Origin of the sequence: Halococcus salsus, from assembly GCF_009900715.1 — an archaeon.
Taxonomy (GTDB): Archaea; Halobacteriota; Halobacteria; order Halobacteriales; family Halococcaceae; genus Halococcus; species Halococcus salsus.
In genome coordinates this window covers 1-111,150 of sequence record NZ_JAAAJC010000005.1, presented here as the reverse complement: position 1 = coordinate 111,150, position 111,150 = coordinate 1, and the positions used below count along the sequence as shown (strand labels likewise).

Here is a 111,150-nt window from a genome sequence, read left to right as displayed (position 1 = left end):
TGTTGCTCCTGATACCGTTCCTCGCCGCGGCGCTCATCCTGATCCCGTACTGAGCGCCGCAGCCGCGAACCACTCCCTACTCACCTTCCGCACCGGAAACGAGCCCCGGAGCACTGCCGAAAACGCTTTTAGTCGCCGGCGGTCCAACGGATGGTATGTACGTCCGGAACGCGAGAAACCGCGAGGAAGTCTGGCTTCTGGACCGGATCGAGGCGATGGGCCTCGACGACGCCGCGTTCCGGTCGCGCGATTACGTCGTCGCGATCGACGAGGAGTCCGACGAGAAGGCGGGCTTCGGCCGGATCCGGGTCCACCGCGCCGACGACCCCGCCTGCGAGCTCACCGGTATCGGCGTCCTCGACGGGTGGCGCGGCCAGGGTGTCGGAGCCCACGTCGTCGAGCGGCTGCTCGACCGCGCGGGCGACGAGGGCTTCGAGACGGTCTACGCCTTCACCGACCAGCCCGACTACCTCGACCAGTTCGGGTTCGAACGCGTCGATCCAACCGATCTCCCCGACGTGCTCGGGAGCCGCTTCGAGGCCAAACGCGAGACCATGCCGGACGCGGTGGCGCTCCGCCTGGCCGTCGAGTCGTTCTCGCTGCCCGAGCGCCTCCGCGAGCGGTTCAAACACGCCGCCCCCGCACGCGAGGAGGGCGAGGTCGAGGAGGCGCCGGAGGACTTCGGGATCGAGACCGAGAGCACGACCTACAAGTACGACACCGGATGAGAGGGTCGGCGAACAACCGTTAAGGTCGCGTCGGCCCGAGGTTGGCCATGTTCGACCCCGACGACCTCGCCGCGATCCGGTCGGCGAAAGACGACTGGGAGGACGAGACCCTCGACCCGGTGCTCGACCGTTTCGGCGAGCGAAAGGACGAGTTCACCACCGACACCGACGGCCACACCGTCGACCGGCTCTACACCCCCGACGACCTCGCTGACCACGAATACGACGAGGCGTTCGGATTTCCGGGTGAGGAGCCGTTCACGCGCGGGGTCTACCCGACGATGTACCGCGGGCGGCTCTGGACCATGCGCCAGTACGCCGGGATGGGCACGGCGGAGGAGACCAACGAGCGCTATCAGTATCTCATCGACGAGGGCCAGACGGGGTTGTCGATGGCGTTCGACCTGCCGACGCAGATGGGCTACGATTCGGACAACGAGATGGCTGCCGGCGAGGTCGGGAAGAGCGGGGTGGCGATCGACTCGATCCACGACATGGAGACCGTCTTCGAGGGCATCTCGCTTTCCGAGGTATCGACGAGCATGACCATCAACGCGCCCGCCTCGGTCCTGCTCGCGATGTACATCGCCGTCGGCGACGAGCAGGGCGTCCCGCGCGAGGAGCTCCGGGGGACCATCCAGAATGACGTGCTGAAGGAGTACGTCGCGCGCAACACCTACATCTACCCGCCCGAGCCCTCGATGCGAATTATAACCGACATCTTCGAGTTCTGCGCCGAGGAGGTCCCGAACTTCAACACCATCTCGATCTCGGGCTATCACATCCGCGAGGCGGGCTCGTCGGCGGCCCAGGAGATCGCCTTCACGCTCGGCGACGGCATCCAGTACGTCGAGGCCGCGCTCGACGCGGGCCTCGCGGTCGAGGAGTTCGCGCCCCAGCTCTCCTTCTTCTTCGCGTCGTACAACAACGTCTTCGAGGAGGTCGCGAAGTTCCGGGCCGCCCGCCGGATGTGGGCCAAGATCATGGATGAGCGGTTCGGGACCGACGACCCCGACTCGAAGAAGCTCAAGTTCCACACCCAGACCGCGGGCTCCGCCCTGACCGCCCAGCAGATCGACAACAACGTCGTCAGGGTGGCCTACCAGGCGCTCGCCGCAGTTCTGGGGGGGACACAGAGCCTCCACACCAACGGGAAGGACGAGGCGCTCGCGCTTCCCACGGAGAAATCCGTTCGCACGGCCCTCCGGACCCAGCAGATCCTCGCCCACGAGTCGGGAGCCGCCGACACCGTCGACCCGCTCGCGGGGAGCTACTACGTCGAGAGCCTGACCGACGAGTTGGAGGAAGAGGCCTTCGAGATCCTCGATACAGTGGATGAGAAGGGCGGGATGCTCCGGGCGATCGAGGACCAGTGGGTTCAGCGCCAGGTCCAGGACGTGGCCTTCGAGCGCCAGCGCGAGATCGACGAGGGCGAGCGAACCATCGTCGGCGTCAACGAGTACCAGGTCGACGAGGAGCCCGAAGTGGACATCGAGGAGGTCACCGAAGAAGACCAAGAGCGCCAGCGCGAGCGGCTCCAAACCGTCCGTGACGAGCGCGACGACGACGCGGTCGAGGAGGCCCTCGCGGCGGTTCACGACGCCGCCGCGGGCGATGCGAACCTGATGCCGTACCTCGTCGACGCGGTGAAGGCCGAGGCCACCACCGGCGAGATCTGCGACGCGATGCGTGACGTCTTCGGCGAACACCAGGGCGGGGCTGCGCTGTGAACTTCGACCACGCCGGCATCGCGACCGACGACGCCAGCGGCCTCGCCGACCGCTTCTCGATCCTCTTCGACACCCCGGTCGTCCACGAGGAGACCGTCGATGGGATGACCGTCGTCTTTCTCGACTGCGGAAACGGCTATTTCGAACTCCTCGAACCCGAAGACGACGGCACCATCGCGCGCTATCTCGACTCCAATGGACCGGGCATCCACCATCTCGCGCTCGCCACCGACGATATCCGGGCGACGCTCGACCGGGTCGTCGACCACGGCGTCGAGCCGATCGACACCGACCCGCGACCCGGCGCGTGGGGCCACGAGGTGGCGTTTCTCCACCCGAAGTCGACGGGTGGGGTGCTCGTGGAACTGGTCGAACACTAGGCCCCCACCGTTTACGCCCCACCTTTTGCTGCGCTCGCCTTCGGCTCGCTGGCAAAATGTGGATCAAAAGCTTCCTCCTTCCCACCGGAAGAGCTTCGCTCTTCCGTGCTCTCGTTCGCTCCCTCTGGTCGCTCACGAGAACTGCGGTCAGTCGTCGGCCCGCTCACTCGCTCCGCTCGTTCGCGGTGCAAACGCTGACTTCTCCGCGACCGCTCAGTACCGCCTCCGCCGAAGCCCTCAGTCGCTCCGCTCACGGCTCACTTCGCTCACGGCTTCCTGCGGTCGCCGTTCGCCTCGTGGTCGTTCGAGAGAGCAAAGCTCTCTCGTGATCGTCAAAAGAGTCTCCGACTCTTTTGGACCTCGCGGAGCTTCGCTCCGCTCAGTGACGAAAATCGGAGATTTTCGAACCACCTCCCAGTGGTCGGCCACGCCCCGTTCGCCGTTCGCATCGAGGCGCTCGCGTTGCTCGTGCCTCGCACCGCTCGTTCGCCCTTCATCCACCAGGCCTGCACCGCAACCGCACGGCGGCCGCACCGAACCCACCGCTCCGTCACCGTCCGCTCGATCGTGGCGACCCTCCACCGCCCGAGATCGTGCGAGAGAGGGCATGACACGCACACGAACCAGTTCCATTCGCCGGTTTCACAACCGCTTTTCAACTGTCGCCCGTTGTCCTGCGTGTATGTCTCAAGAGGAACTCACGTCGGAGAGCGTCGAGCGAGCCAGCGGGATGCCGACCTTCGGGCTCGGCACCTGGGAGAACGAGGACCCCGAGGCGTGTGCCGAGAGCGTCCGAACCGCCCTCGACATGGGCTATCGCCATATCGACACCGCCCAGGCCTACGGCAACGAGGACAGCGTCGGCGACGGCATCGAACAGGCCGACCTCGACCGCGAGGAGTTCTTCCTCGCCACGAAGGTCTGGACCGAGAACCTCGCGCACGACGACGTCATCGACTCGACCCACGAGAGCCTCGACAAACTTGGCGTCGATTCGGTCGACCTGCTCTACATCCACTGGCCGCAGAACACGTACGAACCCGAAGAGACCCTCCCGGCCTTCGAGGAACTCGTCGACGAGGGCCTCATCGACCACATCGGCGTCTCGAACTTCGAGCCCGAGCACCTCGACGAGGCACGGGAGATCCTCGACGAACCGATCTTCGCGAACCAGGTCGAGATGAACCCCCTCCTCCCCCAAGAGGAACTTCGGGAGTACTGCGACGAACACGACATCGAACTCGTCGCGTACTCCCCGCTCGCGCGCGGGAAGGTCTTCGACGTCGACGAGATAAGCGAGGTCGCCGAGAAACACGACGCGAGCGAGGCCCAGGTCAGTCTCGCGTGGCTCCGCGAGAAGGGCGTCACCGTGATCCCGAAGGCCACGAGCGAGGAGCACATCCGCGACAACTGGGAGTCCCTGCACCTCGACCTCGACGACGAGGACGTCGAGACCATCGACGGGATCGACACCGTCGAGCGCCAGGTCGACCCCGACGACTCCCCCTGGTAGGGCTCCGCCGATTGCCGAGTAACGAAAACGTATTCTCGCTGCGCCCGTAGACCCGGCATGGAGTTCGACCTCCCGAAGACGGCCGGGATATTCGTGGTGTTGTTCGCGATCATCGCCATCGGCACGTTCATGAGCCCGATGACCGCCTCGACGGTCGGGATGGTGCTCGGCGGCCTGCTGGTCTTCGGCATTGTCACCCTGTTCGTCGGCGTCCAGCACGGCGAGTACCGCGCCACGCGACGCTGAGAGGGCAACTCGGTGACCGAGCGGCCCGATTTTGCTCGACATACTCAGTGGGCGACCATTCCCGTCGGTCGTTGTGAGGGACCATCGTGTGCGGTATCACGTCACACTCGAAAGCGAAGCCGCAACGCCTTTCATGGACGTAATTATATCTCATTACGCTATGGCAACCGAGTTCCCCGACTACCTCGACGTGGATTACACCGACGGCGAAGGTGAAGACCCCGAGGACTACCCGACGATAGAGGACAAGATCGAGAAGGCGATCGAGGTCACCCGACGCGGTCTCGAACAGTACGATAACCCCTCCGTGATGTGGACCGGCGGGAAGGACTCGACGCTCACCCTCTACTTCGTGAAGGAGGTCGCCGACCGCTTCGACCTCGACGTCCCGCCCGTGATCTTCATCGACCACTACCAGCACTTCGACGAGCTGTTCGACTTCGTCGAGCACTGGGCCGACGAGTGGGACCTCGAAGTCGTCTACGCCCGCAACGACGACGCCGGCCGCTACGTCGAGGAGAACGACATCGAACCCGGTGACGACATCCCGGTCTCGGAGCTCTCCGAGCACAACCAGCACCACATCCGCGACATCCTCGAGTACGAGGAGGACACCTTCCCGTTCCTGCTCGACACCTACGTGGGCAACCACCTCCTCAAGACCGTGGCGCTCAACGACGCCCTCGAGGAGTACGACATCGACGGCATCCTCTCGGGCATCCGCTGGGACGAACAGGAGGCCCGCGCCGACGAGACCTTCTTCAGCCCGCGCCACGACCCCGAGATCTACCCGCCCCACGACCGCATCCAGCCGATCCTGCAGTTCGACGAGGCCGACGTCTGGGAGACCTTCTGGCACTTCGTCGTGCCCGAGACCGTCGAGGAGTACCCCGACGAGGGCTACGTGCCCCAGGACTACGACGACCTGCCGAACGGCCTGACCCACGAGGACATCCCTGTCAGCCCGAAGTACTTCGAGGGCTTCCGCTCGCTGGGCAGCGAGGTCTCGACCGACAAGACCGAGTCCACGCCCGCCTGGCTCCAGGATCTCGACAACACGACCGAACGCGCCGGCCGCGCCCAAGACAAGGAGGACCTGATGGAGCGCCTGCGCGACCTCGGTTACATGTGAAGTTCGGGTAGCTCACCCTTTCAACCGCGGTAGCTCCGGATGTGTATCCAGCTCTTTCGTATGCCGCACTACGTGATATAAAAGAAGTGCCCGAGTCGCCCAAAGTATATTCCTATCCCGATGGTCGTGTTCTGCATGCTCATGTCTACTCTGTTGCAACTCCAAATATTCGGGATTCTCGGATTGGTGTGGCTACTGATTCAAATAGCGATCGTCATCGTCGTCATCGCCGCCATCGTGAAGGTCTTCCAGATATCGAACGACGTCAAGGAGATAAAAGAACTCCTCGAGAACGAAGAGACGGAACGAGAAGAACGGATGTCGTAAGTAGGGGAGAGCCACGGCGTTCATCCTCGGGAATTACCCCACTTCGGTCACGGCGGATAGCTGAGCAGCGAAGTCGAATCGGAGGAACGAACGAAGGACCGACGGACCGTCTTCAACGCGACCGGCGCAGGAACAGTTCGGCACCGCCCCACCAGTTGACGACGGCCTCGTCGAGCTCCCACCCGTCCGCCGCGAGCTCGTTCAACAGCCGTTCGGTCTCGTCGCGCTCGATGCGAAACCACCAGAAGCTGGTCGGCGCTTTGACGACCTTGTACTCGTAGCCCGCTTTACCGCTCACACGCCGTCCGCCTGTCGTGGTACTCACGATGCACCCAGAGGTCGTCCGAGGAAAAAGCCGTTCCGCCCACCTGAAGACCGTGATTTCGGTTCTCCTGTCGATCTAGCCCACACCCATCGGCCACGCGTCGGCGAAAACCTACATTACCCCGGTGCCCGTTTGAGCCGTCGATGAGCCACCAGTTCCCCGAGTACCTCGACGTGGACTACACCGACGGCGACGACCACGACGCGGGCGCGTACCCGACCCTCTCGGACAAACTCGAAAAGGCCGCGAGCGTGACTGCGACCGCGCTCGACCAGTACGAGAACCCCGCAGTGATGTGGACCGGCGGGAAGGACTCGACGCTCGTACTCTACGTGGTACGAGAGGTCGCGCGCGAGCGCGATATCGACGTTCCGCCGGTCGTGTTCATCGACCACTTCGAACACTTCCCCGAGGTGATGGCGTTCGCCGAGCGCTGGGCCGAGCAGTGGGACCTCGACCTCCGATTCGCGCGCAACGAGGCCATCGCCGGTCTCGGTGCCGAGCCAGGCGACGAGATCCCGCTCTCGGACCTCGGCGAGACGAACCGCCGCGAGCTCGACCGTATCGACTACGAAGGCGACACCCTCACCCTGGATGCGGATTCGTTCGAGGGCAACCACCTCCTGAAGACGGTGGCGCTGAACGAGGTCCTCGAATCCACGGGGTTCGACGGGATCTTCTCGGGCGTCCGCTGGGACGAACAGGAGGCCCGCGCCGGCGAGACCTTCTTCAGCCCGCGCCACGACCCCGAGATCTACCCGCCCCACGACCGGGTCCACCCCATCCTCCAGTTCGAGGAGGTGGACGTCTGGGACGCCTTCTGGAACGCCGTCGTCCCGGACACCGTCGAGGGCTACCCGGCCGGCCACGTCCCCGAGAGTACCGACGACCTCCCCGACGGTCTCACCGCCGAGGACATCCCTGTCAGCCCGAAGTACTTCGAGGGCTTTCGCTCGCTCGGGACCGAATCCGGGTCGGGCAAGTCCAGCGAGCGCCCCGCGTGGCTTCAGGACCTGGAGGGCTCCACCGAGCGCGAGGGCCGCGCCCAGGACAAGGAGGGGCTGATGGAGCGCCTGCGCGACCTCGGCTACATGTAGTCTCGACGGAGACAGAGGAGAACGGTTAGTCGGCGGGGTGGAATCGCGAGAGCGCGTCCTTGACGGCTTGGTTCTGGCCGACGAGCGTGATGCGGTCGCCGTGTTGGAGCTCGAAGTCGCCGTCGGGGACCTTGTTCTCGCCGTCCCGGCCGACGAGGGCGATCAGACAGCCGTCGGGGATGGCCGAGCCGAGTTCGGAGATGGTCTTGCCCGCGACGTCCTCGGCGGTGACCTCGAACTCCTGGACGTCGCCCGACCGGCCGAGCTCGGTCATCCAGTTCCAGAGCGCGGGGCGTTCGATCCGGTTGTCGATCGCCCACGAGGTGGCGTTCGTCGAGGAGATGGTCTCGACGTCGAGCTCCGCGAACGCGTCCTCGTTCCCGGGTTGGTTCACCCGCGAGATCACCTGTTCGGTGTCGAACGTGGTGGCGGCGAGCTGGGCCACGAGGAGGTTGACGTCGTCGTCGCCGGTCGTGGCGACCACCGTCGAGGCGTTCTCGGCCCCGGCGGTCCGGAGCACGTCGCTGTCGGTGGCGTCGCCGATCCGGACGGCGTAGCCGTCGTTGCGGGCGGTCTCGGCGATCGACTCGTCGCTTTCGATTATCACGACGTTCTCGCCGCGGGCTTCGAGGCGTGCCGCGAGGTCGCGACCGACCTTGCCGCTGCCGACGATGAGTGCGCGCATGGGGATCACGTCGAGGTACTCCGCGAAGTATCTGGCTAACCCGCCCTCGATCACGACGGTGGCGAAGATCACGAGGAAGACGGTGCCGACGAGGGTCTGTGCCGCCGTATCGAGCCCCATCGACTGGAGTTCGACCGCGAACAGCGTCGCGACCGAGGCCGGGATGATCCCCCGCGGCCCGACCCCGCTCATGAACAGCTTCTCCTCGCGGGTGAACCGACCGCCGACCGTCGAGATGAAGACGAGCAGCGGGCGGAGCACGACTATCACGACGAAGACGACCGCGAGGCCACCGAGGCCGAGCGGGAGCGCCTCGAAGTCGAGAAGCGCGGCGAGCGCGATGAAGACGAACGAAAGCACGATCAGCGTGATGTCGCCCTTGAAATCGGTTATCTCCGACTCGTAAGGGACGTCGAGGTTGCCGACGATGATCCCGGCGGCCGCGGCGGCGGCGATCCCGGCCTCCGAGGTCACGACGTTCGCCACGCCGTAGGCCACGAGCGCACCGGCGAGCACGAGCAGGCGGGCGTTTCGGGGGGCGTTGCCCGGCGAGAGGTGGACGTACTTGAGGAACGCCCAGAGCAGCCCGGCGACGACGGCCCCGACGACGAGCCCGACGCCGAGTTTGAGGGCGAAGACGACGAGGATCGCGCCGACGCCCTCGGAGGCCTGGAAGACCACCTCGAACACCACCACCGCGAGGATCGCGGCGGTAACGTCGTTGACGATACCCTCGGTTTCGAGCGTGGTCGCGACGCTGTCGCGCACCGGCACCACGTCGAGGATCGGCGAGATCACGGTGGGGCCGGTCGCCACGAGGAGTGCACCGATCAGGAAGGAGACGTCCCACGGCGCGGGGATCGCGTAGTGGACGACGACCGCCGTCCCGACCAGTGATATCACCGCGCCAAGTGTGGTGAGCCGCACCATCGTTGTCGAGGTCCGTCTGAGGTCCTCGACCCGGAGGTGGAAGGCCCCCTCGAAGACGATGATCGCCACCGCGAGCCCCACGATGATCGGGAGCGCGCCGCCGAAGGTGCTCGCGGTGATGATGCGATGTGAGAGCACCAGCCCCGACAACGGACCGAGGACCAGGCCCACGCTCAACAGGAAAATGATACTCGGGAGCTGAAATCGGTCGCCGAGGACCTGGGAGATGACCCCCAGTGCGATGATCCCCGCGATGAGTGCGATCAGCCCCGCACTACCAGTAGCCACTCACGAGCCTCCATTGAATATCCGTAAACCATCGCGGTATATAAGACCTTCATCGGCAAGCCGTAACTCACCCCCCGCTCTGTCACCGCGACCGTGATACCGGCTCGCCGATCACCGGTCGTAGAGCCGGTCGATGTCGTCCTCGTACCGGGCGAGGATGTTGCGGCGTTTCTTCTTCATCGTCGGCGTCACGAGGTCGTTCTCCTCGGTGAACTCCTCCGGTGCGAGCACGAACCGTTTTATCTGCTCGTAGGGCTCGAACCGTTCGTTCACTTGCTCTATCTCCTCGGTGATGCGCTCTTGCACCCGGTCGTCGTGACAGAGCTCCTCGGGGTCCTCGGGGAGGTCGAGCCCCTCCTCCGTGGCCCACTCGCGGACGCGCCCGACGTTCGGCACCACGATAGCGCTCACGAACTTCTCGCCGTCGCCGACCACCATACACTGCTCGACGAGCGGGTTGCTCGCGAAGGCGTCCTCGATCGGCCGCGGCGCGACGTTCTTCCCCGTGGAGAGCACGAGGAGCTGCTTCGAGCGCTCGCGGAAGGCGAGGTAGCCGTCGGGGCGCTGCTCGACCACGTCGCCCGTCCGGAACCACTCCCCGTCGAACGCGTCGTCGGTCTCCTCGGGGCGCTCCCAGTAGCCCTCGGTGACGTTCGGCCCCTTCACGAGGAGTTCGCCGACCTCGCCCTCGGCGTCGAAGTCGTTCGGGACCACCGTCGAGTCCACGCGCACCTCCTCGTCGTGGACGGGGTACCCGATGGTGCCGATCTCCGGGGCTTCGGGCGGGTTGACCGCGACGACGGGTGCGGTCTCGGTGAGACCGTATCCCTCCAGGATCGGGAGTCCCATCGCGGCGAACAGCCGCCCGAGCTCGGGCGAGAGGCTCCCCCCGCCGCTGATGAAGAAGTCGATGTTGCCGCCGACGCCCTCGCGGACCTGGGAGAACACCAGCCGATCCGCGAGCGCGTGTTTCGCCCGCAGTCCGATGCCGGGCGACTCGCTCTCGTGGTAGACCTGTCCGACCTCGGTGGCCCACTCGAAGACCCGGGAGCTCACTGTCGACCCCGAGGCCTGCTCGCGGATGGTGTCGTAGAGCTTCTCGTAGACCCGCGGCACGCTGGTGGCCGAGGTGGGGGTGACGAGCGAGAAGTCCTCGCGGAGGGTGTCGGGGCTCTCGGCGTAGGCGACCGTGGAGCCGGCGGCGAACTGCATGAAGTGGCCCGCGAGGCGCTCGAAGACGTGCGCGAGCGGGAGGAAGGAGAGGCTAGTCGAACCGGGACCGATCGTCGGCGTGTCGCCCTTGTCGGGTCGGGGGCCGAACCGTCGGTAGACCTGGTCGACGTTCGCCCGGAAGTTGCGGTGGCTGAGCTTGACTCCCTTCGGCCGGCCGGTGGTACCGGAGGTGTAGACGAGGCTCGCGAGCGCCTCCGGGTCGCGTGCGGCGAGCCACGACTCGTACTCGTCGGCGTCGAAGGCCGCCGCGCCGCGGTCGTGGACCTCGGCGAGCGTGAGGACATCGTCCCTCCCGTCGTAGCCCTCGAACTCGTCGATGGAGACGATGAAGTCGAGGTCGAGCTCCGACTCGACTTCGAGGACGTGTTCGAGGAGCTCCTCGTTCTCGACTACGACGCCCGTCGCGCCCGGGTCGGAGAGGAGGTACTCGACCTGCCGGGGTGACGAACTCGTATACACCGTGGTCACGACCCCGCCGGCCGCAAGGATGCCGAAGTCCGACTGCGCCCACTCCATCCGGGTGTTCGAAAAGAGACCGATCCGATCGCCCGATTCGATGCCTAGCTCGCGAAAGCCCGCCGCGAGGTTCCGGACGATCCCGCGCATCCCCTCGTAGGTTAGATCAGAAAACTCGCCGTCGGGGGCGGCCGGGACCACCCCGCCGGCGAGCGAACGGTCGTAGATCCCGCCCTTGTACCGCTGGGCGACCCGCTCGGCGTTCCGGGCGGCGCTCTCCTCGAACATCACCGAGAGCGTGCCCTCGCCGAGCACTTCGCTCTCGAAATCGGCTTCCGCCTCCTGCCAATCCATACCGAATCCTCACGCTCGGCGCACTAAAGCCCTCACTGTTCGTCGAGAAAGGCGAGGACGCCGCGGACGTTGAGCCGTTCCTCGGCGCGGGCCTTCCGCGCGGACCACACCTCGTCCATCCCCGTCTCCGCAACGAAGTAGTTGATGACCGCCTCGTCGTCGCCGAGCTCGGCGCGTTTCTCGCGGACGGCCGTGACCCACTCCTCCAGGACCCGCGCGTACCCGTCCATCAGCGGCTCCTCGTACTCGCGGGGCCCGAAGTGGCCGAAACAGAGCGTTTCGGGGTCGATGGCTTGGATGGTCTCGACGTCGTCGAGGCAGGTTTCGAGGGCGAAGTTCGCCGGCGGCGAGGTCTGACGGATCCGTTCGACCGAGGGGACCCAGATCCCCGCGGCGTCGGCCGTGAAGAGGACGTCGTCCGCGCGGTCGTGGAACATCACCTGGTGTGGTGCGTGACCCGGCGCGTGGTGGACGTCGAGGGTGTGGTCGCCGAGGTCGACCTCGTCGCCGTCTTCGAGCCCTTCGATGCGGTCCTCGGGGACGGGCTTCGGTTCGGCGTAGAACTGCCACTGGCTCTCGACGGCGGCCTTCGTGCCCGCGACCAGCCGGCTGGGGTCGATGAGGTGGGGTACCCCGATCTCGTGGGTGAGAACCGTGGCGTTCGGGCAGGCCTCGGCGAGATAGCCCGCGCCGCCGGCGTGGTCGAGGTGAACGTGGGTCGGCAGAATGTATTTCAGTTCGTCGCGCGCGATGCCGACCGTGTCGAGCGCGTCGAGGATGTTCTCGTACCGGGTGCCGATACCGGTGTCGACGAGCGCCGGCTCCTCGGCGTCGACGATGTAGACGGCACCGTACTCCTCGGTGTCGTACATCCCGGTGTCGACGTAGTGGAGGTCGGGACAGCCATCGACCGTGAAGACGTCACCGATTGCCATGGCCGACCCACGCGCGAGCGGGACGAAAAGCCTCCGGTCAAACAGTAGGACTTTGGCGGGCGGCCCGAAAGGGTCGGCAAATGCTGAGCAGACAGTTCCTCCGCGACCACACCGAGGCCGTCCGCGAGGCGCTCGCCGCCCGCGGGGCCGACGACGTCGACCTCGACGCGGTGCTCGCCCTCGACGAGGAGTGGCGCGCGGCCAAGAACCGCGGCGACGAACTCCGCCACGAGCGCAACGAGATATCGAGCCGTATCGGCGAGCTCAAAGCCGCCGGCGAGGACGAGGAAGCCGAGGAAGCCATCGAGCGCTCCTCGGAGCTCAAGAACGAGATCGACGAGATAGAGGACCGCGCCGACGACCTCGAAGCCGACCTCGACGAGGCGCTGCTTCGGATTCCGAACGTTCTCCACGACAGCGTCCCTGCCGGCGAAGACGAATCCGACAACGTCGAACTCCGCCGCGAGGGATTCGGAGAACTCCGAGAGCTGCCCGAGGACGTGACCCCGCACTACGACCTCGGCGAGGAGCTCGACGTCCTCGACTTCGAGCGCGGGGCGAAGGTCTCGGGTGGTGGCTTCTACTTCCTGAAGGGCGACGGCGCGCGGCTCGAACACGCCCTGATCCAGTTCATGCTCGACGTCCACCGCGAGCAGGACTACGTCGACATCTTCCCGCCGATCCCGATCAGTAGTGAATCAATGACCGGGACGGGCCAGCTCCCGAAGTTCGCCGACGACGCCTACAAGCTCGACGACGAGGACCTCTGGCTCTGTCCGACTGCCGAGGTGCCGGTGACGAACATGTACGCCGACGACATCCTCCTGCGGGACGACCTGCCGCTCAAACACCAGGCGTACACCCCGAACTTCCGCCAAGAGGCGGGCGAACACGGCACCGAGACCCGCGGGATCGTCCGCGTCCACCAGTTCAACAAGGTGGAGATGGTGAACTTCGTCGAACCCGAATCGAGCTACGAGCGCTTCGAGGGGTTGCTCGACGAAGCGGAGGAAGTCCTCCGACGGCTCGACCTCCCCTACCGGGTGCTCGAGATCTGTGCGGGCGACATCGGGTTCAAGGCCGCCAAACAGGTCGACCTCGAACTCTGGGCCCCCGGCGACGACATGGACGACGGGCCCGCGGAGGGCGGCCGGTGGCTCGAAGTCTCGTCGGTCTCGAACTTCGAGGCGTTCCAGGCCCGCCGCGCGGGCCTGCGCTACCGCCCCGAGCGCCACGAGTCGACGGAGTACCTCCACACCCTCAACGCCTCGGGGCTCGCGCTCCCCCGCGTGATGGTCGCGATCCTGGAGTACTATCAGAACGACGACGGTACGGTGACGGTGCCCGAGGCGCTTCAGCCGTACCTTGGCGGGCAGGAACGCATCGAGGGGCACGAACCCGTCGGCGAGAGCGCCGTCGGCGCTGGGAAGAAAGAGTAGACGACGATTTCGGTCCGTCCCTGATTTCGGATCGGTCTTTCTCTCCGATTCCACCTCCGAGTCTGTTCCCTGATCTGTTTTCCCGGCTGATTCGCCTACGGCAAATCCCGGTGCAAGCGAGAGACCGCACAGCACCGCCACCGCTCCCGCCCGCACAGGCCACACACCTCCCCAGCCGATTCCTTCGCTCGCCTGCGGCTCGCTCAGTCATCCCTCGCACGCCGATGCGCGGTCGGTGTTCACTGTCGTTCGCACACGACCGCGAGCGCGCGCCAACCACGGCTGATCGGTGTCGGAGCCGACACGGCACCTGACTCAGTTGGTGAAGGTCTCGATGTGGGCGATCGTTCCGCCCTCGACGGTGTGGACGTCGACGAACCCGAAGAGCGGGTCGCCGTCGGCGTCGAGCAGGCGGCCGCGGACCGCGAACTCGCTGTCGTCCTCGTTGGCACAGACCGCGTCGAGCACGTGGCTGGTGTCGGTCAGCGGGCGGTCGTCGCGCATGAACCCGACGAACGTATCGGGGCCGTCGATGGTGCGGTCGGGGCGGTCGTGGACGAACCCGGGCGCGAGGAGCCCGCGGAGGTCGTCGTAGCGGCCCTCGTCGATGGCGGTGTAGTAGGCTTCGACGGGTCGTTCGGCCATGCCCAGCGCTATCGGGTGTTCCGAACAAGAACCTGCCGGCGGCCGAGGATTCCCGCTCGGCGGTCGAGGCTCACCGTTCGGCGGGCGTACGGCTCCCGCGCTCGCCGTCGCGAACGCACTCGGGGAGGTCGGCCCCGACGAGCGCGGCCCACTCGGCGAGGTGCGTGTGTGGCTCGGTCATCGCTCACACGCTCGATCCTCGGGAATCAGCATAACGATTGTGCCTGCTTCAGGGGATCACCTGCTCGCCGTCGTCGTAGACCGCGATGGCGTCCACCGGACAGACCCGCGCCGCGAACTTCGCGTCGAGTTCCGCCTCGGCGGGGATCTCGCGCACGATGGTGTCGTCATCGCGCTCCTCGCCGTCGACCAGGACCGCCTTGCCGGCGTCCTCGTCGCGCTCGAACCCCTCCCACTCCGCGACGCACTGGAACATCCCGATACAGGTGTCGCGGTCGTACTCGATTCGCATACCCGGACTTTCGCCGGTGGCGACATAGGCGTGACGGGACCGAACCACAAATCGAGAACCAAGTCACGAATCCTACCCACGGCGTGGCGGTCGGCGCGCGGCCTGCGGGCCGCCCGACGGGCGGCCCGCGACACTCGTGCGAGGGATGAGCACCGTAGTGAGCGACCAGCGTTCTCGTGAGCGACCAGCGTTCTCGTGAGCGACCAGCGTTCTCGTGAGCGACCAGCGTTCTCGTGAGCGACCGGAGGGAGCGAACGAGAGCACGGAAGAGCGAACGAGAGCACGGAAGAGCGAAGTTCTTCCGGCGGGAGTGAACGAGGAGCGCAGTCGGCTGGGGAGGCTCGTGGCCGTCGCGGGGCGGGAGCGGTGCCGTGCGGGAGCGGGGCGGTCTCTCGTTTGCACCGGGATTCGCGCGGTCGCGTTGCGGGTTCGCTGTCGCTCGTCCTCCACTCGCCTTTTGAATTCCCTCTCAAGCTCAGTCCCATCCTCGTGCTCCGAACTCTTTCACTTTCGCCGCGCTCGGACGATAGCTTAAACCGTTAAACCGCCACAAAACCCGTAATGAACGTCACCGAACTGTCGGGAGTGCCCGAGTGGCTGCCCGACCACCTGCGTGACGAGGGCGTCGAGGAACTCTACCCGCCCCAGGCCGAGGCGGTCGAGGCGGGGGCCACGGCGGGCGAGAGCCTCGTGGCGAGCGTGCCGACGGCCTCCGGGAAGACACTGATCGCCGAGCTCGCGATGACGGCGAGCGTCGCGCGCGGCGGGACCGCCCTCTACATCGTGCCGCTCCGCGCGCTCGCGGGCGAGAAACGCACCGAGTTCGAGGCCTTCGAGCAGTACGGCCTCACGGTCGGCGTTTCGACTGGCAACTACGATTCGGACGGCGAGTGGCTCGCGACCTGTGACATCATCGTCGCGACCAGCGAGAAGGTGGATTCGCTCGTCCGAAACGGCGCGCCGTGGCTCGACGACCTGTCCTGTGTGGTGGCCGACGAGGTCCACCTCGTGGACGACGGGAACCGGGGGCCGACGCTCGAAGTCACCCTCGCGAAACTCCGCCAGCGAAATCCGGGGCTGCAGGTCGTGGCGCTCTCGGCCACCATCGGCAACCCCGAGATCCTCGCCGAGTGGCTCGACGCCGAACTCGTCGACTCGACGTGGCGACCGATCGACCTGAAGAAGGGCGTCCACTACGGCCAGGCAGTACACTTGGAGGACGGCAACCAGCGCGAACTCCAGGTCAGGGACGGCGAGAAGGCCACCGAGGCCATCGTCCGCGATACCTTGGATGACGGCGGATCGACGCTGGTGTTCGTGAACTCCCGGCGCAACGCCGAGGCCGCGGCGCGTCGGCTCGCCGGCACGGTCGAGAACGAACTCACGAACGAGGAGCGAACCCAGTTGGCGAGCGTCGCGGCCGAGATCCGGGACGTGAGCGACACCGAGACCAGTGAGGACCTCGCGAGCGCGGTCGAGCGCGGCGGCGCGTTCCACCACGCCGGCCTCGCGAGCGAACACCGCGAACTCGTCGAGGGCGCGTTCCGAGACCGACTCCTGAAGGTGGTCTCGGCCACGCCGACGCTCGCGGCGGGCGTCAACACCCCGAGCCGTCGGGTCGTGGTGCGCGACTGGCGGCGGTACTCGGGTGAGGCCGGCGGGATGGCCCCGCTCTCCGTACTTGAAGTCCACCAGATGTGTGGCCGGGCGGGGCGACCGGGATTGGACCCCTACGGCGAGGCGCTCCTGCTCGCGAAGAGCCACGACGAACTCGACGAACTCTTCGACCGATACATCTGGACCGAACCCGAGGCCGTGCGCTCGAAGCTCGCGGCCGAACCCGCCCTGCGGACGCATCTGCTCGCGACCGTGGCCTCGGGGTTCGCGAGCTCACGCGAGGGGCTGCTCGAGTTCCTCGACCAGACGCTCTACGCCACGCAGACGACGGAGGGCGGGCGGCTCGAACGCGTCACGGACGACATGCTCGACTACCTCGAAGTCAACGACTTCCTCGACCGCGACGGCGACGACCTCACCGCGACCTCCCTGGGCCACACCGTCTCGCGGCTCTACCTCGACCCGATGAGCGCCGCCGAGATCGTCGACGGGCTTCAGGCGGCCGAGAGTCGGCCAAGTGCGCTCGGCCTCTTCCACCTCGTGAGCCGCACGCCCGACATGTACGAACTCTACCTCCGGTCGGGCGACCGCGAGGAGTACACCATGCTCGCCAACGAGCGCGAGACCGAACTCCTGGGGATGAAACCCAGCGAGTTCGAGGCCCGCTGGGAGGACTGGCTCTCGGCGCTCAAGACCGCCCGCCTGCTCGAAGACTGGGCGAGCGAACTCGACGAGAGCGAGATCACCGACCGATACTCCGTGGGGCCGGGCGACCTCCGAGGGAAGGTCGACACCGCGGAGTGGCTGCTGTCGGCCGCCGAACGACTCGCGGGCGAGCTCGGTTTGGAGTGGGCTCCGGCCGTACGGGAGGCCCGGACCAGGGTCGCCAACGGGATCCGCACCGAACTCATCGACCTCGCGGGCGTGCGCGGCGTGGGTCGCAAACGGGCCCGCCGGCTCTACGAGGCCGGTATCGAGACCCGGACCGACCTCCGGAACGCCGACAAGGCCGTCGTGCTGGGCGCGCTCCGTGGCCGCCGCAAGACCGCCGAGAACGTTCTCGACAACGTGGGCCGAACCGATCCCTCGATGGACGACGTCGAGGCCGACGGCTCGGTGGCGGTCGTCGGAGAGGGGGAGAACGACCAGTCGAACCTCGGGGAGTTCTGATGGCGATCGAGGGACCCCGATGAAACTCGTCGAAGGCGAAGCTACGGTCGAGAACGTCGGCGAGTTCGTGGCGTGGCTCGACGAGGTCGGCGAGGCGCACGGCTGTACGGTCCAGGCCTTCGACGCGAACTACGTCGTCTCGCGCGCGCATCTCTCACGAGCGCTCGACCTCGCCGACCGGGCGCGCGAGCGCGGCGAGGCGGTCGCCCGCGACCGCGGCGTCGAGGTCATGCTCTACGCCGCGGGCCGCCGGCAGATCGACCGGGCGCTCGAACTTGGGGTACGCGAAGGTCGCGGACCGGTCGTGGTGCTCGTCGCTGCCGACGGGGCCGACGACTCGGTTCAGGCCGAACGTGCGGCCGCGAGCGCGGTCGCGGAGCGGCTCGACCAGCACGGGACGCTCGGCGAGTTCGACTCCGAACGGGTTCGGGCGTACTTCGACGTCGCGGACCCCGAACTCGACGCCACCGACGCGGACCTCGAAGCCCTGGTGCTCGAACGCGTGGCGTTGCTCGACGTCGAGAAGTAGGGCTCCCGAACCCTCATACCCGCCCCCAGCCTGCGTGTGGTATGACAACCGAAGCCCTGGACGCGAACCCCGACGTTGTGTCGGAGACGGTGACGGTCGAAGTCGACGACGAACGGGTCGGGATCCGCTACTTCGTCGCGGGCGAGGAGAGCGAGAAACCGCCGGTGGTTTTGCTCCACGGCATCGGCCTCGACGCGGCTGACGTCTCCTGGAAACACGCACTCCCGGCGTTCGCCGCCGACCGCCGCGTGTTCGCCCTCGACTTCCCCGGTCACGGCGAGAGCGACACCCTTCCGTCGTACACCCACCAGAACTACCTCGAAACCCTCGATAGGTTCCTGACGGCTCTCGATATCGAGCGGGCGAGCCTGGTCGGGATCTCGATGGGCGGCGGGGTCGCGCTCGGCGCGGCGCTCGAAGACCCTGAGCGGATCGAACGCCTGGTTCTCGTGGATAGCTACGGACTCGGTCGTGACGCGCCGTGGCGACCGGGCGGGTCGATGCTGCTCAACGTGCCGGGGTTCGACGGCCTGCTCGGCACGAGCCTCTCGAACCCGGTGGCCGTCGCGACGGGCCTCGGCGGTATCGCCGTGAGCCCCTCCGCCGGGTTCGTCGCCGACGTCCAGCGTGCCGTCGGGCCGATGGCCGCGCGCGCGCTCGGCGAGTGGCAGCGCGACGAGTTCCGCGCGACCGGGCTCAAGACGTGTTATCTCGACCGGCTGGGGGAGGTCGAGCAGCCGACACTGCTGGTCCACGGCCGTGAGGACCCGATCTTCCCCGTCCACTGGTCCGAACGCGCGACCCAGAGGATCCCCGACGCGCGGTTCATCGCCTTCGAGGAGTGTGGCCACTGGCCGCCGCGGGAGTATCCCGAGAAGTTCGAACGCGTCGTCGGCCGGTTCCTCTAGGCCTCTTCGTCGAGGAGGACGACCGCCTCGCCGTCGATGGCGACCTCGCCCTCTTCGGTGGTCACCGTGGTGCGGAGCCGGTAGCGGTCCTCGCCGAGCGCCTCGACGATCTCGCAGTCGGCGGTGACGCGGTCGCCCACTCCCACCGGGCGCTGGAATTCGAGGTCCTGTGAGAGGTAGATGACGAGTCCGGGAAGGCGCGCGAGCGCGGCGCTGATGAGCCCCGAGACGAGCGTGCCGTGGGCGATCCGCCCGCCGAACCGCGTGCTCTCGGCGTACTCGTCGTCGAGGTGGAGCGGGTTGGTGTCGCCGCTGGCCGCCGCGAAGGCGTGGACGTCGTCGTCGGTGAGGCGCTTCGAGACCCGGACCCGGTCGCCGACCGTGAGCGCGTCGCGACGGTTCTCGGTGAGTTCGACGTCCCACTCGGGACGTTCCTCGCCACCGACGACGCCGTTCTCGGTGCTGGTCGGGACGCCGAACGCCGAGAGGGTGGCGCGGTTGGCCGCAAGAACGCTGTCGAGGAAGTACGTGGAGTTGCGGACCCACGCTTCGGCCAGCGCGGAGGGCTGTGATTCGGAGCTCATGGACTACCCCTCACGTACTGGCTCCAGCACCATAAACCGTTTCGACCACCATCTTCGACCGTTTTCCATCGGGAGAGCCTCCATGCCCCGAACGTATCGGCGTTTCTCGCTGTCGGGTAGTGACCCGCCATCCCCGATGGCCCCATACAAAACCATCCTATGGTAACGAGTGGTTTTGAGAGCAATCCTTATCCGTCCGTGGGGGCTACGTGGAAGCGAGCGATGACCGACGAAGACGAGACGATGTGGCCGCCGGCGGTTTGGGCGCGGCAGTTCCAGGAGGCGAGCGAGCAGGCCGTCGAGCGACAGACGGAGTTCGCCCAACAGCTGTTCAACAACGGTGCGGGGCCGAGCAGCCTGCCCGAGATGGCGGCGTCGACGATGGGGACGGCGACGTTCAAGACGCGTGTCCAGAGTGGCGGCCGGATATCGATCCCGGACGCCGAGCGCGAGGCGCTGGACATCGAGGAAGGGGACATCGTTCAGACCGTCGTGATACCGGTCAAACGCAACAGGGACGAATCATGAGTCAGTACACCACACCAGTCAGCACGATGTTCGAGATGCAGCGCACAGCTTTGGAAGGCAGCCAGCAGGCGATGAAACAGGGCGTCAGCCTCCAGAAGAGCGCCGGCCGGATGGCGCTCTCGGGGATGAAGACGGGCAAGAGCCTCCAGCAGCAGAGCGTCGAGGCCACCCACACCGCGACCGCACAGTACCTCGACGCGGTCGAGCCGGCGATGCCCGACGAGACCGTCGAGACGCTTCGCGAGACGACCGACGAGGGCTTCGCCCAGCTCACGGAGGTCCACGCCGAGACGTTCGACCAGTTCCTGCACAGCTTCGAACAGGGGCTCGACGACTACGACGAGTTCTCCGCCGAGTACCTCGACGCCCTCGACGAGGGCTTCGACCAGCTCGCCGATTCACACGAGGCGCTCCAGGAGCAGACCGTCGAGGTCATCGAGGAAACCGAGAGCCGTAACGAGGCGTACGTCGAGCAGTTCCAGGACCAGCTCGAAGATCAGATGGACCGTATCGAGGAGTTCCAAGAGCGCCTCGAGAGTCAGTCCGAACGCCAGCTCGAACAGGCCGAGGAGTTCCAAGACCAGCTCGAATCACAGGTCGAGGAGTTCCAAGACCAGCTCGAAAGCCAGGCCGAGACGTTCGAGGACCAGGTTTCCGCCTGAACGACCACCACAGTTTTTCACCCCTACACACCAATGAGCCGTATGAGCGGAACCGACCCCGAGGAGATCCAGCGGAACTGGGCGACGATGATGAACGAGATGAACGAGGCGGTCGCCGAGTCGTTCGAACAGAACATGGAGGCCCAGGCCGCGTTCATGGAGTCCTGGATGGGCGCGTTCGAGGGCTCCGTCCCGGACGAGGCGACCATCGAGGACGGCGTGGAGGGCTACGGCCGGGCCTACGAGGTCTGGATGGAGGCCGCCGAACAGATGCAGTCGCGGATCACCGACGCCGCGCGCGGCGAGGACGTCGACCCGAGCGAGTTCCGCGACATCTGGCTCCAGAGCGCGAACGAGGCCTACTCCGAAGTCATGGGTACCACCGCCTTCGCCGCGGGCACGGGCGAGATGGTCGGCGACCTGATGGAGCTCCAGCAGGAGGTCGACGACATGAGCCAGGACACCCTCGAGAGCCTCGGTTTCGCCACCCGCGACGACGTCGACGAGGTGGCCGAACGTCTCCTCGAACTCGAACGCAGCCAGCACGAGATCTCGAAGAAACTCGACCGGCTGCTGGAGGACTGACCCGATGGCCGAACGGTCCGGGCGCGCGTTCAACCCGTTCACCGCCGCGCTCGACGCCCAGCGACGGAGCTTCGAGGCCGCCGCCGACACCGTCGAAAAGGTCGAGATGGGGCCCGAACAGCTCGCCGAGATGGCGTCGGTGGACGTCGGTCAGACCCCGAGCGACGTGGTCTATTCGGAGAACAAGCTCGAACTCCTCCACTACGAGCCGCTGACCGACGAACAGCACGACGTCCCCATCCTCGTCATCTACGCGCTGATCAACAAACCGTTCATCCTCGACCTTCAACCCGATCGGTCGGTGATCCGCCGACTGCTGGAGGCGGGCTTCGACGTCTACATGATCGACTGGAACGAGCCCTCGCGGCTCGACCAGCACCTCACGCTCGAGGACTACGTCGACCGGTACATCGAGAACTGCGTCGACGAGGTGCGCGAGCGCTCGGGTCAGGATTCGATCAACATCCTGGGGTACTGCATGGGCGGCACGATGTCGGTGATGTACGCCGCGCTCCACCCCGAGAAGGTCCGGAACCTCGGGCTGATGGCGGCCGGGCTCTGCTTCGACGACACGGGCGGCGTGCTCGAACTCTGGGGCGACGACGAGTACTTCTCGCCCGACGGGCTCACCGAGACCTACGGCAACGCGCCCGCCGAGATGCTCGACGTGGGCTTCGCGCTGATGGACCCGGTGGCGAACTACGTCTCGAAGTACGTCCGGCTCTACGACAACCTGGAGGACGACGACTTCGTCGAGAACTTCGGGCGGATGGAACGGTGGCTCTCGGAGGGTATCGACGTCGCCGGCAACACGTTCGCCCAGTTCGTCACGGACATCTACCAGGACAACAAGCTCTACAACAACGAGCTCTACCTCGGCGACAAACACGTCGACATCGGGAACATCGACATGCCGGTCCTCCAGATCACAGGTGAATACGACCACCTGATCCCCTCGGACACCAGCAAGCCATTCAACGAGGTCGTCGCCAGCGACGACACCTCGGTGATCGAGTACCCCACAGGCCACATCGGGCTCTCGGTCTCGGGGAGCTCCCACGAGAACGTCTGGCCCGAGGTCTGTGAGTGGTACGCGGAGCGCTCCCAGCCGGCCGAGGACGTCGCGATCGAGGTCGACGACCCCGACGAAAGCGAGGGCTCGGACGCGGCCGAGGCGGAGCAACCGCCCGCGACGGCCGACGAGGACGAGGACGGTATCGAGGCCGACGACGGGGACGACCTCGTGGGCGTCGACGGCATCGGCGGGACCTACGCCGACCGCCTCCGAGAGGCCGGCATCGACTCCCGCGCCGACCTCGCAGCCGCCGACCCCGAAACCGTGGCCGAGGCCACCGGCGCGGCCGAAGCCACGGTCGAGGACTGGATCGACCAGGCCGCCAACTGACTCTTATCTGCGAATTCCCCCCGCTGACGCCCCCTCCGGCTGTTCGTTCGAACTCCGACGTGAGCCACGGGTGTTTCGTGTGACTGCATACCACGTGAAATGATCGAAGACACACTTTTACACTCTCAGCACACTTATCGGGACGAATGAGCGAAAGTCAGACCGATGAGTTCGTGGATCTCGGAACTCTTGGGGTCGAAGAGGAATTCTTCGCTATCGACGGCGAGGGCTACCCGACGAGCGCGGTCGACGAACTCATCGCGGACGGCGACCCGCCCCCGGTGCTCGATGGCCGCCTCGACCGCGAGATGTTCAAGTGTATCGTCGAGACCAAAACCCCGGTCTGCGAGGATCTCGCAGCGGCTCACGACCGCGTGGTGGCGATCCGGGAGGCGCTGGTCGAGTACGCCGCCGACCACGGGTTCGGCATCGCGGCGGCGGGGCTCCACCCCGCGGCCCACTGGGACCGGCTCGAATGTACCGAAGCCCCGCGCTACTACGACATGCGCAATCGGATCCAGCTCCCACAGAACCGGAACACGACGGCGGGGCTCCACGTTCACGTCGGGGTGGACGACCCCGACAAGGCGACGTGGGTCGCAAACGAGATCCGCTGGTTCCTGCCCGTGATGCTCGCGCTCTCGGCGAACTCGCCGTACTGGCGGGGGGTCGATACGGGGTTGGCGTCGGCGCGAACGAACGTCTTCGGGGCGATCCCGAACACGGGGATACCGCCGGTCTTCGAGGACTTCGCGGAATTCCAGCGGTTCGAACGGCTGCTGATCGAGACCAACTCGATCGCCGACCGGCAGGACCTCTGGTACGACGTCCGGCTCCACACGGGCTGTGGCACCGTCGAGGTCCGGATGCCCGACGCCCAGTCGGACGTCGAGCGCACCCTCGCGTTCGTCGAGTACGTCCAGGCACTCGTGGTCGACCTCGCGGAGCGCTACGAGGACGGCGAGACCGGCCGGAACCACCGCTACCACACCCTGGTCGAGAACAAGTGGCGCGCGACGCGGAACGGCCACGAGGCGACGTTCATCGACCGCGAGGAGACGGGGACGGTCCCGCTCGCCGAAATCGTCGAGCGCGAGTGCGAGCGGCTCGGGATCGACGGGATCGCACGACTCCTCGACGACGAAAGCGGCGCGCTCCGACAGCGCCGGCTCCACCGCGAGGGCGGTCTGGAGGCGGTGTGTCATGACCTCCGGGTGGGCGCGTGACACTCGTTCACAATACCTGCTGGTATCGTAAGCTAAAGGCACCTGGACACCGTATCGAGGAACAGTGAACGACTTGCGGATCGCGCTGTTGAATGCGTCCGGCGATGAGAACACCCCGAAGAACTTCCGACGCGAACTCGACGCGGAGCTCGTCGAGTTCGACGTCCACGAGACGGTCCCCGACACCTACGACTTCGATGCCGCGGTCGTGACCGGGTCGCGGTCGTCGGTCTACTGGGACGAGCCCTGGATCGACGCCCTGAAAGGGTGGGTCCGAACGGCGGTCGAGCGCGGGATGGCCGTGCTCGGCGTCTGCTTCGGTCACCAGGTCCTCGCCGACGCGCTCGGCGGGCGTGTCGAGGACATGGGCGAGTACGAGATCGGCTACCGGGAGGTCGAGAGCCGGGACGAAAGCCTCCTGCTCGGCGACGAACCGATGACGGTCTTCACGACCCACTCGGACACCGTCACCGAGCTCCCGCCCGGTGCCGTCCAGACCGCCGAGAACGACTGCGGCGTCCACGGCTTCCGGGTGAACAACGCCTTCGGCGTCCAGTTCCACCCCGAGTACGACATGGAGACCGCCCGCGTCGTCGCCGGCGGGAAGGACCTCCCCGACGACCGTATCGACCGCGTGCTCGACGACATCACCGAGGAGAACTACACGAAGGCCTGCGAGGCGAAGACGTTGTTCGGCCGGTTCACCGCGTTCATCCGCGGGAACGGCCCCAGCGCGTCGGCCGCCCAGCCAGCCCCCTCGGCGGAGTCGGACTGACGGCTCACCCACCGACGTCGCACGTCGACCGGTCGTCGCAGCCTGATCCCCCGAGAACTCGTTTTCGGCCGCTCGCTTCCACCCATCGCTCGGCGCCGGAAGCGGCCCGTCACTGATCGAAAGGCGCGAACGGAACCCGAACGCCCATACAGGACGTTTATCAGGGTCGATCCCCTCGTTCTACCATGCTCGATTACGTCGGCCTCGACGCCGACCTCGGCGAGGAGGAGCGTGCGATGCGCGACAGCGCCCGCGAGTTCGTCGACGACCGGGTGCGACCCGAGATCGCCGACCACTTCGAGGCGGGCACCTTCCCCACCGAACTGATCCCCGAGATGGGCGAACGGGGCTTCTTCGCACCGAACCTCGACGGCTACGGTCTCGCCGACTGCTCGCAGAAGGCCTACGGCCTCCTGATGCAGGAGCTCGAAGCGGGCGATTCCGGGGTCCGATCGATGGCGAGCGTCCAGGGCGCGCTGGTGATGTACCCCATCCACACCTACGGCTCCGAGGCCCAGAAGGAGCGCTGGCTCCCCGACATGGGGACGGGCGAGGCGATCGGCGCGTTCGCGCTCACCGAACCCGAGCACGGTTCGAACCCCGCCGGGATGGAGACCGCCGCCGAGAGAGATGGGGACGAGTACGTGCTCACGGGGCAGAAACGCTGGTCGACGAACGCCTCGATCGCCGACGTGGTCCTCGTCTGGGCGCGCGACACCAGCGAGGAGGGGAACCCCGTTCGTGGCTTCCTCGTCGAGACCGACAGCGAGGGGCTCGACGTCCGCTCGATCGACGGGAAGCTCTCGCTCCGGGCGTCGGTTTCGAGCGAACTCGACCTCGACGGGGTTCGGGTATCCGAGGGGAACGTTCTGCCCGGCGTCTCGGGGATGAAAGGCCCGCTGTCGTGTCTCACCCAGGCGCGCTACGGCATCGTCTGGGGCGCGGTCGGCGCGGCGATGGACTGTTTCGAGACGGTTCAGGAGTACGCCACCGACCGCGAGCAGTTCGGCAAGCCCATCGGTGGTTTCCAGCTCCAGCAGAACAAGCTCGCGGAGATGGCGACCCAGATCACCACCGCACAGCTGCTCGCCCACCGGCTGGCCGACCTCAAGGAACGCGGCGAGATGCGCCCCCAGCACGTCTCGATGGCGAAGTTCAACAACGTCCGGATGGCGCGCGACCAATCCAGGATCGCCCGCGAGATGCTCGGCGGCAACGGCATCACCCTGGAGTACTCGCCGATGCGCCACATGGCCAACATGGAAACAGTGTATACCTACGAAGGGACTCACGACATCCACTCGCTGATCCTCGGTGAGGACTTGACTGGTATCTCGGCCTTCGAGTAACTCAGAGCCGGTCGGCGAACTCCTCGCCCATCGCCATGAGTTCGTCTCGCTCTTCTTCCGAAAATTCGTAGGCTTCGGGTTTCGCGACGCCGATGGCACCCTCGATGTTCCCGTTCGAATCGATCACCGGCGCGACGAGCGAGCCCTCCATCCCGGTGTCGCGCGCGCTCGGTTCGGCCACGCCGGAGTCGTCGGTCTGGAGGTTCGAGAGCTGGATGGGCTCGCGGCGCTCGGCCGCCGCTCCCGCCATCCCTTTGCCGAACGGGATCGTCTGGATGGGGTCGAGCACGGAGTCGGGCATCCCCTCGCTGGCGACGAGGTGGAGGCGGTCCCCGTCGGCGCGGTGGAGGGTGCCCGCGACGCAGTCGAACGCCTCGATGGCCTCGCGGAGGATTCGGTCGGGGTCGTCCGGTTCGCTCATGGGTTCGGTCGGGGTTCGGCGAGCGCGCCGATAAACACCTCGCTGGCGCGCCGACTACTCGCGGCCCGCCGGCGGGCTCGCGCTCACCACCTTCCCGAGGAGGTCGCGGTTGTCGGCCCCGAGGCGGTAGGCCCGCTCTCGGAACCGTTCGTAGTCGGCGAACCCGTCGAGGAAGTGGACGAGGTCGCCGGGTACCTGTCCCGTACGGGCGAGCACCTCTTCGGTCGCCTTCCCGCACGAGTAAACTTGGCCGTCGGCGAGCAGGTGGACGCACTCCTCCCAGTCCTCGGGGAGTCGGTCCCGCTCGTCGGCCGAGAGGTCCGAAAAGCCCACCGGGTCGAAGTCGCCGTTGCGGACGGCCCAGTCGGCACACCACGTACAGAACCCACAGTCGTCGTCGTAGACGAGTCGGGGTCGTTCGGTCGCCATACCGCTCCTACGTGGTCCGGCGAAAAAATCGCTCCGGTCGGCTCACCCGTCGTCGATGGTCTCCCAGAAGTCGACCCGGTCCTCGGTCTCGAAGAAGCCCGACAAGACCCGTTCGTCCTCGTCACCGCCGGGGGGCGACCCGGCGTAGACCCCGACCGCGTCGGCGTCGGGATAGCCCACCACGTCCGGCTCCTCCATCGTCGACATCGCGAGATAGCGGAGGACGTCGTCGGCGTCGTTGACGACTCGATGCGCGCTCTCCTCGCCGGTCGGGAGCGCGACGTAGGTCCCGGGAGAGAGTTTCCGTTCCTCGTCGGGCAGTCGAAGGTGTCCGGTCCCGTCGAGAACGTAGAGCGCCTCCTCGTTTCTCGTGTGGTAGTGATACGGCCACGCGCGCTCGCCCGCCGGGAGTTCGTAGAGGCTACAGCCGAGCCCCTCGCCGCCGGCCGCCCGGCCGAGCTGTTTTCGGCGAAACCCGGTGTCCGCGGGGCCGATGTCGGTCCACTCGACGTCGTTCTCGTTGGCGAACATCGGGCGCATCGACGGGCTCCGAACGGAAATAGCCGTAGCCCGGTGCTCAGGCGACGGCGTGTGCGTCAGGCTCGGTCCCGTTCTCGACAGCGGGCGTCGGCGCGTCGAACCCGCTGGCGTAGAGGTGGGCCGTCACGAGCGTCGCGTAGAAGCCAACGGGCGCGGCGACTACGACCCCGAGGACGGGGATCACACTCAGACCACCTTGGCACGACGGGACGGCAGTTGTTGCGCCGCGTTCGCCGACTGCGACCCCATCGCTTAGTCGGCTCCCTCTCGGACGGGCTGCTCCGGCTCGGAAACGTCGGATCGGGTGTCTACGCGTTTCGGGCGCGCGGGCGGCTCGACGACGGGGTCAGCGACGTCTACGAGGTCAACGTCGCCAACGTGAACCTGTTCACGGTCCGGGATATCGGGGCGTGAGTCGGGGGAAAGTTAGGACCGGTCGATGTCGAGTTCGTCCTGGAGTCCGGCGAGGGCGTCGTCGTCGGCGAGTTCGCGGAGCCGTTCACGGAGATGCGTTCGGCAGAGACCGACCTTCAGGCCATCCTTTTCGACGGCGACCGCGGCGTCTGCATCGCAGTAGTGACACTGCATCATCCGGGGTTGGGGTCGACGGGCATTGAACCCTGCGGCGTCGTGTCGGCGATCCGGTGTGAAGGGTCGCCGAGCCGCCCTCACCGCCGACCGCTCTCCGGCACGGACGACGAGAAATCCACCCGATTACAGCCGCTCGTAGAACGCCTCGAACTCCGCACCGTCGAGCCCTGCTCGACCGAGAACGGCATCGTGAGCGTCGCTCCCGCCGGTCGGGAGGAGGTCGTTGCGTTCGAGTGTGTGCTCGACGGGCGCGGTGTCGACCGTCCGGCCGTAGTCGTAGTAGCGCTCGACGGCCGAGACGTGGGGCGAGGCGGTGAGCGCGAGCGCGGCCTCGGGATCACCGTAGCGGAGCGGGTGGGCCAGCGAGACCACGCCACAGGCCTCGGCCAGGAGCGCCGCGCCGCGTTCGAAGGTTGGGAGGTTGCGGGCGACGAAACACGGACAGTCCGCCCCGATGACCTCCTCGAACGCGCCCTCGTAGTCGTAGGTCGCACCGGAGTCGGCGATCGCCCGCGCGATGTGGGGCCGGCCGATCCCCTCGGCGGGTTCGATGTCGAGGTCGTAGTCGAAGCGGTCCTCGACGCAGTCGATGATCGCCCGCCCGCGCTCGATCCGATCCGTTTGGAGGCGGTCGAGCTCAGTCAGGAGGTCGTCGGTCGGCCGGATGCCGTAGCCGAGCAGGTCGACCTGTCCCGCGTCGCTCTCGACCCGGAGTTCGATCCCGTGGATCATCTCGATCCCGTCGCGTTCGTCGATTGGGGTGTCGAGCTCCCGGTTGAGGCGCTCGTGGTCGGTGATCGCGACGGTCCCGACGTTGGCCCTGTGGGCGGCTTCGGGGACCTCGCGCAGCTGCATCGTCCCGTCCGAGTTTGTGGTGTGGACGTGGAGGTCGGCGGCGGGCATGTCCTCTCGGACACCGGCCTCGGATAAGTTCGTTCTGGACGGCCGGGGAACGACACCTCCCCTACCCAAGTCCTAGATGGTCCTTCATAGCCTACTGAGGATTTATAGAAAACGTTTATGATAGTCTCGGCGCTGGTGTTGGATATGCGATTCATGAACGGCGCGGACGAGCGGCTCGGCGCACACAGCTACCCAACGACGACGGCAGACCTCATCGAGGCTCACGGCGACCTCGAGATCGCCTTCCCGAACGGCACCGAGACCCTCGGCGACGTCTTCGGCAGGGTCGACGAGTCGACGTTCGAGACGGCCGAAGAAGCTCGGCTGATGCTCTACAGCGCGCTCGGCGACGACGCGATCGGCCGGAAGTTCTACTCCGACCGCGACCCCACCCGGGTCGACGAGGACGGCCCCGAACCGGTCTCGTTGTAGCCCGGTCACCGCTTCTCATCCCACCCCGTCGAGGTCGGCGACGTCGACACGCATCCGGTGACGGAGCGGCTCGAAACCAACCTTCTCGTAGAACGCGAGCGCGCGCTCGTTGTCGACGTCGACGTCGAGGACGAGCTCCGTACAGCCCTCTTCGTCTGCTCGACTTCGGGCTCGTTCCATCAAGTCGTGTGCGAGCCCGGTCCCACGATAGGGTTCGCGGACGTAGAGTTCGTTCACCAGCAGTCGGTCGGGCCACTCGAAGATCGACGGTGACTCGCCGAGGTTGGTGGCGATGAACCCGAGTAGGTCGCCGTCAATCTCGGCGAAATCGTCGTCCGTGCCCGACGTTTCGGCGTCGATGGCGACCGCGATACGGTAGTCGGTGGTCTCGATCTTGTCGAGCGCCCACGGAACCAGTTCGTCGACGAGGGCCACGTCGTCGGCGAGCACGTGGCTCTCGACGACGGTTTCGAGTTCGCGGTTGTACGGTAGCCACAGCTCCTCGGCGTAGCGGCGGACGGCGGCTTCCTCGGCGGGGAGTCGACGGATCTCCATCTCGATGGCTCCTGTGGGCCGACCGACTTCCGAATATCGATAGTCGCTACGCGTCGAGACTGGTCCCCGAGAGGTCGAACGGCACCGTTCCCGTCGTGTAGCCCGCGGTCGAGCCGTCGGGCCGGACCCGGAACACGACGGCCGGACGGTGGCCGACGGCGGGGCGTTCGGCCGCGAGCGTGGCCCACTCGTCGTCGTGAAAGGACGAACAGTCGACGAACAGGACGGCGTCGGGGTGGGCGGCGAGCTGGCCGTCGGTCTTCGAGCCCGCGGTTCCCCTGACCGCGGCCGCCGGGGTGCCCGCCGCGCGGTCGACCGGGCGACTCGGGCGGGTGACTTCGACGAGCGCCGGCGGGCCGTCGACCGGTTCGACCCGGTAGTCGAGTGCGTGGCCCGAGTCCATCTGGACCTCGGGGACGATGGGCTGGCCGGCGTCGGTGAGGACCTTCGCGGCGTTGAACTCGCCCATCGTCGCGCTCATCCGCGTGAGGTCGACCTGTCGGCTCGTCCCGAGCTTCGCCGCCATCGTGTAGCGGTAGTCGTCGAAGACACCGGTCGAGAGGAACCGTTCGTAGAAGCCGAGCGCGTCGTCGGTGGTCGCGTCCGGAAAGCCCGCGGCGTGGTCGGCGAAGAACGCGCGCGAACTCGTCCGGCCGTCCTTCGAGAACAGCACGGGGAGGAAGAACCACGCGACGTGGTCGTAGGCCGTGAGCCACGGGTCCTGGACATGGAGTTCGGCGAGGAGTTCGCGCTGGGCCCACCGTGCGACCCGGTAGGGCACCTCGTCGAAGGTGTACTTCTCGGTGCGCCAGAGGGCCTCGGGGGTCTGGGTGTTGCCGAGCCAGAAGGCGTCCTCGCCCCAGGCGAACAGCGCGCGGTCGCCGTTGTCCATTTCGAGGCGGCAGGCGTCGTATCCGGGCGGGGGTCGATACCAGGGCCCGTCGAGACGCGCGCCGAGCGCCTCGTCGAGGGATGCGTGGAGGTCGCGGCGAACCCGGGAGCGATCCCAGGTCTCGTGCGACCAGCGAAAACGGAGGGGTCCGGCCACGCTCTCCCTGGGCACTCCGCGGGCTTATCGGTGTCGATACGCCCGTTCGACGGTGGCTGCGGTGTAATTTCGCCGGAAATCCGGACCACCGATACTTTCTTATCAACCAGCGCCCAATCGTGATCCTGTATACCATGTCAATGGGAGCCTATGACGCGGCCGAACACGAACGCCGCGAACAGAAAACCAGTACGGTCGACACCAGTCCGGACGACGACCGGCGGAGCAGCTACGAGGGCACCGTCGAGTACGACACCGGTGACGCGAACGCCGACGACCTCCTCGCGCAGTTCCGCGAGCTCAGGTCGTCGTAGCTGGCTCGGTTCCTTCGCGCTTGGTGTAGAGCAACACCAGCGACAGCCCCGTCACCACCATGACCGCCGCGACGTGGGCGATCAACACCGCGAGCAACACGGGATAGTCGAGGACGAACGGGACCAGGAGAAGTTGGATCAGGCCGAAGGCCACGGTCTCCACGTCGGCCCAGAAGAACGTCCGCGTGGTCTCGGGGTCGAAGCGGTAGCGATACGACCGCCAGAGCGCGGTGACGGTCGCCCACCAGCCCGTGCCGATACGGTAGCAGACGTCCCAGAGCACCATCAGGAGGAAGTAGACCACGAGAACCGGTGGGTCGGTCCCGATGAGCTGGTCGAGCAGCGGCGGCGCACCGGTTTGGGCGTTCGGGACGAACAGGTAGACCAGCATGGCACAGAAGGCGAGCACCGCGAGGACGACGTCCATGTTCGAGCCGAACACGAGGCGTCGGTAGGCGTCGGGGAGTTCGACCGACCGGAGGTGACGCGACACCCGAACCATCTCGATGCTGCCGATGCCCGCGACGAACACCGCGGCGCTGCCGATCAGCGCGACGTTCCAGAGGTCGTAGTACCACGCGAGGACCACCACACCGACTTCGAAGATGCCGAGCTGGATCGCGAGCGCGAGCGTGGTCGAGACCTCGATCCCCGGCAGCGCCCCCACGATGCTCTCGTAGGTCCACGTCTCGCCGAAGTCGGGCGATTCCTCCCCGCCATCGACCCCGCTCGCGCCGTCGGCCGCGTTCATGGCGTGTCCACGTGCCACCGGGGCATAAGTCCGCGCTCGTCGGCACCCGGGAGGGAGAAGGGCTTTCCGCCGGCTTCCCCGAGGGAGCGTATGGCTTCCGACCCGTGTGCGGGCTGTGGTCGCCCGGTCAAGGTCGCGGGCGGCATCGCCAACCTCTGGACCTTCGGCGGCGACGCGGCCGGCGGCCTCGCACTCGAACTCGCCGACGGCTCCGACCACCTCCTCTGTTACGACTGCATCGACCGGCTGCCCGACGACCCACGGGCGGCCGACGTCGCGGCGCTCGGGCGCGAGTAGCGCAGGACTTACTTGCCGGGCGGCGGTTCCTCACTCGTGAACCCAGCGCGGATCGAGGACGAGTTTCCCGCCCCCGAATATCGCGGTGCCCAGCGCGACGCGCTCGGCCGCATCCGGGAGGCGTTCGCGGCGGGCAACCGGGTGGTGCTCGTCCGCGCCCCCACCGGCTCCGGGAAGTCGCTGCTCGCGCGCGCCATCGCGGGCTGTGCGCGCCGGCCCGACGAGGCCGACCCCGCCGACGCGACCGACGCCTACTACACCACCCCGCAGGTCTCCCAGCTCGACGACGTCGCCGCCGATCCCCTCCTCTCCGACCTCCAGGTCATCAGGGGCAAACGCAACTACTCGTGTCTCCTCCCCGGCGAGACGAATACCCCTGTGGACCGAGCGCCGTGCGCACGCCAGACGGGCTTCGACTGTTCGATCCGCCACCGCTGTCCGTACTTCTCCGACCGGACGATCGCCTCGAACCGCTCGATCGCCGCGATGACGTTGGCCTACTTCATGCAGACCGCTGGCTCGGACGCGTTCGGCCGGCGCGACGTCGTGGTCGTGGACGAGGCCCACGGGCTCGCCGAGTGGGCCGAGATGTACGCCACGATCGACCTTCGACCGCGAACGGTGTCGGTCTGGGACGAACTGGAGGTCCCCGAGATCGACGGCGTCGAGGCGGCCGCCCGGTTCGCCGACCACGTCACGACCATCTGTAGCCGCCGGAAGGACACCCTTGTCGGGGCCGACGAACTCTCGATTTCGGAGGTCGAAGAACGTGACCGGCTCCAGGAACTCATCTCGAACCTCAACTGGTTCGTCTCGGACTACCGCGACCCGACCAGCGCGAGCACGTGGGTCGTCGACGGCGGCGACGGCGAGCCGGTGACGATCAAACCCCTCAACCCCGAGCGCTATCTCCGTCACACGGTCTGGGACCGTGGAAACCGCTTCGCGCTCCTCTCGGCCACCATCCTCGACAAGGAGGGCTTCTGTCGTGGTGTCGGGCTCGACCCCGACGAGACGGCGCTGGTCGACGTCTCGCACACCTTCCCGGTCGAGAACCGCCCCCTGTTCGACACCACCCAGGGCAAGATGACCTACGACCACCGCGAGGAGACCCTCCCGAAGATCGCCCGGCTCGTCGTCCGGCTCATGGCCCACCACCCCGACGAGAAGGGGATCGTCCACGCCCACTCCTACGCCATCGCGGAGGGACTGGAAAAGCGACTCCGCGAGTTCGGGGTCGAGGGTCGGATCCGGAGCCACGACCGCGAGGACCGCGACGCCCAGCTGAACGCCTGGCTCGCGAGCGACGATCCCGAACTACTCATCTCCGTGAAGATGGAGGAGGCGCTCGACCTGGAGGGCGACCTCGCGCGGTGGCAGGTGCTCTGCAAGGCTCCCTATCCCAACACCCGCGACTCGCGGGTCGCCCGCCGACTGGAGGACGGCCAGTGGAACTGGTACTACCGGACGACCCTGAGTACCGTGATTCAAGCCTGCGGTCGGGTCGTGCGCGCGCCCGACGACCACGGGGGGACCTACCTCGCGGATTCGAGCCTGCTCGACCTCTTCGAGCGCTCGCGGTCGGCGATGCCCGACTGGTTCGCGGCCCAGGTCGACCGGATGACGACCCCGGAGCTCCCGGCGTTCGACCCCAGTGCAGCCGGCGGGGACGGCGACTCCGGGAGTCGTCGCGACCGACGACGAAAGTCGCGGGACGACCCGGAGAACCACCCGCTCGCGGACGTCTGGGGTTCGGACTAAGTCCGATCGACGGCGCTCCTCTGCCCCTCAGTACGGGATGAGCGAGAAGCCGCCGGGCACGAGGAACCCGAGCACGAGGAAGAGCGCCCCGGCGATCGCCGCACACGCCAGCGCGTAGGGGACTTGGGTTTTGACGTGGACCATGTGGTCGGAGCCACTGGTCGAGGAGGAGAGCACTGTCGTATCGGAGATCGGCGAGCAGTGGTCGCCGAAGATCCCACCCGAGAGCACCGCGCCGAGCACGAGCGGGAGGTTCGCGCCGGTCGTGAACGCCACCGGGATCGCGATCGGGAACATGATCCCGTAGGTCGCCCACGAGCTGCCGTCGGAAAAGGAGATGAAGCCCGTCGCGACGAAGACGAGCATCGGGATCAGGCCGACCGGAACCCCCCGAAACCAGTCGGTGACGAAGCTCGACACGCCGAGGGTCGAGACGGTGTTCTGGATCGTGATCGCGAGCGTGAGGATCGCGGCCGCGAGGAAGATCCCCTTGAAGCCGTTGAGCATCGCGTCGGTGGCGTCGGCGTTCGAGGGGATGTCGCCGCGGACCCGAAAGAGCACGAACCCCACGATCAACCCCGCGAGCGCGGCGAGGCCGAGCCGGATCCCGCCGATGTCGAACGACCACGGCCCGCCGGCGGGGAGGACCAACCGGGAGCCGAGCAGCGAGAACGCGGTCGTGGTCTGGGGCGAGTTCACGACGGGCGAGGCGCGCCAGAACATCGCCAGCAATCCCACGGCGACGATGGTCACGATCGGGACCGCGAAGTTGCGCCAGTCGGGGGTCGCGCCGTCGTACATCTCGTAGTTCGCCATCTCATCCGAGACCAGCGGGTTGTCGTCGGGTCCGACGACGCCCTCCCCGTTGCGAGCACGCGTCTCCTCACGACCCATCCCGAGGACGTTCGGGACGACCTGCCAGGCGACGAGCGCGGCGATGACTAGGGCGGTCCACGAGTAGAAGGCGAACCCGAGGCTGTTGAAGTAGAGCGGCCAGACCGCCGACGTGGCGGCTTCGAGGCCGTCGCCGGTCTGAGTGACGTAGTTCGACATCCCCGAGGGGAGGACGTTCTGCTCGGCGGCGGCGGTGATCCCCGCGCCGATGAAGCCCACGAGCGCGACCCCCCAGGTCGAGTAGAAGGCGAGGCGGGCCGCCGGGCTGCCCGCGCTGTCGACGTAGTAGGCCAGCTTCGCCCGCGAGACGTCGTACTCGTCGGTCAGCGGGCGCATCATCGACCCCACCACCAAACAGTTGAAGTAGTCGTCGATGTGGATGACGATCCCTGCGAGGAACGAGGCCTTCTCCGCGTCGGCGGGCGAGTCGACTCGGCTGGCGAGCGCCTCCAGCACGCCCCGGATCGCGCCCGAGCGGATCATCAGCCCCATCAGCCCGCCGATGGCGAACAGCGCGACCAGGACGTTCTTGACGTACCACGGGTTGGCGAACAGCGGCGACGTGGCGATCAGGTCGGGGATCGTCGTCAGTCCGAGGACACCTCCCAGAACGATCCCCGAGAGCCCGCCGGCTAGACCGTCGGGGATCCCGACCGCCGCGGGCCGGAAGACGCCGTAGACCACGGCCCCGCCGGCGATCCCGACGAACAGCCCGACCAGCGCGTCACGGGTGTACCACGCGAGCGAGATGGCGAGCAGCGCGGGCAGCAGCGACCAGGGACCGGCGGCGATGCTTTCGAGCGGCATAGCCGCTACGACCGGGGGGAGGCGTAAAAAACTGTAGCGGCGTTCCGCGTCTTCGGGTGGTGATTCAGAGAACGGCCCCGGCGGCGTAGGCGACCGAGGAGCCGACCATCAGCACGACGAGGGTCAACGCGATCCACTGTTGTCGGTCCATTGGATGGGGGTTACGGGCCGGGGGATTAGTCGGTTTCGGCGGTCGCCGGCAGGACGTGGAGCCCCGCGCGGCTCTTCAGTACCGGGACGGTGTCGGCCGCGGGGTCGAGGTAGTCCGGTCGCGGGACCGTCTTCGCGGCGTAGGTCTCGGGATCGAGCACCTGGACCGCGTTGTCGTCCTCCACGGTCACGAGCGTGGTCTCGGCCGCGTCCATCGCCCGGCCCAGCCGGCGCGCGTCGGGCGCGATACCGTCCTCGAAGTCGGCCTCGTAGTGCTCGCCGGTCGTGACTCGCGTCCCCTTGAGGTTGCCGTGGGCGCTCTCCACGAGGACAGGACCGTCGTCGTCGACGTCGATGACGTCGCCGGGCGTGAACTCCGGCAGGCGGACAGCGTAGGTGACCCGATACACTTCGTCGCCGTCCTCGTCCTCGGTGACGAGGGTCGCAGATTCGTCGACCGTGCCCCCGAATCGTCGGACCACTCGGTCGGCGACCGCCCGACCGATCTGGGTTGTCGAGACCCGCGCGTCGAGCCCGTCACCCGTCTCCTTGATCTCGGTCACGAACGCGTTGCGGTCGCCGGCGGCCTCGCGCTCGCCGACGTACTCGTTGACGATCTCCCGCGCACCCGTGAGTTCGGCGTCGGTCGGGGTGCGCCCCGCGCCTCGAACCTGGATCGTGCTGGCGTAGTAATCGCCCGCGATCCGACCACAGCGGGTGCAGGTGCCCCGCGATATCAGGACCGGCACCGTGACCTCGCGTTCGACCGGTTGGTCGCGGACGACCGCCGAGAGGGTGCAGTGCATCCGGACCGTGTTCTGGTCGACCTGCTCGGGGACGACTCCCCACGAGAACTCCTCGGCGTCGACGTGGACTTCGAGGGCCTCGGTGACCTCGTCGACGGCGACGTCGGTGTAGTCGCGCGCGCCGACATCGATCCAGCGCTTGCCGCGTTTGACCGCGCCGCAGGTCGCACACACCGCGACCTCGATCCGGTCGGGGGCGTCGACCAGCGAGAACTCGTCGAAGTAACAGTCGAGGCAGAGGGGCGTGCGCCCGTTGGCCTCCCCCGGCGACTCGACGGGGTCGCCACATCTGGGGCAGAAGACGCGTGATTCGCTCATGGCTCCCCTGGGAGGCGGCGGCGGTTAAGCCGTCTGACTCACCCCACAACGGTCGGTCGCCGGGGTTGTCGTTCTTTTGGTTCCGGGGGACGAGACGCCGGAGCGATGGAGATTTACGATTTGAGCCCCAAGAAATACGTATATGAAATGGAAGGCGGACCGGGGTCTCCAGGCCCGAATGGGGCTGACGATGATCCTGTTGCTCGTGTTGTACGTCGTCTTCGCCGGGATCCTCTTCGCGGTGTTCCAGAGCATGGCCCTCATGGTCGTCGTGATGGCGCTGTTCATGGGCGGGCAGCTGTTCTTCAGCGACAAACTCGCGCTCAGGAGCATGGGTGCCCACGAGGTCAGCGAGGAGGAGTACCCCCAGCTCCACGCCACGGTGGGCCGACTCGCCCAGCAGGCCGACCTCCCGAAACCCACCATCGCGGTCGCGAACTCCAGAGTCCCGAACGCGTTCGCCACAGGGAGGTCGCCATCGAGCGCGACGGTGTGTGCCACCACCGGGATCATGAACACCCTCGATCAAGAGGAGTTAGAGGGTGTGCTGGCCCACGAGCTCTCGCACGTCAAGAACCGTGACGTGATGGTGATGACTATCGCGACGTTCCTCTCGACGCTCGCGTTCATGATCGTGCGCTGGGGCTGGCTGTTCGGCGGCGGCAACCGCGACCAGGGCGGTGCGCCGATCATCGTCGCGGTGTTGGTCTCGCTCGTGGTCGGCGTGGTGTCGTTCCTGCTCATCCGCGTGCTCTCGCGTTACCGCGAGTACGCCGCCGACAGGGGTGGCGCGATGATCACCGGTCGGCCGTCGGCGCTGGCCTCGGCGCTGATGAAGATCGACAACGGGATGGCCCGCGTACCGGACGACGACCTGCGGACGCAGGCCGACATGAACGCGTTCTTCATCATCCCGATCAAGAGCGGCGCGATCGGCAAGCTGCTCTCGACGCACCCCTCAACCGAGAACCGGATCGAGCGCCTCCGCGAGATGGAGAAGGAACTCGAAACCGCCTGAACTCCCGTCTCCACCCGAACCACTCGTTGCTTGTGCCTTCGTTGTACGTTTTTCCGCGCAGATTCTGGTCTAGCTGAGAGGCCACACCTCGTCTCGGTGTTTCCCGCCGCCACGCTGTACCGCACTGATCCCGACCCAACCGAACAGTCATTCCTTATCTACCGTACTGATCCCGATCCAACTGAGAGACTGCACAGCACCGCCCCGCGACCGCCACGAGCCTCCCCAACCGATTCGTTCGCTCCACTCGCGTTCGCTCGTTTCGCTCGCTCATCCCTCGCGCAGTGTTCGCGGTCGCGCGCTCACGTCCGTTCGCGCACGACCGCGAGCGCGCGCCACCTGGTCTGATTCGGTTTGCGACACGGCACTCGCGATGTGGGTCGCGTCGTATCGCTTCGGGTTTTTATTCCCGGCGCGACAAACCGGGCTATGGGACTGCTCGACGGACTTCGGTCGGCGCTCGGGATGGGCGCGGAGGCGAGTGCGACGCGCGACGCCGACCCCGACGACCTCTTCGGGATGAGCACGGCCTACCTCACGATGGAGGCCGACCTGGGATTCGAGCCCGCGAACGCGGCGGCGCTCTGTTTTTCGGGCGTCGACAGCACCGACTTCGCCGACGCGGTCGAGGAAGTCAAAGCCATCCTCGACGCGGGCGAGGTCGAAACCGGCACGAAGGCCCGCTTCGTCGACGATTCGCACGGCTACCAGTGGGTCGTCCTCTCCGACTCGGACTTCGAGGACCTCGTCACGAGCGTTCACTTCGCCGCCGACACGCTGATCGAACGCGGCTACGGCTCCCGCCTCCTCGCCGCGCTGTTCGGCTTCGAGAAGAACGGGCCCGTGTACTGGGTCTACTCCTTCCGCCGCGGTGCGTACTACCCGTTCGCCCCGCGCTCGGGCAACGAGCGCGATTCGACGGTCGAGTTCAAACTCGAATCCGTTCTCGACGGCGAACTCACGGTCGAACCGGAGAAGGACTACTGGTACCCGCTCTGGCCCGACGCCGGCGCTCATCCCTGGGAGTAATCGCCTGCAAGACGTGCCTTTCACCGGGCCGTTTCCACTTTCACTGGCCTGTTAACGAGGCTTTATGACCGAAGCCGCCCAACCCGAGTGTATGGCAGCAACAGCGGATCTCGAAAGCCTCCCCGGTGTGGGTCCCGCGACCGCCGACAAACTCGTCGAGTCGGGGTTCGACTCCTATCAGGGTATCGCGGTCGCGAGCCCCGGCGAGCTCTCGAACACCGCCGACATCGGCGAGAGCACGGCGGCGGACATCATCAACGCCGCTCGTGACGCCGCCGACATCGGTGGGTTCGAGACCGGCGCGAACGTCCTCGAACGCCGCGAACAGATCGGCAAGCTCTCCTGGCAGATCGACGAGGTCGACGAGCTTCTGGGCGGGGGCGTCGAGACCCAGTCGATCACCGAGGTCTACGGCGAGTTCGGCGCGGGGAAGTCCCAGGTCACCCACCAGCTCTCGGTCAACGTCCAGCTCCCGAGCGAGTACGGTGGCCTCGAAGGCAGCGCGATCTTCATCGATTCGGAGGACACCTTCCGGCCCGAACGGATCGCCCAGATGGTGCGCGGCCTGCCCGACGAAGCCATCGCCGGCGCGATGGAGGCCCGCGAGATCGAGGGCGGCCCCAACAGCGAAGAGGCGATGGAGCAGCTCATCGACTCGATCCTCGACAACATCCACGTTGCAAAGGCGTTCAACTCCAATCATCAGATTCTCCTCGCCCAGAAGGCCCAGGAGATCGCGAGCGAGCACGAGGACACCGACTGGCCCGTCCGCCTCGTCTGCATCGATTCGCTGACCGCACACTTCCGTGCCGAGTACGTCGGTCGGGGCGAGCTCGCCCAGCGCCAGCAGAAGCTCAACAAACACCTCCACGACATCGACAAGGTTGGCAACCTCTACAACGCCGCGACGGTGGTGACGAACCAGGTCTCCTCGAACCCCGACTCCTACTTCGGCGACCCGACCCAGCCGATCGGCGGGAACATCCTCGGCCACAAGTCCACCTTCCGGATGTACCTCCGGAAATCGAAGGGCACGAAACGGATCGTCCGTCTGGTCGATGCGCCGAACCTCGCCGACGGCGAAGCCGTGATGCGCGTCGAGGAGGAGGGGCTGAAGCCCGAATAGCACTTTTTTACTTCGGGGCATCGCGCTCGCTGCGCTCGCGCTCAACCCCTCGCAAAAACCTGCACTAAAAACTCCCGCTCGCGCCTTCGGCGCTCACGGTGAACCCCGCTCACACCGTTCGCGCGGACGCTACCGCTCTCCGCTACCGCCTCCGCTGAAGCCCTCCGCGCGCTCGCTCCGCTCGCGGTGTTCGCTTCGCTCACACCAAGCGCTCCGCCCTTCATCCGTCAGGAGAGCACAGCTCTCCTGAGCCTCGGCTCGCTAACGCTCGCCGAGACGCCAGGAACCGCAGCCACACCGCCACCGCATCGCCGACCACAACCGCACGGCGGCCGCACCGCGCCGCCCGTACCGTGACCGCCGCGCGGCGGACCACGCGGCTTTTTGCGGGGCGGCCGTAACTCGCGACGATGAAGGTCGGGATCGTCGCCCGGCGGGGAAACGACCGGGCGGCCGCACTCGCCGACGACGCCCGCGACCGACTCCACGAGTCGGGTATCGAAGTTCTGGTCGACGAAGCCACCGCCGACGCGCTCGATATCGCGGGCCACGCCGTCACCCGGATGAACGACGCAGACCTCGTGGTCTCGATCGGCGGCGACGGCACCTTCCTCTTCGCCGCCCGCGGCGCGGGCACCACCCCCGTGATGGGCGTCAACCTCGGCGAAGTCGGCTTCCTCAACGTCACCGCACCCGAGAACGCGCTCGCCGAGATCGACCGCGCGATCGAGCAGGTCCGCACGACCGGCGACCCGGACGTCCGGACGGTCCCACGGCTCCGGGCCGCAGGTGAGAACGTCTCGCTCCCGCCCGCGCTCAACGAGGTCGTCGTGGCCACCGGACGCGGCCCGGGCCGGGGCGGGGAGTTCGCGGTCGACGTCGACGGCGACCCCTTCTTCGAGAGCCACGCCGACGGCGTGCTGGTCGCCACCCCCGCCGGGAGCACCGCCTACAGCCTGAGCGAGGGCGGGCCGCTGGTCCATCCGGACGTCCCCGGCCTGATCGTCACCGACATGTGCGCCACCGACCCACGACCGCCGGCGGTGGTCGACGCCGGCAGCGAGGTCACCGTTCGCGTCACCGACGCGCCCGACGCCGTCGTGGTCGGTGACGGCCGCACACGAAAACCGATCGAGCCGCCCGCCGAACTCACCATCCGTGTGGCCGACGAACCGATGCGGATCGCCGGTCCCCCGCTGGACTTCTTCGGCGCGCTCGACAAGCTCGACTGATACGGCGGAAACGCTGGCGGCTTCCACAACACGTAACCCGCGCCGAACCGTTGTCTTAAAGGATGAGCCAGCAGCTGCCGGACGTACAGGCAACCCAACCCGACGTCAGCGTGGGCCTCAACCACGTCGGCGTCACTGGCGTCGAGAAGCTCGTCAAACTCGGCCGAAAGGACGACCGTCCGATCGTCCTGATGGCGGAGTTCGAAGTGTTCGTCGACCTCCCCTCGTGGCGCAAGGGCGCGGATATGAGCCGCAACATGGAGGTCATCGACGAGACCCTCGAAGCCGCGGTGGCCGAACCCGCCTACCGTGTTGAGGACGTCTGCGGCGACGCCGCCGAACGTCTCCTCGAAAAACACGAGTACACCTCCGAGGCCACCGTGAAGATGGAGGCCGAGTACGTCACCCGCGAGCGAACGCCCGCGAGCGACAAGCGGACTCAGTCCACCGCGACCATCATCGCCAGCGCGTGCGCCACCGAGGAGGGCACCACCGAGGAGATCGGGGCCCGCGTCACGGGCATGACGGTCTGTCCGTGTTCACAGGGGATGTCGAACGCCCGCGCCCGCGAGACCCTCTCCGACCTGGGCGTCGACGACGAAACCGTCACGGAGTTCATCGACCGCGTGCCACAGGCGGGCCACTCCCAACGTGGCCACGCCACCCTCAGGATCAAAAGCGACAGCGCACCCGAGGTCGACCTCCACGACGTCATCGAGGTCGCGCGCGACTCGATGAGCGCCCACATCTACAACCTCGCCAAACGGCCCGACGAGGACCACATGACCGAGACCTCCCACGCCAACGCGAAGTTCGTCGAGGACTGCGTGCGCGATATGGCCGACGGGGTCGTGAGCGAGTTCCCCGACCTCGCCGACGACGCGGTGGTGACGATGAAGCAGTCGAACGACGAGTCGATCCACCAGCACAACGCCCACGCCGAGCGCGTCGCCGAGGTCGGTCAGCTCCGGACGGAACTGAACGACGCGAACGTACCTGACGACGACTGACGCCTGCTCTTTCTCAGACGAGCACGACCGCGACCACCGTCGTGAGCACCGAGACCGGGAGTCCGATGGCGACCAGCCGTAGTACCGAGAGGCGCTGGTCCGACCGACGCGCGCGTTCGAGCACGATGAGGGTCGCGGCGCTCGCCACCGGCGTCGCGTTGCCCGCGAGCGTGCTCACCGCCGCGAGCCGGAGCCACTCCGTTTCGCCGGCGGTGACCGGTGCGAGCAACAGCACGGCGGGCACGTTGCTCACGACCGCCGAGAGCCCGAACGTCGCGGCCGTCCGACCGACGACGCCCGCACCCTCGACGGTGTTCAGGAGCGCCACGAACACGCTATCGCCGCGGATCGCCCCCGTCAAGACGAACAGCCCGACGAACAGCACTAAAACACCCCAGTCGAGTCGTTCGAGGATTTCGTCCGCGGGAACCCGCCGCCCGACCTGAACGGCCCCGAGGTGCGCCAGCGCCGTTCCGGCGGCGAGCGCACCCGCGTCGACCTCGGGCAACGCGACGAGTAGGAACAACGTGCCAACGAGGAAGCCGCCGCCGAGCGCCGCCCACCCCCGGTCGAACGACGGCTCCGGGACGGGAGGCAACCGACGGCGGTCGGTGAACGGGAGAGGGAGGACAAGGGCGAGCCCGAGGCAGACGACCGCCACCGGCGCGAGCCGACGGACGAACTCGCCGGCGGAGACGGCGCTCTGTGCAAGGATGTAGGCGTTCTGGGGGTTGCCGAGCGGCGTGGCGAGGCTCCCGACGTTCGCGCCGACCACGAGCCCGATGCCCGGGAGGGTCGGGTCGGCGTCGGCGGTCGCGGCGGCGTCGAGCACTACCGGAGCCAACAGGATGACGGTCGCGTCGTTGAGCGCGACCGCGCTCAGACCCGCCGCGAGACACGTCGCACCCAGGGTGAGCCGGCGGGTAGTCCTCGCGCGGTTCGCGAGCGCCGCCCCGGCCCAGCTGTAGACCCCGGAGGTCGAGAGCGCCTCGACGTGGACCAACATCCCGAAGACTAGCAAGAGGGTCGTCGGGTCGACGCTCGCGAACGCGGCCTCGGGGGAGAGCCCACCGAGCGCGACGACGGCGACCGCACCGAGGCCCGCCGTCAGCGCGCGTGAGAGCGGGATCCCTCGAACCCGTGGGACCGCGAGCGCAAGGAAGGTCGCGACGACGACCGCCGCGACGAGCAGGTCGGGGGTGGTCGCACGGAGCACGTCACCGATGGCCCGCCGGGTACCATCCGTGTTTCCCTCGCTATTCGAGGTCGAGCGGTTCGGCCCGCTCCCACCGGGGTTCGAACTCCGCCATGACCTGGGTCGCGAACCCCTGGTCCGCGAGGTCGATCATCGCGAACACCTTCGTGCGGTCGAGCGGGTGGCCGACCTCGATGCAGGTCTCGGCCCCGTCGACCACGGTGAAGGTGTGCTCGACGGCGTCACTGGTTCGGGTCCTGAACCGCTCGCTCGGCGAGAGCACGTAGGCGTAGCGCTCGCCGACGGTCTCGGGCAGCGCGTCGACGAGTTCGGGTCGCATCAACAGCGAGACCTCGACCCCGCGGTCGAGGGCGGCGTCGAGCGCCTCGGCGACCCTGTCCCCCACCGTGTCGACGTCGAACTGGGCCGAGAGCATCGAGGCCACCATCACCACGCTCTCGTCGGCCGATGCGATCCGCTCGACCAGGAGGTCGACGGTGTCCTCGGGCCCCACAGCCGCGGTCCAGAACCGCTCGTCCGTGGACTCGGCCGCGTCGAGGGTCTGGCTGAGCTCGTCGACCACCGCCTCGTACTGGTCGGCCTTGGCTTCGAGCTCCTGGTGGCGGTCGTCGAGCAGCCGGTCGAGCGCGGTCTCGGGTTCGACCGCGACGTACTTCTTGGGTCGGCTCGCGTTCTGCGAGCGCGCGAGCCGGTGGGTCTCGATGTTCGCCAGCACGTCGTAGATCCGTCCCATCGGCACCTCGCTCTCGCGTGAGAGCTCCTTCGCGGTCGTGGGGCCGGTGTCGAGCAGCGTCCGATAGACCCGCGCCTCGTACTCCGAGAGCCCGAGATCCCTGAGGCTCGCCATTGATGGGGTCTTCCGTTCCCCGAACAAAAAACCCATCGTCAGTTTATCCCCTCGGTCCTCGACCGTGGCACGGCCGAGCCTGACGCATGAACAAAGGTTTTGCGTCCGGGGTGAGTACCCGAGGTATGCTGCTCCGGATACTCGGCTTACTTCTCCTGATCCCCCTGTTCGACATGGTGGTGCTCGTCGCGGTGGCGACGCTGACGCCGCTCGGCTGGGTCGGTACCGTGGCGCTCGTGGTCCTCACCGCGCTCGTGGGCGGGCTGTTGGTCCGGGCCGAGGGCCGTCACACCATCCGGAAGATCCAGCGCGACGTCGCGCGCGGCGGGCTCCCGGCCGACGAACTCCTCGACGGCGGGCTCCTGATCGCCGCCGGCGTCTCGCTGCTCACCCCGGGGCTCGTGACCGACCTGCTGGGGGTCCTGCTGGTGGTCCCGGTGACGCGGTGGCCGGTCCGGGGCGCGCTCAAGCGCTGGCTCATCGTGCCGTACCTCGACCGGAAGACGGGCGGGATCGCGAGCGGCGTGGTCTACGGCGGCGGCTTCCCCGGCGGGACCGAGACCGGCGACACCTACGACGTGGACCCCGAGGAGTACGATGTCAACGAGGGCTCCGGCTGACCGGTCCCGACACCGAAAAGAAACGCTTACAAACGGCAGGCAGCAATCGTCGTTCCCGGGCCAATAGCTCAGTTAGGTTGAGCGCTCGGCTGATAACCGGGAGGTCCGCGGTTCAAATCCGCGTTGGCCCACTCGTTCTCCACACGGATAGTGGCCGTTGGCGCATCCCCTCAGTTCCCGTCTCCTCGTGGTTCTCACCGGCCGTTACGAGGACGGAGTAGTGCTCCGGTCCCTCGATACCTTGCTGGTGCTTGCTCAACACCGTTCCCTCCGGCCGGCCATCGATCGGTCGCAATGGCACGAGACTTCACCGACGACGACCGCGGAAGCGGTGTGTTCGACCACGCTGGCAACCGGGTCGGGACCGTCAACGACGTTCGGGACGGGAACGCACGCGTCGATACGAGCGATAGCGACTCCGGCGTTCTCGACAGTATCAAGGACGCGCTCGGGTGGAACGACGGCGACGACACCCACGAGCTTCGCGGCGACGACGTGGACTCCTACGACGACGACGGTATCCACCTCCGTCGCCTCTAAGGCACCTTCCCAACCCACGCCGATTTCTTTCAGCGGACAACCACTCACGACCACCCACGTGTACGTCTCGGGTCGCTTACCGCCTACACCGCCCGCGGGGCTTCCCTACAGTTCGAGAACGGAGGCAGCCGGGGCTCGGTGGGCCCGCGAACAACCCTCGTTCAGGCGCGGCAGTCCTCACAGAGGTCGTCCTCGACGTTCAGGGACGACTTCCCACACAACTTGCAGTATTCGACGACGCCTCGTGACGAACCGCCGCTTACTTTCGACATGGTCGTTCCATCGTGTCCTCACCATGAACCAACTCTGCGGGCAGTATCAAGCTGGTTATAACGGGGTCATAAAACCTCGTTGCAGTTCGCACCCTGACCGGGCTCTCACGGAGAGGGGAAGTGAGGTCGGCGACGGATTCGGACTGGATCAGTGGCAGCTCACTTCCCCTGGTGACGTTCATGGTCGTACACAATAAACGCCCCGAAGGGCCGCGGGCAGTCCAGTCCCCGACGAGGCGGTCGGCAGGTGGAAATCCTCGCAGGAGACGGGTTTTCACCGTGCGCTGTCGGTGTCGTAAGTCCACCCCTATACGCCCGGTCCGTCACCGCCCCGTAGCTTGCTGGTGCGGGGACAACACAGTTGCCCCTCCGGGGATTCGACCGGATGATGGCACGAGAGTTCACCGACGACGACCGAGGCAGCACCGTCCTCGACCACGAAGGGACCGAACTCGGGAGCGTGACCGACGTTCGGGACGGGCGGGCCCACGTCAAAACCGACGACACCGCGTCGGAGTCGGGGGTCCTCGACGAGATCAAGTCCGCGCTTGGATGGGACGACGGCGACGACACCCACGAACTCCGTGGTGACGACGTCGAGACGATCAACGACACCGAAGTCCGTCTGAAACGGATGTAGACGACGGCGGCTCCGCTCGACCCGCTGTCTCGGAGAATTCATCCGACGGTCGAACGGATCGCCGTCGGCTCCGTGTTTCGAGTCCGAAGGAAGACAGCAGGGGGGTTTCGTTACAGGTGATGCCACGCAACGGGTCTCCCCCTCGCTGTCTCGGAGCGCCCCGCGCTCCAGCATATACTTTGCGCCTCGTGAGCATAAGCTTTGTGCGGGGCCATCGCACGATTTCGCGGTCGTTCGTCCGTCGGGGGACCGAATTCCCGCCGTCCGACGACCACGGTTCGACCGGACCCGCGACCGGCTGGGACCACGTGTGACACCGGGCGGACCGTGACGAACCGAACGATTGAGGGCCGTTCGGCCCCGTCTCCGAACCATGAACGCCGCTCGACGGCCACGGGCTCGGGTGACCCCGTCGTGACGATCGACGAACGGGTACTGTTCGGCATCGTCCTCGCCGCCGGCGTCGTGATCCCCGGTGCCGCGGACTACGCCCTCTCGATGGCGGGCTACGACACCGTGGGGATGGTGGTCTGGGTCGTCGGCTACTTCGGGATGGTGCTCGCGGTCTGGTATCGGTGGATCCGACCGCTGGATCTCACCGGACCGGTCGAGGAGTGACCCGTCGCGCGGGTCGTAAGTTTGAAGCCGACTACTCACGATCGATTGACGAGGATGTTCACGCCACCGCTCCAGGCGCTCGATAACTTCCTGCTCCAGTACAACCTCGGGCAGCTCCTGGTCTTCGTCTTCGCCATCGCGTTCCTCGTCGGCCTCACCCAACGTTCGGGCAAACTGCTCGCGATCCAGACCGTGACCTTCGGCCTCCTGTTCGCGCTGGTACCGAGCATCGACGGCCCGGGCTACTTCCTCTACATCGGGCTCGGGCTGCTCGTGGTCGCCCCGGTCATGTTCGCGCTCGCGAAACGATAGCGCCTTCCGAACCTCCCAGCCGACCTACCCGCCGTCGAGGACCCGTTCGAGCGCCGCCTCGACACCGTCGAGCACGTCCTCGGGGGCGGCGCTGGCGTCGACCCGGACGAACCGCTCGGGTTCGTACCCGATGAGCCGTTCGTAGTTCGCGTGGACCCCGGCGAGGTAGCCCGCCTGCTCGAACTTGTTGGTCGCGCCGCTCCGGGCCGCCCCGGTCTCGGGGTCGACGTCGAGGTAGACCGTCAGGTCCGGTGGGCGGGTCCAGGGCTGGTGGATCCCCCGGATATACTCCATCGGTCGTTTGACGACGCCGTCGAGCGCCGCGCCTTGGTAGGCGTAGCGCGAGTCCGAGTACCGGTCCGATATCACCAGTTCCCCGGCATCGAGCGCGGGCCGCACGGTTCGGGCGAGGTGGGCGGCGTGGTCGGCGGTGTAGAGGAACAGTTCGGCGAGCGGGTCGGCGTCGTCGTCGGCGAGCGAGCGCGCCACGGCGTCCCCGTACCACGAGTCGGTGGTCGGCTCGCGGGTGAACACCGCGTCGGGGTAGCGCTCGTGGAGCGCCTCCCAGACGGTGGTCTTGCCGCTGCCGTCGATGCCTTCGAGCGTGACCAGCATACACCGACTCTCTCCACGGGCGTCTTCAATCATCTGAACTCGCCGCGGTCTTCCGCGTCTTCCCCTCGACGACGACCTCCTGGAGGACGAACCCGACCACGACCCCGCCGACGACGAGTCCGGCGGTCAGCGGGCGCTCGACGCCGAGTCCGGCCGCCATCGAACCGAGAAAGCAGAGCGCGACCGCCGGGAGGGCGAGCCCGCCGGGGGCCTCGAACGTCGGCGTCACGTCGGGGCGGTACCGTCGGAGCCCGACGAGCGCGACCACGTTGACGACGTAGGGAACGACCGTGCCGACCAGGGCCGCGAGCACGATCTGGCCGTAGAAGCCACGGACGAACACGAGCCCGAGCGCCGCCGCCGCGACGACCGCTACGCCGACCACCGGCGTCCCCGTCCGGTCATCGACCCGAGCGAAGACGGCTGGAAGCAACCCCCGCCGTCCCATCGCGAGCAGCACCCGCGCGGTCCCCGTGATTCCGACGAGCATCGTGGTGAAGACCGCGACGAGCGCCGCGAGCGGTACGAGGTACTCCCCGACGACGCCGAGCCCCACCGCGCCCGCGAGCACGCTCAGCGGCGCAAAAAACACGGGTGCGTTCGGCATGATGGTGGTCGTGGGGATCACCGCGACGAAGACGACCATCACGGCGGTGTAGAGCAGCGTGACGACCACCAGCGACCCGAGGATCGCCCGCGGGAGCGTCCACGCGGGTCGTTTCACCTCCTCGGCGCTCGCGGGGATCACCGTCCACGCGCCGTAGGCCGACAGCGCCACCCCCATCGAGCCGAGGAAGCCGAGCGCGTCGCCGGTCAGGAAGGGGGTGAACCCACCGCCGTCGCCCGCAAACACGGTCCCGAGTCCGGCCCCGACCACCAGTACCAACACCGCGAGGATGAACGCCGTCAGCACCAGCGTCGCTCGTTTCGTGAGGTCGATCCCGAGCGCGGTGACGACGAAACTCGCCACCACCGCGACCGCCGCGAGCGCGACGGGGTGGCTCGCGACCCCGCCGAGCCCCGGGACCTGCCCGAGGTAGGTCGCGATGAACCACGCCGAGACCGAGACCCCAAACACCCAGCCGATCGCATAGCAGACCCCCTCCAGAAACGCGAAGAACCGCCGGACCACCGGTCGCCTGCCGACCGTCTCGGCGGGGAACACCGCGGGGCCGCCCTGCTCGGGGAACGCCGTCGAGAGTTCGGTGTAACACAGCGCGACCGCTGTCATCCCGACCCCGGCGAGGAGCCACGCGAGCACCGCCGCCGGTCCGGTCCGCCCCGCGGTCACCGCGGGGTAGTAGAACACCGCGGGGCCGATCATCCCGCCGACGCTCATCACCAGCAGATCGCGGAGCCCGACCGTCCGCGCGAACCCGCCCGCCCCGTCGTCCGCTCGTCCTGCCATCGTTCGATCGCGTGTGACGACGACCTATCAGTGTGACGAATTCAAGATGCGTAACGAAAACGTGATGAAAAACGAACGGCGGAATCGGACGGTGGTCGAGCGATATCGGGCAGCGATCGGGCGGGCCGACCCCATCGACGGTAGGTTTAGGGGCGGTCCCCGAGTAGTCGGCCCATGGACGTACTCGTGACCGGCGGCGGCGGTTTCATCGGGCGATATCTCTGCGACGAGCTGGTCGAACGCGGCCACGAGGTGACGGCGCTCTCGCGCGACCCCGACCCGTCGATCTTCGACGCGGACGTCGACACCGCGGTCGGCGACGTGACGGCCTACGACTCGATCGAGGGGGCGTTCGAGGGTCGTGACGTGGTCGTGAACCTCGTCGCGCTCTCGCCGCTGTTCCAGCCGCCGGGGGACAAGAGCCACGAGGGGGTCCACCTCCGGGGAACCGAGAACGCGGTCCGGGCGGCCGAAGCCCACGACGTCCCCCGCTTCGTCCAGCAGAGCGCGCTGGGTGCCGATCCGAACGGGGCGACGGCGTACATCCGGGCGAAGGGGCGTGCGGAGGACGTCGTCCACGAGTCGACCCTCGACTGGACGATATTCCGCCCGTCGGTGGTGTTCGGCGACGGCGGCGAGTTCGTCTCCTTCACGAAGAAGGTCACACCGCCCTACCTCGCACCGCTGCCCCGCGGCGGGCGCACCCGCTTCCAGCCCATCTGGGTCGGCGACCTCGTGCCGATGCTCGCCGACGCCGTCGAGGACGACTCCCACGTCGGCGAGACCTACGAGATCGGCGGGCCCGCCGCGCTGACGCTGGCCGACGTCGCCAAACTCGCCTACCGGGCCGAGGGCAAACCCGTCTCGGTCGTCCCCGTGCCGATGGGGCTCACGAAGGTCGGAATGGCCGCCATCGGGCCGGTCCCGTTCGTCCCGTTCGGCCCCGACCAGGCCCGGTCGCTGGAGATGGACAACGTCGTCACCCACAACGACATCGACGCGTTCGGCCGCAGCGAGTCGGACCTCACCACGCTCGCGTCGTACCTCGGCGTGCGGTGACCGACCGGCCATAACCGGGCTTCCCGCCCGGTGTCAGCCTTTCGTCTGACGTGCGTCAGACCCCGTTTCCGGGCCCGAGAAGCCGTCTGGCGCAAGAGTTATTGTTCCGAGTGGGATTAATTGAGTATCGAGCGGTGGGAACGCAACCGACCGCTCCGATGGTCGTCTTGGCGTTGCCGTCGCCGTCACCATTCCATGACCCGACCGACACGCGCGTTCCTTCTCGTGGCTGCCCTCGTCGCGGTCGCCGCGCTCGCCACGCCGGGGGCGGCGGTCTCGGCCACCGCGAACCAGTCCCCGAACGCAACCCAGGTCGGCGAGAACGTCACGGCGTCCTACGTCCTCACGGACCTCTACACCGACGCGCCGACCGAGTGGCGGCTCAACGCCACGACGGGGCTCGACAACGCGACCTGGACCGTCACGGCCGCCGGGCTCGATCACCGCGTGCTCGCCACCCGGCAGGGCCGCGGTCCGTCGGTCACCGTTCCCGTTCGCGCCGCCCGGAACGTGAGCGAGATCACCGTCTCGGTCACGGGCACCGCCCCGTCGGTCGCGAACTTCACCTACCCCGACCGTGAGCGCTATCGACTGGTTTCGTTCGCTCGCGAGGGCGGGAACTCGTCGGGGACGGTCGACGACTGGCGCGCGGCCCACTACACCCGGTCGAGCCAGTCGGCGCGGACGACGCTCAACGCCACCCGGGCCGCCATCCGCGACAACGGCAGCGACGCGGAGCTCGAGGAGCAGTTCGGCTTCGCGGTGACCGCCTACCGCGCCGGCGAGTTCGACCTCGCGACGTCGATCGCGGCCGACGCCCGCCAAGATGCCGGTCGGGAGACTTATCCCATCGGCATGATCTCGGGGCTGTTCCTCGGCGGCGTCGTGGTCGTGCTCGGCGGGGCCGGCGTACGGACCTACCGCAAGCGCTCGGCGGAGGACTCGTGGCGCGACCGCTGAGGATTTGAGGGCCGGTGTGTTTCGGGCGGTATGCGCGTCGTGGTCCCGTTCGCCGCCGACCAGCCGAAGACCCGACTCGGGGACGTCCTCACCCCCGACGAACGCCGCGACTTCGCCCGCGCGATGCTCCACGACGTCCTCGACGCGCTCCGGGCGACGAGTCACGACCCCACCGTTCTCGCCACCGCGCCGCTCGACGCCGACGTGCCGACCACCGTCGACGACCGCCCACTGAGCGCGGCGGTCGATGCGGTCCTCGACGACGGCCCCGCGGCGGTGGTGATGGCCGACCTCCCGCTCGCCACGCCCGCCGCGCTCTCGACCCTGTTCGACGCCTCGGGCGACGTCGTGCTCGCCCCGGGCCGGGGCGGCGGGACCAACGCGCTCGTCGCCCGCCACCCCGAGTTTCGAACCGACTTCCACGGGACGTCGTACCTCGACCACCGACGTGCGGCGCGGCGGGTCGGTGCGCGCGTCGGGACCGTGGACTCGTTCCGGCTCGCGACCGACATCGACGAACCCGCGGACCTCGCCGAGGTGTTGATCCACGCGACCGGCGCGGCGCGTGACTGGCTCGTCGACGCCGACATCGACCTCGCGACGAACTCGACCGGCCGTGTCACGGTTCGTCGCGTCTGAACCCGGTGAGATTTGGGACAACCGTTTTTCCGTTCGGTGGCCAACCCGTGAGTGCGCGAACGCCATGGTTCGCGCCGACGACGCCCACCTGACGTCGCACCCGGTGTCGTCGCCCTCCACTCGACACCGGGGTCGCGTCGAAGACAGTGCTTTTGCGTATCCGACCGGAAGCCGACTCCATGTCCGGGACCCTCGCCAGCGAGTTCGGGTTCTCGGCGCACGAGCGCGACCGGCTTTTGACGACTGGTCCCGCCGACGTCGACCCCGCACCGGCGCTCACCTTCGCGCGCAACGTCTTCGTCCCGCTCACCACCGCGTGTCGCTACACCTGTACCTACTGCACCTACTTCGATCCCCCTGGGGAGGCCACCCTCATGTCTCGGGAAGCGGTCCGCGACGTGCTCGAAACGGGTGTCGACGCGGGCTGTACCGAGGCGCTGTTCACCTTCGGCGACACCCCCGACGACCGCTATACCGAGATCCACGACCAGCTCGACGACTGGGGCCATGACTCGATCCACGACTACCTCCACGAGATGTGCGAGCTCGCGCTCGACGTGGGCATCCTCCCGCACAGCAACCCCGGCGACCTCACGCGCGAGCAGATGGCCCCGCTCGCCGAGGTCAACGCCTCGATGGGCGTGATGCTCGAAACCACCGCCGACGTCGACGCTCATGCCGGCCCCCGGCGAAAGACCCCCGAGCAGCGACTGAACACCATTCGGGCGGCGGGGGAAGTGGGCATCCCGTTCACGACCGGGATCCTCGTGGGGATCGGCGAGGACTGGTCGGACCGAGCCGACTCGCTGCTCGCGATCCGTGGCCTCCACGAGGAGTACGGTCACATTCAGGAGGTCATCGTGCAACCCGTCGCGGAGAACGAGCGCTGGCGCGGGTCGACGCCCGACGTCGAGGACCTCCGGCGCGCGGTGGCGATGGCGCGCGCCGCACTTCCCGCGGAGATCTCGGTCCAGGTCCCGCCGAACCTCGCGCCCGTTCGAGAGGTGCTCGACTGCGGTGTCGACGATCTCGGTGGGGTCTCCCCGATCACCGCCGATCACATCAACCCCGACTACGCCTGGCCCGCGCTCCGGGAGTTGGAGGAGATAGCCGAGTTCGGCGGCGTCCCGTTGCGAGAGCGCTTGCCGACCCACGCACACTACGTCGAGGACGGCTGGCTCTCACCGGTCATCCAGCGCGCGATCGAGGCCGACGACGCCGCCGGTGAACGCTATCGCGCGGTGCTCGACGGCTGACGTAGGCGGTTGTACTCGTCGGCGATCCCCGACCTTCAGAAGAACAGTCGTCGGCGTAGTCCAGCGTCGCGATTTCGAACGAGCCTCAGTCGTCGGCGGTCGCGGGCGTCGTTCCCGCATCGAACAGCGGCGTGCCGTCGCTCTGCGGCCCGAGTCGCGGGCCGAAAGTCTTCTCACTCGGGTCGATATCGCGGATCTGTCGGTAGTCCGTCGAGCGCTCGGCGGGCGTCCGGCCGATGGCGGAGATCATCTCGACGTACTCGGCGAAGCTCCGGTACTCGCCGAACTCGCCGCCCGCGCGTTTGGTGATCTCTTCGGAGAGAATGGTCCCCATGAAGTCGTTGGCTCCACACGAAAGCATCTTCAATCCCTGTTGGTCGCCGTACTTCACCCAGCTCGACTGGATGTTCTCGATGTTGTCGAGGAACAATCTGGAAACGGCGATCAGGAGTTCGTCCTCGTCCTCGGTGGCTCCCGACTCGACGATGCCGCGGTCGTGGAGCGGCGTGTTCGGGTAGACGAACGAGAGCGGTACGAACTCCGTGATGGCTCCCGTTCTGTCCTGGAGGTCGCGCACCTTTTCGAGGTGGAGAACTCGGTGGGCTTCGTTCTCGACGTGGCCGTACATGATGGTCGCGGTCATGTCGAGACCGACGGTGGCGGCGGCCTCCATCGCGTCGAGCCAGCCCTGGGTGTCGATCTTCCCGGGGCAGATCACGTCTCGAACCTCGTCGACGAGGATCTCGGCGGCGGTGCCGGGGGCCGAGGAGAGCCCTGCGTTCTTCAGCCGGCGGTAGACCTCCTCGTAGCTCCAGTCGGTGCCGCGCTTGGCGTGGTAGGCCTCCTCGGGCGTCATCGAGTGGAGGTGGATCCCGTCCGTGCTCATCGCGCGCATCTGTTCGAGGTAGGTGCCCGGATCCGTGTCGTACTCGGCGGGCGGACGGTAGTTCACCGTTCGCGCGGCGTTTGCGTGCCCGGCGAGGATCTCGTGGTGTTCGTCGTCGAGGGCGAAGGCGGGGTGGAGCCCCGAGACGGAGGTGACCTCGTAGATGCCGCGTTCGGCGGCGGCACGAACGATCTCGCGCGACTCGGTTGGTGTCTTCGTGAAGCCCGCGTGCTCGACGGTCGAGTCGGTGCGGAACGCGTGCGAGCTGTCCTTGAAGTTGCAGAACAGACAACCTGTATTGCACGCGGTGGTGACGTTGTTGTTGAGGTTGGCGACGAACGTCACCCGGTCGCCGACCACCTCCTCGCGACGGCGGTCGGCGGCTTCGAGCACCGCCTCCTTTCGTTCGGGGTCGATTCCATCACTGTCCGTGCCGGTGGTGATGAGTTCGATGCCGTCGTCGACGGAGAGACGGTCGCCGTCGCGGGCGTTTCGGAGGGCGTTCTCGAAGGACTGGTCGGTTTCGGGGACGTGTTCGAAGTCGAACTCCCCGCGTGATACGTCGGCCATGTCTAAGCCGTGTCGGCGACGCGTTAAAACCCAGCGGTGGGGTGGCGTGCGTGGTTCGCGCGGCGGTCAGGCCGACTGTCCCGAACTCGAGTCCGTGTGTCTCGTGAGCTCCTCGTCGAGCTCGCGGAAACAGGAATCACAGACCATCCGCACCGACTCCTTCTCGCCGCCCGTCGGGGTCTCGTCGACCAGCACCGTCCGGCAGTGGGGGTACTCGCTCGGCGAGAGATCGCGCCCGCAGAGCGCGCAGTCGGTGCCGACGGTCTGCCCGCCGTCGGTCTCGGCCGGGACGTCCGGGTTCTGGGTCACGACTCCGCCTCCCCGTGCCGGCCGCGGAGCTCGTCCCAGCAGCCGCGGCATAGCCGGTAGCCGCTCGCCTCGGTCGTGGCTTGTGAGTCGCGTTCGAGCCGGATCCGCCAGTGGGACTCGCCGCGCTCCCCACACTTCGCACAGGTGGTCTCGGGCATAGTACTGGAGTGTGAACAGCTACCACCTTCGTGAGCCAGCGGTGATATATGTTTGCTCGGATGGCAACCGATTAGTTCGCCCCCGGCGACCCCCGACCATGACCAGCGTCAAGGAGTTCCGGGTGGCCGAGCCGGCCACCGACACGGCCCTCGGCCGGGGACGGTTCGTCTTCACCGACGCCTACTCGGTATTCGACTGGGGGCGGATGCCCGATGCGATCCCCGAGAAGGGCGCGAGCCTCTGTACGATGGGCGCGCACAACTTCGCGCTCCTCGAAAGCGAGGGCGTCCCGACCCACTACCGGGGCGTCGTCGAGGACGGTGAAGTCGTCGCGCTCGACGACTGCCACGACGCGCCGCGAGAGATGGCGATCGACCTCGCGACGGTGCCCGACCTTCCGGTCGAAGACGGAACCTACGATTACGACGCCTTCCACGCCGCCGCAGGCGAGAATTACCTGATCCCCTTGGAGATCGTCTTTCGGAACGCCGTCCCGGTCGGGTCGAGCCTCCGCAGCCGGCGCGACCCCGAGGACGTGGGCCTCGACACCCACGAGTGGCCCGACGAACCCGTCTCGCTCCCCGAGCCGGTGGTGGAGTTCTCGACCAAGTTCGAGGAGACCGACCGATATCTCACGCGCGAGGAGGCCCAGCGGGTCGCGGGGCGGGCGGCTCTCGACGACTGCGCGGCGATCGCCCGTGAGGTCAATCGGGTCGTCACCGAGCGGGCGGAGTCGGCCGGGTTCACCCACGAGGACGGCAAGATCGAGTGTCTCTACGCCGACGGCGAGGTCCGGGTCGCCGACGTGGCCGGGACCTTCGACGAGAACCGGTTCGCCTACGACGGCCAGCAGGTCTCGAAGGAGGTCGTCCGGCAGTACCACAAACACGCCCAGCCCGAGTGGGTGGCGGCGGTCGACGCCGCCAAACGCGAGGCCGACGAGACCGGGGAGACCGACTGGCGCGGGCGCTGCGAGCGCGACCCCGAACCGCTCGACCCGGCCGTGGTCACGACCGTGAGCGAGCTCTACACCGCGGGCGCGAACGCCTACGTTGGGCGTGACTTCTTCGACGCGCCGGACCTCGACGACGCGGTCGCGGCGGCGCGCGAGCTGAACGAGTAGTTAGGGGTCGGCGAACGGATGAGTCAGCATAGATGGGTTGGTGAGGACCGATCGGGGCAACTCATCGAAACGGACAAGGAAACGACCGACAGGACCTGACCAACGGGAGGAACTGAGTAGGACAGGCCACTACTCCCGGCCGCCTACTCCTTTTCGGCCTCCACACCGAAATCAGCCGGCGTGGCCGCCCTGACGGCCGGGAGACGTCGAAGCCGCGGGCGTAGGACGATGTAGACGGCTATGAAGCCGAAACCGCTCGCGGCCAGCGCCATCGTCATCGTCGTTCCCAACCCCTCGGCGACTGCACCACCAACAAGCGAGCCCAACGGGAGTGTCGCCCCGGACGCGGTTCCTTTCGTCGCGGCGACCCGACCCAGCAGGTCAGCCGGAAACACTCGCTGGTTCAACGTCGAACTGAGAACGCCCGATATCCCGCTGGGTATCCACGCGAGGCCGAACAGGACGACTGTGAGTGCTGGCGACGACACGAGAACTGCCGCGAGCCAGCAGCAGGCAGCGATTCCTTGACTGAGAAGCATCCTACCGTAGGGGACGCTCTCAAACCACGGCCCGACGAGTGAGCCGATGAGTCGGCCGATCCCGAGTGCCCCCAGTAGCAGGCCATAGATGGCAGGACCACCGAGGCCGTCGCCGAACGCCGGCAGTATCGCCAGCGTGACCCCGGTCGTGAAGTTCGCCACTGCAGTCGTGAGTGTCAGTTCGACGAACACTGTTCCCCGAAGCACCGCGACGCCGTCCTGAAGGTCGGAGACGTACGAGCGCAGCACCGAACGAACGGTCGGGGCAGCCGTTGTGCGTCTCGGTGCCGTGCGCTCGGCAGTCCCTGCAGCAGTGCCGAGCCTGATGCTAGCGAACAGCAGTGCTGCGGCGGCGAACGTGGCCGTATCGGCGAGAAAGAGGGCCGTCGCGCCAAACACGGCGACGAAGCCGCCGCCGAGCGCGTCGAACACCATGTCCAGCCCGAGTGTCACGGTCGAGAGCGCCGAGTTCGCTCCGGGAAGACGCTCGTCGTCCACGATACGGGGCAACAGTGCGGTCTCCATCGGTGCCATCAGTAGCGACGCGAGCATCAACACCGGCGCGACGACGAACAGGAGACCGACGTCCAGGTGGCCCGTCGCCGCTGCCAGCGGAAGGATCGACACGACGATACCCTGAATCACCTGCGAGCCGACGAGGACGTGTTTGAGTGGCAAGCGATCGACGAGCGGCCCGGCGAACACCTGCAACAGCCACGGCAAGAGCAGTATCGCATTCAGCGCGCCGGTGACCAGCGTCGAGTCGGTCAACTCGAAGGCGAGCCAGAGCATCGCCACCGTGTAGAGGCTATCTCCAGCGTTCGTGACGAACTGCCCGGCGATGAATCGCCGGAAGTCGGCGTTACGCCACAGCATTCGGTCGAGAGCGCTCATCGGCGCTCACCGCCGAGGGACGCCGTCGCGACTCCGCGCAGAGCGTGCGAGCGGTTCCCTCGCCACCGTTTCGGCCATCGGTGCGGGTGGCTCGGTCGTGATTCGTGTATCAGTACGTGGTCGTACGAGCGCCGGGATCGAACCGGCAGCTCGATGGATATCGGCATGTGCGTGCGGTGGTCGAGAGGAAGTGCGGCTACCAGGGAGGTAACGAAACGAACCCGAGTGCTGCGGCTATCGGGCCCGTCGCGCGGCGGGGGGCGAGAGCGGATCGAATACCGGACGAATCGCGAGCCGGCGTCTCATGAAACGGTTCTTCAAGATAGTTCGTGTGATCTCTCAAAAGAATACTGGTCCGACGTCGAGTAGGCTATCTCCGCCACCTGAACTCGCGACCATCGGGTCGTGCGAATGTACCCCGTCGCAGTGGGTTCACCCCATAGGACGAACCAGCTGGTGCTCATTCGCCGTGTTGTTCTACCGACCGCCGTCTTCCACTGACTTTACTCCTCCGTACGGCCGCCGGTCACGGATGCGTTGTCGACCGGCGCGTCGGGGTTCAGCTCGGCGATCTCTTCGGGGAGACCGAGCTCTGCATCGCTGTCCTCGCGGAGATGGGTTCGACCGCGACCGACCACCAGGTCCCCCGCGAGGTGGAGCCGAACCGCCTCGACGAGCGCCTCGGCTTCGAGCGGCTGGCCCCGCTCTTCCAGCTCCTCGGGCGTCGCGTCGTCGGGCACGTCGAAGGCGCGCTGGGCGATGATCGGGCCCTGGTCGAGGTCGGTCGTGACGTAGTGGGCGGTGACGCCCGCGATCCGGACGCCCTTCTCGATCGCTTGTCGGTAGGCCTCGGCCCCGGCGAACGACGGTAGGAGCGAGGGATGAACGTTGATAATTCTGCTTTCGTACCGGAAGACCACGTTCGGGCTCAGGATCCGCATGTAGCGGGCGAGCGCCACGAGGTCGACCTCGTACTCGGCGAGGATGTCCAACAGCCACTCCTCGTCGGGCACCCCGCCGGCGTCACCGATGTCGTAGAAGGGGATGTCGTGGGCTGCCGCGAGCGGCGCGAGGTCGTCGTGGTTCGCCACCACGACCACGACCTCCGCCTCGGGGTCGTCGTCGACGAACGCCTCCAGCATGGCCGCAAGGCAGTGTGACTCCTTGGTGGCGAGCACCGCGATCCGCTTGGCCTCGCGGTCGGCGGGGAACCTGACTTGGACGTCCATTCCGAGGTCGTCACAGAGGGCTTCGAGCGCCTCACGGAGGTCGTCCTCGGTGCAGGTCATCTCGGTCGTGTCGACCCGCATCGTCATCCGGAAGAGGCCCTCCCGGACCGCTTGATCCAGATCCTCGATGTTGGCGTCGCGCTCGAACAGCAGCGACGTGACCCGCGCGATCAGACCGGTGTCGTCGTCGCCGATCACCGTTATCTCGGTGAAATCGGGGTTCATGGTCGGCTCCCGTGGTACATGCGCCCGCTCGACGACCCGACGCAAAAACCCGTTCGGCTTTCCTCGGATCCAGAACGGTTTTCGCTCACCCCACCTTTCGGCCGCCAATGACCGCCTACACCGCCGTCGTCACGGTGCGGCTGAAACGGGGCGTGCTCGACCCCGAGGCCGAGACCACCGCACGGGCGCTCGAACGCCTCGGCTTCGAACTCGAGGACCTCCGGGCCGCCGACCGCTTCGAGATCGACCTCGCGGCCCCCGACGAGGCCGCGGCCGCCGAACGCGCCGACGCGATGGCCGAACGTCTGCTCGCCAACCCCACCATCCACGATTATTCGGTGGAGGTCGAGGCCCGGTGAGTTCGCTCGCTGTTCCCCGGTGGTGGCGAGCGTGACGGTCGCCGTGATCCGGTTCGGCGGCTCGAACTGCGACCGCGACGCCGTCCGCGCGCTCCGTGACGTGGGTGTCGACGCCGAGATCGTCTGGTACGAGGACGGCCTCCCCGAGGACGTCTCGGGGGTCGTGCTCCCCGGCGGGTTCTCCTACGGCGACTACCTCCGGGCTGGCGCGATGGCGGGCCGTGATTCGGTCATGGTGGACGTTCACGCCGCCGCCGAGCGCGGGATCCCGGTGCTCGGGGTCTGCAACGGGGCGCAGGTCGGCTGCGAGGCGGGGCTCACACCCGGCGCGTTCACCACCAACGCGAGCGCACGCTTCCAGTGCGAGCACGTGTATCTCCGTGTCGAGAACGCCGACACGCCGTGGACCCGCGGCTTCGACGCGGGCGAGGTTATCTCGCTCCCGATCGCCCACGGCGAGGGGCGCTTCGAGATCGCCGACGACCGCCTCGACCGGCTCGACGACGAGGACCGTATCCTCTTCCGGTACTGTGACGCCGACGGCGAGATCAGTTCGGGATCGAACCCCAACGGGTCGAAGGGCGCGGTGGCGGGCGTGCTTGGTGATTCGCCGAGTACTGCCGTCCTGATGCCCCACCCCGAGCGCGCGACCCTCCCCGAACTCGGCGGCACCGACGGGCGAACGATCCTCGCCGGGTTCGGTGCGTAGGTGGCCGGTCAGGCCCCTTCTCGTGTCCCGAGTAGCAACTGTGTCCACCAGCCCGAGAGCTGTGCCAGCGCGTTGAGAACGTGGAGCGAACAGCAGACCACCACGACCCCGAGGCCAGCGACGGCGAGCGCCTCGGCGAGCGTGTCGATCCGCCACGCCGAGAGCGTCACGACTCCGTCGAGCCCCACCAGCAGACGGTCCCAGCCGACCGAGAGCGCGGGGTGATAGCGAACGGGGGCGTCGCTGACGACCCCGACGTAGACACCCGGCTGGTTGTAGACCAGCGGTACCGCGAGCATGCTCACCCCGGTCACCGAGAGCGACATCACGACCGTGTAGGCCGCGACCCCGACGAAGAGCTTCGTCACGAGGTAGACCACCGCCTTCCAGGGCCCGAGGCTCACGACCAGCCGCCGTAGCCATCCCCGAACCGAGTCCGGCGACTCCCGGTCTCGGGTCGGAACCTCGATACCGAGCAGTACCGTCGCGAGCCACCGTTCGACGCTCGCCAGCCCGGTCGCGAGCCCGAGCATCCCGACCAGCAGCGGGACCCCGACCACGACCACCGCGAGCCCGACACCCAGCGAGAGCCCCACTGCGAACAGCACGAAGTAGACGAGTCCGAGCGGGAACGCGAGCGCGAGATACGAGAGGTTCCGGTAGGTCTGTCGTCTGAACGGGACGCCAAAGACCGTCCACACCACCGCGCGGACGGTCCCGTCGAGCACGTATCCGCCCTCCGTCGAACCCATCACGTAAACGATGATTTCGACGGCCCGGCATAAGGCTGCTGGTGGTTCGCACGGCGGGCGGCGGGTGGCCGACGTTTATGTAGCCCGCCCGAAAACCGCCGCACGATGGCGTGGCGGGTCGAACGGCTTGGGGGCGGACCGCGGTGAGTGACGACCTCGCGTCCGTGGCGGCGGTGCTCGACGACGAGTACGCCCGGACGATCCTCGAAGCCGCCCGCGACGAGCCGCGGTCGGCCGACGAACTCAGCGAGGCCTGCGATGCCTCGCCCTCGACGGTCTACCGTCGGATCGAACGGCTGGAGGCCACCGGCCTCCTCGCCGACCGCCAGCGAATCGACCCCGACGGCCACCACCACAAGGTCTACGTCAGCCGACTGACCCGGGTCACGGTCGACCTCGGCGAGGACGGCTTCGCGTGTACGGTCGAGCGCGACCGGGATCCCGACGAGGACGCCGTCGACCGATTCACGCGGCTCTACGAGGGGTTCAAATGATGCAGGTCCAGTCGACCGGCGGTGAGACGATGGTCGTTCTCGCGGCACTCGTCGGCCTCGCCGTCGCGCTCGTGCTCGCCGTCGCCGTGGTCTACACGTTGTTCACGGGCTACCGGCGGGTCGGCGACCCCGGAATGTTCGGTCTCGCGGTCGGGCTGACGTTGCTGACCGCGGTGCCCATCGTCCTCCGAGTCGTGGTGCCGACCCTCGGTATCGCCTCGCCGCCCGTCCGGTCGCTTGTCGTGAGCGGTTGTGAAATCGCGGGACTCGTCGTCGTCCTGGTGGTGATCTACGATGCTGGCTGACCTCGTCGTCCCTGCGGCGGCGCTCACCGCATCCCTCGGGCTTGCCGTCGCCGGTCAGGCCTACCGCGGTTACCGCCGTCACGGCAGCCGAACGATGGGGGCGCTCGCGGTCGGTATCGTCTGCCTCACCGCGGTGCCGTTCCTCGTCCAGCACGCGCTCGCCCCGTTCCTCGGTCTCTCCGACGCCACGACGCTGCTGGGGGTCGTGGCCGCCAACGTGCTCGGCTTGGTGGCGATCCTCCTCTCGCTCCGGACCTAACTGGGACGAGCCTCGCCGTTCGACGGGGCGGGTCAACCAAGCCGCGTGAGCTTGATCGAGCCGTTGGTCGTCCTGACAGTGAGTCGGTTGGTGCCCGTGCCGATGGTTCCGGTGAGGCTGTTCCGGTCCGACCCGGTCGCGTCGAGCGGGAGTCCCGTCGTCGTAATGTTCCCGTTGGTGGTCGTCGCGGTCACCCGCGCGTCAAGGTTCGGCGCGAGCGCGGCGGTGATCTGGCCGTTTGTCAAAGAGAGCGAGACGTGGCCGTCGATCCGGGGTACGTGAACGTCGACGTCGCCGTTGGTGGTTTCGGCACCCGCGATCCCCCTCACGCGCCGTGCCCGGACCGGCCCGTTGGTCGAGGAGAGCGAGACGAACCCGTCGACGTTCCGCGCCGCGACCGTGCCGTTGGTCGAACGGAGCGCCACGTCGCCCACGACGCCGGTCGCGGTGGCGTCGCCGTTCTTCGCGGTCACGGCCTCGACGCGAATCCCACTCGGCACCGCGGCGTCGAGCGATATCGAACCACCGCCGAGCCCGAACCACGAGTCCCCGCCTGAATCGCCGCTCACCGCGAGGTGGTCGCCGTTCCGTGCGGTCTCGACGGTCATGTCCTCGAGATCGGTGAACACCGACCCGGATTCCTTGACGCCGTGGAGTCGGACCCGGTCGGCGTCGGCCCGGCGGACGCTCGCGGCCCCGCTGTCGGTTTCGAGGGTGAGTCGCCCCTCGGTCATGCCGAGGGTGCGGTCGAACTCCTCGCGCTTGCCGACGAACGGCGTCGCACCCGAACAGCCCGCCGAGAACGCCCCGAGACCGACCGCACATCCGCCCAGCAGTCTTCGTCGGGAGAGAGTCACCGCGGATCCGTCGTCCGATGTCATGGGTTCGAGTCGTATCGGCTCGAGGATATACCCGGTCACCCGGTCGCACGATGCGCGACGCGCCGAAACGAATTTAAACCACACCACAGCGAGACGGGTCGGGAACGAACGACCGCGGGACGGCGCGCTTTTACCCTCGGCCCGAAAACCACCCGCGAGTGTCGCTCCGAACCATCGTGGACCTCCTGCGACGTGTTCTCGCCCCCGGCGAGAGCCTCTCCGAGCGGGCGGTCACCAGCGGCGTCTGGGTCACGATCACTAACGTCCTCGACCGCTTCCTCCAGCTCGTCATCGTGCTGTTCGTCGCGCGGATCATCGGTCCCGACGACTACGGCGTGATGGCGCTCGCGCTCGTCGTGATGAGCGGGCTGACCCAGCTCTCGCGACTGGGCATCGACGCCGCGCTGATCCAGCGCGAGGAGGCGAACGTCGACGCCTACCTCGACACCGCCTGGATGATGCAGAACGCCCGGGGCGTCGTGGTCGCCGCGATATTGTTCCTCGTCGCCCCGTTCATGGCCTCGCCCGCGGTCTTCGACCAGCCCGAGCTCACGCCGGTCCTCCGCGTGCTCGCGCTCTCGCCGTTGCTCTCGGGGCTCCAGAACCCTGGCCTCCTCTACCTCAAGAAGGACCTCCGGTTCGACAAGCAGTTCTTCTACACCATCTCCGGTACCGTCTTCTACGTCCTCGTCGCGCTCGGCGTCGCGTTCGTCACGCAGTCAGTCTGGGCGCTGGTGTTCGGGCTCGTCGCGAGCGACTTCATCCGGCTGATAGCCTCCTACCTCGTCGACGACTACCGGCCGTGGCCCCGATTCGACCTCGACCACGCCCGCGAACTCTTCGGCTACGGGAAGTGGATCTTCGCCTCCGGTGTCGTGCTCTTCCTCATCATGGAGGGCGACGACGCGTTCGTCGGGTGGTATCTCGGCGCTGCCGTCGTCGGGTTCTACCAGCTCGGCTACCGGGTCTCGAACGCGCCCGCGACCGAGGTGACCCAGACCATCTCCTCGGTGGTCTTTCCGACCTACGCGAAGATGCAGAACGACGAGCGCCAGCTCCGCGACGGCTTCTTCAAGACCGTGCAGCTCACCACCTTCGTCTCGTTCCCGGTCGCGGTCGGCATCGCCGCGGTCGCCCCCACCTTCGTGAACACCTTCCTCACCGAGGAGTGGGGCCCGATGGTTCCGCTGATCCAGCTCCTCGCGGCCTGGGGCCTGCTTCGCTCGCTCGGGGCCACCACGGGACCGCTGTTTCAGGCCATCGGTCGCCCCGAGATCGCCACTAAGATCCAGTTCGGCAAGCTGGTGATCATTGCCCTCCTGATCTACCCCGCCACCGCGCGGTACGGCGCGGTCGGCACGGCGCTCGTGATCGTCGGCAATTCTCTATTCTTCTCCGAACCCGTCTCGACGTACCTCGCGGTGCGCATCGTCGACGGAAGCTACGCCAAGCTCCTCGGGCTCATCGCCTATCCCGCGGTCGCGAGCGCGGTGATGGGGCTCGCGGTGGTCGGGGTTCACACCGCCGGCATCGCCACGGGCGTGCTCGAGTTCTGCCTGCTGGTGCTCGTCGGTGTCGGCGTCTACACCGTCTGTGTGGTCGTCTTCGAGGCGTTCTCGGGCTACGACAGCATCCGGCTCTGCCGACGAATGGCCGAGACGATGGTCTCCTGAGCCGGTCCGCTCCCTCCGAAGCGACCTGTGAGTTCAGGATCGGCCGGACGTCGGGATCCGAAAGCGAAACACGCGTGCACCCTCTTCTCGGACCATGTCAATCCTCGACGACGCGCGGGCCGTCATCGCGAACGGCCCGGTCTGTAACGCGTGTCTCGGTCGCGTCTTCGCCGACCGGAGCTTCGGACTCACCAACGACGAACGTGGTCGCGCCCTCCGGGTCGCGGTCCACCTCGACGACGACGAGCCCTCCGAACCGGTCGAGGACTGCTGGGTCTGTGAGGGTGAGTGCGAGCGCTTCGACGCCTGGGCCGACGAGGTCTGCGAGGCGCTCGGCGGGGTCGAGTTCTCGACCTACCAGGTCGGGACCCGCGTCCCGCCGCTGCTCGAAGAGAACGACCGCCTCCTCCGCGAGGACAGCGGGCTCGCCGAGGACGCAGGCGAACTGTTCAAATCCGAACTCAACCGCGAGGTCGGCAAGCGTGTCGGCGCGCGCACCGGCACGGAGGTCGATTTCGAGCGCCCCGACGTGCTCGCGCTCGTGAACCTCGAACGCGGGCTCGACGCGGGCGGCGTGGACGTCCAGGTCAACCCGGCGTTCGTCTACGGCCGGTACCGCAAGCTCGAACGGGACATCCCCCAGACCGAGTGGCCCTGTCGGGAGTGCGGCGGGGGCGGCACCCAGATGGCCGCCGACGGCGGCACCGAACCCTGCGAGCACTGCGGCGGGTCGGGCTACCTCTACGACGAGAGCGTCGAACAGCTCACCGCGCCCGTGGTTCGCGAGGCAATGGTGGGGGACGAAAGCCTCTTCCACGGTGCGGGTCGCGAGGACGTCGACGCCGTGATGCTCGGCACCGGTCGGCCGTTCGTGATCGAGGTCAAACACCCCCAGCGTCGCGCGGTCGACACCGACCGACTCGAAACCGAGATCAACGAGTTCGCCGACGGCAAGGCCGAAGTCCTCGGTCTCCGGCGCGCGACCCACGAGATGGTCGAGCGCGTGAAGGAGCTCGACGCCAACAAGACCTACTCCATGACTGTGGAGTTCGCCGACCCGGTCGACGAGGAGGCACTCGAAGACGCGCTCTCGGAACTCCAGGGGACGACGGTCGAGCAGTACACCCCCCAGCGCGTCGACCACCGCCGCGCGGCGCTGACCCGCGAACGCGAGGTCTACGAGACCGAGGGCACGCTCGACGACCCGCGCCACGCCACCGTCGAGGTCAAGGGCGCGGGCGGGCTCTACGTCAAGGAGTTGGTGAGCGGCGACGACGGCCGAACGGAGCCGAGCCTCGCTGGCTTACTCGGGGTCGAGAGCGAGGTCACGGCGCTCGACGTGGTCGCCGTCGAGGGCGAGGAGGAGGCCTTCGACGACCCCGACTATCTCATCGACGAACCGGCCGAGTGAGCAGGCTCATCACAACGGGTTTGAACGCGCCCCGTGAGTAGCGACCATGCACTTCGGCGTCGACGAAGCGGGTCGGGGTCCCGTCCTGGGCTCGCTGTTCGTGGCGTGCGTCCGCGCCGACCCCGCCGACCTCCCCGCCGGCATCGACGACTCGAAACGCCTCTCGCCCGCGCGCCGCGAGGCGCTCGCTGACGACCTCCACGGTGACGACCGGGTTTCGACCGCCGTGGTCGAGGTCACAGCCTCCGAGATCGACGACCCCGAGACCGACATCAACGCGCTCACGATCACGGCGGCGGCCGAAGCGATCGACGACGTGGCCGAGGACGGACTGGCTGGGATCGTCGACGCCTGCGACACCGACGCGGCGCGGTTCGGTCGGCGGGTCGTGGTAGCAACGGAAACCGACGTCGAGGTCACGGCCGAGCACGGGGCCGACGAAAACCACGCGCTCGCCGGCGCGGCGAGCATCGTCGCGAAGGTCGCTCGTGATACGCACATCGACCGGCTGGCGGACGAGCACGGCCCGCTCGGCAGCGGTTACCCGAGTGATCCGGCGACTCGGGAGTTTCTTCGGGAGTACGTTCGTGAGAACGGTGCGCTTCCATCATTCGCTCGTGCGTCGTGGAAGACGAGTCGGGACGTGCTCGACGCGGCGGCCCAATCGACGCTCTCGAACTTTTGAACGAGTGGTTTAGGACTCGTTTGCGCCGGGTCGAATTTTCGCAGTCCGTTCGCTGATCGACCGCTACAAGTCCTGGCTCAAATGAGAGACCGCACCACGACCGCCCCGCACCGGCCACGACCCTCCCCAGCCGATTCGCTCACTTCACTCGCTGTCGCTCGTTTCGTTCGCTCATCCCTCGCGCGAGTCGGGCCTTCGGCCCTCCACACGCGCCGACCGCTCTCGCTCCGTTGTAAATCCTGAAATTCAGTGACGAAGCGGATCGGTCGGGGGCGCGCTTCAGGTGTCCGTCAGCAGCCGTCGGAGCACGTTCCCGTAAGCCGGCCGGGTGATCAGCACGCCGATGAGCACCCCGACGATGGTGACGATGGCGAACCCGCGGAGGTCACCGAGTGAGAGCACCGCGAGCGGGCTCATGGCGATGATCGTCGTGGCCGCGGCCGCGCCGATGACCCAGAACGCGCGTCTGAAGCGGCTCTGGAATACCCGTCCGGTCTTGACCTCGCTCTGGAGGATCTCGTCGGCGATGATCACGAGGTCGTCGACACCCGTCCCTATCACCGCGATGAAGCCCGCGATGTGGGACAGGTCGAGCGCCAGCCCGACCGCCGAGGAGAACCCGAGGAGGATGAACACCTCCGCGAGCGCGGTGACCACCATCGGGATCGCCACCCGGAGTTCGCGGTAGCGGGCGAACACGACCCCCGCGACCGCGAGCACCGCGACCAGCCCCGTGACGAGCGAGAGCGATTTGAACTTCTGGGCGACGCTCGGCAGGATGTACTGGCTCGTGCCCTGGTCGAAGTTCAGCGGCGCGGGCAGCGCCCCCGCCTGGAGGTCGACCTGGAGGTCCTGCGCCTCGGAGGCGTTCTGCGCCGACGTCTGATAACCCGGGTCGTTGATGAAGCTCCCGGTGGCGAACTGCTGGGCGAGCCCTTGGGTCACGCTCGCGGCGTAGACCACTTCGCCGTCGCGCACCGTCAGCAGACAGTGCCCACCCCCGCCCGTCTCGAAGTTACAGGTCCTGACCTGGCTCTGCCGGCTGGAGGCGTTCGCGGCGTCGGCGAAGCCGTAGCGCTGCATCGCCTGGGTGAACGGCCGGGCGGCCTGCTCGGTGAGCGTCACCGGCACGATGGGTTGGCCCTGCTGGTCCCGCTGGACGGTCCCGACCGACTGGAAGTCGTCCTGGCTCTGGAGCACGGTGACGTTACAGGTGTTCGCCTCGCCCGAGTTACCGGACCCGCCGGAGCCGTTGCCACCGACCGGCCCCTCACAGTACGACGGGGTCCGATTGCCCTCGACGGTGAAGTACGCCACCGTCTGGACCTGACCCTGGTCGGCCACCAGATCCCTGACCTCCGAACGGTTCTGGTTCGGGACCTCGATCTGGATGTACCGTTGCTCGCCCGAGGAGACGGTCTGGACGGTGCCGCCGGTGAGCCCCGACTCGCTGATCTTGTTTTCGAGCACCTCGACGGCGTCGTCGTAGGTCTGCTGGGTCAGCCCGTTTCGGATGTCGTCTTGGGTGACGTCGTATCCCTCCTGCTGGAGCGCGTTCGCGAACTGTCCCTGTGAGACGTTCCCCGAGAACACCTCGACGGTGGCCGACTCGTTACCGACTCTGACTTGGACGTCGGTCGGTGAGATCCCGAGGTCCTCCGCCACCGATCCGGTGAGGTTGGCCTGCTGGCCCGGCTGGACGTTCACGTTCTCGGCGGTCATCCCGACCAGCGGCGCGCGGATCTGGGTCCCGCCCGAGAGTTCGAGGCCGAACTGGAGGTTCGTGGGGCCGCTCGTGGTGTTGGCCACGGCGGCGTTGCCGCCGCCCCCGACGCCGAACCCGGGCACGAACAGCGCCAGCCCGGCGACGACGACGAACACAACGAGCAGGGCGATCCGCCAGTTGTCGCGTATCATCGCGCGACCCCCTCGTACTTGTACCAGCGAAGCAGGCTGACGTTGAGGAGGTAGGTGTTCATCAGGTCGGTGATGAGCCCCATCACGAGGATCGTGCCGACCTCCGGGAGGAGCGGGATCCCGAGAACGAAGTCGCTCGCGACGACCGCCATCACCGTCATCGCGGCGATCGAGCTCAGGGTCATCGTCACCCCCGTGCGGCGCGCACGATACGTGCTCTCGTAGAAGTCACCCCGTCGCCGGAGGACGTGGTTGTTGAGCAGGATGTCCGAGTCGACGCTGTAGCCGATCAGCATCAGGAGCGCCGCGACCGTCCCGAGCGAGAGCTTGATCCCGAAGAGGTTCATCAGCGCGAGCGGGATCACGATATCGGAGAACGCCGAGGCGATCACCGCGATCGAGGGGACGAAGGTCCGAAAGAGGGCGAACACCAGAAGCGCCATTCCGGCGAACGCCGCGATCAGCCCGATCACGCCCGTCTGCTGGGCCCCCGCGCCGAAGTTCGCGGAGGTGGCCTGGACGGAGTCCACCTGATAGCCCGCGGACTGGGCGGCGTTGGTGAGCGCATCGGTGTTCGTCGACTGGAAGGTGACGATGTAGGTGTTGCCGCCCGCGGTCGGCGTGACGGAGGTCGGTTGGGTCGGGAAGGCCTCCTCTATCTGGGCCTGTGAAGCACCGGTCGAGACCTGGACCTCGGTCCCGCCGGTGAAGTCGATGCCGGGGGTCACCGGCGCGCCGGTGACGAGGAACCAGCCGCCGAGAACGCAGAGCGCGAGAACGAGCACCGCCAGCGGAACCGCGGCGAGCTGGCGGTCGGTGTACCGGGTGTAATCGAGGTCCGGTACGTCGAACGCGACCATGCCGTGCGGTGTGCGACGACCTTGAATAAGCTTTCTTATATGGGGCTCGCCGACGAGCGCGCCCTCGATCGGTTCAGCGGCGTCGAAGCGCCACCAGCCCGGCCGCGAGGACCGCGATCACCGCCGGTAACGCACCGAACCCCGGCCCGTCCTCCGTGGTGGTTTCGGCTTCGGTTTCGGTTCCTCCGATGATTTCCCCCTGACTCCCGTTCGCGTTCGTCGCTCTACGGGTCGTCGAAGCAGCCGTCTCCGTTGCGGTCGGGGTTGCCGTCGCGGTCGGCGGTGGGGCAACGGTCGCCGTTGCTGTCGGTGTCGCCGTTCGCGTGGCGGTCGCGGTTCGAGTCGATGTCACGGTGGCCGTCGATGTAGCCGTTGGTGTCGCGGTCGACGTGGCTGTCGCGGTGTCGCGAGCCGCGACGGGACCGAACGAGGTGGGGTCGACCTCGACGCCGTTGCGATAGACGGTCGCGTTGCCGTCGAGTCTGAGCCCCGTGACGTTCCCCTGCACGAGGTAGGCGTCACCACCGCCGCCGAGACGACCATCCACTCGTCCATCCGTGACGGTATCGACGTCGGGGTCGACGGTGATCGTGTGGTTCGCGACGGGCGCGCCGTGGCTCTCCCCACTTCGTTCGACGGTTCCATCGTGGGTGAACGCGTAGGTGACCTTGTTCTCGGCGGTACCGCCGACGATGACCAGCGAGCTGGCTTCCTCCACCCGATCCGACCCGCTCACCGAGACGTTCAGACTGTAGGGAACGAAGCCACCGACCGCACCCGGGTCGTACTCGGGAACCGGCCGCACGCTGACGTAGTACGTTCGGCCCGCTTCGACGGTTGTGTTCGCGACCGCGACGGTTTTCGATTCCATCCCCGTCTTCCGGGTCTCGTTGCTCCGGAACGGACCGTTTTCGGACGCATCACCGGCATAGTCGACGTCGTACGTCCGACTGACGCGTTCGCCGTTCCCATCGAGAATGTCGACGACGAGGTTCCCCTGATTGTCCGTCGGCAGGTCCCCGAGTTCGAGGGTGGCGGTGACCTCGCCGCCGGTAGTGGGTTCGACGGCGAAGCGATCGGTGTCGCCGCCCGTGATGGTCCCGTTGATCGGGCTGCCGTCGTCGATCGGGAGCGCACTATCGGCATCGTCGTTCGGCTCGAACGGGTCCGGGTCCGTGACCCCGATGCCGAAGTCGTACCAGTTACTGCCCTCGATACCGCCGCTCCCGTTGACCTTGAAGTAGTAGGTCCCGGTCTCCTCGAGCGTGGTTCCGGTCGTGAAGACGTCCCCGATCCCGGAGCCGGCCGTCGCGACGACTTCCCCACTCGGACCGTAGAGCGTTCCTTTCGCCGGCGTCATGTCGTAGCGCCCCGATGGGAGGCGAGCGGTCCCCTGCGAGTAGATGTTTATCGACTGGCCCGCCGTGGCGTCGAACGAGTAGAAATCCACGTCGGGGTCGGTGACGTTTCCCTCGTCCGCCGGCGTCTGGTTGATGCTACCGGTGATCGTCCCTCCGACGATCCCCTCGTTCCGTCCGGGGGTGAGGTCGAGCGGCGTCGCCGTCGAACGGTCGTCGTTGGGTTCGCTGTCGTTGGTCACGCCGTTCCAGTCGGTCTGTTGGGCGGCCACCGGCCTCAGTTCGTGACTCGGTGGCTGGTCGGGTCCGGCCGCCTGGACGACGCCACCGCCGTAGCCCGCGCTCGCGACCACCACGACCACCAGGGCAACCTGTAGACTTCGCCGCACGAAAACGCTCGGAATCCCCATTTCTCTCTCGTCGGTCACGTTATCCTGGCATAAGCTTTCAGGTCCGCCTTCGGCAGCCTGTCGCCGGCTCAGGGCAGATATCGAACCGAAACCACGCCCGCTTCCCCATCGCTCCGTACCTCCACACGATTTACGCCGAGTCGGGCCGCCCGGACCAGCGTCGCCTCGTCGTCGAGCACGTCGCTCACCGCGTCCGCGACCCGCTCTGGGGGTACCGTGAGCACGTGGATCTCGCCGACGCCGGCGCGTTCGCGGGTCGTCACGTCGCCCTCGTCCCCCTCGGCCGCGAGCTCGCGTTCTTGGCTCGTCGGCGGCTCCTCGCTCTCGCCGGTCGTCAGCGGTCGTCGCTCCTCGATATCCACGAGTTCCCACGTGACGCCGAGTTCGTCGCTCGCGACCGTGGCATCGAGCGCGTCGTTCGCGTCGAGGTCCGGGTTCTCGGCGAGCGTGTGGACCTGGCCGTCGTCGGCGTCCTTTAACACCGCCGACGCCGCGTCGGCGTGGGTCACGAGGAACGTGCTCTGCTTTTCCATGTGCGGACTCCGCGCTCCGTGGGATTGGGTCTTTCAGTTCGGGCTACCGGGCGAACCGGTGGGCGAGCCAGATCAGGACGGCGGCGAGGACCGGTGGGACCAACCCCGCGAGGCTCGGAAGCGCGTAGAGCACCTCGACGAGGGGCGCGAGCACGCCGGTCACGGCCTCCTGGTTCGCGACCGGCACCGCCACGACGAGGCCGACGTAGAGCGACGCGAGGAAGACGAACCCCGCGAACCCCAGCCAGGCGTCGTAGCGCTTTCGGTCGCCCACCCGGCGGTGCCGACGCGCGACGAAGAGCACGGGAGCGAGGAGCGGGCCGACGAGGAACAGCGCGACCACCATGTAGAACGCGCGCGAGAGCGTCAACGACCCGCCGCGCGCCCCCGCGGTCGCGCCGAACAGCGTGACGAGCGCGAGGGCCATGAAGACGGCCACGAGCACCGCCGCGAGCACCCCGACGACCGCGTAGCTCCTGAAGACCCGCGACCGGCTCGACCGAAACGCGTAGGGGATCGCGCCCAGCAGCCCGTCGTAGGTCTTCTCGCCCGCGTCCGATCGGGGGCTCCCGCCCGTACCACCGTCGGCCGCGTCGGCGTCGTCGCCCGCGTTCGCCTCGACCATGGTACGAGGGAGGGTCCCGAGCGATTAAACGCCGCGGTCGGCAGGGCTTTGTCGCCGGGGTCGTCACTCCCCCTATGAAGATCGATATCGGCAACGCGCTGGCCGACGTCGCCGAACCGGGGATCGCCCGTACGTCCCTCGATCGGCTCGACGAGCGCGTCGCGACCGCTCACGAGCGGATCGAGCGCGGCCGTCGGGACGACGAGTTCGGTTACGCGGCGCTGAACCTACCCGAGACCACGGACCCCGAGGCCATCACGGAAGCAGTCGAACCGGTCGCGGGGGCGGAGTACGTCCTCGTCGTCGGGATCGGCGGGAGCGCGCTCGGCGCGGCCACCCTCGCCGAGGCGCTCGGCGATTCTCGAATTCTCACCCTCGACAACGTCGACCCCCGCGAGGTCTCCGAGGTGCTCTCGCTGTTGCCGCTCGACGACACCGTAGTAAACGTGGTCTCGCGCTCGGGCACGACCGCGGAGACCCTCGCGAACTTCCTCGTGGCCCGCGCGGCCTTCGAGGAGGCCGGCGTCGACTGGACCGAGCGAACCGTCGTGACGACGGGTGACTCGGGCCCGCTCCGCGACCTCGCCGACGACCACGACCTCCCCGCGCTTCGCGTCCCCGATGGCGTGCCGGGGCGCTTCTCGGCACTCTCGACGGTGGGCCTCGTTCCGCTCGCGATCCGCGGCCACGATATCGCCCCGATCCTCGACGGCGCGCGGGACGCCGCCGATCTGTCCGATTCGCTCTACGAGACCCCCGGCTACGCCTACGGGGCCGTGGCGTACGCGCTCGACATGCGCGGCGCGGCGGTCAACGCCATGTTGCCCTACGCCGAATCGCTCGACTCCTTCGGGGAGTGGTTCGCCCAGCTCTGGGCCGAGAGTCTGGGAAAGGACGGTCTCGGCCAGCTCCCGGCGCGGGCGCTCGGCGCGACCGACCAGCACTCCCAGCTCCAGCGCTACCGGGCGGGGCCGTCGAACACTCTCGTGACCTTCGTCCGCCCGCGCGAGCGCATGTCGCTCCCGATCCCCGAGACCGACGTCGACGACCTCGCGTACCTCGGTGGCGTCGGGATGGACGACCTCATCGACGCCGAGTTCGAAGCCACCGAAGCCAGCCTCGCGGCGGCGAACCGCCCCTCGGTTCGGGTCGAAATCGACCGAGTGGACGGTCGTGGAATCGGCGAGCTCCTCTACACGATGGAGGTCGCGTGCGTGCTCGCGGGCGAACTCTACGGGGTCGAGACGTTCACCCAGCCCGCGGTCGAGTGGGGCAAGAACGCGACTCGTGGCCTCATCGGCGAGTCGAACGAGGAGTCGGCGGCGGTCGCGGAGAAGACACGACTCCTCGTGGAGTGACCAAAGGAGCTATTCGGCGCGGCCACCGAGCCTCACAGAACGGATGGCGGCAGAACACACCGACGGCAGCCGATCCGACCCCCTTCGCTACCTCTCGGCGGTCACGATCGCGTTCGGGCTCGTCGTGGCCGGCTTCCTCGTCGCGAACCTCATCGTCGTCCCGCTGTTGCCCGTGCTCTCGGCCTTCGACCTCTCGATCCGGAGCACGCCGGGCTACGTCGGGTCGACGCTCCTCCAAAACGTCGGGTTCGCCGTGGTCGTGCTCGCCTACATGCGCTACGCCGACCTCCCCGACCTCTTCGACGTCCGGTGGCCCTCGCTCTCGCGTCCCCGACGCCTCCTCCGCGACCTCGGGTGGGTACTGGTTGGCTTCGTCCTGCTGGTGGCCGCCTCACAGGCCGTCTCGATCTTCCTCCAGGGCATCGGCCTCGCACCCGGTACGAACCGGATCGTGAGCGCGGTCAGGGCGGACCCGACGCTCGCGCTCTACCTCATCGCGCTCTCCTTCCTCGCGACCGGCCCCGGCGAGGAGATCCTGTTCCGCGGCGGGGCGCAGGGGATCCTCCGGCGGGTGTTCTCGCCCGTCCCGGCGGTCCTGCTTTCGAGCGCCCTCTTCGGGCTCGCCCACGCCACCGCCACGATCGCCTCCTCGGGTCTCGCGGGTGCCGGCGGCTACGTGGTCTCGACCTTCCTGCTCGGGCTCATTCTGGGTGGACTCTACGAGTACACCGACAACCTGCTGGTTCCCGCCCTCATCCATGGAGCCTACAACGCGGTCACGTTCGCCCAGCTCTACGCGCTAGAGGCCCTCTCCTTTCACCCCTATTTCTGAGTTCGCCGCGAACCCTACGAGGGGTTCTTCCGCGCGAGCCCGCTGCCGCAGATCGGACAGCGGTCCTTCCGTTCGTCGAACGTTCGGCCACAGCCCTGACACTGGAACTCCCACTCGCGGGCCTCCGTGATGCCCTCCTGGGCGATGAACTCGACACGAATATCGAGCCGGTCGGCGACGTTCTGCATCGCGTAGTCGTCGGTGACCAACGTCGCGTCGAGTTCGAACGCCGCCGCGACGAGTTTGATGTCCGTCTCCGAGAGTTCGTCGGCGTCGCCGCTCTCGCGCGCGGCGCGCTCGACCCGGCCCACCACGGCCTCCTCGGGCACGTGGATGTACATCCCCGCGCCTTCGAGCGCGTCGTAGCGATAGGAATGCTCGCCTTCGAGCTCCATCCCCACCTCCGGCACCGTCGCGATGTCGTCCCCCGCGTCGTACTCGTTGATGAACGCCGACGAGTCGAGTATTTCCATCACCGGTCGACGACGATGTGGTCTTTGACCGCCTGCACGCTTCGGATCGGGACGGCGTATCGGCCCTCGTCGTCGCGTTCGATCTCGACCTGGTCCATCGTCTCGCCCCGCGGCGTGATGATGAGGTTCGCGAGTTCGCCGGTCTCGATGTTCATCGTCACCGTCGAGAGCGTGCCGAGCTCGGTCCCGTCGGACCCGATCACGGCCTTGTCGATCAGGTTCCGCGCGAGTACGTCTGGCATACCCGTCATACCGAAGGCCGGCATTATAAACACCACGGAGAGCGGGGCGACCGAAACGGGTCACTGACCCGTTGGACGGACACGACGACGTGTTTAACTGGCGTGGCCCGTTCCCCTCAACTACGACTTTCTCGGGTGAATGCCATGTCCGAAACACACACCAACGCGGACGCCGCCGGCGACACGGCGGCGTCCCTCCGAACCCCGATCGTCGCGGTCCTCGGCCACGTCGACCACGGCAAAACCACGCTCCTCGACAAGATCCGCGGCTCGGCGGTCACCGACGGCGAGGCGGGCGCGATCACCCAGCACATCGGCGCGACCGCCGTACCGCTCGAAACCGTCTCCGAGCTAGCCGGCAGTCTCGTCGACCCCGACGACTTCGACCTCCCCGGTCTGCTGTTCATCGACACGCCCGGCCACCACTCCTTCTCGACCCTCCGGTCTCGGGGGGGTGCGCTCGCCGACATCGCGATCCTCGTCGTGGACGTCAACGACGGATTCCAGCCCCAGACCATCGAGGCCCTCGACATCCTCCAGCGCACCGAGACCCCGTTCGTGGTCGCGGCGAACAAGATCGATACTGTGGCCGGTTGGAACCCCCAGCCCGATAGCCCGATCCAGCAGAGCTACGACGCCCAGACCGACCGCGCCCGCTCGCGGCTCGACGAGAACCTCTACGAGGTCATCGGCGAGCTCTCCGACCACGACTTCTCGGCGGACATGTACTGGCGGGTCCAGAACTTCGCCAACAACGTCGGCGTCGTGCCGACGAGCGCCGAGACGGGCGAGGGCGTCCCCGACGTTCTCACCGTTCTGATGGGCCTCTCCCAGCGCTACCTCAAGGACGAGATGGCGATCGACGTCGACGGACCGGGGGCGGGCACGGTGCTCGAAGTCAAGGACCAGAAGGGGTTCGGCACCGCGATCGACGTGGTGCTCTACGACGGAACGGTGAGATCCGACGACACCATCGTGGTGGGCGCGTCGGGCGACCCGATCGTGACCGACGTCCGGGCGCTGCTCCAGCCCCGGCCGCTTGCCGAGATCCGAACCGAGAGCCGCTTCGAGCAGGTCGATGCGGTGAGCGCGGCGGCGGGGCTCAAGATCGCCGCACCGGAGCTCGACAGCGCGATGGCGGGGGCCCCGGTACGAGTGGTCCGCGACCAGCCTCTCGACGACGTCGTGGCGGCAGTCGAGGAGGAGCTCGCCGCCATCGGTGTCACCACCCAGGAGGAGGGGGTCGTGGTGAAAGCCGACACCCTCGGAAGCCTCGAAGCCGTCGCCGATGCCCTCGAAGAGGCCGAGATTCCTATCGTCCGTGCGGAGGTCGGCGCGGTCGCACCCCGCGACGTCACGGTGGCGAGCACCGCCGACGAGGAGAAACACGAGACGGTGCTCGCCTTCTCGGTCGACGTGCTCGACAACGCCGCCGAACAGGCCGACGAGAGCGGCGTCCGGATCTTCGAGAGCGACGTGATCTATCGCCTCGTCGAGGAGTACGACGAGTTCGTCACCGAACGCGAGCGGAGCCAGCAGGACGCCATCCTCGAGAACATCTCGCGGCCCGCACGCTTCCAGCTCCTCCCCGACCACACCTTCCGGCAGAACGACCCGGCGGTGGTCGGCGTCGAGATCCTGACCGGGACCATGAAACGCAACGCGCGCGTCGTCGACTTCTCCGGGGCGGAGCCGAAACGCATCGGCGAGGTCAACGGCATCCAGGACCAGGGCGAGGACGTCGACCAGGCCCGCAAGGGCGACCGCGTGAGCGTCGCCATCGACGGCCCCACCGTCGGCCGACAGATCGAGGAAGGCGACGAGCTCTGGGTCGAGCTCCCCGAGAAGCACGCGAAGGTCCTCGAACAGGAGCTCACGGAGGACATCCCGGCCGACGAGGCCGACGCCCTCCGGATGTACCTCGACAAACACCGTCGGCGCGACCCCTTCTGGGGGAAGTGACGGCTCACACGCAGTAATAATATTTAATTAGCCGGCGTTCGTTGGCCGAGACACGATGACCCCTCTTCCGCTCCCCGCGACCGCGGAATCGGTCGTCGAGACGGTCGACGAGCGCCGCCCGACGGTCGCCCCGGCGGATCTCGTCCTGCTCGCGCTCCCCGCCCTCCTCATCGCGGGATTCGCCGGCGGCGTGGCCTCCCCGCTGGCGGTCCCGACGGGCCTCGCCGCGGGCACGATTCCCGCGCTCGCGACGCTCGGCTACGTGCTGTTCTACGACCCGCCGACCGCGGTCTCGGGTTGACCAATAGGCTGCACTGCGAGAACAATCCAAAAATCCAGATACTTACGGAGTCATCCGTGGCTCTCATGAACTACTCATTGATCTTGTCAGCAAAAGAACAGTGGAGCAGGAATCGAACCTGCTGCCCTGTACGGGCGCGACCACGCCCTCTGCCCGCAGAGGGATTCGAACCCTCGATCTCCCCTAAGTCAGAGGGGCGCCTTGTCCCCTTGGCCATACGGGGGGTACACCTACTAGTATGTCATCTTCGTAAATGTGTTTCGTTACCGATCATATTTCATGAAGTAGTAAGGTAACCCTCGTGAGCTCTCTTCTGTCCTTGAGAGAACGCTTTGCTTAGTGTTGAAGTCGCTATCGCGCGACCGGAGCGATGGCGTCCGAGACGGCCTGTTTCACCTGGAGCGCGGCGCTCGCGGCGAGCCCGCGCGCGACCTCGTCGCGGTCGTCGTCGTCGAGTCCCTCTTCGAGATCGCTGTCGGCCGGGAGCCCCGCGCTGACGGCGTGGCCGATGGGGGGCTGGACCGCGACGGTGCCCTCGGGGCCGTCGCTCCCGGCGACGATCTGTGCGCCGACGACGTACTCGTCGGGGAGGTACTCCCGGGTGCGGGCGACCACGGTGTCGAGACCCGCCTGGAGCGTCCGGCGTTGCTCGGGCGAGAGCTCCGGCACGTCGGCGTTCGCGCGCCGTCCGGGGTCGGTGTCGGTCGGTTGTCCCGCATATGGCGTGTTGCCGGTCATGAGAAGAACGCCCTCCCTATTCGTCACGGCCTCAAAAACCCCCCGACTACAGGATCGGCTCGCTCTCGCCGTAGATCCCCACTACCACCGCGGTGGCGAACGCGTCCGAACGATGCGGGTCGAGGTCCGTCGCGACGTCGGCGGTCACCACGCGCTCGTCGACGAACGACCACTCCCGGAGGTCCCGGCCCGCCGACAGCCCCTCGGTGACGCGCTCGCGAACCGCTTCGAGGTTAGATCCCGAGGCTTCGTAGAACAGCCCGCGCCCCGTCGCGTCGCGCGTCCAGCCCAGCCCCGCGGACGCGCCGACGTGGGTTCCCGGGTCGTCACCCTCGATCTCGGTCGTCGCCCGTGCCTCCACGACGGTGAGGCGGTTCCCCGCCGGTCCGAGGTCGGGCGCGGTGTCGAGTACTTCGATCCGACTCTCGGCGGGGATCACCGACGAAACTCGAACCAGGTTGTAGTTGTGGACGCCCGCGTCGGCGAGCGCGGCGTCGTAGGCGGCGAGTGCGGTCGGGCCGGTGCCGGTGCCCGAGACGACTCTGATGGAACGCATGTGGGATGGTCGGCGAAGGAGGTCGATGTGGGTTGCGATCTCGGCGGTACCGGGTTCAGTTGAACGCGATCGGCGTGCCGGGCGATTCGTCCTCGGTGACCTTCTCGAAGGCCTCCTCGAAGTCGGCCATCCGGACCTCGGTGCGCTCGTCGCGGATCGCGAACATCCCGGCCTCGGTCGTGAGGCTCTCGATCTCCGCGCCGCTGAACTCCTCGGCCATCTCGGCGAGCTCCTCGAAGTCCACGTCGTCGGCGAGGTTCATGCCGCGGGTGTGGATCGCGAAGATCTGCTCGCGACCCTCGATGTCGGGTTTCGGGACCTCGATGAGGCGGTCGAACCGACCGGGGCGGAGGATCGCGCGGTCGAGCATGTCGTAGCGGTTGGTCGCGGCGATGATCGAGACGTCGCCGCGCTCCTCGAAGCCGTCCATCTCGCTGAGGAGCTGCATCATCGTGCGCTGGACCTCGGCGTCGCCGGAGGTCTTCGAGTCCGTTCGCTTGGCGGCGACGGCGTCGATCTCGTCGATGAAGATGACCGCTGGTTCGTGCTCGCTCGCCAGCTCGAAGAGGTCGCGGACGAGGCGTGCGCCCTCGCCGATGAACTTCCTGACCAGCTCGGAGCCGGCCATCTTGATGAAAGTCGCGTCGGTCTCGTTGGCGACGGCCTTGGCGAGCATCGTCTTGCCCGTGCCGGGCGGGCCGTGGAGCAGGACGCCCGTCGGCGGTTCGATCCCGACGATGTCGAAGCGCTCGGGGTCGACCAGCGGCATCTCGACGGCCTCACGCACCTCGCGGACCTGGTCGTCGATCCCGCCGATGTCGGCGTACGTAACCGTCGGGCGTTCCTCGACCTCCATCGCCTGTGCGCGGGCGTCGGTCTCGGCCGAGAGGGTGCGCTGGACGCTGAAGGAGTCGTTGACGGCCACCCGGTCGCCGTTGTCGATATCCTCGCGGAGCGCGGGCGCGACGTCGGTGAGCACCTCCTGGTTGTTGCCGTGCTGGCGGACGATCGCGCCGTCGTCGGTGAGCTCCTCGATCGTGGCGACGTAGAGCGAGGAGGTCTTGAGCGCCTCGTTCTCCTCCTGGAGCTGCTCGGCCTCCTCGGCGAGCTCCTCGCGGTTCTCGCGGGCCTCGTCGAGGCGGGCGGCGAGTTCGTCGTGGACCGCCGTCACGTCCTCCAAATGTTCGGCCAGCGCTGCCACTCGTTCCTCGCCGGTGAGCTCCGGGTCGAGGTTCAGCCGCGGCCGGTCGGGAAGGGAGGGACTGTGTGACATTCGATGTCCGCCGTAGGCTCCGGTCGTTAAAAGTGGTTTTGGTCGGGGCGACTACGTCAGATCCGCGAACTCGTCGAGCGCCTCGTCGTAGGCGCTGAAGGCCGCCTCGATGGGGTCGGCGGTCGTCATGTCGACGCCCGCCCCCCGGAGGAGTTCGATCGGGTAGCCGTGCGAGCCCGACGCGAGGAACTCGCGGTAGGGCTCCGCCGCGTCCTCGCCCTCCTCGCGGATGCCCTCGGCGAGCGCGACCGCCGCCGAGATCCCGGTCGCGTACTGGTAGACGTAGAACGCCCGGTAGAAGTGGGGGATCCGCATCCACTCGCGCGCGATCCGGTCGTCCACGACGGCGGGCTCGTAGAACTCTTCCTTCAACTCGCCGTAGATCGAATCCAGCCGGTCGGGCGTGAGCGCCTCGCCCGCCTCCGAGAGCTCGTGGGTCTTCAACTCGAACTCCGCGAACATCGTCTGGCGGGCCAGCGTCGACCGGAACCGTTCGAGGTACTCGTTGAGGACGTGTCGTCTGAACTGTTCGTCCTCGACGGTGTCGAGGAGATGGTGGGTGAGGAGCGCCTCGTTGACCGTGGAAGCGACCTCGGCGACGAAGATCTCGTAGCTCCCGTAGACGTAGGGCTGGGCCTCGCTCGCGAGCTCGGAGTGCATCGAGTGGCCGAGCTCGTGGGCGAGGGTGTACATCGACCCGATCTCGTCCTGGTAGTTCATCAGAATGTACGGCTGTGAGTCGTAGGTCCCGCCGGAGTACGCGCCCGAACTCTTCCCCTTGTTCTCGTAGACGTCGACCCACCGCGAGTCGAGGCCCTCCACGACGCGTTCCTGGTACTCCTCGCCGAGCGGTGCGAGCGCCTCGACCACGTGGTCCTTGGCCTCCTCGTAGGTGACCTCCGGGCTCTCGGAGTCGACCATCGGCATGTAGAGGTCCCACATCCGCAGCTCGTCGACCCCGAGGCTCTCGCGTTTCAGGTCCGCGTGGCGGTGGAGCACGTCGAGGTTGTCGTGGACGGTGTCCACGAGGGTGTCGTAGACCTCGGTCGGGATGTTCGCGCCGTCGAGCGCCGCCTCGCGTGCGGTGTCGTAGTGACGCGCGTTCGCGAGCTTGACGTCCGCCTTCACGCTGTTGCGGTGGGCCGTCCCGACCGAGTTTCGTACCGTCTCCCACTCGTCGTAGAACCGCTCGTGGACCTCCCGCCGGAACTCGCGGTCGGGGTTCTTCTGGAGGGTCGTGAAGTTGCTCAGCGAGATCTCGACCGCGTCACCGTCGGAGTCTTCAACCGTGGGGAACTCCATGTCGGCGTTCGTGAGCATGTCGTAGACCTCGCTCGCCGCGCCCGTGACCTCCCCGAGGTCGGCCAGCAGCGCCTCGATCTCCGCCGAGCGGGTGTGGGGTTTCATCCGGAGCACGTCGTCGAAGTAGTGGTCGTACGCCGCCAACTCGGGAACCTCCTCGGCCATCGCGTCGAGTTCCTCGCGGTCACAGCCCTGGAGTGCGGGTTCGATGAAGCTCGCCGCGCTGGAGGCGTCGGCGGCGAGCGACTGCGAGCGGGCCGTGAGCGCTTGGTACTCCTGGTCCCTCGTGTCCTCGTCGCGGCGCATCCGGGCGTAGGAGGCGACGTTCGCGAGCTTCCGGAAGAGCTCCTCGCGGGTTTCGAGCGTCGCGAGCAGGGTCTCGCCGTCCTCAGTCACGCGCCCCTCGTAGGCTTCGAGGTCGGTGAGGGACTCCTCGACGTCGGCGTAGGCTTCCTCCCAGTCCTCGTCGGTCGCATAGAGGCTCTCCAGATCCCAGGTGTACTCGGTGTCTATCTCGCTTCGTTCGGGAACCGAACTCATGGGTCGAGTTCGGTCGTACCCGAAGTAAGCCTTCTCACATCGGAACCCGGACACCGTGCCGACGTACGGAGCGACAGTTCTTACCTCCCGGGCCACGATCGTTCAGCATGGCAACGACTGACGTGCAGACGTTCACCACCTCCCTCGCCGACCTCGACGTCTCGGTGAGCCGAACCGACGCCGCGACCGCTCCGGCCGCGATCGACGAGGCGGCCGTCGACCCCGCGATCGGTGCCGCGCTCGACATCGAGGGTATCTCGCTGGCCGACACCGCCGTCGAGACGGAGCTGACACCCCGAGGGCTCCACGAGGCCGAGACCGGCGTCACCAGGGCCGACCGCGCGGTCGCCGCCTACGGCTCCCTCCTGATCCGCTCGGACGATGGGGGGACCGAACCCCTGAGCCTCTACCCGCCGAACCACGTCGCCGTCCTGCGCGCGAGCGACGTGTGCGACGACGTCGAAGCCTCCGTCGACCGGCTCGACGAGATCTTCGGTTCCGGAGGATCGGCGGTCCTCGCCACCGGCGCGAGTTCGACGGGTGACATGGGCGCGCTCGTCGAGGGCGTCCACGGCCCGAAACACGTCCACGTCGTCCTCGTGGAGGACCGATGAGCTCCCAGCGCGCCCGCCGCCGGAAGGCCGAGCGGATCCGCGGGCTGATGGAGACCGAGGGCCCCATCATCAACGAGAACGTCTCGCGGATGAACCGCGACCGCTACGCCGCCGCCGAGCGCTTCGACGAGTACGAGGCCCTCCGCGACGAGGCCCGCGGGATCAAGGAGGACGCCATCGCCGACCTCCCCGCGCTCCTCGACACCCTCCGCGAGAGCGTCGAGGCGAACGGCGGCCACCTCTATCTCGCCGACGATGCCGCCGACGCTAATCGATATATCACGAGTGTCGCCGAGTCCGAGAACGCCGACTCGCTGGTGAAGTCGAAGTCGATGACCACCGAGGAGATCGAGGTCAACGAGGCGCTCGAAGGGGTAGGAGTGGACGTCTGGGAGACCGACCTCGGGGAGTTCGTGCTCCAGGTCGCCGACGAGTCCCCCTCGCACATCGTCGGCCCCTCGCTCCACAAGTCCCGCGAGGAGATCGCGACGCTGTTCAACGCGGTCTTCGAGCCCGAGGAGCCGCTCGAAACCGCCGACGAGCTCACCGAGTTCGCCCGGGACTACCTCGGCGACCGTATCCGGCACGCCGACATCGGGATGACCGGCGCGAACTTCGTGCTCGCGGACTCGGGCACCATCACGCTGGTCACGAACGAGGGCAACGCGCGAAAGAGCGCCGTCACCCCGAACACTCACATCGCCGTGACGGGTGTCGAGAAGGTCATTCCTGGTGCTGCGGAACTCCAGCCGTTCGTCGACCTGATCTCCAAAAGCGCCACGGGCCAGGACATCTCCCAGTACGTCTCGATGCTGACCCCGCCCGTGGAGACCCCTACCATCGACTTCGACCGGCCCGATGACCCGCTCGGGAGCGGCGATGGCGAGCGCGACTTTCATCTCGTCCTGATCGACAACGGCCGGCTCGACATGCGCGACGACGACCAGCTCCGTGAGACGCTCTACTGTATCCGGTGTGGCGCGTGCGCGAACTCCTGCGCTAACTTCCAGCACGTCGGCGGCCACGCTTTTGGAGGGGATACCTACACGGGGGGCATCGCCACCGGCTGGGAGGCCGGCATCGGCGGCGAGGAGGCCGCGGCGGACTTCAACGACCTCTGTACCGGCTGTTCGCGCTGTGTCAACGCCTGCCCAGTCAAGATCGACATCCCGTGGATCAATACCGTCGTCCGGGACCGGCTGAACGCCGACGCCACGCCCTCCGAGTTCGAGTTCCTGGTGGAGGGGCTGACCCCCGACGCGGAGGGGAGCGTCGACATCCAGAAGCGGTTCTTCGGGAACTTCGAGACACTCGCCAAGGTGGGCAGCGCGACCGCGCCGCTCTCGAACTGGGTGACCTCGTTCGGGCCCGCGAGGAAGGCGATGGACCGATTCCTAGGGGTGGCACCCGAGCGCGACCTGCCAACCTTCCGCCGGGAGACGCTCGTCGACTGGTTCGAATCCCGGCGACCGCGCGCGCCGAACGCCACGGCGGAGCGGTCGGTGGTGCTCTATCCCGACGTCTACACCAACTACGTGCTCGTCGAGCGCGGGAAGGCCGCCGTCCGCACCCTCGAAGCCCTCGGGGTCCACGTCGAACTCGCGTCTCCTCTCGAAAGCGGCCGTGCGCCGCTCTCCCAGGGGATGATCGCGACCGCCACCGACCACGCCGAGGCGCTGACCGCGGAGCTCGACCCCTACCTCGACGCCGGTTTCGACGTCGTCGCCATCGAGCCCTCGGACCTCGCGATGTTCCGGCGCGAGTACGAGAAGCTCGTGCCCGACGAGTACGACCGAATCTCGGCGAACAGCTACGACGTTCTCGAATACGTCTACGGTCTCCTCGAAAACGGCACGAGCGGGGACGCCCTCGCCACGCCCACGACACCGGTGGCCTACCACAGCCACTGCCAGCAGCGCACCCTCGGGCTCGAAACCTACACCGAGGCGGTGCTCGACGAGCTCGGCTTCGACGTCGAGACCTCCGAGGTCGAGTGCTGCGGGATGGCGGGAAGTTTCGGCTACAAATCGGAGTACTACGACCTCTCGATGGACGTCGGGCGCGAGCTCGAAGGCGCGTTCGACGACCCGAACCGCCAGCTCGTCGCCAGCGGCACCTCGTGTACCGAACAGCTCGGGGCGGTGTTCGAGGACGGCGTGGTCCATCCGGTCGAACTCATCGCACCCGACGGTTCCTGAGGGGCGGAATCGTGACGGGCTGTCGAGTTCAGACCGCCTCAACCCGTTCGAAGAGGTACGCGCCGAGCGAGACCATGACCGCCGAGGAGACCACGAGCGCACCGAAATCCACGACCAGCGGGTACGACGACACCCCGACCAGCGCGCCGCGGAGCCCGTCGACGCCGTAGGTCAGCGGGTTGACCATCGCGACGTACTGGACGACCCGCGGGAGCCCGGAGAGGGGATAGATCGCCCCCGAGAGGAAGAAGAGGGGGAAGACGACGAACTGAACGATGAGGCCGAACCCCTCGCTGTCGGAGAACTGCGAGGCGAGCACGATCCCGAACCCGACGAACGTGAGGGCGATCAGCACCAGAAACACCGCCGCGAGCGGGACCGAGAGCCAGCCCGCGACCTCGAACCCGAGCGGTATCGACACCACGAGGATCAGCGCGGCCTGGACGATCGCGGTGGTCGAGCCGCCCGCGGTGCGTCCCAACACGATCGAGGTCCGGCTGACCGGCGCGACGAGGATCTCCTTCAGAAAACCCACGTCCTGGTCCGAGAGGATCGCGAGGCCCGCGAACGAGGCCCCGAACAGCATCGAGAAACCGAGGATCCCCGGTACCAAGTACTCGATGTAGTCGACACCCGCCGGGAGACCGGGGATCGCCGCGCCGTCGAGACCGAACCCCAGAAAGACGAGGAACAACAGCGGCATCGCGAGCGAACCCACGATCCGCGAGGGGGTTCTGAGGAACCGCTTGACGTCCCGGAGCCAGAGCCCGTAGACCCCGAGGGGGTCGACCAGCCTCATTCGCCCGCTCCCGCGACCGCCGTCCGTCGGTCGTCGCCCGACGCGTCGGCGGTTTCGTCACCCGTCCTGCCGCCGGCCTCGCGCTCGGCGATCGTGCTCCCCGTGAGCGAGAGGAAGACGTTTTCGAGGCTGGGTTTCCTGAGGTCGACCGACGTGATCGTCGCGCCCGCGTCGTCGGCGAGGCGAACGAGGTCGACGATCCGGGTCTCGCCGTGAGCGAGCGTGACGTCGACGCCGTCGTCGGTCGTGGCGTACTCCCGGACCCAAGTCCGGTCATCGAGTCGGTCGCGGAACGTCGTCGACGTCCCCTCGATACCGAGCGCGACGACGTCGCCACCCAGCCCGTCCCGCAGGTTCTCGGGTGTATCCAGCGCCACGAGGCTCCCTTCGTCGAAGATCCCCACGCGGTCGCACAGGGTGTCGGCCTCCTCCATGTAGTGGGTGGTGAGCACGATCGTCACGCCCGACTCCTCGTTCATCCGACGGATGTACTCCCACGTGTCCCGCCGGGTGCGGGCGTCGAGCCCGACGGTGGGTTCGTCGAGGAACAGGACGGCGGGTTCGTGGAGCAACCCGCGACCGATCTCGAGGCGGCGCTGCATCCCGCCCGAGTACTCGCCGACCGGTCGGTCCCCTTCCTCAACGAGGTCCACGAGATCGAGCACCTCGGGGATCCGCGCGTCGCGTTCGGCCTTTCGCTGGCCGTACAGCCTGGCGTGAAACGCGAGGTTCTCCGCGCCCGTGAGCTCCTCGTCGAGCGCGGGTTCCTGAAAGACGATCCCCAGGCTGTCCCGCACCGCGCCGGTCTCCGTCCCGATGTCGTGACCGTTGACGCGCGCGGTTCCGGACGTGGGTCCGAGCAGCGTCACCAGCATGTTGATCAGGGTGGACTTCCCCGCGCCGTTGGGCCCGATCAGCCCGAACAGTTCGCCCTCGGCCACCGAGAACGAGAGGTCGTCGACCGCCGTGACCGACCCGAACTCCTTGGTGAGTCCGTCGATACGTATCGCGTCCATCGTTGCCGTTAACTGAACGGTCAGTCTCCATAAGCCCTCCGCCGACCCACGAACCCGGACAGCGACTCGGTGAGCGAAAGATTGATTCGTAACTAACTGTTCAGTCAACGTGATGGAAACCCGTTCGAAGAAGCGGCCGTGGCTCGCGGCGGTCCTCGGGGCGGCGGTGCCCGCGCTCGGCCACGTCTACCTCCGGCGCTGGCTCCGTGCGCTCGGCTGGATCGGGCTGACCCTGCTCTCGACCGCGTTCGTCCCCGATGCGACGCTCGACGCGCTGCTGTCGGGCGGTTCGTTCGCGTGGCTCGACGCTTTACCTCTCCTCGTCGTGAGCGCGCTCAGCGTGTTCGACGCCTACCGGGTCGCGGTCGTCGATAACTACCTGCTTCAGCTCAGAACCGACGCTGCCGGCGGCGAGATGACGGTCTGTCCCGAGTGCGGGCGGGACGTCGACGACGACCTCGCGTTCTGTCGGTGGTGTGCCGAACCCCTCGACGAGCCGGGTTCCGGGCCGACCCGGTGAAGGAAAACCCTTTTCGACACTGAACGGCTATTCAGTATCCATGGCCGCAGACGGCGACGTCGACCAACGCTCGGAGACCCAGCGCGCTATCGTGGAGGCGACCTACGCCGCGCTCCAGACGCACGGGTACGCGGACCTCACGATCCAGGCGATCGCCGACGAGTTCGAGAAGAGCAAGTCGTTGCTCTACTACCACTACGACACCAAGGACGGCCTCCTGATCGACGTGCTGAAGGACGGCCTCGACCGGTTCGCGACGAGGAACGCGGTCGATCCGGACGCCACCCCACGCGAACAGCTCGAAACGTTCCTCGACCGGTCCCTGCCCGCGAGGCTCGACGACGAGACGCGCGCGTTCCGGCTCACCATCTTCGAACTCCGCTCGCAGGCCCCGATGAACGAGGCCTACCGCGAGCAGTTCGCCCGCGCCGACCGACTGCTCCACGAGACCCTCGTCGAGATCCTCGAACGCGGTATCGAGACCGGCGACTTCCGCGACGTCGACCCGGCGTACACCACCGACCTCCTCCTCTCGCTCACCGAGGGTGGCATGACGCGCCACCTCGTGACGTCGGACGACGCGAGGGTGGCAACTCGCGACACCCTCGACACCTACGTCGAATCGACCCTCCTCGCGGACTGAGCCCGCCGGTTCTCGCGACCGCAACGCACCTCCCGTTCGGACACGCACGGTCGCCATGGCTCCCGACGATATCGACGCCACGCTCGGGGCGGCGTGGCACGACGACTCCCCGTGGGACCTCCTCACCCGACTCTGTGCGTTCGACGACCGCCTCGGCGGCGGTCCCGGCGAGCGCCACGCCGCCGACCTCGTGGCGGACGAACTCGACTCGCTCAGCCTCGACCCTCGAATCGAACCATTCGGGATGCAGCGCTGGACTCGGGGACACACCGCATTCTCCGTTCACCCCTCCGACGAGCGCTCCCGTGAGTTCGAGGCGGTCGCGCTCCCGTACTCGCCCGCCGCCGACCTCCGCGCCCCGCTCGTCGACGTGGGCCACGGCACCCCCGCCGAGGTCGAGGCGGCCGCCGTCGAGGGGGCGATCGCCGTCGCGAGCACCGACTCGCCGGCGGGCGAGCGCCACACCCACCGCATGGAGAAGTTGGGCCACGCCGTGGCGGCCGGTGCGCGAGGGTTCGTCTTCCACAACCACGTTCGCGGCCAGCTCCCGCCCACCGGCGCGCTCCAGTTCGGCCACGAGGCACCGATCCCCGGTGTCGGGGTGAGTCACGAGACCGGCGCGTGGCTCCGAGAGTACGCGGCCGAGGACGAGGAAGCCAGCCTGCGGGTCGACGCGACCACCGACGACGGCGAGAGTCGGAACGTGGTGGCCAAGCTCGGCCCCGAGTCGGACGCGGAAGTACTCGTGCTCGCCCACTACGACTCACACGACGTCGGTGAGGGGGCGCTCGACAACGGCTGTGGCGTCGCGGTCGCGCTCGCCGCGACGCGCCTGCTCACCGAATTCGACCTCGACTCGCAAGTGCAGGTCGCGGCGGTGGGCTGTGAGGAACTCGGGCTGCTCGGGAGCGCGGCGCTCGCCGACTCCCTCGACCTCGATCGGGTGAAGGCGGTCGTCAACGTCGATGGCGCGGGCCGGTTCCGGAACCTCCGGGCGCTCACCCACACCTCGGAAGCGATGACGGCCGTGGCGGAGCGCGTCGCCGAGGAGAGCGGCCAGCCCATCGCCACGGCCGAGGGGCCACACCCCTACAGCGACCACTGGCCGTTTCTCAGACGGGGGATCCCGGCGCTCCAGCTCCACAGTCGGACACCGGGTGGCGGTGGGGAGTGGGACCGTGGGTTCACCCACACCCGCGCCGACACCCGCGACAAGGTCGACCCCCGAAACCTCCGGACGCACGCCATGCTCACCGCGCTCCTCGTTCGCGACCTTTCAACTACTGACCCCGACCGGGTCGACACCGACGCCCTTCGGGAGACGCTTCGCGAGGCGGGAGCCGAACCCGGGATGCGCGCGGCCGAGGTCTGGCCCCCCGACTGGGACTAGCCGATCCGGCCGCCGACCTCGCCCGCGGCCCGCGCGGCGGTCGCGGCCGCGACCCGCTTTCCCTCGAAGACTTGACGCGCGCTCGCCGCGGCCGCCTCGTCGACCTCGAAGTCGAGCTCGGGATATTCGACGTCCGTGAGAATCAGCCCTTCCGCGGGGGCAGGCCCCACTCCCTCGGGTCCGTCGAGCGGTTCGGGAGCGAGCACCCGGTCGATCGTTTCGACCGACGCTGCACCCACCGCCACCCCCCGCACGAGCGTGCCGACCCGTCGAACGAGGTTCCGCGAGAAGCCGCCCGCCCGCACGGTCAGCACCAGGAACTCGCCGTCGGGCTCCACCCGAACGTCGAGCGCCCGGACGGTGTTCCGATCGTCGGTCGTGAGGTTGTGGAAGTCGTGTTCGCCGGCGAGCTGGCTGCACGCCTCGCGGGCCCGGCCGACCTCGGCGGCGGGCGCGTGGAGGTGATAGGTGTAGGTCCGCGAGACCGCGTCGTGGGTGGCGTGGAACCCAGGCGAAACGTCGGTGTGCGCCCACGCCCGAACCGACTCGGGGAGCTCGCTGTTCAGCGCCCGGGGCACGAGCCAATCGGGAACGTCGAACGCGACGGTCTGGGCGACCGCCGACACTCGACGGTCGGTGCGGCCCGCGGCGGCGTAGCCCGACGGCTTGTCGGCGGCCGCGTCGAGCACACCGAGGTCACCCAGCGCGTCGAACAGTGCCCCTTCGACCGTCGGGACCGTCGGCTGGCGCTGGAACCCGTGGTAGGGCCGGCCGTCGTAGGCAACCCGAAACGCGCGCATAGCGGTGAATCGACGGCGGAGGACTTCGGTGTGTCGACCGCCGGGTTCGAAGCGTTGATAGTCGACCGACCGGTAGCCTCCGCTGACTATATGGTCCAACCAACGGGTGGAGAACCGAGACCGTCGTCCCGCGGGGACGGGCGGTCGAGACGGCGGCGAAGGGACCCGGACCGGCAGTGAATACGATACAGGAATACATCGGCGTCAACCGCGAGGTGCTCGCGCTCGCCATCGCCCGGATGGCCGACTCGGTCGGCAATTCGTTTCTGATCGTCGTCCTCCCGCTCTACGTCTCGAGCGGCATCATCACGGGCGGGACGGGTGGCCTTGGGGTCTCGCTGATCACCGGGATCATCCTCGCGGCCTTCGGCTTCTTCAACAGCGCGCTCCAGCCGTTCGCCGGCCGTATCTCGGACCGCCTCGGCAAGCGAAAGGTGTTCGTGCTGTTCGGCCTCGCCGTGCTCGGGGTCGCGAACTTCACGTACTCCCTCGTATCGAGCTACTGGGCGCTGCTCGCCATCCGGGCGGCCCAGGGGATCGGCGTCGCGTTCACCATCGTCGCGACGATCGCCCTGGTGAACGAACTCGCCGACGATTCGAGCCGTGGTGGCAACATGGGGACGTTCAACACCTTCAGACTCCTGGGATTCGGGGCCGGCCCGATCTTCGCCGGCGCGGTCGTCTCCGGGTTCGGTTCCACCGACGAGATCGCCCACTACGTGGTCGCCGGCTTCGAGATGACCGGCTTCGAGGCCGCCTTCTACATCGCGTCGGCCTCGGCGATCATCAGCATCGTGCTCGTGATGCTCCTCGTCGAGGACCCCGACATCGAGCCCGTGGAGTCGTCCGACGACACCTCGATCGCGATCCTGAACCACGACGGCGACAGCACGCTCGATCCGGTGTTCACCCTCGGGGTCGCCTCGCTGTTCATGGCGATCGGCATCGCGCTCCTCTCGGCCATCGAGCCCCAAGTCAACGCCCGGCTCGACCAGGGCGCCCAGCTGTTCGGTATCGAGTTTGCGGCGTTCGTGCTGATCCAGGTGCTGGTCCAGGCCCCGATCGGGAGCGCGAGCGACCGCATCGGCCGCAAGCCGTTCATCCTCGCCGGGCTCGCGATCCTCGTGCCGGCCACCCTCGCCCAGGGCCTCGTGACCGCGCCCTGGGAGATGATCGTCGCGCGGGCGGCCCAGGGCCTCGCGGGCGCGGCAGTGTTCGCCCCCGCGCTCGCGCTCGCCGGCGACCTCGCGCGGAAGGGTGCCTCGGGGACCCAGCTCTCGGTGCTCACGATGTCGTTCGGGCTCGGCACCGCGATCGGACCGCTCTCCTCCGGCTTCCTGGTCCGGTTCGGCTACGTCACACCGTTCGCCTTCGGCGCGCTGCTCGCAGCTATCGGGCTCGTGCTGGTCTACACGCAGGTTCAGGAGACCGTCGGCGCTGGGAGTGGGTCGTCCGCGGACGGGCAGGCGACCGCTCAGGACTGAATCCCCTCACTGGCCTTCTTCCGATTACGCCGCGAAGTCGTCGTACGTCGGGCGTTCGTACTCGCCGGGGAACTCCTCCACTGGCACCGCGACCTGCTCGCCCGAGTCCATGTCCTTCACCGTGTACTGGCCCTCCGCGAGGTCCTGTTCGCCGACGATCACCACCGTCTCGGCCTCGATCGAGTTGGCGTACTCCAGTTGGGCCCCGAAGCTCCGACCCGCGACGTCGGTCTCGATGACGTGGCCTCGCTCACGAAGCTCGCGGGTGAGTTCGGCGGCCGTCTCGCGGGTGTCTCCCACTTGAAGGACGTAGTAATCCGTCGTCAGCGACTCGTCCGGCCAGACACCGGCGCGCTGACAGAGCAGTGCGAGCGGGGCGAGGCCGAGCGCCACCCCGACGGCGGGGGTGGGCTGGCCGCCGAACCCCTCGATGAGGTCGTCGTAGCGCCCGCCACCGAAGACGGACCGACCCACTTCGCCGGTGGAATCGAAGCACTCGAAGACCATCCCGGTGTAGTAATCGAGCCCTCGGGCGGTGTCGAGCGAGAGCGTGCAGTACTCGCGCGCGCCAAGGTCGGCTGCCGCCGCGAGCACGGCTTCGAGATTCGCGACGGCGTCCTCGACGCGTTCGGTGCCGGCGAACTCGACGAGATCCGAGAGGTTCTCCTCGTCGGTGCTGAGCAGCGCGTCGAACTCCTCCGCCTCCTCGGTCGAGAGACCCGCATCCCGGAGGAGGCCGTAGTACTCGTTGGTTTCGAGTTTCTCGCGCTTGTCGACCGCGCGGATGGCGGCCTCGGTGTCGATGTCGCTCTCTATCGATTCGAGCAATCCCCCCAGAATATCGCGGTGACTCACGCGAAAGTCGAAGTCCTCGCTCGTGAGTCCCAACTCGGTCAGCGCGTCGGCGGCGTAGGCCAGGACCTCGGCGTCCGCCGTCGGTTCCGCCGAGCCGAAGATATCGACGTTGGTCTGGTAGAACTCCCGGAAGCGGCCCTGCTGGACCTGCTCGTACCGCCAGAAGGGCCGGGTCGAGACCCACTTGATCGGTTTCGAGAGCTCCTGTTGTTTCGCGACGACCATCCGGGCCACGGTCGGCGTGAGTTCGGGCGTCATCGCCACCTCGCGGCCGCCACGGTCGGTGAAGGCGTAGAGCTCCTCGACGATGTCGTCGCCGGACTTGTCGGTCCAGAGCTCGGCGCGTTCGAGAGCAGGAGTTCCGATCTCGCGGAAGCCGTAGCGTCGTGCGGTGTCCTCGAGGTCGTCGATGGCCGCCCGGCGTGCGGCCATCTCGCCGGGATAGATGTCGCGAAAACCCTTGATGCCGTCGTACATATATCTCGATTAGTGAATCCGGGTGTTCACCCTTACGGACTGCGACACTGCCAACGGGCCGGTAATCCGATGCTCCATCGCCGAAAACCGGTTCGACAGGGGTGGATCCCTCGAAGACGCGCATCGCCGGACGGATCGCTGACCGCCGGAGGCCCGAATCAATCGAAGTCCACGACGATCTGGTCGAGCGGGAGAGTACCGAAAGATGCCACGGGCGGGTCGAAGCGGTCGACGGCCAGTGGTTCCCCATCCGCCTCGGCCTGGTCGAACGCCGCCGTTCCCGGCGTTTCGCCGAGTATCGAGAACGAATCCACCAGATACGGCAGGCCGTTGGAAGCCAGCGATAGCGGCCGGTTCATGACGTGAAAGTGCAGGTGCGGAGCGATACTGTTGCCCGAGTTGCCGACCAGCCCCAGCACGTCGCCCCGCTCGACGTGGTCGCCTTCCGCTACGCGGATGCTGCCCGGCTGGAAGTGGGCGTACAGGGCGTAGTTCTCGTCGCCGAGATCGAGGATCACCGCGTTGCCGTCCGCCGCTTCGAGCGTGATCCCGTCCGGGAACGCACCCGGGACGTTCTCCGGGACGTCGTCGATCACCTCGACTACCGTAGCATCGGCGACCGCGATGGCTTCTTCCCCGTATATCGTGTAGCTTTCGAGGTCCTCCCGTGGTCCGTCGTAGATCCGGTCCTCGGTATCGAGTTGCTCGTAGTCGACCGCGTAGCGCTGTGCGAGCCAGACCTGCCCATCGACCGGCAGTGCCGCACGAGTATGGCGGACCGCGTCCCCGAACGAATCGGCCGCGATGTAGTTCGACCCCCGCAGCGGCGGCCCGACGGTGACGACCTCGCGCCGGTCAACCGTGACCTCGCCGACCGTTTCAACGAGACGTCGCTGGTCCGGCGGTGCGGCGTCGACCTGCAGCGACAATCGATGGCGCAGTTCATCGGGAACGTCGGACGGGTCGTCGACGGTCACGTGCAAGAACACGAGCGCCGTCATCGCCGGTCCCAACGACCCGACGCTGTCCCGTCTCCCTGCGGGTTGGAGGCGACTGGCCACCTCGTCGGCGTCGAGGGCGTGAATCACCGCATTGGCCTCCGTGTCGACCACTTCGAGCTTCTCTATCGTTACCGATCCGGTGGTGAAGTTCGTCACTTCGAGTTCGTACGCCAGGTAGGTCTGCCCGTCGGAACCGGTGAACGGGACCGGAGCGTAGCGCACCTCACCGACTGCTGGAGTGAACCTCTGGGCGACGTCCACCGGAGTCACGTCTTTCGATGGGCTTCGATGGGTCTCCATACCGGAAGCGACGGCACTCGCCGGCGACTTCGACGCTGCCGCGGTGGGTGCCGGGGCGGCGGCCGCTCGTCCTTCGCTACCGGTGCCGATTCCGACCCCGAAGAATCCGAGAGCCGAGCCTCTCAGCACGGTTCGACGATTGAGATCCATGACACTGCTACGGCTCGCCGATAGATAAAAACACCTAGCGATTCACATAAAAGTCCCGTCGGGTCGGGCGGGTGGTTATCGCCGCTTGATGTCGAAGCTCTTGCGGTCGGGTTTGAGTTCGGTGAGGAGTTCGCGCATCTGGTCGTCGTCGATCTTGTCGCCGAGTCGGCCGGAGCGCGCGAGCGCGAACACCTGCTGTTCGACCTTCTCGCCGAAGTCGGGTTTCGACATCTTCACCGAGTTGAGCCGCTGGCGCGCCTCGTCGGTGACGTTCTGACGGAGCACGGCCTTCTTCTGGGCTTCGGCCTGTTCCTGCTGGGCCTGTTGGGCCTCCTGGGCTTCCTGGGAGCCGCCGCCCTGCTGTTGTTCCTTCAGCTGTTCGAGCTTCTGTTCGCGGAGTTCCTCGATGTCTTCCTCGGAGCCGCTCATACGCCCCGTTGTGGACGACCGGACAAAAACCCGGCGGACACGGGGGCTCGCCGCCTCGTGGCCCGACGCGCGTCCCACGAGCTCCCTCCTCGCTGGGTTTATGCGCCCGTCGCCCCACCGACGACCATGACCGAGATCCATCCCGACGTCCACGACATCACGGTTCGGGAGGGCAACGGTCGGTTCCGAGTGTTCCTCGTCGACGGTGACACACCGACCCTGTTCGACTGTGGACTCGCCGACACCGTCGACGCGCTCGCCGCGGGCATCGAGGAGGTGGGGATCGACCCCGAACGCCTCGTCGTCACCCACGGTGACGGCGACCACGTCGGCGGGTTCGACGAAGTGGTCGAGCGCTACGGCGTCGAGACGTTCGTCCCGGCGGAGACCGACCTCGACACCGAACACGACCCCGACCACCGCTACGGCGACGGCGACCGGATCGGGAGCTTCGAGGCGGTCCACGTCCCCGGCCACACCGAGGACAACCACGTCCTGGTCGACGAGTCACGCGACGTCGCGGTGATGGGCGATGCGGTCTTCGGCTCGGACGTGCGCGGCCTACCGGCGGGCTACTTCGTCCTGCCGACCGCGTTCTACTCGACGGACCTGAACGCGGCCGACGAGAACCTCGAACGCTTGCTCGACTACGAGTTCGACGCCGGCCTCGTCTACCACGGCTCCTCGGTCACCGACGAGGCCGCCGAGAAACTCGACGCGTTCGTGAACTTCGCGAACAAACCCGACTGACTCCGGCCTTCTCGCATCCGTGGGCGGGACGTTCCTCACCTGTTCAGTGTGTGGATCGCCTTCCCCTGGGCGTTCTCGACGGCCTCCATCACCGTCTCGCCGAGCGTCGGGTGGGTGTGGATCGTGGCGGCGACGTCCTCGAGGGTTGCGCCCATCTCGATCGCGAGACCGAACTCCGCGACGAGCTCCGAGGCCTCGGGGGCGACGACCTGCGCGCCGAGGATGAAGCCCGCGTCGTCGTCGGCGACCACGCGCGTGAACCCGTCGGTGTCACCGAGCGTGAGCGCGCGGCCGCTCGACGCCATCGGGAATTTCCCGACGACCGGCGAGAAGCCCGCTTCCTCGGCCTCTTCTTCGGTCATCCCCACCGTCCCGATCTCGGGGTCGGTGAACACCGCGGCGGGGACGCTCTGATAGTCGAGCGCCGAGGGCTCGTCCGCGACGATCTCCGCGGCGACCTCGCCCTCCTTCATGCCCTTGTGCGCGAGCATCGGTTCGCCCGCGACGTCGCCCACGGCGAAGATGGATTCCACGTCCGTTCGGGCGCGGTCGTCGGTCGCGAGGAACCCGTCCTCGTCCGTTTCGAGCCCCACCGCGTCGAGGTTCAGGGTGTCCGTGACGGGCGCGCGTCCGACCGCCACCAGCACCTTCTCCGCGCCGAACTCCGAGACGTCCCCATCCTCATTCTCCGTGCGGACGGTGATGCCGTCGCCCGACTCCTCCCAGTCGCTCGCGGCCTCGCCGAAGAAGAAGTCGATGCCGAGGTCCTCGGCGCGGTCCCTGACGACCTTCGAGACGTCGTCCTCGTAGGGCGGCAGGATGTCGTCGAGCATTTCTACAACGGTGACGTCGGTCCCGAGCTTCGCGAAGACGGTCGCGAGCTCCATCCCGATGTAGCCCGCGCCGACCACCACGAGGCTGTCGGGGACCGAATCGAGCGCGAGCGCGTCACGCGAGGAGATGACGTGCTCGCCGTCGAACTCGAAGTTCGGGACCTCCACGGGTCGCGAGCCGGTGGCGACGATGGCGTGCTCGAACTCGATGGATTCCGAGCCCTGGCCATCGCCGCTGTGAGCAACTCGTACCGTGTTCTCGTCGGCGAACTCCGCGCGGCCCTCGACGAGGTTGACGTCGTTGGCCTTACAGAGCTGTTCGACGCCGCCCGTGAGCTGGTCGACCACCTCGTCCTTCCAGTCGACCATCCCCGCAAGGTCCACCGCCGGGTCGGCGTGGATGCCCATCGCTTCGGCCTCGCGTGCGTCGTGGGCCACGTCCGTCGCCGAGATCAGCGCCTTCGAGGGGATGCAGCCGTGGTTCAGGCAGGTCCCGCCGTAGGCGTCCTTCTCGACCAGCGTGGTGTCGATGCCGAGCTGGCCCGCGCGGATCGCGGCGACGTAGCCCCCGGGACCCGCGCCGATGATCAACAACTCCGTGCCCGTCGTGACGTCTCCAACGACCATGACCGATCCAGACGCGCTGGCGTGAAAAACAGGGGGGTTGTACCGGCCGCTCCGTTCGGTCTACTCCAACAACAGGAGCTGCGGGTTTTCGAGGTACTTCATCACCCGGTTGGTGAACTGGGCGGCGACCGCGCCGTCGATCACCCGGTGGTCGATCGAGAGCGAGAGGGTCATGACGTGGCGGGGAACGATCTCACCGTCGACCACACGCGGCTTCTCCTTGATCGCGCCGAGCGCGAGGATCGCGACCTCGGGGACGTTGATGATCGGGGTCGCGTACTCGCCGCCGATCGCGCCGACGTTCGTGATCGTGAAGGTGCCGCCCTGCATCTCCTCCCGACTGATCGAGCGCTCGCGGGCTTTTCCAACGAGTTCGTTCATCTCGGAGGCGAGTTCGAGCAGGTTCCTGTCGTCCGCGTTCCGCACGACGGGTACCATCAACCCGGCATCGGTCGCGGTCGCCACGCCGATGTTGTAGTAGTGTTTCTCGACGATCTCCTCTGCCTCCTCGTCGAGCATCGCGTTCATCGACGGGAACGCCCGGAGCGCGGCGACGCAGGCCTTCATCACGAACGGCATATACGACAGGCCGATGCCGCGCTCCTCGGCCTCGGCCTTGAGCTCCGAACGGGTCTCGACGAGTTCGGTCACGTCCACCTCGTCGTGGTGAGTCACGTGCGGCGCGGTGGCCTTCGAGCGCGCCATCTGCTCGCCGATCGTCCGTCGAACCCCGCGGTACGGAACCCGTTCCTCGCCGCCCGATTCGGCGAGCGCCGCCCGGTCGGCGTCCTGGGCCGCGCGCTGGGACTCGGCGAACGCCTCGACCGCCGCGGGCGTGACAAACGCCTCGCCGTCGCGTTCCTCCTCGGTCGGGATGCTGTCGATATCGACACCCGACTCCTCGGCGAGTCGGCGGGTCGCGGGTGCGGCGAGGGTCCGCTCGCGGTTCGCGCTCCCGGTCGTCACCGCCGGCTCGGAACTGGTCCCATCGTCGCTTCCGACCCGCTCGACGGCGGACTTCGGGGCCGGGTCGTCGGCCGTGGGTTCGTCAGCCACGGGTTCGCTGTCCTCACTTTCTGCGGCCGCCCGCACGTCCGTATCGCTGACCCGGCCGCCGGGTCCCGAGCCGTCGACCGTCCCGATGTCGACGTCGAGTTCGCGGGCCAACCGTCGAGCGCTCGGGGCGGCGAACACCCGGCCGTTCGAAGCCGAACCGCTTCCGTCGTCGCTCGCCCCGTCGTCCTTCGACTCCACCGCGCCGACCTCGGAGCGGGTCTCGGTCGCGGTGTCGGTTCGCGTCTCCGCCGGGTCCTGACCTCCCGTCTCGTCGCCCGCCTCGGCGAACGTGATTATCACCGTGCCGACGGGGACGAGTTCGCCCGCGTCGGCGTGGATCTCTTTCACGGTACCGTTCACCGGCGAAGGAACCTCCACGACGGCTTTGTCGGTCTCGACCTCGGCGACGGGCTGGTCCTCTTCGACCGCGTCGCCGACCTCGACCAGCCAGCCCACGATCTCGCCCTCGGCCACGCCCTCGCCCACGTCCGGGAGTTCGAACTCGCGCACCATCTAAAAGTCCGCAGCCTCCCGGATCCCGTCCTCGATCCGCGCCGACTCGGGGAGGTAGTAGTCCTCCAGCGCGTAGAGCGGGAACGGTGTGTCGAAGCCCGTGACTCGTTTTACGGGTGCTTCCTGATAGACCAGCGCCTCCTCCTGGATCGTGGCGGTTATCTCGCCCGCGAGGCCGCCGGTCTTCGGGGCCTCGTGGACCACTACGGCCCGTCCCGTCTTCTTGAACGACTCCAGGATCGCCTCGTCGTCGAGCGGTGAGAGCGTCCGGAGGTCGATCACCTCGGCGTCGATTCCCTCCTCGGCGAGGGTTTCGGCCGCCTCCATCGTCGGGCGGGTCATCGCGCCCCAGGTGAACACCGAGACGTCGCTCCCCTCGCGCCGGACCGCGGCCTCGCCGAGCGGCAGAGTGTAGGAATCGTCCGGCACCGCGCCCCGGAAGGCCCGGTAGATGAGCTTGGGTTCGAGGAAAATTACTGGATCAGGATCGCGGATCGAGGCGGCGAGTAGGCCCTTCGCGTCGGCGGGCGTGCTCGGCACGACGACCTTCAGCCCCGGCTCGTGGACGAAGAACGCCTCTTTGGACTCGGAGTGGTGTTCCGGCGCGCGGATGCCGCCGCCGTAGGGCGCGCGGATGACCATCGGACAGTTGAACCGCCCGCGCGAGCGGTTGCGGAGCCGGCCCGCGTGCGAGACGATCTGGTCGAAGGCGGGGTAGATGAACCCCATGAACTGGATCTCGGGGACGGGCTTGAGGCCGTAGGCCGCCATCCCGATGGCAGTACCAATAATTCCTGATTCGGCGAGCGGGGTGTCGATCACGCGGTCGTCGCCGAACTCGTCGTGGAGGCCCTGGGTCGCCCGGAACACCCCGCCGTTCTTGCCGACGTCCTCGCCCATCACGAGCACGTCGTCGTCCCGCTCCATCTCGCCGTAGAGACCGTCCCGGACCGCCTGGACCAGGGTGAGGTTCTGGGTCGATGCGTCGTCGTCGAGCTGTTGTATCGTGCTCATTATTCGAGGAGGTCCGCGTCGCCGTGGCTCTCGCGGAGGCGTTCGAGGTACTGTAACTGCTGGTCGAGGCGTTTGGGCATCCCGTCGTAGACGTCGGCGAACATCTCGGCGGGGTCGGGGCGCGCGTGGGCCTCGGCGGCGTCGATCGCCTCGGCCACCGCGTCCTCGATGTCGGTCTCGATCGCGTCGATCCGGTCGTCGTCGAGGATGCCCTCGTTTTCGAGGTAGGTTTCGAGCCGTGGGATCGGGTCCTTTCGTTTCCACTCCTCGACCTCGCCCTCCTCGCGATAGACCGATGGATCGTCGGCGGTGGTGTGGGCCCCGAAGCGGTACTGGACTGCCTCGATCATGGTCGGACGGGGCTCGTCGTCGGGGTTCTTCGCCTTCTCGACGGCGAGTTTCGTCGCCTGGTAGACCGCGAGCGGATCCATCCCGTCGACCTGGATCCCCTCGAACCCGTACGCGTCGGCCTTCTGGGCCAGTGTTGCGGACGCGGTCTGGCGCTCGCGTGGGACCGAAATCGCCCACTGGTTGTTGTTACAGAAGAATATCGTGGGCGTATCGAACACGCCCGCGAAGTTCATCGCCTCGTGAAAGTCGCCCTCGCTGGTCGCGCCGTCGCCGAAGTAACAGAGGAAGGCCTTCTCCTCGCCCTTCAGCTTCGAGGCCCACGACGCGCCGACCGCGTGGGGAAGCTGGCTCGCGATCGGGACCGCGGGCGTGAAGATGTTGGCGTCGTCGTCGCTGTACCCTACCTCGTGGCCCATCCAGTAGAGCAGGGTGCGTTCGAGCGAGAAGCCCCGGATCAGGGTCGCGCCGTGTTCGCGGTAGCTCGGGAACACCCAGTCGTCGTCGGCGAGCGCGTGGGCGCTCCCGACCTGTGCGCCCTCCTGACCGGAGAGCGGCGGGTAGGTCCCGATACGACCTTGGCGCTGGAGGCTGACCGCGCGCTGGTCGAAGTGGCGAACGAGACGCATCTCGCGGTACATCCCCACGAGCTGGTCCTCGTCGAGGTCGGGTGCCCGCGCGCCCTCGCGCAGCCCGCCGTCCTCGTCGAGTACTTCGATCCGGTCGCCGGGGTCGTGCTGTAGCGTACTCACGGACGGGGACACCTCATTGACATGTTCGATCCTTCGATTGCCACAGGTATATTCTTTTTGTAAAAACCTTCTTGTGGGTGCCATTCTTGCCGACCACTTCGGTTAAACCACGTATGTGTCTACTTCACACACCTGTCTCTCGACGTTCGTCAACAGTTATCATTGATCGTCGACGAATCGGACGGCAGGCGCTCGGAGCCTGGAGACGGTCGGCGCGCGCTCGCGGTCGTGCGCGAGCGGACGTGAGCATGCGACCGCGGACATCGATGCGAGCGGCCCTTTTTAGTCCAGGTTTTTGCGAGGAGTGGTTCGCCGAAGGCGAACCCGACGAGGAAAAAAGTGGGCGTGGAGGCGTGTGGCTGTCGCGAGGCGGTGCGGTCTGCGGTTCTCAATTGTGTCGGGTTAGCAGCGGTCCTCGAAGCGATTCGGCTCTACTACGTGTTTTCTCGAAGAACAACCCGAATTACGCCGAGTTCGCGGCGGCCCGCGCGCTCTTGCGCGCCGCCTCGACCGAGCGCCCCTCACGAACGACTGCGTCCACGAACAGCTCGCCCGCCTTGTACGACGAGCGGACCATCGGGCCGCTGGCACAGTAGAGGAAGTCCAACTCCTCCTCCGCGACCCGTCGCCAGGTCTCGAACTTGTCGGGGTGGACGTAGTCGGAGACGTCGAGGTGGGTTCGGGAGGGCTGGAGGTACTGGCCGAGGGTCACGACGTCGACGTCCGCTTCCCGCAGATCCGAGAGCGTCTGGTAGACCTCGTGGTCGTACTCGCCGAGGCCGAGCATCACCGAGGTCTTGGTGTACCCTTCGAAGGTGTCCGCCGCGTGTTCGAGCACCGAGAGGGACTGCTCGTAGCCCGCCCGGCGGTCGCGGACGGGCCACTGGAGCCGCGAGACGGTCTCGATGTTGTGGGCGATCACGTCCGGGCCCGCCGCGATGATCTCGTCGACGAGGTCGAGGTCGCCACGGAAGTCGGGGATCAGTACCTCGATCAGGATCTCGGGGTCGCGTTCCTTGATCGCCGCGATGGTCCGCGCGAAGTGGGCCGCCCCCTGGTCCGCGAGGTCGTCGCGGTCGACGGAGGTGAGCACCACGTAGTCGAGCCCGATCTCCGCGACCGCCGACGCGACGTTCTCGGGTTCTTCGGGGTCCAACGCGCTCATCCCGCCGGTCTCGACGTCACAGAAGTTACAGCCGCGCGAGCACCGCTCGCCCATCAGCATGAACGTCGCGGTGCCGGGACCCTCGCCCGCGCGCCCGGACCAGCACTCGCCCATGTTGGGGCAGTTGGCCTCCTCGCAGACGGTGTGGAGGTCGCGGTCCCGCAGGGTCCGTTTGATGTCGGTGAACCGCTCTCCCGACGGCGGGCGGCTCTTCAGCCAGCCGGGTTTTCGCGCGCGACTCATTGGTGTCCCTCCGGGTCGCGTCGGCAAAAGGGTGGGGTTCGCCGTCACGACGCGACCGGCCTTCCACCGCGAGGGAGACCCCGGCCTTCCGTCCCATCCGGAAGACGAGCGATTAATTACTATGACATTTGAACGGCCTCCGTGCTCGACCTCTCGTCAGAGGACATCACCCAGGGGTCGCTGACACGGGCACTGGTCGTGCTCGCGACCCCGTTGTTGGTCCAGAACCTCGTGCAGGTCGTCCAGCAGGTGGTCGACCTCTTCTTCCTCGGGCGGCTGAGTTCGGCCGCGGTCGCCGCGGTGGGGCTCTCGCTCCCGGTCCTCGCGCTGTGTTTCGCGTTCGTGATCACGCTCCCGTTCGTCGGCACCCAGATCCTCGTCTCCCAGCGCGTCGGTGGCGAAGACGTCTCCGGGGCGCGCCGGGCCGCCGCGACCGGGCTCGGGGTCGCGGTGGTGCTCGGGGTCGTCGGGGGGCTCGTCCTCTGGGTCGGGGCGCGCCCGCTCGTCGACCTCCTCACACGGCTCCAGCCGGGTGGAGCGAACGTCACGGCGCTCGCGACGGTCTATCTCTCGGTTGTCGCGGTCGGCCTGCCGGCGGCGGCCGCGAGCGACGCGATCGAGGCGGCCTTCGTCGGTTGGGGCGACTCGCGCGCGCCGCTCTACGTCTCGGTTGCCACGGTCGCGACCAATCTCGTGCTCGACCCGATCCTGATCTTCGGGTTCGGGCCGGCCCCCGCGCTCGGGGTGGAGGGCGCGGCGCTCGCCACGGTCGCCGGCTACGTCGTCGGCTTCCTGCTCGCGGCGGGTCTCGCGCTCGCTGGCCGCGACGGCTGGATCTACACCCGGGCGACCGCTCGGTTCGATACCGATGACCTCCGGGAGCTGTTCGACGTCGGCGCACCGATCGCTGGACAGGGGGCCGTGCGCCAGGTCGTTCGGGTCCTGATCGTCACGGTGGCGTTCGCGGCGGGCGGCACGGCGGGCCTCGCGGCCTACTCCATCGGCGGTCGGGTTGCCTCGGTCGCCTTCGTGCCCGCCCTCGGCCTCCAGCAGGCCGCCCAGAGCGTCGTCGGGCAGAACCTCGGTGCCGCGGAGCCGGACCGGGCGAGACGGGCGACCTATCTCGGGGTGGCGATCGCCGGCGGCGGGCTCGCGGTCATCGGTACCGTTCAGTGGCTCTTCCCGGTGCCGGTCGCCACCCTGTTCGCGCCGGCGCTCACCGACCGCGCGCTCTCGCTCTCGGTCTCGTATCTCGAAATCCTCGCTTACGGTTATCCCGCCATCGGTGTCGCCTACCTTTTCGAGGCGGGCTTCAACGGCGCGCGCCGGACCCGCACCAGCCTCGTCACCACGCTCGCGCAGTTCTGGGCCGTCCGGCTTCCGATCGCCGCGGGTGTGGGAGTCCTGTTGGGTGTCGGCGTCGTCGCCGTGTTCTGGGCCGTGACGATCTCGAACCTCGCCGCCGCCGTCGGTCTCTGGTTCTACTACCGCCACGAGACCGGCGATGGAATGCTCGACCGGGCGAGCGAGCGCGCCAGCGCCTGATCGGCGGACTGAGCGGGCGTTTCACTCCCCGGGGAGGCGTCGAAGCCGTTCGTCGGTCCCCGCGACGACGAGAGTATCGCCGTCGGCGATCCGGACGGTGTCGTCGGTCAGGAACTCCCCATCGCGTTCGAGGCCAACGCCCACCCACTCCTGGTTGGCGCTCCGCTGGATCTCCCCGAGGTCCTGGCCGACGAACTCGTCGCTCTCGACCCTGGCGAACCGTATCTGCCCGATCGGATGCACCACCGGCTCCCGGTGGGCCTCGGCGGCGAGGAGTCGTGCGATCGTCCGTCGCTCGGAGAGCACGTAGTCCGCCCCCGCGTCGAACCCCTTCGCCACGTCCTCCGCGTTGGTCACCCGAACCAGGATGTCGATCTCCTCGGCCATCGACCGACCGACCGCCGTGGCGAGCAACGCGGTCTCGTCGTCGTCGACGGCCACGACGAACGCCGTCGCGTCCTCGATACCGGCGTCCGCGAGCACGGGTCCGTCGCTCGCGTTCCCCACCACGTCCGCCCCCGTGCTCTCGTCCACATCGATGGTGGTGACGTCGACCCCGTCCGGGAAGTGTTCCGTGACCGCCGTTCCCGCCTCGCCGAGCCCGGCGACCACGACGCTGTCGTACGTCGTCAGCGACCGGAATCCGTCGTTCTCGCCGTGAACCGCCTCGAAAGCGGCTTCGGGCCCGACGACCACGAGCACCGCGTTCGGCGACAGCCGTTCCGACGACCGGGGCGGAAGCCGTAGCTCACCGTCGATCCACGCCCCGACCAACGTCAGGTCCGGGTTCGCCACGATGGGTGTGTCCTCGACCCGCGCCCCGGCGAGCGGCCCGTCGTGGCGGACGACCAGCTCCCGAACCACGGTCTCCTCGCCGATGGCGTCGGCCGCGGTTGCGAACGTCGCCGTCGCCGTCGCCTTCTCGGCCAACTGGCGGCCGATGAGCGACGGGACGCAGACCACCCGGTCAACCCCGATCTGTTCGAGCGCCTCCTGCCGGTCGGGGGTCTCGGTGAGCGAGAGCACCCGCACGTCCTCGTTGCACTGGTGGGCCGTTAGCGCGACGCTGGCGTTGCGCTCTCGTGCGTCCATGACCACCAGCGCCGCGTCTCCGACCCCGGCCCGTTGGAGCGTCTCCGTCTTCGTCGGGTCGCCGTCGATGACCTGGTAGTCACGATTCGAGAGGTCGATGGCCTCGTCCTTGTCCGGGTCGACCAGGACGTAGTCGATCCCTGAGGCCTCGAACTCGTCGAGCAGCACGTCCTTCCCCCGACCGTACTCGCAGACGACGACGTGGCCGTCCTTCGCGGTCAGACGGTCGTCGAGCACCACCGGGGCGCGCTCGAACAGCGGGATGATGAGGATGCGAAGCGTGATGAAGCCGATGAGCACCCCGGATATTTGGTACCAGATGACGAGGAGGTTCATGTACGGCGTCACCCACGGTGAATCGGCCCCGTAGCCCGTGGTGGTCATCGTCTCGACGACCGTCTGGAGCGCGTGGAATATCGTGATGTCGTCGCCCTCGAGGGTCCGCATCCCGGCCTGGTAGATGACCGCGTACGCGACGAGCACCGAGACGAGCGCCGTCAGGAACTTCACCACCGTTCGCTGTCGTTCCGTCATGTCGTCGATGGAATCGATGGACCGAAGCTGGCGGAGCTGTTGTTCGAGCGGTCCCTGGGGCTTCTCGGAACTCATTCAGTTTGGGTGCTCACGTAGCCCCCATGAGAGTTTGGCTTGTCCGTGCGGTGGATAGACTGATACCGTTCTCGGCTCAATCGTCGCCATGTCCGCGCCAGTGGCGACCATCACCGACCGCGTCCGCGGGGCCTGGGAGTACTACCGGCGCTACACACTGCGGCGAACGGGCGTCCACGCCGGCGCGACGGCGGCGCTCACCGTCCTCGGCCTGCTCGCGTACTACGAGCGCTGGTTCGCCCTCGTGGCGATCGTCGCCTACCTGCTCCCGCCGGTCTACCTCTACCTCACCGGCGACGACCTCTCCGAACCCGAATCCCGACCGGCGGACCCCGAACCCGCGGTCGCACCGAACGACCACGCCTCCAGCACCACTGGCGTGGTTCGGGACGCCGATGCGGACTTCGACGGGGCCGATGCGGATTTCGACGGGATCGACGCGGACTCGGACGGGGCCGATGCGGACTCTGACGGAGTCGATAGGGATTTCGACGGCTATGATGCGGACTTCGATGGGATCGATAGAGACTTCGACGGCCACGACGCGGACTCCGATGGCGACACGGATTCGGACGGCGACGACGGGGACACGGACAGCGATTCCGACGGCGACTGAACCGTTGCCGGACCGCTCGAACGCTCGCCGGCGGTTCCCGATGCGGGAGAAGAAACGCCTTTGTCGGCCCCACCCCCAGTATCGTTTCACGTGATCACCGTCGCTTCGTCCGACCCGCGAGGACCGACGCGGGACCGCCGGGGGCGGGCTCCGTGAGCACCGTCGTTTCGCGTTGCTCACGACGAACTCACGGGGTCAAATCCACGAGGTTGACCCCATGAGCCCCGTTGCGTCACTCCGTTCGCAACGAACGAATACGGATCCCCCTACGGGAGGATCCGTATGAGCGTCGCCGAGACGGTCCCCGAGTTCGCCGACGCGTTCGCCTTCGAGGAGTTCAATCGGATGCAACGCGAGGCACTGCCGGCGATCCTCGAACGCGAGGAGAACGTCGTCGCCAGCGCGCCCACCGCCTCGGGCAAGACGGCCCTCGCCGAGCTCGCGATCTGCAAGTGTCTCCAGTCCGGTGGGACGGCCCTCTTCATCGCGCCGCTCCGCGCGCTCACCAACGAGAAGGAATCCGAGTGGGAGCGCTTCGAGTCGATGGGCTACTCGGTCTACGTCGTCACCGGCGAGCGCGACCTGGTCCCCCACCGCGCCGAGCGCGCCGACATCCTCGTGATGACCCCCGAGAAGGTGGACTCGGCCACGCGGAAACACGACTCCCCCAGATACGGCTTCATCACCGACGTCTCGTGCTGTGTGATCGACGAAGTCCACCTCCTCGACTCCGAGAAGCGGGGCAGCGTGCTCGAAGTCACCATCTCCCGGCTCCGGCGGCTCTGTGACCCCCGCGTGGTCGCGCTCTCGGCCACGATGCCGAACGTAGACGACATCGCCGACTGGCTCGACGCGCCTCCCGAGACCACCTTCGACTTCGGCGACGAGTACCGACCCGTCGACCTCGAATCCAGTGTTCGGACCTACACCCACGGCGAGAACGCCTTCGCCGACAAGTACCGTCGCCTCTATCGCGCGCTCGACCTCGCCGAAGAGCACATTCGGGACGGCGGTCAGGCGCTGGTGTTCGTGGCCTCGCGCCAGGACACCGTCCGTGCAGCCGAGAAGGCCCGCGACGAACTCGCCTCACGGGACGTGCCGATGGGCGCGCGCGGCGACTACGACTTTCACACCGAGAGCCAGGTCCTCGAGAACCAGACCCTCCGGAACTCCGTGCTCGACGGCGTGGCCTTCCACCACGCGGGTCTCTCGCGGTCCGACAAGGATCACGTCGAGGAGTGGTTCCGCGAGGGGAAGGTCCAGCTCCTCTTCTCGACCTCGACGCTCGCGTGGGGGGTGAACCTCCCCGCGCGGTGTGTCGTGATCCGGGATACGAAATATCACGACCCACTGGAGGGGGAGGTCGACATGAGCCCGCTCGACGTGCTCCAGATGCTCGGGCGCGCGGGCCGACCGGGCTACGACGACGCGGGCTACGCCTACGTGGTCTGTGACGCCGCCGACGCCGACAAGTACCGAAAACTCCTCCGCGACGGGAAGGAGATCGACTCCCACCTCGCCGCGGACCTCGACACCCACCTCAACGCTGAGATCGCGATGGGGACGATCCGGGACGTAGGCGACGTGATGGACTGGCTCGAAACCACCTTCGGGTTCGTGCGGGCGAAGAACGGTCACGTAACCGACGCGGTCGAGAGCCTCCGCGAGGAGGTTCGTGAGACTCTCTCCGAACTCCGAGACCGTGGGTTCATCGAGACGGACGACCTCGACATCGCTGCGACGCCGCTCGGCACCCTGACTTCGTCGTACTACCTCCGGCTGCCGACCGCTCGCCGCTTTTTCGACCTCGCGGGGACCGACCCGAGCACGAGGGCCATCCTCGAAACCGTCGCGAAGAGCACGGAGTTCGACAGCGTCAACGCCCGCCGCGCCGAGCGCGACGCCATCGCGGGCGTGCTCGGCTCCGGCGGCGACCTCGAACCGGGCACTCGAAAAGTGCTCGCGATCCTCGAATCCAGCACTCGTGGCTCGACGCCCTCCGAACTCCGGAGCGACGCGTGGGTCATCCGCCAGAACGCGCTCCGCCTCCTCGCCGCGCTCGGGGCCTTCCTCGACCGTTTCGGGTCGGCGTGGGAGGCCAACCGGGCGTGTCGCGTCGCGGCGCGCATCGAGAACGGGGTCGACGAGGACGCGGTCGCGCTCACCGCCATCGACGGCGTCGGGCCGGGCCGGGCGAGCAAACTCGCGAGTTCCGGGATCGAGACCCCGGCGGACGTCGTTTCGGCCGGAGTCGACGAACTCGTCGAGATCGGGCTCTCGGAGGGGGTCGCCGAGCGGGTGGTCGAGCGTGCACGCGCCCTCCCCGCGCTCGACATCGACTGGGGGGCCTTCCCCGAGCGGATCGCGCGCGGCGAGAACGACCTGTGTGAGGTCACCGTCGAGAATCGAGGCGAGGGCGCGCGGGCCGGGCTTCGGGTGACGGTCAACGACACTCAGATGACCGAAACCGCGTCGTTCCTCGGGAGCGAGACCCTCCCCGCGCCGGTGTTCGGCGGGGACCCCGACACGCTGACGTTCGCCGTCGAGGTCGTCTTCCCCGACCTGCCGCTCCCGCCGGTTACGGAAACGAGGACTGTGTGGGTGGATTGAGTCGCTGCTGAAAACCGATTCGCGTCGGGACCAACCACTGTGGCGCGCGCTTGCGGTCGTGCGCGAGCGGACGTGAGCGTGCGACCGCGGACACTGTGCGAGGGATGAGCACCACAGCGAGTGCAACGAGCGAGGAGCGCAGTCGGTTGGGGAGGCTCGTGGTTGCCGCGGGGCGGTGGCGGGAGCGGTGCGGAGTGATTAGTGATTGCACCGCGAGTGAGCCGGAGGCGAACGAGCGGCCTTTTTAGCCCAGGTTTTTGGGCGGGGGTTGAGCGCGAGCGAACCGGAGGCGAGGAGCGCGATTCCCCCGTCGAAAAAAGTGGGGTCCGGTAGCTTCAACCCGTCCCGCCCGAAACCCGAACCCATGACGAGCGACGGTCACGAGAAGCTCGCCGCCGCGCTCGACGCGCGCTCGCTCTCCTTTCCGGTCGAACCCGATGAAGTCGTCGAGAAGAGCGTGTTCGATGCCGATCCCGATGCCGTCCCCGAGACGACCTTCCCGCAGTCGGTCGCGAGCGGCGGGCCCGAATCGACCGGGGTAGTCGTTTGGACCCGTATCGACCCCGAGGCGTATCGCGAGGACGAACCCCTGGGGATCGAGGTCGCTCACGACCCGGACTTCGACGAGGTCGTCCACCGTGGGACCGTCGCCGCCGAGCACGTCACGCCCGCCCACGACTACGCCGTCTCGGTGGATCTACTGGGGCTGCTCGACCCCGACCGGTTCTACCACTACCGCTTCACCTACGACGGGGTTCGAAGCCGAGTCGGGCGGTGTCACACGCTGCCCGCCGCGGATTCGAGCCCCGATTCGCTCCGGCTCGCGGTGTTGACCTGCCAGGATTATACAAATGGGTACTACGGCGCGTACCACCGCGTCGCGGAGGAGGACGTCGACTTCGTCGTCCACGTCGGGGACTTCATCTACGAGTCCGTCGCGGGCGACTACAAGGGTCGGGGGAGTCCCGACCTCCCCGACCGGGACCTCGAACTGCCGAGCGGCCACGACCTCGCGTGGACCCTTGAGGACTACCGCTATCTCTATCGGGCCTATCGCTCGGATCGGTTCCTCCAAGAGGCGCTCGAACGCCACACCATCATCGCGGCGCGCGACGACCACGAGTTCACCGACAACGTCCACTGGGACCCCGAGGTCGGCGCGCCGCGCGGGCCCAACCACCCCCGCGGGGAGGATCCCGAGTTCATGACCGGTCTCGCGGCGGACGCGCTCACGGCGTGGTGGGAGTACATGCCTTCGCGGATCGGGTTCGACGAGGATGCCGAGTCGTTCGGCGAGCGCTACCGGCTCTGGCAGTCCTTCGCGTTCGGCGACCTCGTGGATATCGTGATGACTGACGAGCGGCTCTACCGCGACCCGCCGCGCAACGCCGACAACCACCTGCCGGCGTGGTTCCCGCTCTCGTTCGGCTACGACGCGCCCGAACGGAGTATGCTCGGGACCGACCAGCGCGAGTGGTTCCTCGACGAAGTGCGCGATTCGGATGCAACCTGGACGGTATGGTCCGACGAGGTGCTGACGGTGCCGTTCCGGGTTGGGGTGGGGCCGTTGACGCTGCACCCCTCCGAGAGCGGCTGGGACGGCTACGGCCACGAACGCCGACTCATCACCGACGAGGTCGCGCGGGCCGACATCGAGAACTTCGTCACCCTGACGGGGGACATGCACTGCTACATCGCAAGCTATCAGCAGACCACCTACGAGAACCCCTTCTCGCACGTCTTCGGCGGCGAACCGGAGAACACCGACCACCGGGTCGGCGTCGAGTTCATGACGCCCGCGATCACGAGCGTGACGGTCAGCGAGGGCCTCGGGGCCAGCGGTGGACTCTGGGGCTCGGTCTCCGAGAAAATCCTCTCACCGTTCGTCCGGGCCCAGAACCCACACATCGAGTTCTTCGACAGCCACCACTGGGGCTACTCGGTGGTGGAGTTCACGCCCGAGGAGTGTACCTACACCGCCTACTCGGTGGACAAACTCGACGACTCGTCCGACCCCGACACGGAGGTCATGGTCGCGCTCCGGGTGCCCGAGGGCCGGGTCGAGATTCAGGACCGTTCGCTCGACGAAACGGATGCCTGAACCCATGTGCGGGCGGTGCGGTCGGCACGCGGCCCGCGCCGGGCGAGACGGCGAAGCCGTCTCGCTGGACGTGCGAACGGGCGCTTCGCGCCCGTGAGCAGACGCCGTCCGACGGGCGGCGCGCGACGCTCGTGCGAGGGATGAGCACCACAGCGAGTGAGTGGAACGAAC

The 111,150-nt window shown here is 67.6% G+C and carries 115 protein-coding genes and 2 tRNA genes (1 of these 117 only partly in view); 64 read left to right on the top strand and 53 right to left on the bottom strand.

Features of this window, described 5'->3' with window-relative positions; genetic code table 11:
• From GT355_RS13260 to GT355_RS13225, 8 genes are all read left to right on the top strand, one after another.
• On the top strand, positions 1-53 hold the 3' portion of the coding sequence (locus GT355_RS13260) for a short-chain fatty acid transporter (protein WP_160135069.1). It extends 1,375 nt beyond the left edge of the window; only the last 53 of its 1,428 coding nucleotides appear in the window; its start codon lies off the left edge, out of view; its stop codon occupies positions 51-53.
• Between the two features lie 102 nt (positions 54-155).
• Positions 156-728, top strand: a complete 573-nt coding sequence (locus tag GT355_RS13255; RefSeq protein ID WP_160135068.1) for a GNAT family N-acetyltransferase — start codon at positions 156-158, stop codon at positions 726-728.
• Positions 729-775: 47 nt separating this feature from the next.
• A complete protein-coding gene (locus tag GT355_RS13250; RefSeq protein WP_160135067.1) occupies positions 776-2,458 on the top strand; it encodes an acyl-CoA mutase large subunit family protein in 1,683 nt (560 codons plus the stop codon).
• Positions 2,455-2,838 (top strand): methylmalonyl-CoA epimerase, encoded by a 384-nt coding sequence (gene mce, locus GT355_RS13245; protein ID WP_160135066.1) that lies wholly within the window; start codon positions 2,455-2,457, stop codon positions 2,836-2,838. Before GT355_RS13250 ends, mce begins: the two co-directional genes overlap by 4 nt.
• 682 nt (positions 2,839-3,520) lie before the next feature.
• The gene (locus tag GT355_RS13240; protein WP_420825968.1) at positions 3,521-4,351 is read left to right on the top strand and encodes an aldo/keto reductase; all 831 of its coding nucleotides are present in this window, start codon (positions 3,521-3,523) and stop codon (positions 4,349-4,351) included.
• 57 nt (positions 4,352-4,408) lie between these two features.
• On the top strand, positions 4,409-4,597 hold the full coding sequence (locus GT355_RS13235) for a DUF7333 family protein (protein ID WP_160135065.1): 189 nt from the start codon (positions 4,409-4,411) through the stop codon (positions 4,595-4,597).
• 160 nt (positions 4,598-4,757) lie between these two features.
• Positions 4,758-5,729, top strand: a complete 972-nt coding sequence (locus GT355_RS13230; protein WP_160135064.1) for a phosphoadenosine phosphosulfate reductase family protein — start codon at positions 4,758-4,760, stop codon at positions 5,727-5,729.
• A gap of 135 nt (positions 5,730-5,864) precedes the next feature.
• On the top strand, positions 5,865-6,056 hold the full coding sequence (locus GT355_RS13225) for a hypothetical protein (RefSeq protein ID WP_160135063.1): 192 nt from the start codon (positions 5,865-5,867) through the stop codon (positions 6,054-6,056).
• A gap of 112 nt (positions 6,057-6,168) precedes the next feature.
• Here the strand turns inward: GT355_RS13225 and GT355_RS13220 are convergent, their stop codons facing one another.
• On the bottom strand, positions 6,169-6,381 hold the full coding sequence (locus tag GT355_RS13220; protein WP_240145811.1) for a DUF4177 domain-containing protein: 213 nt from the start codon (positions 6,379-6,381) through the stop codon (positions 6,169-6,171).
• 143 nt (positions 6,382-6,524) lie between these two features.
• Between GT355_RS13220 and GT355_RS13215 the strand changes: the two genes are divergently transcribed.
• Positions 6,525-7,478, top strand: a complete 954-nt coding sequence (locus GT355_RS13215) for a phosphoadenosine phosphosulfate reductase family protein (RefSeq protein ID WP_160135062.1) — start codon at positions 6,525-6,527, stop codon at positions 7,476-7,478.
• 25 nt (positions 7,479-7,503) lie between these two features.
• Here GT355_RS13215 and GT355_RS13210 read toward each other — a convergent pair whose 3' ends face one another.
• From GT355_RS13210 to GT355_RS13200, 3 genes are all read right to left on the bottom strand, one after another.
• Positions 7,504-9,381: a cation:proton antiporter domain-containing protein gene (locus GT355_RS13210; protein ID WP_160135061.1), complete on the bottom strand. Its 1,878-nt coding sequence runs from the start codon at positions 9,379-9,381 to the stop codon at positions 7,504-7,506.
• Between the two features lie 111 nt (positions 9,382-9,492).
• Entirely contained in the window at positions 9,493-11,424 is a 1,932-nt protein-coding gene (locus tag GT355_RS13205; protein WP_160135060.1) for an AMP-dependent synthetase/ligase, read from the bottom strand.
• A 32-nt stretch (positions 11,425-11,456) separates the two neighbouring features.
• Positions 11,457-12,359: an MBL fold metallo-hydrolase gene (locus tag GT355_RS13200; RefSeq protein ID WP_160135059.1), complete on the bottom strand. Its 903-nt coding sequence runs from the start codon at positions 12,357-12,359 to the stop codon at positions 11,457-11,459.
• 80 nt (positions 12,360-12,439) lie between these two features.
• Between GT355_RS13200 and serS the strand changes: the two genes are divergently transcribed.
• A complete protein-coding gene (gene serS, locus GT355_RS13195) occupies positions 12,440-13,798 on the top strand; it encodes a serine--tRNA ligase (protein WP_160135058.1) in 1,359 nt (452 codons plus the stop codon).
• Between the two features lie 315 nt (positions 13,799-14,113).
• Here serS and GT355_RS13190 read toward each other — a convergent pair whose 3' ends face one another.
• Together GT355_RS13190 and GT355_RS13185 are read right to left on the bottom strand one after the other, a co-directional pair.
• Positions 14,114-14,443: a nuclear transport factor 2 family protein gene (locus GT355_RS13190; protein ID WP_160135057.1), complete on the bottom strand. Its 330-nt coding sequence runs from the start codon at positions 14,441-14,443 to the stop codon at positions 14,114-14,116.
• A 229-nt stretch (positions 14,444-14,672) separates the two neighbouring features.
• Entirely contained in the window at positions 14,673-14,915 is a 243-nt protein-coding gene (locus GT355_RS13185) for a ferredoxin (protein ID WP_160135056.1), read from the bottom strand.
• Between the two features lie 561 nt (positions 14,916-15,476).
• Between GT355_RS13185 and GT355_RS13180 the strand changes: the two genes are divergently transcribed.
• The 3 genes from GT355_RS13180 to GT355_RS13170 are packed head-to-tail and all read left to right on the top strand — an operon-like array spanning position 15,477 to position 19,139.
• Positions 15,477-17,702: an ATP-dependent DNA helicase gene (locus GT355_RS13180; protein WP_160135055.1), complete on the top strand. Its 2,226-nt coding sequence runs from the start codon at positions 15,477-15,479 to the stop codon at positions 17,700-17,702.
• A 19-nt stretch (positions 17,703-17,721) separates the two neighbouring features.
• A complete protein-coding gene (gene cgi121 / locus GT355_RS13175) occupies positions 17,722-18,231 on the top strand; it encodes a KEOPS complex subunit Cgi121 (protein ID WP_160135054.1) in 510 nt (169 codons plus the stop codon).
• A 41-nt stretch (positions 18,232-18,272) separates the two neighbouring features.
• The gene (locus GT355_RS13170) at positions 18,273-19,139 is read left to right on the top strand and encodes an alpha/beta fold hydrolase (protein WP_160135053.1); all 867 of its coding nucleotides are present in this window, start codon (positions 18,273-18,275) and stop codon (positions 19,137-19,139) included.
• Here GT355_RS13170 and GT355_RS13165 read toward each other — a convergent pair.
• Positions 19,136-19,723 carry a MaoC family dehydratase gene (locus tag GT355_RS13165; protein ID WP_160135052.1) on the bottom strand — a complete coding sequence of 196 codons (588 nt, stop codon included), beginning with the start codon at positions 19,721-19,723 and terminating at the stop codon, positions 19,136-19,138. The genes GT355_RS13170 and GT355_RS13165 overlap by 4 nt on opposite strands.
• Positions 19,724-19,945: 222 nt before the next feature.
• Here GT355_RS13165 and GT355_RS13160 point away from each other — a divergent pair, with 222 nt between their 5' ends.
• The 7 genes from GT355_RS13160 (at position 19,946) to GT355_RS13130 (ending at position 26,253) form a co-directional block, all read left to right on the top strand.
• Positions 19,946-20,251: an AbrB/MazE/SpoVT family DNA-binding domain-containing protein gene (locus tag GT355_RS13160; protein ID WP_160135051.1), complete on the top strand. Its 306-nt coding sequence runs from the start codon at positions 19,946-19,948 to the stop codon at positions 20,249-20,251.
• Entirely contained in the window at positions 20,248-20,913 is a 666-nt protein-coding gene (locus GT355_RS13155; protein WP_160135050.1) for a hypothetical protein, read from the top strand. The genes GT355_RS13160 and GT355_RS13155 overlap by 4 nt, the downstream gene beginning before the upstream one ends.
• A gap of 42 nt (positions 20,914-20,955) precedes the next feature.
• Positions 20,956-21,498 (top strand): poly(R)-hydroxyalkanoic acid synthase subunit PhaE, encoded by a 543-nt coding sequence (locus GT355_RS13150; protein WP_160135049.1) that lies wholly within the window; start codon positions 20,956-20,958, stop codon positions 21,496-21,498.
• Between the two features lie 4 nt (positions 21,499-21,502).
• Positions 21,503-22,903: a class III poly(R)-hydroxyalkanoic acid synthase subunit PhaC gene (gene phaC, locus GT355_RS13145; protein WP_160135048.1), complete on the top strand. Its 1,401-nt coding sequence runs from the start codon at positions 21,503-21,505 to the stop codon at positions 22,901-22,903.
• 146 nt (positions 22,904-23,049) lie between these two features.
• Positions 23,050-24,129 carry a glutamate--cysteine ligase gene (locus GT355_RS13140; protein WP_160135047.1) on the top strand — a complete coding sequence of 360 codons (1,080 nt, stop codon included), beginning with the start codon at positions 23,050-23,052 and terminating at the stop codon, positions 24,127-24,129.
• 64 nt (positions 24,130-24,193) lie between these two features.
• Positions 24,194-24,904, top strand: coding sequence for a type 1 glutamine amidotransferase (locus tag GT355_RS13135; RefSeq protein ID WP_160135046.1), 711 nt, complete (start codon positions 24,194-24,196; stop codon positions 24,902-24,904).
• Positions 24,905-25,089: 185 nt separating this feature from the next.
• Positions 25,090-26,253 (top strand): acyl-CoA dehydrogenase family protein, encoded by a 1,164-nt coding sequence (locus GT355_RS13130; protein ID WP_160135045.1) that lies wholly within the window; start codon positions 25,090-25,092, stop codon positions 26,251-26,253.
• Position 26,254: 1 nt separating this feature from the next.
• On the opposite strand, the gene GT355_RS13125 is transcribed toward GT355_RS13130, so the two are convergent.
• Genes GT355_RS13125 through GT355_RS13110 form a run of 4 tightly spaced genes read right to left on the bottom strand, consistent with a single transcriptional unit; the run spans position 26,255 to position 27,827 of the window.
• On the bottom strand, positions 26,255-26,674 hold the full coding sequence (locus GT355_RS13125) for a GAF domain-containing protein (protein ID WP_160135044.1): 420 nt from the start codon (positions 26,672-26,674) through the stop codon (positions 26,255-26,257).
• A gap of 54 nt (positions 26,675-26,728) precedes the next feature.
• On the bottom strand, positions 26,729-27,103 hold the full coding sequence (locus GT355_RS13120; RefSeq protein WP_160135043.1) for a DCC1-like thiol-disulfide oxidoreductase family protein: 375 nt from the start codon (positions 27,101-27,103) through the stop codon (positions 26,729-26,731).
• 42 nt (positions 27,104-27,145) lie between these two features.
• On the bottom strand, positions 27,146-27,634 hold the full coding sequence (locus tag GT355_RS13115) for a cupin domain-containing protein (protein WP_160135042.1): 489 nt from the start codon (positions 27,632-27,634) through the stop codon (positions 27,146-27,148).
• A 46-nt stretch (positions 27,635-27,680) separates the two neighbouring features.
• Positions 27,681-27,827 (bottom strand): hypothetical protein, encoded by a 147-nt coding sequence (locus GT355_RS13110; protein WP_160135041.1) that lies wholly within the window; start codon positions 27,825-27,827, stop codon positions 27,681-27,683.
• A gap of 35 nt (positions 27,828-27,862) precedes the next feature.
• Between GT355_RS13110 and GT355_RS13105 the strand changes: the two genes are divergently transcribed.
• Positions 27,863-28,057, top strand: coding sequence for a hypothetical protein (locus GT355_RS13105; protein ID WP_160135040.1), 195 nt, complete (start codon positions 27,863-27,865; stop codon positions 28,055-28,057).
• A 12-nt stretch (positions 28,058-28,069) separates the two neighbouring features.
• On the opposite strand, the gene GT355_RS18080 is transcribed toward GT355_RS13105, so the two are convergent.
• A complete protein-coding gene (locus GT355_RS18080) occupies positions 28,070-28,231 on the bottom strand; it encodes a DUF6757 family protein (protein WP_007691141.1) in 162 nt (53 codons plus the stop codon).
• Positions 28,232-28,357: 126 nt separating this feature from the next.
• Entirely contained in the window at positions 28,358-29,137 is a 780-nt protein-coding gene (locus tag GT355_RS13100) for a PHP domain-containing protein (RefSeq protein WP_160135039.1), read from the bottom strand.
• A gap of 144 nt (positions 29,138-29,281) precedes the next feature.
• Here GT355_RS13100 and GT355_RS13095 point away from each other — a divergent pair, with 144 nt between their 5' ends.
• Positions 29,282-29,569: a DUF5789 family protein gene (locus GT355_RS13095; protein ID WP_160135038.1), complete on the top strand. Its 288-nt coding sequence runs from the start codon at positions 29,282-29,284 to the stop codon at positions 29,567-29,569.
• 15 nt (positions 29,570-29,584) lie between these two features.
• On the opposite strand, the gene GT355_RS13090 is transcribed toward GT355_RS13095, so the two are convergent.
• Together GT355_RS13090 and GT355_RS13085 are read right to left on the bottom strand one after the other, a co-directional pair.
• Complete coding sequence (locus GT355_RS13090; protein ID WP_160135037.1) at positions 29,585-30,124, bottom strand: GNAT family N-acetyltransferase; 540 nt, start codon at positions 30,122-30,124, stop codon at positions 29,585-29,587.
• A 46-nt stretch (positions 30,125-30,170) separates the two neighbouring features.
• Positions 30,171-31,172, bottom strand: coding sequence for a DUF5784 family protein (locus tag GT355_RS13085; RefSeq protein WP_160135036.1), 1,002 nt, complete (start codon positions 31,170-31,172; stop codon positions 30,171-30,173).
• Positions 31,173-31,306: 134 nt separating this feature from the next.
• Here GT355_RS13085 and GT355_RS18075 point away from each other — a divergent pair, with 134 nt between their 5' ends.
• The gene (locus tag GT355_RS18075) at positions 31,307-31,486 is read left to right on the top strand and encodes a DUF5786 family protein (protein WP_192928020.1); all 180 of its coding nucleotides are present in this window, start codon (positions 31,307-31,309) and stop codon (positions 31,484-31,486) included.
• Here GT355_RS18075 and GT355_RS13080 read toward each other — a convergent pair.
• Positions 31,473-32,237 carry a DUF7530 family protein gene (locus GT355_RS13080; protein WP_160135035.1) on the bottom strand — a complete coding sequence of 255 codons (765 nt, stop codon included), beginning with the start codon at positions 32,235-32,237 and terminating at the stop codon, positions 31,473-31,475. The genes GT355_RS18075 and GT355_RS13080 overlap by 14 nt on opposite strands.
• A gap of 90 nt (positions 32,238-32,327) precedes the next feature.
• Between GT355_RS13080 and GT355_RS13075 the strand changes: the two genes are divergently transcribed.
• Positions 32,328-32,534 (top strand): DUF7561 family protein, encoded by a 207-nt coding sequence (locus GT355_RS13075; protein WP_160135034.1) that lies wholly within the window; start codon positions 32,328-32,330, stop codon positions 32,532-32,534.
• A 36-nt stretch (positions 32,535-32,570) separates the two neighbouring features.
• Positions 32,571-34,295, top strand: coding sequence for an ATP-dependent DNA helicase (locus GT355_RS13070; protein WP_160135033.1), 1,725 nt, complete (start codon positions 32,571-32,573; stop codon positions 34,293-34,295).
• 27 nt (positions 34,296-34,322) lie between these two features.
• Here GT355_RS13070 and GT355_RS13065 read toward each other — a convergent pair whose 3' ends face one another.
• Positions 34,323-35,996 (bottom strand): Na+/H+ antiporter NhaC family protein, encoded by a 1,674-nt coding sequence (locus GT355_RS13065; RefSeq protein WP_160135032.1) that lies wholly within the window; start codon positions 35,994-35,996, stop codon positions 34,323-34,325.
• Positions 35,997-36,172: 176 nt separating this feature from the next.
• The gene (locus GT355_RS13060) at positions 36,173-37,270 is read right to left on the bottom strand and encodes a 60S ribosomal export protein NMD3 (protein ID WP_160135031.1); all 1,098 of its coding nucleotides are present in this window, start codon (positions 37,268-37,270) and stop codon (positions 36,173-36,175) included.
• 142 nt (positions 37,271-37,412) lie between these two features.
• On the opposite strand from GT355_RS13060, the gene htpX reads away from it, so the two are divergent.
• The 5 genes from htpX to mptA all read left to right on the top strand — a co-directional run bounded on the left by htpX (position 37,413) and on the right by mptA (position 42,685).
• Positions 37,413-38,288 carry a zinc metalloprotease HtpX gene (htpX, locus tag GT355_RS13055; protein WP_160135030.1) on the top strand — a complete coding sequence of 292 codons (876 nt, stop codon included), beginning with the start codon at positions 37,413-37,415 and terminating at the stop codon, positions 38,286-38,288.
• 429 nt (positions 38,289-38,717) lie between these two features.
• Positions 38,718-39,317 carry a PspA-associated protein PspAB gene (pspAB, locus tag GT355_RS13050; protein ID WP_160135029.1) on the top strand — a complete coding sequence of 200 codons (600 nt, stop codon included), beginning with the start codon at positions 38,718-38,720 and terminating at the stop codon, positions 39,315-39,317.
• A gap of 91 nt (positions 39,318-39,408) precedes the next feature.
• Positions 39,409-40,443, top strand: a complete 1,035-nt coding sequence (radA, locus tag GT355_RS13045; protein WP_160135028.1) for a DNA repair and recombination protein RadA — start codon at positions 39,409-39,411, stop codon at positions 40,441-40,443.
• 410 nt (positions 40,444-40,853) lie between these two features.
• The gene (locus GT355_RS13040) at positions 40,854-41,675 is read left to right on the top strand and encodes an NAD(+)/NADH kinase (protein WP_160135027.1); all 822 of its coding nucleotides are present in this window, start codon (positions 40,854-40,856) and stop codon (positions 41,673-41,675) included.
• A gap of 62 nt (positions 41,676-41,737) precedes the next feature.
• Positions 41,738-42,685, top strand: coding sequence for a GTP cyclohydrolase MptA (gene mptA, locus GT355_RS13035; protein WP_160135026.1), 948 nt, complete (start codon positions 41,738-41,740; stop codon positions 42,683-42,685).
• A gap of 13 nt (positions 42,686-42,698) precedes the next feature.
• Here the strand turns inward: mptA and GT355_RS13030 are convergent, their stop codons facing one another.
• Together GT355_RS13030 and GT355_RS13025 are read right to left on the bottom strand one after the other, a co-directional pair.
• Positions 42,699-43,901, bottom strand: coding sequence for an SLC13 family permease (locus GT355_RS13030; RefSeq protein WP_160135025.1), 1,203 nt, complete (start codon positions 43,899-43,901; stop codon positions 42,699-42,701).
• A gap of 40 nt (positions 43,902-43,941) precedes the next feature.
• Positions 43,942-44,748 carry a TrmB family transcriptional regulator gene (locus GT355_RS13025; protein ID WP_160135024.1) on the bottom strand — a complete coding sequence of 269 codons (807 nt, stop codon included), beginning with the start codon at positions 44,746-44,748 and terminating at the stop codon, positions 43,942-43,944.
• A 125-nt stretch (positions 44,749-44,873) separates the two neighbouring features.
• Here GT355_RS13025 and GT355_RS13020 point away from each other — a divergent pair, with 125 nt between their 5' ends.
• The 6 genes from GT355_RS13020 to GT355_RS12995 all read left to right on the top strand — a co-directional run bounded on the left by GT355_RS13020 (position 44,874) and on the right by GT355_RS12995 (position 47,750).
• The gene (locus GT355_RS13020) at positions 44,874-45,368 is read left to right on the top strand and encodes an FxsA family protein (RefSeq protein WP_160135023.1); all 495 of its coding nucleotides are present in this window, start codon (positions 44,874-44,876) and stop codon (positions 45,366-45,368) included.
• Between the two features lie 57 nt (positions 45,369-45,425).
• Positions 45,426-45,499, top strand: a tRNA-Ile gene (locus GT355_RS13015).
• A 163-nt stretch (positions 45,500-45,662) separates the two neighbouring features.
• A complete protein-coding gene (locus GT355_RS13010) occupies positions 45,663-45,908 on the top strand; it encodes a hypothetical protein (protein ID WP_160135022.1) in 246 nt (81 codons plus the stop codon).
• 660 nt (positions 45,909-46,568) lie between these two features.
• Complete coding sequence (locus tag GT355_RS13005) at positions 46,569-46,820, top strand: hypothetical protein (RefSeq protein WP_160135021.1); 252 nt, start codon at positions 46,569-46,571, stop codon at positions 46,818-46,820.
• A 414-nt stretch (positions 46,821-47,234) separates the two neighbouring features.
• Positions 47,235-47,438 carry a DUF7996 family protein gene (locus GT355_RS13000; RefSeq protein ID WP_160135020.1) on the top strand — a complete coding sequence of 68 codons (204 nt, stop codon included), beginning with the start codon at positions 47,235-47,237 and terminating at the stop codon, positions 47,436-47,438.
• A gap of 54 nt (positions 47,439-47,492) precedes the next feature.
• Positions 47,493-47,750 carry a DUF8006 family protein gene (locus GT355_RS12995; protein ID WP_160135019.1) on the top strand — a complete coding sequence of 86 codons (258 nt, stop codon included), beginning with the start codon at positions 47,493-47,495 and terminating at the stop codon, positions 47,748-47,750.
• A 24-nt stretch (positions 47,751-47,774) separates the two neighbouring features.
• Here GT355_RS12995 and tmk read toward each other — a convergent pair whose 3' ends face one another.
• Both tmk and GT355_RS12985 read right to left on the bottom strand, forming a co-directional pair.
• Complete coding sequence (gene tmk / locus GT355_RS12990) at positions 47,775-48,365, bottom strand: dTMP kinase (RefSeq protein ID WP_160135018.1); 591 nt, start codon at positions 48,363-48,365, stop codon at positions 47,775-47,777.
• Positions 48,366-48,390: 25 nt separating this feature from the next.
• Positions 48,391-49,773 (bottom strand): APC family permease, encoded by a 1,383-nt coding sequence (locus GT355_RS12985; RefSeq protein ID WP_160135017.1) that lies wholly within the window; start codon positions 49,771-49,773, stop codon positions 48,391-48,393.
• A gap of 174 nt (positions 49,774-49,947) precedes the next feature.
• On the opposite strand from GT355_RS12985, the gene GT355_RS12980 reads away from it, so the two are divergent.
• The 4 genes from GT355_RS12980 to cofG all read left to right on the top strand — a co-directional run bounded on the left by GT355_RS12980 (position 49,948) and on the right by cofG (position 53,687).
• Positions 49,948-50,832 carry a complex I NDUFA9 subunit family protein gene (locus GT355_RS12980; RefSeq protein WP_160135016.1) on the top strand — a complete coding sequence of 295 codons (885 nt, stop codon included), beginning with the start codon at positions 49,948-49,950 and terminating at the stop codon, positions 50,830-50,832.
• Positions 50,833-51,027: 195 nt separating this feature from the next.
• On the top strand, positions 51,028-51,792 hold the full coding sequence (locus tag GT355_RS12975) for a hypothetical protein (RefSeq protein WP_160135015.1): 765 nt from the start codon (positions 51,028-51,030) through the stop codon (positions 51,790-51,792).
• Positions 51,793-51,822: 30 nt separating this feature from the next.
• Positions 51,823-52,431, top strand: a complete 609-nt coding sequence (gene cofC / locus GT355_RS12970; RefSeq protein WP_160135014.1) for a 2-phospho-L-lactate guanylyltransferase — start codon at positions 51,823-51,825, stop codon at positions 52,429-52,431.
• Between the two features lie 179 nt (positions 52,432-52,610).
• Positions 52,611-53,687: a 7,8-didemethyl-8-hydroxy-5-deazariboflavin synthase subunit CofG gene (cofG, locus tag GT355_RS12965; protein ID WP_160135013.1), complete on the top strand. Its 1,077-nt coding sequence runs from the start codon at positions 52,611-52,613 to the stop codon at positions 53,685-53,687.
• 85 nt (positions 53,688-53,772) lie between these two features.
• On the opposite strand, the gene cofH is transcribed toward cofG, so the two are convergent.
• The 3 genes from cofH to GT355_RS12950 form a co-directional block, all read right to left on the bottom strand.
• Complete coding sequence (gene cofH, locus GT355_RS12960; protein ID WP_160135012.1) at positions 53,773-55,143, bottom strand: 7,8-didemethyl-8-hydroxy-5-deazariboflavin synthase subunit CofH; 1,371 nt, start codon at positions 55,141-55,143, stop codon at positions 53,773-53,775.
• Between the two features lie 66 nt (positions 55,144-55,209).
• Positions 55,210-55,452: a hypothetical protein gene (locus GT355_RS12955; RefSeq protein ID WP_160135011.1), complete on the bottom strand. Its 243-nt coding sequence runs from the start codon at positions 55,450-55,452 to the stop codon at positions 55,210-55,212.
• Positions 55,449-55,610, bottom strand: coding sequence for a hypothetical protein (locus tag GT355_RS12950; RefSeq protein WP_160135010.1), 162 nt, complete (start codon positions 55,608-55,610; stop codon positions 55,449-55,451). The genes GT355_RS12955 and GT355_RS12950 overlap by 4 nt, the downstream gene beginning before the upstream one ends.
• A gap of 98 nt (positions 55,611-55,708) precedes the next feature.
• Between GT355_RS12950 and GT355_RS12945 the strand changes: the two genes are divergently transcribed.
• The gene (locus tag GT355_RS12945) at positions 55,709-56,734 is read left to right on the top strand and encodes a phosphoribosylaminoimidazolesuccinocarboxamide synthase (protein WP_160135009.1); all 1,026 of its coding nucleotides are present in this window, start codon (positions 55,709-55,711) and stop codon (positions 56,732-56,734) included.
• Positions 56,735-56,877: 143 nt separating this feature from the next.
• On the opposite strand, the gene GT355_RS12940 is transcribed toward GT355_RS12945, so the two are convergent.
• Both GT355_RS12940 and GT355_RS12935 read right to left on the bottom strand, forming a co-directional pair.
• A complete protein-coding gene (locus GT355_RS12940; protein WP_160135008.1) occupies positions 56,878-58,167 on the bottom strand; it encodes an MFS transporter in 1,290 nt (429 codons plus the stop codon).
• 503 nt (positions 58,168-58,670) lie between these two features.
• On the bottom strand, positions 58,671-59,621 hold the full coding sequence (locus tag GT355_RS12935; protein ID WP_160135007.1) for a formyltetrahydrofolate deformylase: 951 nt from the start codon (positions 59,619-59,621) through the stop codon (positions 58,671-58,673).
• Positions 59,622-59,728: 107 nt separating this feature from the next.
• Between GT355_RS12935 and purS the strand changes: the two genes are divergently transcribed.
• Positions 59,729-59,980, top strand: coding sequence for a phosphoribosylformylglycinamidine synthase subunit PurS (purS, locus tag GT355_RS12930; RefSeq protein WP_160135006.1), 252 nt, complete (start codon positions 59,729-59,731; stop codon positions 59,978-59,980).
• A gap of 31 nt (positions 59,981-60,011) precedes the next feature.
• Positions 60,012-60,689 carry a phosphoribosylformylglycinamidine synthase I gene (gene purQ, locus GT355_RS12925; protein ID WP_160135005.1) on the top strand — a complete coding sequence of 226 codons (678 nt, stop codon included), beginning with the start codon at positions 60,012-60,014 and terminating at the stop codon, positions 60,687-60,689.
• 8 nt (positions 60,690-60,697) lie between these two features.
• Here purQ and GT355_RS12920 read toward each other — a convergent pair whose 3' ends face one another.
• A complete protein-coding gene (locus GT355_RS12920; RefSeq protein ID WP_160135004.1) occupies positions 60,698-61,441 on the bottom strand; it encodes a sensor domain-containing protein in 744 nt (247 codons plus the stop codon).
• A 143-nt stretch (positions 61,442-61,584) separates the two neighbouring features.
• Between GT355_RS12920 and GT355_RS12915 the strand changes: the two genes are divergently transcribed.
• Genes GT355_RS12915 through GT355_RS12905 form a run of 3 tightly spaced genes read left to right on the top strand, consistent with a single transcriptional unit; the run spans position 61,585 to position 62,499 of the window.
• Positions 61,585-61,935, top strand: a complete 351-nt coding sequence (locus tag GT355_RS12915) for an ArsR/SmtB family transcription factor (RefSeq protein WP_160135003.1) — start codon at positions 61,585-61,587, stop codon at positions 61,933-61,935.
• Positions 61,932-62,240: a hypothetical protein gene (locus GT355_RS12910; protein ID WP_160135002.1), complete on the top strand. Its 309-nt coding sequence runs from the start codon at positions 61,932-61,934 to the stop codon at positions 62,238-62,240. Before GT355_RS12915 ends, GT355_RS12910 begins: the two co-directional genes overlap by 4 nt.
• Entirely contained in the window at positions 62,230-62,499 is a 270-nt protein-coding gene (locus GT355_RS12905) for a DUF7521 family protein (RefSeq protein WP_160135001.1), read from the top strand. The genes GT355_RS12910 and GT355_RS12905 overlap by 11 nt, the downstream gene beginning before the upstream one ends.
• Before the next feature lie 32 nt (positions 62,500-62,531).
• Here GT355_RS12905 and GT355_RS12900 read toward each other — a convergent pair whose 3' ends face one another.
• Positions 62,532-63,380, bottom strand: a complete 849-nt coding sequence (locus tag GT355_RS12900; RefSeq protein ID WP_160135000.1) for a DUF4097 family beta strand repeat-containing protein — start codon at positions 63,378-63,380, stop codon at positions 62,532-62,534.
• A 158-nt stretch (positions 63,381-63,538) separates the two neighbouring features.
• On the opposite strand from GT355_RS12900, the gene GT355_RS12895 reads away from it, so the two are divergent.
• The 3 genes from GT355_RS12895 to rnhB all read left to right on the top strand — a co-directional run bounded on the left by GT355_RS12895 (position 63,539) and on the right by rnhB (position 67,149).
• Entirely contained in the window at positions 63,539-65,053 is a 1,515-nt protein-coding gene (locus GT355_RS12895) for a lipopolysaccharide biosynthesis protein (RefSeq protein WP_160134999.1), read from the top strand.
• 94 nt (positions 65,054-65,147) lie between these two features.
• Positions 65,148-66,464, top strand: a complete 1,317-nt coding sequence (locus tag GT355_RS12890; protein WP_160134998.1) for a tRNA pseudouridine(54/55) synthase Pus10 — start codon at positions 65,148-65,150, stop codon at positions 66,462-66,464.
• Between the two features lie 46 nt (positions 66,465-66,510).
• Entirely contained in the window at positions 66,511-67,149 is a 639-nt protein-coding gene (rnhB, locus tag GT355_RS12885) for a ribonuclease HII (RefSeq protein ID WP_160134997.1), read from the top strand.
• Between the two features lie 279 nt (positions 67,150-67,428).
• Here the strand turns inward: rnhB and GT355_RS12880 are convergent, their stop codons facing one another.
• The 5 genes from GT355_RS12880 to GT355_RS12855 form a co-directional block, all read right to left on the bottom strand.
• The gene (locus GT355_RS12880) at positions 67,429-69,066 is read right to left on the bottom strand and encodes a preprotein translocase subunit SecD family protein (RefSeq protein WP_160134996.1); all 1,638 of its coding nucleotides are present in this window, start codon (positions 69,064-69,066) and stop codon (positions 67,429-67,431) included.
• Positions 69,063-69,926 carry a protein translocase subunit SecF gene (gene secF, locus GT355_RS12875; protein WP_160134995.1) on the bottom strand — a complete coding sequence of 288 codons (864 nt, stop codon included), beginning with the start codon at positions 69,924-69,926 and terminating at the stop codon, positions 69,063-69,065. Before secF ends, GT355_RS12880 begins: the two co-directional genes overlap by 4 nt.
• A 73-nt stretch (positions 69,927-69,999) precedes the next feature.
• The gene (locus tag GT355_RS12870; RefSeq protein WP_240145810.1) at positions 70,000-71,646 is read right to left on the bottom strand and encodes a PGF-CTERM sorting domain-containing protein; all 1,647 of its coding nucleotides are present in this window, start codon (positions 71,644-71,646) and stop codon (positions 70,000-70,002) included.
• Positions 71,647-71,762: 116 nt separating this feature from the next.
• Positions 71,763-72,227: a DUF5812 family protein gene (locus GT355_RS12860; protein WP_160134993.1), complete on the bottom strand. Its 465-nt coding sequence runs from the start codon at positions 72,225-72,227 to the stop codon at positions 71,763-71,765.
• A gap of 43 nt (positions 72,228-72,270) precedes the next feature.
• Positions 72,271-72,852 carry a DUF8056 family protein gene (locus GT355_RS12855; RefSeq protein WP_160134992.1) on the bottom strand — a complete coding sequence of 194 codons (582 nt, stop codon included), beginning with the start codon at positions 72,850-72,852 and terminating at the stop codon, positions 72,271-72,273.
• Between the two features lie 74 nt (positions 72,853-72,926).
• Here GT355_RS12855 and GT355_RS12850 point away from each other — a divergent pair, with 74 nt between their 5' ends.
• Positions 72,927-74,210 (top strand): glucose-6-phosphate isomerase, encoded by a 1,284-nt coding sequence (locus GT355_RS12850; protein WP_160134991.1) that lies wholly within the window; start codon positions 72,927-72,929, stop codon positions 74,208-74,210.
• A gap of 43 nt (positions 74,211-74,253) precedes the next feature.
• Positions 74,254-75,042, top strand: coding sequence for a CPBP family intramembrane glutamic endopeptidase (locus tag GT355_RS12845; protein WP_160134990.1), 789 nt, complete (start codon positions 74,254-74,256; stop codon positions 75,040-75,042).
• 14 nt (positions 75,043-75,056) lie between these two features.
• Here the strand turns inward: GT355_RS12845 and GT355_RS12840 are convergent, their stop codons facing one another.
• Both GT355_RS12840 and GT355_RS12835 read right to left on the bottom strand, forming a co-directional pair.
• On the bottom strand, positions 75,057-75,515 hold the full coding sequence (locus GT355_RS12840; protein ID WP_160134989.1) for an NOB1 family endonuclease: 459 nt from the start codon (positions 75,513-75,515) through the stop codon (positions 75,057-75,059).
• Positions 75,515-75,757, bottom strand: a complete 243-nt coding sequence (locus GT355_RS12835; RefSeq protein WP_007691219.1) for a PRC-barrel domain-containing protein — start codon at positions 75,755-75,757, stop codon at positions 75,515-75,517. Before GT355_RS12835 ends, GT355_RS12840 begins: the two co-directional genes overlap by 1 nt.
• A gap of 144 nt (positions 75,758-75,901) precedes the next feature.
• Here GT355_RS12835 and infB point away from each other — a divergent pair, with 144 nt between their 5' ends.
• Both infB and GT355_RS12825 read left to right on the top strand, forming a co-directional pair.
• Positions 75,902-77,719, top strand: a complete 1,818-nt coding sequence (gene infB / locus GT355_RS12830; RefSeq protein WP_160134988.1) for a translation initiation factor IF-2 — start codon at positions 75,902-75,904, stop codon at positions 77,717-77,719.
• A 55-nt stretch (positions 77,720-77,774) separates the two neighbouring features.
• Positions 77,775-78,020: a DUF8015 family protein gene (locus GT355_RS12825; protein ID WP_160134987.1), complete on the top strand. Its 246-nt coding sequence runs from the start codon at positions 77,775-77,777 to the stop codon at positions 78,018-78,020.
• Positions 78,021-78,170: 150 nt separating this feature from the next.
• On the opposite strand, the gene GT355_RS12820 is transcribed toward GT355_RS12825, so the two are convergent.
• The 5 genes from GT355_RS12820 to pepF all read right to left on the bottom strand — a co-directional run bounded on the left by GT355_RS12820 (position 78,171) and on the right by pepF (position 82,429).
• Positions 78,171-78,243, bottom strand: a tRNA-Val gene (locus GT355_RS12820).
• A gap of 128 nt (positions 78,244-78,371) precedes the next feature.
• The gene (locus tag GT355_RS12815) at positions 78,372-78,758 is read right to left on the bottom strand and encodes a DUF5811 family protein (protein WP_160134986.1); all 387 of its coding nucleotides are present in this window, start codon (positions 78,756-78,758) and stop codon (positions 78,372-78,374) included.
• A gap of 46 nt (positions 78,759-78,804) precedes the next feature.
• The gene (locus tag GT355_RS12810) at positions 78,805-79,314 is read right to left on the bottom strand and encodes a pyruvoyl-dependent arginine decarboxylase (RefSeq protein WP_160134985.1); all 510 of its coding nucleotides are present in this window, start codon (positions 79,312-79,314) and stop codon (positions 78,805-78,807) included.
• A gap of 55 nt (positions 79,315-79,369) precedes the next feature.
• Positions 79,370-80,587 carry a proteasome-activating nucleotidase Pan2 gene (gene pan2 / locus GT355_RS12805; RefSeq protein WP_160134984.1) on the bottom strand — a complete coding sequence of 406 codons (1,218 nt, stop codon included), beginning with the start codon at positions 80,585-80,587 and terminating at the stop codon, positions 79,370-79,372.
• 51 nt (positions 80,588-80,638) lie between these two features.
• Positions 80,639-82,429 carry an oligoendopeptidase F gene (gene pepF / locus GT355_RS12800; RefSeq protein WP_160134983.1) on the bottom strand — a complete coding sequence of 597 codons (1,791 nt, stop codon included), beginning with the start codon at positions 82,427-82,429 and terminating at the stop codon, positions 80,639-80,641.
• Positions 82,430-82,536: 107 nt separating this feature from the next.
• Between pepF and GT355_RS12795 the strand changes: the two genes are divergently transcribed.
• Entirely contained in the window at positions 82,537-83,043 is a 507-nt protein-coding gene (locus GT355_RS12795) for an LUD domain-containing protein (RefSeq protein WP_160134982.1), read from the top strand.
• The gene (locus GT355_RS12790; protein WP_160134981.1) at positions 83,040-85,241 is read left to right on the top strand and encodes an LUD domain-containing protein; all 2,202 of its coding nucleotides are present in this window, start codon (positions 83,040-83,042) and stop codon (positions 85,239-85,241) included. The genes GT355_RS12795 and GT355_RS12790 overlap by 4 nt, the downstream gene beginning before the upstream one ends.
• A 28-nt stretch (positions 85,242-85,269) precedes the next feature.
• Here GT355_RS12790 and GT355_RS12785 read toward each other — a convergent pair whose 3' ends face one another.
• Together GT355_RS12785 and GT355_RS12780 are read right to left on the bottom strand one after the other, a co-directional pair.
• Positions 85,270-86,040 carry an ABC transporter permease gene (locus tag GT355_RS12785; RefSeq protein WP_160134980.1) on the bottom strand — a complete coding sequence of 257 codons (771 nt, stop codon included), beginning with the start codon at positions 86,038-86,040 and terminating at the stop codon, positions 85,270-85,272.
• Positions 86,037-87,056 carry an ATP-binding cassette domain-containing protein gene (locus GT355_RS12780; RefSeq protein ID WP_160134979.1) on the bottom strand — a complete coding sequence of 340 codons (1,020 nt, stop codon included), beginning with the start codon at positions 87,054-87,056 and terminating at the stop codon, positions 86,037-86,039. Before GT355_RS12780 ends, GT355_RS12785 begins: the two co-directional genes overlap by 4 nt.
• 112 nt (positions 87,057-87,168) lie before the next feature.
• On the opposite strand from GT355_RS12780, the gene GT355_RS12775 reads away from it, so the two are divergent.
• Genes GT355_RS12775 through GT355_RS12765 form a run of 3 tightly spaced genes read left to right on the top strand, consistent with a single transcriptional unit; the run spans position 87,169 to position 89,609 of the window.
• The gene (locus GT355_RS12775; RefSeq protein WP_160134978.1) at positions 87,169-87,576 is read left to right on the top strand and encodes a zinc ribbon domain-containing protein; all 408 of its coding nucleotides are present in this window, start codon (positions 87,169-87,171) and stop codon (positions 87,574-87,576) included.
• 40 nt (positions 87,577-87,616) lie between these two features.
• On the top strand, positions 87,617-88,219 hold the full coding sequence (locus GT355_RS12770) for a TetR/AcrR family transcriptional regulator (RefSeq protein WP_160134977.1): 603 nt from the start codon (positions 87,617-87,619) through the stop codon (positions 88,217-88,219).
• Positions 88,220-88,274: 55 nt separating this feature from the next.
• Positions 88,275-89,609: a M28 family peptidase gene (locus GT355_RS12765; RefSeq protein ID WP_160134976.1), complete on the top strand. Its 1,335-nt coding sequence runs from the start codon at positions 88,275-88,277 to the stop codon at positions 89,607-89,609.
• Here GT355_RS12765 and truA read toward each other — a convergent pair.
• Complete coding sequence (gene truA, locus GT355_RS12760; RefSeq protein ID WP_160134975.1) at positions 89,606-90,409, bottom strand: tRNA pseudouridine(38-40) synthase TruA; 804 nt, start codon at positions 90,407-90,409, stop codon at positions 89,606-89,608. The two genes, GT355_RS12765 and truA, sit on opposite strands and share 4 nt — an antisense overlap.
• A 176-nt stretch (positions 90,410-90,585) precedes the next feature.
• On the opposite strand from truA, the gene GT355_RS12755 reads away from it, so the two are divergent.
• Entirely contained in the window at positions 90,586-91,893 is a 1,308-nt protein-coding gene (locus GT355_RS12755) for an MFS transporter (RefSeq protein ID WP_160134974.1), read from the top strand.
• A gap of 24 nt (positions 91,894-91,917) precedes the next feature.
• On the opposite strand, the gene hisS is transcribed toward GT355_RS12755, so the two are convergent.
• The 3 genes from hisS to GT355_RS12740 all read right to left on the bottom strand — a co-directional run bounded on the left by hisS (position 91,918) and on the right by GT355_RS12740 (position 95,105).
• Positions 91,918-93,225, bottom strand: a complete 1,308-nt coding sequence (gene hisS, locus GT355_RS12750; RefSeq protein WP_160134973.1) for a histidine--tRNA ligase — start codon at positions 93,223-93,225, stop codon at positions 91,918-91,920.
• 158 nt (positions 93,226-93,383) lie between these two features.
• Positions 93,384-94,487 (bottom strand): M23 family metallopeptidase, encoded by a 1,104-nt coding sequence (locus tag GT355_RS12745; RefSeq protein ID WP_160134972.1) that lies wholly within the window; start codon positions 94,485-94,487, stop codon positions 93,384-93,386.
• 264 nt (positions 94,488-94,751) lie between these two features.
• A complete protein-coding gene (locus GT355_RS12740; protein WP_120073807.1) occupies positions 94,752-95,105 on the bottom strand; it encodes a DNA-binding protein in 354 nt (117 codons plus the stop codon).
• A gap of 126 nt (positions 95,106-95,231) precedes the next feature.
• On the opposite strand from GT355_RS12740, the gene GT355_RS12735 reads away from it, so the two are divergent.
• Positions 95,232-95,855, top strand: coding sequence for an MBL fold metallo-hydrolase (locus GT355_RS12735; protein WP_160134971.1), 624 nt, complete (start codon positions 95,232-95,234; stop codon positions 95,853-95,855).
• A 35-nt stretch (positions 95,856-95,890) separates the two neighbouring features.
• Here GT355_RS12735 and lpdA read toward each other — a convergent pair whose 3' ends face one another.
• The 5 genes from lpdA to lipA form a co-directional block, all read right to left on the bottom strand.
• Positions 95,891-97,315 (bottom strand): dihydrolipoyl dehydrogenase, encoded by a 1,425-nt coding sequence (gene lpdA, locus GT355_RS12730; protein ID WP_160134970.1) that lies wholly within the window; start codon positions 97,313-97,315, stop codon positions 95,891-95,893.
• Positions 97,316-97,375: 60 nt separating this feature from the next.
• Positions 97,376-98,884, bottom strand: a complete 1,509-nt coding sequence (locus tag GT355_RS12725; protein WP_160134969.1) for a dihydrolipoamide acetyltransferase family protein — start codon at positions 98,882-98,884, stop codon at positions 97,376-97,378.
• Positions 98,885-99,898 carry an alpha-ketoacid dehydrogenase subunit beta gene (locus tag GT355_RS12720; protein ID WP_160134968.1) on the bottom strand — a complete coding sequence of 338 codons (1,014 nt, stop codon included), beginning with the start codon at positions 99,896-99,898 and terminating at the stop codon, positions 98,885-98,887.
• Positions 99,898-100,998, bottom strand: a complete 1,101-nt coding sequence (gene pdhA, locus GT355_RS12715; protein ID WP_160134967.1) for a pyruvate dehydrogenase (acetyl-transferring) E1 component subunit alpha — start codon at positions 100,996-100,998, stop codon at positions 99,898-99,900. Before pdhA ends, GT355_RS12720 begins: the two co-directional genes overlap by 1 nt.
• 463 nt (positions 100,999-101,461) lie before the next feature.
• On the bottom strand, positions 101,462-102,406 hold the full coding sequence (gene lipA / locus GT355_RS12710; protein ID WP_160134966.1) for a lipoyl synthase: 945 nt from the start codon (positions 102,404-102,406) through the stop codon (positions 101,462-101,464).
• Between the two features lie 141 nt (positions 102,407-102,547).
• Here lipA and GT355_RS12705 point away from each other — a divergent pair, with 141 nt between their 5' ends.
• A complete protein-coding gene (locus tag GT355_RS12705; RefSeq protein ID WP_160134965.1) occupies positions 102,548-103,951 on the top strand; it encodes an MATE family efflux transporter in 1,404 nt (467 codons plus the stop codon).
• Between the two features lie 21 nt (positions 103,952-103,972).
• Here GT355_RS12705 and GT355_RS12700 read toward each other — a convergent pair whose 3' ends face one another.
• Positions 103,973-105,652 carry a potassium channel family protein gene (locus tag GT355_RS12700; RefSeq protein WP_160134964.1) on the bottom strand — a complete coding sequence of 560 codons (1,680 nt, stop codon included), beginning with the start codon at positions 105,650-105,652 and terminating at the stop codon, positions 103,973-103,975.
• 88 nt (positions 105,653-105,740) lie between these two features.
• Between GT355_RS12700 and GT355_RS12695 the strand changes: the two genes are divergently transcribed.
• The 3 genes from GT355_RS12695 (at position 105,741) to GT355_RS12685 (ending at position 110,979) form a co-directional block, all read left to right on the top strand.
• Positions 105,741-106,268 (top strand): hypothetical protein, encoded by a 528-nt coding sequence (locus GT355_RS12695; RefSeq protein ID WP_160134963.1) that lies wholly within the window; start codon positions 105,741-105,743, stop codon positions 106,266-106,268.
• A 282-nt stretch (positions 106,269-106,550) separates the two neighbouring features.
• The gene (locus GT355_RS12690) at positions 106,551-108,878 is read left to right on the top strand and encodes a DEAD/DEAH box helicase (RefSeq protein WP_160134962.1); all 2,328 of its coding nucleotides are present in this window, start codon (positions 106,551-106,553) and stop codon (positions 108,876-108,878) included.
• A gap of 364 nt (positions 108,879-109,242) precedes the next feature.
• Positions 109,243-110,979, top strand: a complete 1,737-nt coding sequence (locus tag GT355_RS12685) for an alkaline phosphatase D family protein (protein ID WP_160134961.1) — start codon at positions 109,243-109,245, stop codon at positions 110,977-110,979.
• Positions 110,980-111,150: the final 171 nt, after the last annotated feature.

Bases quoted from the DNA above. Each gene is read 5' to 3' on its own strand.
- GT355_RS13255 (WP_160135068.1), top strand. From the start codon at position 156: ATGTACGTCCGGAACGCGAGAAACCGCGAGGAAGTCTGGCTTCTGGAC.
- GT355_RS13250 (WP_160135067.1), top strand. From the start codon at position 776: ATGTTCGACCCCGACGACCTCGCCGCGATCCGGTCGGCGAAAGACGAC.
- GT355_RS13240 (WP_420825968.1), top strand. From the start codon at position 3,521: ATGTCTCAAGAGGAACTCACGTCGGAGAGCGTCGAGCGAGCCAGCGGG.
- GT355_RS13235 (WP_160135065.1), top strand. From the start codon at position 4,409: ATGGAGTTCGACCTCCCGAAGACGGCCGGGATATTCGTGGTGTTGTTC.
- GT355_RS13230 (WP_160135064.1), top strand. From the start codon at position 4,758: ATGGCAACCGAGTTCCCCGACTACCTCGACGTGGATTACACCGACGGC.
- GT355_RS13225 (WP_160135063.1), top strand. From the start codon at position 5,865: ATGCTCATGTCTACTCTGTTGCAACTCCAAATATTCGGGATTCTCGGA.
- GT355_RS13215 (WP_160135062.1), top strand. From the start codon at position 6,525: ATGAGCCACCAGTTCCCCGAGTACCTCGACGTGGACTACACCGACGGC.
- GT355_RS13205 (WP_160135060.1), bottom strand. From the start codon at position 11,424: ATGGATTGGCAGGAGGCGGAAGCCGATTTCGAGAGCGAAGTGCTCGGC.
- GT355_RS13200 (WP_160135059.1), bottom strand. From the start codon at position 12,359: ATGGCAATCGGTGACGTCTTCACGGTCGATGGCTGTCCCGACCTCCAC.
- serS (WP_160135058.1), top strand. From the start codon at position 12,440: ATGCTGAGCAGACAGTTCCTCCGCGACCACACCGAGGCCGTCCGCGAG.
- GT355_RS13190 (WP_160135057.1), bottom strand. From the start codon at position 14,443: ATGGCCGAACGACCCGTCGAAGCCTACTACACCGCCATCGACGAGGGC.
- GT355_RS13185 (WP_160135056.1), bottom strand. From the start codon at position 14,915: ATGCGAATCGAGTACGACCGCGACACCTGTATCGGGATGTTCCAGTGC.
- GT355_RS13180 (WP_160135055.1), top strand. From the start codon at position 15,477: ATGAACGTCACCGAACTGTCGGGAGTGCCCGAGTGGCTGCCCGACCAC.
- cgi121 (WP_160135054.1), top strand. From the start codon at position 17,722: ATGAAACTCGTCGAAGGCGAAGCTACGGTCGAGAACGTCGGCGAGTTC.
- GT355_RS13170 (WP_160135053.1), top strand. From the start codon at position 18,273: ATGACAACCGAAGCCCTGGACGCGAACCCCGACGTTGTGTCGGAGACG.
- GT355_RS13165 (WP_160135052.1), bottom strand. From the start codon at position 19,723: ATGAGCTCCGAATCACAGCCCTCCGCGCTGGCCGAAGCGTGGGTCCGC.
- GT355_RS13160 (WP_160135051.1), top strand. From the start codon at position 19,946: ATGACCGACGAAGACGAGACGATGTGGCCGCCGGCGGTTTGGGCGCGG.
- GT355_RS13155 (WP_160135050.1), top strand. From the start codon at position 20,248: ATGAGTCAGTACACCACACCAGTCAGCACGATGTTCGAGATGCAGCGC.
- GT355_RS13150 (WP_160135049.1), top strand. From the start codon at position 20,956: ATGAGCGGAACCGACCCCGAGGAGATCCAGCGGAACTGGGCGACGATG.
- phaC (WP_160135048.1), top strand. From the start codon at position 21,503: ATGGCCGAACGGTCCGGGCGCGCGTTCAACCCGTTCACCGCCGCGCTC.
- GT355_RS13140 (WP_160135047.1), top strand. From the start codon at position 23,050: ATGAGCGAAAGTCAGACCGATGAGTTCGTGGATCTCGGAACTCTTGGG.
- GT355_RS13130 (WP_160135045.1), top strand. From the start codon at position 25,090: ATGCTCGATTACGTCGGCCTCGACGCCGACCTCGGCGAGGAGGAGCGT.
- GT355_RS13125 (WP_160135044.1), bottom strand. From the start codon at position 26,674: ATGAGCGAACCGGACGACCCCGACCGAATCCTCCGCGAGGCCATCGAG.
- GT355_RS13120 (WP_160135043.1), bottom strand. From the start codon at position 27,103: ATGGCGACCGAACGACCCCGACTCGTCTACGACGACGACTGTGGGTTC.
- GT355_RS13115 (WP_160135042.1), bottom strand. From the start codon at position 27,634: ATGTTCGCCAACGAGAACGACGTCGAGTGGACCGACATCGGCCCCGCG.
- GT355_RS18080 (WP_007691141.1), bottom strand. From the start codon at position 28,231: ATGCAGTGTCACTACTGCGATGCAGACGCCGCGGTCGCCGTCGAAAAG.
- GT355_RS13100 (WP_160135039.1), bottom strand. From the start codon at position 29,137: ATGCCCGCCGCCGACCTCCACGTCCACACCACAAACTCGGACGGGACG.
- GT355_RS13095 (WP_160135038.1), top strand. From the start codon at position 29,282: ATGCGATTCATGAACGGCGCGGACGAGCGGCTCGGCGCACACAGCTAC.
- GT355_RS13090 (WP_160135037.1), bottom strand. From the start codon at position 30,124: ATGGAGATCCGTCGACTCCCCGCCGAGGAAGCCGCCGTCCGCCGCTAC.
- GT355_RS18075 (WP_192928020.1), top strand. From the start codon at position 31,307: ATGTCAATGGGAGCCTATGACGCGGCCGAACACGAACGCCGCGAACAG.
- GT355_RS13080 (WP_160135035.1), bottom strand. From the start codon at position 32,237: ATGAACGCGGCCGACGGCGCGAGCGGGGTCGATGGCGGGGAGGAATCG.
- GT355_RS13075 (WP_160135034.1), top strand. From the start codon at position 32,328: ATGGCTTCCGACCCGTGTGCGGGCTGTGGTCGCCCGGTCAAGGTCGCG.
- GT355_RS13065 (WP_160135032.1), bottom strand. From the start codon at position 35,996: ATGCCGCTCGAAAGCATCGCCGCCGGTCCCTGGTCGCTGCTGCCCGCG.
- GT355_RS13060 (WP_160135031.1), bottom strand. From the start codon at position 37,270: ATGAGCGAATCACGCGTCTTCTGCCCCAGATGTGGCGACCCCGTCGAG.
- htpX (WP_160135030.1), top strand. From the start codon at position 37,413: ATGAAATGGAAGGCGGACCGGGGTCTCCAGGCCCGAATGGGGCTGACG.
- pspAB (WP_160135029.1), top strand. From the start codon at position 38,718: ATGGGACTGCTCGACGGACTTCGGTCGGCGCTCGGGATGGGCGCGGAG.
- radA (WP_160135028.1), top strand. From the start codon at position 39,409: ATGGCAGCAACAGCGGATCTCGAAAGCCTCCCCGGTGTGGGTCCCGCG.
- GT355_RS13040 (WP_160135027.1), top strand. From the start codon at position 40,854: ATGAAGGTCGGGATCGTCGCCCGGCGGGGAAACGACCGGGCGGCCGCA.
- mptA (WP_160135026.1), top strand. From the start codon at position 41,738: ATGAGCCAGCAGCTGCCGGACGTACAGGCAACCCAACCCGACGTCAGC.
- GT355_RS13025 (WP_160135024.1), bottom strand. From the start codon at position 44,748: ATGGCGAGCCTCAGGGATCTCGGGCTCTCGGAGTACGAGGCGCGGGTC.
- GT355_RS13020 (WP_160135023.1), top strand. From the start codon at position 44,874: ATGCTGCTCCGGATACTCGGCTTACTTCTCCTGATCCCCCTGTTCGAC.
- GT355_RS13010 (WP_160135022.1), top strand. From the start codon at position 45,663: ATGGCACGAGACTTCACCGACGACGACCGCGGAAGCGGTGTGTTCGAC.
- GT355_RS13005 (WP_160135021.1), top strand. From the start codon at position 46,569: ATGGCACGAGAGTTCACCGACGACGACCGAGGCAGCACCGTCCTCGAC.
- GT355_RS12995 (WP_160135019.1), top strand. From the start codon at position 47,493: ATGTTCACGCCACCGCTCCAGGCGCTCGATAACTTCCTGCTCCAGTAC.
- tmk (WP_160135018.1), bottom strand. From the start codon at position 48,365: ATGCTGGTCACGCTCGAAGGCATCGACGGCAGCGGCAAGACCACCGTC.
- GT355_RS12985 (WP_160135017.1), bottom strand. From the start codon at position 49,773: ATGGCAGGACGAGCGGACGACGGGGCGGGCGGGTTCGCGCGGACGGTC.
- GT355_RS12980 (WP_160135016.1), top strand. From the start codon at position 49,948: ATGGACGTACTCGTGACCGGCGGCGGCGGTTTCATCGGGCGATATCTC.
- GT355_RS12975 (WP_160135015.1), top strand. From the start codon at position 51,028: ATGACCCGACCGACACGCGCGTTCCTTCTCGTGGCTGCCCTCGTCGCG.
- cofC (WP_160135014.1), top strand. From the start codon at position 51,823: ATGCGCGTCGTGGTCCCGTTCGCCGCCGACCAGCCGAAGACCCGACTC.
- cofG (WP_160135013.1), top strand. From the start codon at position 52,611: ATGTCCGGGACCCTCGCCAGCGAGTTCGGGTTCTCGGCGCACGAGCGC.
- cofH (WP_160135012.1), bottom strand. From the start codon at position 55,143: ATGGCCGACGTATCACGCGGGGAGTTCGACTTCGAACACGTCCCCGAA.
- GT355_RS12950 (WP_160135010.1), bottom strand. From the start codon at position 55,610: ATGCCCGAGACCACCTGTGCGAAGTGTGGGGAGCGCGGCGAGTCCCAC.
- GT355_RS12945 (WP_160135009.1), top strand. From the start codon at position 55,709: ATGACCAGCGTCAAGGAGTTCCGGGTGGCCGAGCCGGCCACCGACACG.
- GT355_RS12940 (WP_160135008.1), bottom strand. From the start codon at position 58,167: ATGAGCGCTCTCGACCGAATGCTGTGGCGTAACGCCGACTTCCGGCGA.
- GT355_RS12935 (WP_160135007.1), bottom strand. From the start codon at position 59,621: ATGAACCCCGATTTCACCGAGATAACGGTGATCGGCGACGACGACACC.
- purS (WP_160135006.1), top strand. From the start codon at position 59,729: ATGACCGCCTACACCGCCGTCGTCACGGTGCGGCTGAAACGGGGCGTG.
- GT355_RS12920 (WP_160135004.1), bottom strand. From the start codon at position 61,441: ATGGGTTCGACGGAGGGCGGATACGTGCTCGACGGGACCGTCCGCGCG.
- GT355_RS12910 (WP_160135002.1), top strand. From the start codon at position 61,932: ATGATGCAGGTCCAGTCGACCGGCGGTGAGACGATGGTCGTTCTCGCG.
- GT355_RS12905 (WP_160135001.1), top strand. From the start codon at position 62,230: ATGCTGGCTGACCTCGTCGTCCCTGCGGCGGCGCTCACCGCATCCCTC.
- GT355_RS12900 (WP_160135000.1), bottom strand. From the start codon at position 63,380: ATGACATCGGACGACGGATCCGCGGTGACTCTCTCCCGACGAAGACTG.
- GT355_RS12890 (WP_160134998.1), top strand. From the start codon at position 65,148: ATGTCAATCCTCGACGACGCGCGGGCCGTCATCGCGAACGGCCCGGTC.
- rnhB (WP_160134997.1), top strand. From the start codon at position 66,511: ATGCACTTCGGCGTCGACGAAGCGGGTCGGGGTCCCGTCCTGGGCTCG.
- GT355_RS12880 (WP_160134996.1), bottom strand. From the start codon at position 69,066: ATGATACGCGACAACTGGCGGATCGCCCTGCTCGTTGTGTTCGTCGTC.
- secF (WP_160134995.1), bottom strand. From the start codon at position 69,926: ATGGTCGCGTTCGACGTACCGGACCTCGATTACACCCGGTACACCGAC.
- GT355_RS12860 (WP_160134993.1), bottom strand. From the start codon at position 72,227: ATGGAAAAGCAGAGCACGTTCCTCGTGACCCACGCCGACGCGGCGTCG.
- GT355_RS12855 (WP_160134992.1), bottom strand. From the start codon at position 72,852: ATGGTCGAGGCGAACGCGGGCGACGACGCCGACGCGGCCGACGGTGGT.
- GT355_RS12850 (WP_160134991.1), top strand. From the start codon at position 72,927: ATGAAGATCGATATCGGCAACGCGCTGGCCGACGTCGCCGAACCGGGG.
- GT355_RS12845 (WP_160134990.1), top strand. From the start codon at position 74,254: ATGGCGGCAGAACACACCGACGGCAGCCGATCCGACCCCCTTCGCTAC.
- GT355_RS12840 (WP_160134989.1), bottom strand. From the start codon at position 75,515: ATGGAAATACTCGACTCGTCGGCGTTCATCAACGAGTACGACGCGGGG.
- GT355_RS12835 (WP_007691219.1), bottom strand. From the start codon at position 75,757: ATGCCAGACGTACTCGCGCGGAACCTGATCGACAAGGCCGTGATCGGG.
- infB (WP_160134988.1), top strand. From the start codon at position 75,902: ATGTCCGAAACACACACCAACGCGGACGCCGCCGGCGACACGGCGGCG.
- GT355_RS12825 (WP_160134987.1), top strand. From the start codon at position 77,775: ATGACCCCTCTTCCGCTCCCCGCGACCGCGGAATCGGTCGTCGAGACG.
- GT355_RS12815 (WP_160134986.1), bottom strand. From the start codon at position 78,758: ATGACCGGCAACACGCCATATGCGGGACAACCGACCGACACCGACCCC.
- GT355_RS12810 (WP_160134985.1), bottom strand. From the start codon at position 79,314: ATGCGTTCCATCAGAGTCGTCTCGGGCACCGGCACCGGCCCGACCGCA.
- pan2 (WP_160134984.1), bottom strand. From the start codon at position 80,587: ATGTCACACAGTCCCTCCCTTCCCGACCGGCCGCGGCTGAACCTCGAC.
- pepF (WP_160134983.1), bottom strand. From the start codon at position 82,429: ATGAGTTCGGTTCCCGAACGAAGCGAGATAGACACCGAGTACACCTGG.
- GT355_RS12795 (WP_160134982.1), top strand. From the start codon at position 82,537: ATGGCAACGACTGACGTGCAGACGTTCACCACCTCCCTCGCCGACCTC.
- GT355_RS12790 (WP_160134981.1), top strand. From the start codon at position 83,040: ATGAGCTCCCAGCGCGCCCGCCGCCGGAAGGCCGAGCGGATCCGCGGG.
- GT355_RS12785 (WP_160134980.1), bottom strand. From the start codon at position 86,040: ATGAGGCTGGTCGACCCCCTCGGGGTCTACGGGCTCTGGCTCCGGGAC.
- GT355_RS12780 (WP_160134979.1), bottom strand. From the start codon at position 87,056: ATGGACGCGATACGTATCGACGGACTCACCAAGGAGTTCGGGTCGGTC.
- GT355_RS12775 (WP_160134978.1), top strand. From the start codon at position 87,169: ATGGAAACCCGTTCGAAGAAGCGGCCGTGGCTCGCGGCGGTCCTCGGG.
- GT355_RS12770 (WP_160134977.1), top strand. From the start codon at position 87,617: ATGGCCGCAGACGGCGACGTCGACCAACGCTCGGAGACCCAGCGCGCT.
- GT355_RS12765 (WP_160134976.1), top strand. From the start codon at position 88,275: ATGGCTCCCGACGATATCGACGCCACGCTCGGGGCGGCGTGGCACGAC.
- truA (WP_160134975.1), bottom strand. From the start codon at position 90,409: ATGCGCGCGTTTCGGGTTGCCTACGACGGCCGGCCCTACCACGGGTTC.
- hisS (WP_160134973.1), bottom strand. From the start codon at position 93,225: ATGTACGACGGCATCAAGGGTTTTCGCGACATCTATCCCGGCGAGATG.
- GT355_RS12740 (WP_120073807.1), bottom strand. From the start codon at position 95,105: ATGAGCGGCTCCGAGGAAGACATCGAGGAACTCCGCGAACAGAAGCTC.
- GT355_RS12735 (WP_160134971.1), top strand. From the start codon at position 95,232: ATGACCGAGATCCATCCCGACGTCCACGACATCACGGTTCGGGAGGGC.
- lpdA (WP_160134970.1), bottom strand. From the start codon at position 97,315: ATGGTCGTTGGAGACGTCACGACGGGCACGGAGTTGTTGATCATCGGC.
- GT355_RS12725 (WP_160134969.1), bottom strand. From the start codon at position 98,884: ATGGTGCGCGAGTTCGAACTCCCGGACGTGGGCGAGGGCGTGGCCGAG.
- GT355_RS12720 (WP_160134968.1), bottom strand. From the start codon at position 99,898: ATGAGCACGATACAACAGCTCGACGACGACGCATCGACCCAGAACCTC.
- lipA (WP_160134966.1), bottom strand. From the start codon at position 102,406: ATGAGTCGCGCGCGAAAACCCGGCTGGCTGAAGAGCCGCCCGCCGTCG.
- GT355_RS12700 (WP_160134964.1), bottom strand. From the start codon at position 105,652: ATGAGTTCCGAGAAGCCCCAGGGACCGCTCGAACAACAGCTCCGCCAG.
- GT355_RS12695 (WP_160134963.1), top strand. From the start codon at position 105,741: ATGTCCGCGCCAGTGGCGACCATCACCGACCGCGTCCGCGGGGCCTGG.
- GT355_RS12690 (WP_160134962.1), top strand. From the start codon at position 106,551: ATGAGCGTCGCCGAGACGGTCCCCGAGTTCGCCGACGCGTTCGCCTTC.
- GT355_RS12685 (WP_160134961.1), top strand. From the start codon at position 109,243: ATGACGAGCGACGGTCACGAGAAGCTCGCCGCCGCGCTCGACGCGCGC.